This is a genomic window from Pseudoalteromonas sp. M8 (assembly GCF_018141365.1).
Taxonomy (GTDB): domain Bacteria; phylum Pseudomonadota; class Gammaproteobacteria; order Enterobacterales; family Alteromonadaceae; genus Pseudoalteromonas.
In genome coordinates this window covers 2,464,413-2,579,755 of record NZ_CP047240.1, presented here as the reverse complement: position 1 = coordinate 2,579,755, position 115,343 = coordinate 2,464,413, and the positions used below count along the sequence as shown (strand labels likewise).

The following is a 115,343-nucleotide window of genomic DNA, read 5'->3' as shown; positions in this document are numbered from 1 at the left end:
AGCCAAGCTTAACTGCTGCAACGTGATAGGCCTGTTTAATTGATTTTAGGCTTGAATAGACAGGTAATAGATAGAGCTGGTCCCATGTCATTTTTGTTTGTAGTTTGGACCAACAGACAAAAATAGCGACCATCAAAACAAGCATATCGGTAAAGCCAGTGATAAATTGAATTGTGACTCCAAAAAAGCCGACTGCCACAATGACTAAAAGCCCTGAGAGAAAAAATATTTGACAAGTTTGTATCAACAGGTTGCCTGAAAAATAGCTCATCGGCATAAAAAATTGCCTAAACCGCTGAGTGAGGAAATCAGGGGTAAAGGTATTACTCGGGAGCCAGCCAGTCTGTATATTATTTATGTAGGTTTGATATGCCAAATGATGCCATTGACAGTTATTATTTCGTGTAATCAGCAGATAAACTGCCACTAATATGAAGGGAATGGCGAGTAGTGCTAAAACTTGTGGAGTATCGCCAAAAAACATAGCGAGCATGAGTACGAGCATGAAAACGTAGCTATTATGTTTGAAATAAAAGCTATTTCGAATACATAATAAAAAGAAGCTACCACCAAAACTCGTTGCAAACAACATGGCATAGGCAACTTCTGGCGCGGGGCGGTTGAAAAGAGCGAGTGCATTGAACATGTAGCCAACGACTAGTATTACAAGTCCTTGTAAGTATACGTGCCGTTTAATTGCAGGGAATAGTAATGCGCTTTCCTGTGCTTGTAATTTCACTAACTGCCAGCAAAAAGCCATCCATAAGGCGCTGATAGCAAAGACCAAGCTAAATGTTTGTATGTTTTGCTCTTCTATTAAGGTTAATAATGGTGTAGCAATAGAAGCTAAGATCCCCGGAATGAAAAAATTTGCAGAGCCACACTCTCGTAACCAAAAGCCGGAAAACCCTGTCCACCAATTGCGCCGAGTTAACGTGCTCATGTGTGTAGCTCCACAAAAAGTTGTTCAAGGTTGCTATGGCTTTGCTGTAGGCCCGTTGGCCAATTTGAGCCGTCTTGAGCTTGGTAAATACTAAAACGTTCAGATTGGTGAAGCAGCTCTGCTGATGGAAGGTTGTTTGTAAGGTGATGCGGAACAAGTCTAATCTGTTCCTTCAGTGTATCTAGTTCGCCAGTAACCAATACCTTACCATCTTTAATTATAGCAATATGACTCGCGACGCGCTCAACGTCAGATGTAATATGCGAGGAGAAAAGTACACCAGAGCCGGACTCAAGCGCTAGCTCAAATAAGTCCGACATAAATTCTCGGCGTGCGATGGGGTCGAGATTTGAAACAGGCTCGTCAAGGATCAGTAACTTAGGTCGATACGACATCGCCATTATCAGCGCTAAGCTTTGTTGCTGACCAACTGAAAGGTTACTTACTAGCTTGTTTTCATCTAACTCGAAGCGAGAAAGCCACTCTTGTTCTAGCGTGTTATCCCAATTTTGATAAAAGCTGCGGTGCAGTGCGAGGGCGTCTTTGACTTTAAAACCTTGATAACCACAGGGTTGCTGTGGCACATAGCCAATTTGGCTCTTGCATGTAGGACTCAGCTCTAGATTGCTGCTGTTGAGGCAGCTAACTTCACCACTATTTTGTTCGATTAGTCCAAGTGCAATTCGCAGTAGCGTAGTTTTACCTGCACCGTTTCGTCCCAGTAGACCCATAACCATACCAGGTTCAATAGTAAGGTTTATGTTTTCAAGAACAGACTTGTCGGAAAATTGTTTATGGATTTTGGTGAATTGTAGTAGTGGGCTTGTCATTATTCTTGTCCCCAGTTTTTATCTATCAATGATATCAACTCAACCTTGGTGATCCCAAGTTGTTTCGCATCATTAATTAAAATATCTAGGTTTTTGTTGAGCAGACTATCGGTCTGTTGTGTGGTTGGCTGTTGTGCTACTCGTGTCGGCTGACCGCGTCTTCGTTCAAGCCAACCTTGATCGACAAGTTGCCCGATTGCTCGAGAGACAGTCATCGGATTTACCGAGAAATGTTCAGCTAGCTTTCTTACAGAAGGTAGCTCTTCTCCGGCTTGTGCTTTACCTGACACAATTAAACGCACTACCTGATCAAATAGCTGCTTATAAATCGGCTCTGCGCTGTTGGGGTTGACATGAATAAGATCTAGCATTACTCTAATTCTACTGTATTAATACAATAATACACTGATACACTCACTTAAAGTTAGCATACTGACCGTGAGTCAACAAGGAAATAACTATGAAAAAGCCATTTAAGTTTAAGAAAAGCTTAGTAAAGCTAGCGCTGCTTCCTCTCGTTTTAGGAGCTGTGCTGCCATTACAAGCAGCAGCATCAACAGCAGAATTATCCGCTTGCTATGCAAAGGGACTCGATGATAGAGCACAATGCGGAAAAATCTCACAACCATTAAGTGAAACCAAAACAGAACAAAAAATTGATATTCACTTTATGGTTATTCCTGCAATAAAACAACTTTACCCACAAGAAGCAATTATTGCGTTTGCAGGGGGACCTGGACAATCAGCCACCGAAATCGCAGCAAACTTTGAAAGAATTCTTAAATACGCGAGAGAAAATAGAGACATTATACTTGTTGATCAACGGGGAACTGGAAAATCCAATCTATTGCAATGTGATATGGATAACCTTGAACAACAATTTGCGCTAAATGATACTTTGCTGGGTCTCGATTTTTACAAAGAAGACGCCCTAAAGTGCAAAGAAAAACTAGACACAGATCTTTCCGATTACACAACTGTTGCGGCAGCAAAAGATTTTGACGCGGTAAGAACCGCACTCGGTTATAGCAAGTTACACTTATACGGTGGCTCATATGGAACACGCATCGCACTTGAGTATATGAGACAGTTCCCTGATAGTGTTGCATCGGCCGTGTTAGATGGTCTTGCACCCAATAACCAAAGTTTAATGGCGATTGGTGGTGCGATAGAAGAGTCATTGAACGCCCTATTTGCACAATGTGAAGCCGATAAAAAGTGTGCAAATAATTATCCTAATCTAAAGCAGCAATGGCAAAGCTTGCTGGAGCAAGTTGGGCAAACGCCGATAGAGGTTTCTGTGCTTCACCCCAGAACCAGTAAACCGCTCGCAATGACGATGACCAAAATGAAGCTATTTAGCGCGATTAGGATGGCGCTTTACTCTCATACCTCCCGAGCATTGGTGCCGCTTGCGATTAGTGAAGCGACTAAAGGCAACCTTGCTCCTCTAGTTGGCATGATGGCACCAAGTGAAGACGGCCTTGGATTGGCCATGGGGATGCATCAGGCAATTGTATGTGGGGAAGATTGGCCACGATTAACGGCTGCGGACAAAGCGAAATATAGTGAAAACTATATGGGTAAGATGATGATTACAGGATTGGATGCGACGTGTCCAATTTGGAATGTGAGTCCGGTGTCGAGTAGTTACTATGAACCCGTTGCGTCCGATATTCCAACCTTACTACTTTCTGGCGGATTAGACCCAGCAACGCCTGCTCAGTGGGCCGAAGTTGCGATGGAAAAACTAAACAATGCCACACACTTAGTTGCACCAACGGCAACGCATATTGTCGCAGGGCAAAGCTGTGCTAATAAGCTTATTGCTAAGTTTTACGATGAAAAGACAGTGGGAGACTTTGATACCAGTTGTCTTGAAGAAGACACACGCAAACAATTCTTTATGAACATCAATGGTCCTGCAACAGCTAATAAGGAGTAACTCATGATCCAAGTAGATAACTTACATAAAAAGATTGGTGAAGTGAACGCGCTAGACGGGCTGTCATTTACCGCTCGTGATGGTCAAATTACGGGACTATTGGGACCCAACGGAGCTGGTAAAACGACTTGCTTACGGACCGTATTTGGCCTGCTTCAAGCTGATCAAGGTATGGCGTCTATCGATAGTATTGATGTTGCCAAAGAGCCAACCAGGGCAAAACAACAATTAGGATTGTTCCCTGACCCATGTGGGCTCTACGAGCGCATGACGCCGCGTGAATATACCCAATTTTACGCTGAACTAAGTGGAATGGACGCAAAATCGGCCGCTACAGCGACGCAAGAAGTATTAGAAAAGCTACAAATGTTGGATATCGCGGATAGACGCTGTAAAGGCTTTTCACAAGGCCAAAGAATGAAAACGGCGTTGGCACAGGCAATCGTGCATAAACCAACGAATATTGTACTTGATGAGCCAACACGTGGTTTAGATGTAATGAGTACCAGAGTGTTACGGGATTTGTTGATGATGCTTAAGGCGCAAGGCCACTGTGTCTTATTTTCTAGCCACGTGATGCAAGAAGTTGCAGCACTTTGTGATCATGTGGTGGTCATGGCGAAAGGCAAAGTGGTCGCGGAAGGTTCTCCAGAGGCCCTATGTGAACAAACAGGTAAAGCGTCGCTTGAGGAAGCTTTCATTACCCTGATAGGTACAGATGAAGGAATTGCAGCATGATGAAATTAATCTCAGTTTTATTTAAAAAAGAAGTGTTAGACGCAAGCCGCGACAAACGTTCAGTGATGGCTGGCCTTTACTATTGTATCGGTGCACCTATTCTAATGTGTGTATTGTTTACCGTCATGTTTAAGCAAATGGCTTCGCCTGAAGCACTCAAAATCACCATTAATAATGCGGAGAATGCGCCCAACTTAGTACAATTTTTAGCGAGTAAAGAAATTGAACATGGTGAAGGCGAAGAGGTTAAAGCCATTACCTTGGAGATCAGCGAAGATTACCAAGAGAATATGATGCAAGGTAAGAGCGCGACGGTATTTATCATTGCTGATAAATCGGAGCAAAAGTTACGTTCATCAATTAACCGGCTAGAGCGTAACCTCATGTTATACAACAGCGAAGTCGCTTCATTGCGATTAGTCGCGCGTGGTATCGATCCGACTATTGCACGTGCGATTGATGTCCAAACTTATGACCAAGCGACACCGACCTCTAAAGGTGGCTTCGTATTAGGTATTGCAACATTATCTATTATTATTTCGCTATTTTATGCGGCGATGGGTATGGCGATTGACAGTAGTGCAGGGGAGCGTGAACGTAACTCATTACAGCTATTACTTAGCCATCCGATCAGCACCATGCATATTGTGTTAGCTAAAGTGGGGGCAATCGCAGGTTTTTCTATCATTGCTTTAGTGTTAACCACCATAGTATCTAAGTTTGCTTATAATATGGTGCCATGGGAAATGATGGGCTTTACAGTGGTCATTGGTCCTAAATTTATTATTTCAGCAATTATAATTGGCCTGCCTATTGCGTTAATGTCTGCCAGTTTATTGATATTTATCTCTTTCTTAGCTAAATCATTTAAAGAAGCGCAATCTTATGTGGCGATGGCGCTGTTCATTCCAGTAATGATGAGTATGGCAACGACCTATGATATTGCTACCGACATTATGCAGTGGATGCCGATCGCAGCGCAGCAAAATGCAATGATTGAAATCATTAAAGGCAATGCGATACCAGTACCACAACTATTATTGTCGAGCGCGGTCACACTGGGGTTGTTTGCTATTTTCACCTACCTAAGCAGTCGTATGCTAAAAAGTGAAAAGGTAGTGTTCGGCCTTTAATTTATTTGTTCCCAACTATGGCGCCCAAAGCGGCGCCATTTTTGTATTTTACCTCATCTTAATTTCACGTATAATCGGCGCCCCATAATTGATGTAGTAATGTACTAGCGCGATAACGCGCACAGTACGCAGTTGAGTAAGTATGAATACGGCACCTAACACCATGACAGAGCAAGATAATCGCAAAGAAGTTTTAGAGTTTAATAAGCTGCAAAAGCGTCTGCGCCGTAATGTCGGCAACGCCATCAAAGATTACAATATGATCGAAGAAGGCGATGTGGTGATGGCTTGTATCAGCGGTGGTAAGGATTCATTCGCTATGCTGGATATTTTACTTAGCCTAAAAAAAGCGGCACCAATTCACTTTGATGTGGTCGCGGTCAATCTGGATCAAAAGCAGCCTGGGTTCCCAGAGCATATTTTGCCTGAGTACTTCGAAACGTTAGACATTCCTTATTATATCATTGATAAAGATACCTACTCAGTCGTAAAAGAAAAAGTACCAGAGGGCAAAACGACTTGTGGACTTTGTTCACGCTTGCGCCGTGGTACTTTGTATTCATTTGCTGAAAAGATTGGCGCGACAAAAATTGCACTGGGTCATCACTTAGATGATATTGTTGAAACGCTGTTTTTAAACATGTTCTACGGCGCGAGAATGAAAGCGATGCCACCCAAACTACGTTCTGATGATGGTCGTAATGTGGTGATCCGCCCACTCACTTATGCACGTGAAAAAGATCTTATTCAATACGCTGAACACAAGGATTTTCCTATTATTCCGTGCAACCTATGTGGTTCGCAAGAAAACCTGCAACGTCAAAATATTAAATCTATGTTGGTTGAGTGGGACAAGAAGACGCCAGGTCGAGTAGAGAATATTTTCAAATCAATTCAGAATGTTAGTCCAAGCCAACTGGCTGACACTGAACTCTTTGATTTCGAAAGTTTGCCTCTAGATAGAGACGGTGAGCGAGAAGCTTATGATTTTAACGAAGCAGTGGTTTCCTCGACAAACATTGATGAATCATTGTTCATTGATGTAACCAATATTTAATTCTCAATAGTGATTTACCCAGACTAGCCTAAATAGTCTTATACTTCTTAACTATTTTACTTTTTGGCTTGCACAGCTCAAGTAAACGGAATGTGTGGCTGTGTATTTGCCGCACATTCCAATCTATACTTGGGATCAGCTCTTTTCTCTAGCAGCTGTTATTCCGAGTCTACGCCTCAGTCTTCTAATGGGGATTTATAGCCATCAGGCTTTAGTGCTAAGACATCACAATCTAAGCTATCAATCACATGTTCAGCAGTATTGCCAACCAGCGCTGCACTCAGTCCAGTGCGACCGACAGTGCCAATGACCACCAACTCAGCGTCTTTTTCTTTAGCAACGTAGGGGATAACGTCCTCTGGTAGACCTTCTTTGATGATGCAATCGCTTTTATCTATTGAATAAGTTTCTGCGAGTGCAAATGTCTCGTCTTCATGGTGTTTTTTCACGGCTTCATTGTATTGCGATGGGTTAAACTCGGGAATTTCAATGGCAATATTAACAGGCGTTGCTGGATAGGTGTTTACCAGGCTCAATTTGGCATTGGCTAATTCACATAAAAACTGAGCATCCGTAATGATACGTTTATTAAGTTCTTGATGTTGCTCGTTATCGCTGACAGAGTTTACCGCTGCAATAATGTTGCCTTGATCTGGCCAAGCGTGATCTTTAACCAGTAATAGAGGCGCAGGGCATTTGCGAATTAAATGCCAATCGGTTGGGGTGAAGATCACTGATTTCAGGGTGTCGTGTTGATGCGTAGATTTAATGACCAAATCATAATCATGCGCAAGCACGGTTTTGATGATCGCTTCGTAGGGGCGATTGTGCCACAACACTTTAGTTTGGATACTCACATCAGAAAAGTCCTTAACCATATCGGCAAGCCATGCTTCTCTGTCTTTGATCACCGCTTCACGCATTGCTTCACGCTCGTCTTTAGACAACATCGTGGTCATTTCATAGGAGAAGTCATAAATAGACATAAATGCAGTGATGGCTGCACCGGTACGCTTGGCAAGATTGATAGAGCGTTCTAAGCTATTTTGGCGCTCTTTAGTTGGATCAATTACGGTGAGTATACTTTTGATTTTATCCACGACTATCTCCTTAAAACGGTATACAAATAAGGTCAGAAGCTTTTCACCTCTGACCTTATTGAGTGTAACCGATCCTATCTAAGGATAAAGTCTTAACGATAAATAGTTTGTTCTAAATCAAGATGCAATCGCGGCTGTTTCAGCTAGGGCTGCAGCATCAATAATGGTAATGAACTTGCCTTCGACCTTTATTGTTCCAGCTTTTTGGAAACGGCTGAGTAAACGACTAATGGTTTCTACAGTAAGACCCAAGTAGTTACCAATTTCACCGCGCGTCATCGTAAAGCGGAATTCTTTACGAGAAAAACCACGCTCGCCAAAGCGATTTGAAAGGTTATAGATAAAAGTTGCTAAGCGTTCTTCAGCAGTCTTTTTATTCAGTAATAACAACATTTCTTGGTCGTAATTGATTTCACTGCTCATTAATCGCATGATCTGTTGGCGCAGTTTTGGCAGCTTACCAGCTAACTCATCAAGGGTGTCAAAAGGGATTTCGCATACCATAGAGGTTTCTAAAGCTTGTGCGAAGCTTTGGTGCTGCATTTTATTAATGGCATCAAAACCCACAAGATCGCCCGCAAGGTGAAATCCTGTGATCTGCTCATCACCTTGTTCAGACAGTGTGTAGCTTTTAAATGAGCCGGAACGAACGGCAAAGATAGCATTTAATGGCGCACCTGACTCGAAAAGAAAATCTCCTTTATGAAGCGGCTTTTTACGTTCAATGATCTCATCTAGCTTGTCCATTTCACTGCCATTGAGCGAAAATGGGAGACAAAGCTGACTGATACTGCAATTATTGCAGCTGATTGTGCATTGGCTCTTTGAGCGGTTTTGATTACTTAAGTCCATAAAATTTCCATAAGTCTATGACGCACGTGAAGGCAACCTAGTACAAAGCATAACGGTTTTGATACTACAGATCGCCACAAACTCATATGACACGCAAAAGAAAATTTGGTTATCAATTGGAGCTCCTAATCTCAAAGCGCTAACCAATAATCTTAAATGATGAGTTTGCTTAGATAAGGATAGGTTAATGTACTAACTTATCAGTTGCAATAATAATTAAATAAACACCATACCAAATCAATAAATTACCCATAATAATACGTGTAACTAAATGATTTATAAACTTTTGTAGCAGCTGAGCCGATTGCCCTATTACAATCAGTGCAGGCATTGTGCCGACACCAAAGGCGAGCATAATGAGTGCGCCTTCAGTTGCTGATCTCGCTTGTAATGTCCATGTTAAGGCCGAATAAACTAGGCCACAGGGTAGCCACCCCCATAAGGCGCCGTAGCAAAACGCTTTGGTTTTTGTATTGACTGGGACTAAGTAGCGATTGAGCTTAACAATATGTTGCCAAATTAAGCTTTTAGCAAACGACTCTAGCCATTTTAAGGTGCTGGCTAAGCGCATTACGTAGATAGCGACAAGCACCATAAAAATACCACTCATCAATTGTAATATAATGGCGAGAGATGTGTTTTGCTTGGCGAGACTTGCCCGAGTAGGGCAACAAGGCTGCCAGCAAGCGCATAGCTGGAGATACGTCCGATATTATACAACAGGGTAACAATCACCGCAGAAAGTTGCTTGCTCGCCAGTTGTAGCGAGCTGGCAATACCGCCACACATCACCAAGCAGTGGCCACTTCCCGCAAGCCCCATCACAAATGCACTCAGCAAGCTTATCTCATTCATGCTATTTGTCGTTATTACTCTTGTCATTTGATGGTTTTACGGACTTATCACCCGTTTGCGCTTTATCATCATCGAATAAGATGCTGTGGCCCTGTTTATTCAAATCTGAAAATTGTTCGCTTTTTACTGCCCAAAAGAAAATACCAATAGCAATAATGACGAATAAAATGGCGATAGGTATTAATACGTAGATGATACTCATAGCTTTAATAACCTTAATGAATTACCGATCACGATGATCGAGCTGGCTGACATGCCAATAACTGCTATCCAAGGTGGAATAAGGCCAAGTGCAGCGAGTGGCAAAATGGAGCCGTTATACAAAAGTGATATGGTTAAGTTTTGCTTTACTATTCTGCGCGTTTGTTTCGCTACTTGCTGAAGGGCTAGAATGGCATTCAAATCGCTATTTAACAACACCACATCAGCGGTATTTTTTGAGATATCAGCGCCAGTATCCATCGCAACTGACAAGTGAGCGCTATTGAATACTGGGCTATCGTTGATGCCATCACCTACCATAGCGACAATCTCGCCTTGTTTGGACCAAGCCTCAACGGCTTGTTGCTTAATCTCTGGTGTGCAAGCGCTTTGGTAGCTATCTAATGCTAACTGCTGCGATAACTCTTTACCTGCATTGGAGCTATCCCCAGTTAGCATATGGCATGTAAGGCCCGCTTGTTGTAACTGTTCAACAACTGTTTCTGCATTGCTTTTTACTTTGTCATTGAAGTAAAAGTCAGCGACTGCGTTGTTATCAATGAACAAGGTTGCTTGAGCAAATGACGCGTGGTTATCAAACCAATGGCTTTTCCCAAGGGCAATAGTGATTCCTTGCCAGTGACCACGGATACCTGAACCAGCCACAACTTCAACATCTTGGACTAGGTTTTCGGTTGGGGTGATATGTGCAAATGCGCGAGCGATAGGGTGCTCAGAAAACCGCTCTAACGCTGCTGCAAAATCCAAGACTTGTTGCTCGTTATAGTCAGTTTGTAGCAATTCGATATGTTTGATTGAGAAACGGCCTTCGGTCAGTGTGCCTGTTTTGTCAAAGGCAACACGCGTTAATTTGGTTGCCGTTTCTAATACATGGGCCTCTTTAATCAAGATCCCTTTCTTTGTAAGTGACGCCACGGCGCAAGTCAGCGCGGTGGGTATAGCTAGGCTCAATGCACAAGGACAGGTTGCTACTAGCACCGAAATCGTGACCCAAAAAGCCTTATCTGGTGAAATGGGATACCAGCCGATGGCGGTAATTGAGGCAAAAACTAATAGACAGGCAACAAACCACTGCGCGACTTTATCGGTGATTTCCACCAACTTAGGGCGTTTGGTAAGTGCGTTATGTTGCAGTCGAATAATTTGGTTGAGCAGGGTATTTTGCCCAATTTTATTGATCTCTAACGTAATTATACCGTCGTGATTCACGGTTCCAGCATACACTTGATGGCCTTGATATTTCTTAACTGGCAAATGTTCGCCTGTCATCATCGACTCATCAACTGTGGTATGGCCTTTGATCACTAAGCCATCCGCGGGGATAGTTTCTCCAGCCTTAACTAATATCAGATCGTTCAGTTTTAGCTTTTTGGCGGCAATATGTTGCTCATTGTTATTCTCATCAACCTTTCTGGCGGTCAATGGCAGCAGCTTTTGCAGGTTTGCAGTAAACTCACTGGCTTTTAATCTGGCCCTGAACTCAAGGTATTTACCTAACAACAGCAAGAAGGTAAACATACAGATGGATTCAAAATAGACTTCGCCGACTTCCATAAAAGTCGCGTAAGTACTGGCACCGTAAGCTCCGAATATAGCAAGTGAAACAGGGAGATCCATATTCAGTTGTTTAGCTTTCAGCCCTTTAACCGCATTCGTTAAAAATGGCATCGCTGAATACAGAATAACAGGAGAGGCAAGCACGAGACTTATCCAACGAAAGTACTGTTCAAAGTTCTCTTCCATGCCTGAAAACATGCCAAAGTACATGGCAAATGCAAACATCATCACTTGCATAGTCATGAGGCCAGCAACGCCTAAACGACGGATGTATGCTTTCGCTACGGCTTGTTTCTGTGCAGCTTCTTCATCGGCTTGAAATGGGTAGGCCTTATAGCCGATTTCCATCAAAGATTTAATGATATCGCTAAGCTTAACGTGTTTATCTTGCCATACAATCATGGCGCGGTGAGTGGAGGTGTTAACATCAACACGAACGATACCACCGAGCGCCAGCAGTTGCTTTTCGATAAGCCAAGCACAAGCGGCGCAGCTTATTCCTTCAACACTGAGGAGTACCTCTTTATGTTCTCCGCTAATTTCGACGAAGTCCTCTTGGATCTCGTCGTGATCATAGCTGAGTAGCATTTTGAGTTGTTCAGGTACAAGCTCTTCAACTTTACCTGCACTTTCTGTGCGGTAAGTATAGTAGTCACTCATACCTTGAGAAATAATGGTTTCGGCAACGGCCTGGCAGCCAATACAGCAAACCGGTTGTGCGCTACCCTCAAAGGTAACCGAGCCTACAAACCCTTTAGGAATAGGCTCCAAACAATGAAAACACGAATTTGCCATGGCAGCTTACTTATACTGTGGAGTGACCGCGATAATACCATCATGTGGCAGTTGGATTTTTTCTTTCATTTTCCAACTGTTGTCCATAGGCTCTATAAATACCGTGAATACACCGCTATGTGGTTCATCAAATAAGCCAGTAAACTCGCCGCTGGCGTTTTTAGTCAGCGTGACTGCAAAATCGTATTTCTCAATAGTGCGGTGGTAAAACGAAAGCTTTAATGCATGAACTTTAGAAGCGTCGCCCTTGGTAAATTTAAAGGTGACTTTTTGCTCTGCTACTTGCAGGTCACCATGTAAATAGAGCGCTTTTGCTTTATCAAACTTACTCAGCTCTAGATTGATTGCTTTACCTTTTTTGTAGTAGTCATCAACGACCATATCAGGACCATTACCGACTGCAAACGTGATGAGAAAAACACAGGCAACGACAGTAACGAGTGGGAAAAAAATTAAAAACCAAGGCCAAAAATTCTTATACCAAGGGGTAGGGTTCATAGTTGCTCACATGGCTATAAAACTTGCTCGTATTCTACCGTAAGTTGCGGTAAATACCTAAAAAAAAGCCTCCAAATGGAGGCTTTTTTGATCTCAAATAATGTTCTAAAAGCTAAGCTTATTGGTCTTGTGACAAGCTATAAACATACGCTGTTAGAAGGTGTACTTTATCTTCACCTAAGATATCTTTCCATGCTGGCATAACACCCGCACGACCGTGGCGAAGTGTGTCTTCAACTGCGCGTTGAGAACCACCGTATAGCCAGATATTATCGGTTAAGTTTGGTGCACCGAACGGCAGGTTATGTGCAACAGAACCTTTACCATCCATACCATGACAAGCTGCACACATTGCAAACTTAGCTTTACCTGCTTCAGCATCTTTTTGGTTAACAGTACGTCCAGAAAGGCTTAGTACATAAGCAGTCATTTCTTTTACGCCTTGATCACCAAGTGCATCTTGCCAAGCTGGCATCGCTGCAACACGACCGTTAAGCAGTGTTTCTTTGATCTTGTCAGGCGTGCCACCATATAACCAGTCTTTATCAGTTAGGTTAGGGAAGCCTGCGCCCCCACGAGCATCAGAGCCATGACACTGAGCACAGTTTTGCGAGAATAAACGTTGACCGATTTCAAGTGCTTCTTCATTCTTTGCAAGCGCAAGTACGTCTTGCTTTGCAAATTCTTGGAAGATAGGGCCAAAACGGTCTTGTGCTGCTTCAACTTCTTTATCAAGTTGTACCCACTGGCCATTTTCATGTGCTTCAGCGACTGCTTTCTTAGACTCTGCCAAGGTAGTAATACCTTGGTTAGAGCTCGTCCAGTTTAAGAAACCTTTAAAGTTACCAAGACCTGGGTAAGCAGCAAGATAATATACTGACCAAACAAAAGTCGCGAAGAACATGTAAGTCCACCACTTTGGTAGTGGATTATTTAATTCCTCAATTCCGTCGAACTCGTGACCACAGCTTTCGCCTTCTTTGACACCTGTGTAGTTTTTCAGGTTCCAAATTAGCAGGCCGAAAATCAGAGCTAGACACGCTAGGGTTAGTACAATAACCCAAATACTCCAAAAGCTAGTCATTTTTCAGACTCCTTTTCCTCGTTAGAGATAGTGTTGTTATGTTTTTTCTCATCTTCAAAAATGGCATTAGCAGCGTCGTCGAAACGGCGCTTAGAGCGCTTGCTATATGCCCACACAACAATCACTATAAACAGTACCAAAATTACCAGAGTCAAAATGCCTCTGTATGTGCCGTAATCCATAACAATTACTTCAAATGTGTGCCAAGTTGTTGTAAGTAAGCGATAAGTGCTTGCATTTCTGTCGCACCTTCACCACCGTTCATCGCGTGGATTTCATCCACTTGCGCTTGTAGTTCAGCATCATCACCGTAGCCTTTGCCATTGTAGCGGTCTGACGACTTATCAATACCAAATGCATCACGGAACACTTGTAATTTTTTCAGAGTATAAGTGGTATCTACTTTAGTGCTATCAAGCCAAGGGTAGCCTGGCATGTTTGACTCAGGTACCACCGAGCGAGGATCCATTAAGTGCGCATAGTGCCAGTCGTCAGAATAACGCTGACCAACACGTGCCAAATCTGGACCTGTACGTTTAGAGCCCCACTGGAATGGGTGATCCCATACTGACTCACCGGCTACAGAGTAGTGACCGTAGCGCTCAACTTCATCACGGAATGGACGAACCATCTGTGAGTGACAGTTGTAACAACCTTCACGTACGAAGATGTCACGACCTTCCATTTCAAGCGCGGTAAGCGGGCGTAAGCCTTCTACTGGCTGAGTGGTATCTTTTTGGAACATTAGTGGAGTAATTTCAACTAGTGCACCGAAGCTAATCGCGAATACCGTTAGGATAGCCATCAGGCCAACGTTCTTTTCAACGATTTCGTGTTTGTTTGTTGAGTTATTGTTGCTCATACTCAATACCCCTTAAGCCACTTGCGGGTTTGCATCAGTGGCAAGTTGACCACTTTTTGCAGTAACCGTACGGAATACGTTGTAAGCCATTACCAGCATACCAACTACGATGAATACACCGCCTAGGAATCGCATGATATAGAAAGGCTTAGAAGCTTCTAGTGACTGAACAAAGCTGTACATTAATGTACCGTCAGCATTTACTGCGCGCCACATTAGGCCTTGCATAACACCAGAGATCCACATTGCAACGATATAAAGCACAACACCAACAGTGTGTAGCCAGAAATGCGTGTTAACTAGCTTGATGCTGTACATGTTACCGTGACCAAATAGGGCAGGGATTAGGTGGTAAATTGCACCGATAGAAATCATCGCAACCCAACCTAGTGCACCAGAGTGTACGTGACCTACTGTCCAGTCTGTGTAATGTGAAAGCGCATTTACAGACTTAATAGCCATCATTGGGCCTTCGAACGTAGACATACCGTAAAACGATAGAGACACAACTAAGAAACGCAGTACTGGGTCAGTACGTAGTTTGTGCCAAGCGCCAGACAGCGTCATGATACCGTTGATCATACCGCCCCAAGAAGGAACGAATAGGATAACTGACATCACCATACCTAGAGACTGTGTCCAGTCAGGTAGTGCGGTGTAGTGAAGGTGGTGAGGACCTGCCCAAATATATAGAGAAACAAGAGCCCAGAAGTGAACAACCGATAGACGGTAAGAGTACACTGGACGACCTGCTTGTTTTGGTACGAAGTAGTACATCATACCTAAGAAACCAGCGGTAAGTAGGAAGCCTACTGCGTTGTGACCATACCACCACTGAACCATCGCATCTACTGCACCTGCGTAGATTGAATAAGATTTAGTAAGTGATACAGGAATAGCCATACTGTTTACAATGTGAAGCACTGCAACAGTGATAATGAAACCAGCGTAGAACCAGTTTGCTACATAGATGTGTGACACTTTACGCTTGATAAGAGTACCAAAGAATACTACAGCATAAGTAACCCATACTACCGCGATTGCGATATCAATCGGCCACTCTAGTTCAGCGTATTCTTTTGAAGAAGTAATGCCCAGAGGAAGCGTGATAGCCGCAGATACGATAATGGCTTGCCAACCCCAGAAGGTAAATGCGGCAAGTTTGTCAGAGAACAGGCGCGTTTGACACGTGCGCTGAACAACATAGTAAGAGGTTGCAAATAGTGCACTTGTACCAAATGCAAAGATTACTGCGTTCGTGTGTAACGGACGAAGTCTAGAGTAAGTTAACCATGGAATGTCGAAGTTTAACGCAGGCCACGCAAGTTGCGCTGCGATAAATACACCTACACCCATGCCAACAATGCCCCAAATCACTGTCATGATAGCGAATTGGCGTACAACTTTATAATTGTACTCAGTTTGTGATGCTACTGTTTGGCTCATTTTCTGGATTCCGCTGCAATTTATTGCGATTAGAAATGAATTACCTGAATTACAGGCCCTAGTTATATTTCTTCAAGCCCGTCATGTTTTAACTCAAAAGATGAGTGAAAACCTAACCAGCCCGAGAAACCTTTATTTTTGCGAGGAAATGATAATTTTTTTGCTTATGAAAAGATACCTAAAACGCCTAAAATTATGACATCAATCAAGTTTTCACGCGCTTTTTGTTCGCTTCTTAAGCAACCTAGCATTTGCCCTGAAACTTGCGTACACTGCGCAGGATTCAGAAGTGACGGTAAATCCCTCATGATTGCAAAGCAATTAACAATCGGGTTGCTAGGTGTTTTCCTCGTGGCCTGTTCAGACCCGACTATTATTATACATGAAAGTTCAGAAAAAAGTGAAAGTTCAGTAACAAGAAATGTCTGTAATTTTTCAACGCCCTGTGATTTAACTCCACAAGTGCAGATTTATCTAGGCTCAGAGCAGGTTCAACCTGAAACAGAATTTACCATTGGGCTAAAAAGTGCGACTAAAGTAGAGGTCGTTTCGGCATGGCTTGAGGGAGAAAATATGAACATGGGGAGAATTCCCGTGTTCTTTGACAAAAACACACTGATAGCAAAAACCATGGTCGGTGTTTGCACGGATAAATCTATGCGTTGGATTTTACGTTTAGCGCTAACCGTTAACGGCCAGTCTGTTACTACCAGTCATCCAATAGCTGTAAACTACCAATGAATAAATCTGTTTTTATCGAATACCTCAAGTTTGCACTTGAACAAAAGCTGATTGAAGCCACTGAAGCGGCAAACAGTGCACGTGCTGATGCTACCCATGAACAAAGTGCTGCTGAAACACAATATGACTCGTTGAGTATCGAATATGGGTATTTGGCAGAAGGACAAAGTGAGCGCGTTGATGCCATGCATTTGGCAAAACAAACAATATTGAATCAGTTGGCTCTAGCTGTAAGCAATACAATTGCACATAACGCACTAGTTGAAATTGAAGACGAGCAGGGCAACTGTCATTGGTTCTATTTTGCGCCTTGCGAAGGCGGACTAAAAATCCAATATAAAGAAACACCAGTGTTGGTGTTAACGTTTGATGCGCCCCTTGGCAAGCGGTTAAAGGGGTTGACGGTAGACGAAGATATTTCATTTTTCTTCAACGGCCAACAACAAATGTTAACCGTGATGCAAATACTGTAGAGTGGTTTAACCTAGGGCCTGTTTACGAGAACAATTTCTTTCTTACTATTGCCCGATATGTGCTTGGTGATTTTCCCATTAATTGCCTAAACACTCTGCTTAATTGCCCTTGTGAATTAAATCCAGAAGCGAGGGCAATATCTTGAATGGAGAGATTACTGCTCGCGAGTAGCTCTTTGCACATCTCAATACGCACCTGTTGTAAGTAGGCAACGGCGGTTTGTCCTGTTGCTTGTTTAAAGCGGCGGTTAAAGGTGCGATAACTCAAATCAAATTGCGCCGCGACAGCGGGTAAAGAGATTTCCGATGCGGCGTTATTTTTCAGCCAAAATAGAATTGCGGCAATTTGCTCGTCAGCATGACGGTCCACAGCCCCTTCTAAATAGCGCTGTTCTTCGTATGGTTTACGAATTTCATGAGAAAAGTTTTGCTGCACATGGTGTGCGGCATCTATCCCGTACAGTAGTTCAATAATATGTACAATAACATCAGCCAGCGCATTTAAGCTGGCTACAGTGTAGATCCGCTCTGATTGAGTGATAAAGTAATCCGGTTTTAATTCAACATTGGGGTATAGCTGAGAAAATTGTTTGGCAAAATGCCAGTGGGTCGTTGCTGAATGCCCGTCAAGCAGGCCTGAACTTGCTAAAAAGCAAACACCTGTACCAACACCTATCAGTGTGCTTCCTGCTCCCCATGCATCCGCAAGTGACTCACTCAGCGCTTGGTTTTGTCTTACAATAGGTCTTGGATTTCGCCATATACTTGGCACAATAATGTAGTCATATAAAGGCAATGAGCTAAAGTCACTTTGTGCCTCAAGTGTCAGGTAATTATCGGCGTTGACCGCCTCGCCTTGGCTGCTGCAAAGGAGAACTTCTAAAGGAACATAAGCCTCTTTTAGATGTACTTTAGCAAAGGCTTGTCCGGCTTTGAGCATTTCCAGCGGTAAGGTGACACTGGTAACGAGCATATGCTTGTAAAGCACAATGGCGACCTTAGTATAGGATTTCATCTGCTCCGACCTCTTAATTTTGGCGAAAAATGATTTATATGTGGCGTATTTTGTAAAAACTTAAATTCGAATGCAATTAAAATCAAATCATTATCTTAGTTCAGAAGTAGGAACGACATGACAGCATTGCCAATTATTGTAGGAATGGGGGGAATTAACGCCGCGGGGCGCACCTCTTTCCATCAAGGCTACAAACGTATTGTACTTGATAAGCTAAATGCTAAAGACCGACAAGAGACCTATTTGGGCCTTGCGAGTTTAATGAACTTAGTGCGTTATGAAGATGGCCAGCTGATTGACCAAAACGACCAAGTCGTTCAAGAGATGGAGATTGAGTCGCGTTTTGGTGAGCAGATCTTAGCGGGAACGTTGATCCGTAAAATCGAAAAAAACCATTTTGATGTAGATGCGACCCCTTGGCAGCAAAAGCTCACAATGAAAGCAAATGATGATAGCAAGATAGTATTCAGTTGTCGTAAACGTGACTTACCAGAGCCTGTTCCTGCAGCTTGGCAAGTGATTGAGCTCGATCCAAAAACGGTTGAAGTAACCATTGCGGACCAGATTGAAGTTAAGCACGATAGCTATAGAGACAATCCAATTAAAGCCGCAGGTCAATTACCAACAGGCTTTGAGCCGTCACTCATGTATAACAGCCGTTACCAACCACGCGGTCTTCAGGCGACGATTTTTGCTGCAACCGACGCTATCCGCTCAACGGGTCTTGAGTGGGACAAGGTAATGAACAGCGTGCGACCGGACCAAATCGGCACTTACTCCGCCTCTGTGGCAGGGCAAATGAATGATGAGGGCTTAGGTGGATTAGTACGTAGTCGTTTGCGTGGCGACCGAGTAAGCACTAAGCAGTTAGCGCTAGGACTCAACACCATGTCCACTGACTTTATCAATGCTTATGTTACTGGTAGCGTTGGCACAACATTTACGACATCAGGTGCCTGTGCGACGTTTCTATATAACCTCCGCGCTGCAGTGAATGATATTCAGGCTGGCCGTACTCGAGTGGCGATTGTAGCCAGTGTTGAGTGTGCCATTACACCAGAGATCATCGAAGGCTTCGGTAATATGGGCGCACTCGCAAATGAAGAAGGTTTGCGTAAACTTGATGGTACTGAGCATGTAGATTATCGCAAAACAAGTCGTCCTTTTGGTGAAAACTGTGGCTTTACAATTGGTGAAGGGGCACAAGTGGCGATTTTGATGGATGACGCCTTAGCAATTGAACTTGGCGCGCAGATCATGGGCTCGATTGCTGACGTATATGTCAATGCAGACGGCGTGAAAAAGTCGATTACGGCACCTGGACCTGGTAACTATATAACCATGGCAAAATCGGTCGCGCTGGCTCAGCAAATCGCAGGCACAGAGGCTTTAGTAAAACGCAGCTTTATTTTGGCACATGGCTCAAGCACACCACAAAACCGGGTTACTGAGTCGCGTATCTATCACAAAATTGCAGAAACCTTTGCGATTAATGGTTGGAAAGTGGCGGCGCCAAAAGCTTATGTTGGTCATACCATCGCGCCGGCGTCTGGCGACCAGCTTGCGATGGCACTTGGGGTATTTGAATACAATATTATGCCCGGGATCACCACAATCAATGCAGTAGCAGAAGATGTTCACGCCGAGCATTTAGATATTCGTACCGAGCACTATGAGTGCGAGCCAATGGATATCGCCTTTATAAACTCCAAGGGCTTTGGCGGCAACAATGCAACGGCAACTGTACTTTCTCCAAAGCTCACGAAGCAGCTACTAAGCAAGCGCTATAGCCAAGCTGAGTTTGCAAATTATGAGCAACAACTTGCCATTACAACACAAAGGCAAATTGCATATCAGCAAGCGGCCGATTATGGTCAGTACGAACTCATTTACCGTTTTGGCAATGGCATGATTGATGAGTCTGAATTGAATTTAAGTCAGCAAGAGTTAGCCATTCCTGGGTTCGAGCAAAGTATACAGCTTTGTCCAACGAATCCATACGGCGATTTAATCTGATGATTTGATACAAAGAATAATGTTAAGCAAGCAAGGCGTACAGGGAGTACGCCTTTTTATTTTTAGCTTAGTGCTCAAAGCGCAAGCGGCAGTCAGGCTCATCTCATATAGTTAGCATGAAACTCAAGATGATTTTCAATAAAGCTCGAGATAAAGAAATAGCTATGATCGTAACCTTCATGCATGTTTAGCGTGATAGGGTAGCCTGCTTTTTCTGCAGCTTGTTCGAATAACCAAGGCTTTAGCTGCTCGTCTAAAAACTGGTCACTTGAACCTTGCTCAATGAGTATCGGACGTTTTGTTGGACTAATATAGCGCGACAATAGTTCGGTCGCGTCATATTGTTGCCAACGCTGTTTGTCGTCCCCTAAATATCCTGTTAGCGCTTTTTGACCCCAAGGGCAGTTACTTGGGTTAACGATTGGACTAAACGCAGAGATACTCGTATAGGCATCAGGGTTTCTAAGCCCAATAATTAATGCACCATGCCCCCCATGGAATGACCACTAATGGCTTTTTGCGGGCTAACCGGGAAGTGGGCTTCGATTAACTGAGGTAATTCTTCAGTCACGTAGTCATACATTAGGTAATGTTGACTATATGGCGCCTGTGTCGCATTGACGTAAAACCCTGCACCTAGACCAAAGTCATAAGCGCCATTTTCGTCATCTGCAACGCCTTCTCCGCGCGGGCTTGTATCTGGTGCGACAATAGCGATACCAAGCTCGTTGGCTTTTTTAAACGCACCTGCTTTTTGCATGAAGTTTTCATCGCTGCAGGTTAACCCTGAGAGCCAATATAAAACCGGGACTTGTTGTCCCTCGTTGACAATTTCAGGTAAAAAAATGGCGAAGGTCATTTCACACTGCGTCGACTGGCTGGTATGTGTGTAGCGCTTATGCCAACCCCCGGATACTTTGTTGCTGGAAATCAGTTCCATCAAGTGCTCCTTAATTAAGCGAAATAGGACGCAACCTGTGCGTCCTTGAGCGGGTACTAGTAATGGATCACTGAGCGGATACTCTTGCCTTCATGCATTAAATCAAAGGCTTCATTAATATCTTCGAGCTTCATGGTATGAGTGATAAAGTCATTGAGTTTGAATTCACCAGCCATATAGCGTTCAACAATCTCAGGAAGCTCTGAGCGACCTTTTACGCCACCAAAAGCACTGCCGCGCCATACGCGACCGGTAACCAATTGGAATGGGCGTGTTGAAATCTCTTGTCCAGCGCCTGCAACACCGATGATGACAGACTCACCCCAACCTTTGTGACAGCACTCAAGGGCACTTCTCATAACATCTACGTTACCGATACATTCGAACGAGAAATCCACACCGCCATCGGTCATTTCAACGATCACTTCTTGGATAGGTTTGTCGAAGTTTTTCGGGTTGATAAGATCGGTTGCCCCAAGCTTTGTCGCCAGCTCAAACTTATCTTCATTGATGTCGATACCGATGATCCGACTCGCGCCAGCCATTGCCGCGCCAATGATAGCGGACAAGCCGATACCACCTAGGCCGAAAATGGCGACGGTATCGCCTTTTTGCACTTTAGCGGTATTCATTACTGCGCCCATTCCTGTGGTGACACCACAGCCAAGCAAACAGATCTCCTCAAGAGGCGCTGCTTTGTTTACTTTAGCCAAAGAGATTTCTGGCAGCACAGTGTACTCAGAGAACGTTGACGTGCCCATGTAGTGATAAATTGGTTGGCCGTCTTTATAAAAGCGGGTTGTGCCATCAGGCATCAAGCCTTTACCTTGGGTTTCACGGATCTGCTGACAAAGGTTCGTTTTACCAGACTTACAAAACTTACATTCGCCACACTCCGGTGTGTACAATGGGATCACGTGGTCGCCAACGGCAACGCTGGTAACGCCTTCACCAATCGCTTCAACAATACCTGCGCCTTCATGACCTAAGATTGCTGGGAATACGCCTTCAGGATCGTCGCCAGACAAAGTGAAAGCATCGGTATGACATACGCCTGTTGCGGTGATTTTAACTAAGACTTCACCTTTTTTCGGTGGCATAACATCAACTTCTTCAATACTAAGCGGTTGACCTGGGCCCCAAGCGATTGCTGCTTTAGATTTAATAAATTCAGACATGGTTTGTTCCTTTCTTAAAAGTTGATAGCAGTATAACTACATTATGATTTTTGATAATCTATAAAAATCATAAAGACTTTTACGTATATGTAATAATGGATAGATGGATTGGCATTGATGAGTTTGTAGCGGTCGCGAGTAATGGCTCATTTAGTGGGGCTGCAACTCAGTTAAATACTTCGGTTGCGCAAATTAGTCGCCGAGTGAAAATGTTAGAGGAGCGGCTCAACATACAACTTTTGACGCGCACCACCCGAAAATTAGCGCTGACTCAGGAAGGTGAAGTGTTTTTATCTCACGCAAAGCATTTGCAGCATGGATTAGATGACGCCACTGCTGCAATCCGTCAACGTGACAGACAGCCAACAGGCAAACTTAAGCTTACCGCACCGGTAATGTACGGCGAATCTTATGTCATGCCTGCCGTGGTTGATTTTATGCGTTTGTATCCCAAAGTTGAGGTAGAAATGCATTTAACGAACAATCAAGTCGACTTGCTCGATAAGGGCTTTGACTTGGCAATTCGACTCGGTAAGTTACAGGATTCATCACTGCGCGCCAAACGGCTAACCACACGTAAAACCATGGTGTGTGGCGCGAATATCTATTTAAATCAATTTGGCCAACCGCATACGCTCGCTGAGCTTGGCAATCATAAATGTTTGATTGGCAATAGTAGCGAATGGCGCTTTGTTGAGCACGGTAAAACGCGACAAATTAAAGTGGCGGGGCCACTGCGTTGCAACAGTGGTTGGGGGCTCTTGGAAGCAGCAAAGCAAGGCTTAGGTTTGGTACAGTTACCACATTATTACGTGCAAGAGGCGCTAGAGAGTGGTGAGTTAACGGAGGTACTAACCAACTTTAGACCTGAGGAAGAGGGCGTCTGGGCGCTGTATCCACCCAGACAATTTGTCGCGACCAGCTTACGGTTATTACTGGATCACTTAAGTGCGCACTTTAATAAGTTTTAGCCATAGTATCAATGGCTTGACTGAGCGCTATCTCGCGACTATCACAAAATGCACGGTCGCCTAGACGGTCATGAATGTTTAAGCGCTTGAGCTTATCGGTGGTCTCCAAATTCGGTGAATAGATAAACACGCTACAGTCAGCATCAAGCGCATCTGTAATCGCATTTTCAATGGCTAAGCCCACGGTGACATCAATCATAGCTACGTCGCTTAAATCTAATACCATGGCTTTGTATTCACTAATCTTGCGGTGTTGTCTTGCGATTGCTTTTGAGACGCTAAAAATCATTGGCCCGGAAAGATAAAAGAATAATAGTTTACCGTTGGCTTTATCTAACAGCTCGCTTTCCTTTTTTGTTAGTGGCACATCTTCATCGCTATCACTGTCGCTAATTGCTTTAACATGATTAGCTTGCACTCGGCTTAATCTCTCTATGATCATCACATTAGAGATAAATACGCCAAGGCCCACGGCAACAATCAGGTCAACAAAAACGGTAAGGAGCATTACGCCATACATAATCGCCATTTGACTGACACTAAGCTTATGAGCACGCTGGATAAAACTCCAATCCAGAATATTAAAACCAACATACACTGCAATACCTGCAAGCACCGCCATTGGGATTGGCTCGGTCAGGCTGCCCGCGATAAAGACTACGGCCATCAAAATTAGTGCCCTGAATATGCCAGCAATGGGCGAGCGAGCGCCCACTTGAATATTGACCACAGTTCCCATCGTTGCACCAGCACCTGGCAATGCACCAAAAAGGCCAGCTATCATATTGGCAATACCTTGGCCTCTGAGCTCCTTATCAGAATCATGTTCGGTTCGCGTTAAACTGTCGGCTATTACTGCTGTTAGTAACGTATCTATACAGCCCAAAGTGCCCAGTACCAATGCGTCGATAAGCATTTCAACGAATAGCTCTGGTGATAATACTGGCAACACAATACTTGGCAAGCCACTTGGAATTTCTCCGATGCGGCGAATACTATCGGTATCAAAAATAATAATTGAAAGCAGTGTAACGGCGACGAGTGCGACCAGTTGAGCGGGGACGTACTGGCGCCACTTACTTGGCATTTTGAATAAGATTGCAAGTGTGATCACCCCGAGGAACAACTCAGAAAAGTGTAAATCCATTAGCAGGCTGGGCAAATTAGACAAAGTGCCAACAACACCACCTGCAGGCGCTTGGTGTCCAAGTAAAGGAGCAAGCTGCAAAATAATGAGGATAACACCAATACCAGACATAAATCCGGAGATGACGCTGTAAGGCATCAAGGTAACGTATTTACCTAACTTGAGCGTACCGAGTAAAACCTGAAAAGCACCTGCCATCATGACAACAGTAAAGCCCATCGCAAGACCATTTTCGGGGTACTTGCTCATCATGGCGGTGAGTACTGCTGTCATGATAACAGTCATTGGGCCGGTTGGTTCAGAAATTAGGGAGGTTGAACCACCGAACAGCGCGGCAAATAAGCCAACTAAAATTGCGCCCCACATCCCAGCTTCTGCGCCAGCACCAGAGGCAACACCAAAAGCGAGTGCGAGTGGTAAAGAAATAATTGCAGTGGTTACACCACCGAATAGGTCACCTTTTAAAGAGGCGTTTTTAAATCTCTTAAGTGTGATCATACTTTTGACTTTAACGATCAAAGAATTGACGGCATTCTACTGATAAATAACACGGAGTGCTACGAAGGACTGGTATTACCATTTGTCTGCTCAGTAAAATTCGGACACAAAAAAGCCAGTCTAAAAAGACTGGCTTTTCAATTACTGCTTAGTCAACCTGAGCAGGAGAGGCCATGTCGGCGCTTGCTCTGCCTGTTGGTGACTTAGAGCCAACACCTAATCCGCTATTCGCCACAGTCTGACGCTGTTCATGTGGCATCGCAGATGGTGTTTCTACCACGACATCCTCAATCACACTTTGTGCCTTTGTCATTGGCGCGGCAGCCGTTTGATTGAAGCGTATACGGCTTTGTACTGAATTGCCGTTTACTACTTGTTGAGTAGGTGCTTCAACTGTTTCAGCGACTGGTGTATCTTCAGTTGAAGATTCAGTAACTGTTTCAGCAGCTGTTGTTTCCACAACCGCTTCTGTTGCCGGTGCCTCGGCTGCAGGCTCCTGAACTTCAGGTGTTGCCTCAGTGTCAGAAGCCTGAGTTTCTTCTACAACTGCAGTTTCAGCCTCAACTTTTTCCTCAGTCGATTCAACTTGTTCAGCCTCTACTGTGTCAGCGATTGGCTCAGCTTTCACCTCTTTTGCTGCTTCTGGCGGCATAGCTTCTACTGCTTCTGCGACTACTTCGTCAGCGCTTGCGGATGTTTCGGGCTGTGCAGCTTGTTGCAATGGTGCTTCAGCAGTACTTGCCTCAACTTCTTTTACAGGCTCCGCTTCTTGCGCTGCATTTTCGTCAACCCGTGCTTCGGCTGGCTTAGTTTCGACATGCTGCTCTGCATCAGTGTGTGTCTCAGAAACTGTCACTTCTGCCGCTGGCGCATTATCTTCAGTTACCGCTTCAGGTGACAATTGAGTCTCAACTGTATTTGCGTCTTGCTGTACACCTTCTTGAACGTCAATGTCAGAAGAAGATTTTGCTTTTAGCTCTGCTTCGTATTCTGCAGCTGCTTGATCTGCAACGGGCACAAATGCAGCAGCTTGACCTTTTTCAGGCGTATCCTGACGACGGCGACGTTGACCTGCCGCTCTCAGATGACGCGGAGAACGTCTAGAGCGAGTGCGGCCTTCTTTATTTTCGTCATCATTTTGCGATTCTGAAAGTTCGGCAGATACCACCTCGGTAACATCGTTTTGTTCGTGGCGCTCAGTGTTAGCAGTTTCTTGCTGCTTTGCTTGAGCGTGTACGTCAGATTGTTCAGAAGGTGCTGCTACATGTTCGTTAGTTGCAGACTCTTGTTCTGATTTGTCAGCGACAGGTTTCGCTTTTCTTTGCCTTGGCTTTTGTTCAGCTTTAGACTCAGCTGCCGTGTTCGCTGGTTGTTCAAGCGGCTTTGCTTCTACTTTCACTTCTTCAGTGCTAGCTTGCTCTGACGTGTTAGTATCCTGCGCATTGGTTTCTTCCACACGTACCTTCTTGCGAAGATTACGTCTTTGTCTGCGTGGTTTTACTGTCGCTTCTTTAACTGGCGCGTCTTTAGCCTCAACCGTTTCAACGTTATCGTTTACAGGCTCCTTAGCTGGACGGTTTGCTTTGTCCTGATCTTGGCGCTTTCTGTTATTTGGACGACGGCGTTTGCGGTTATCACCACGTTGCTCGTTACTGTTGTTTTCGTCTTTCGATTCAACCGTTGTGTCTTTTTGTTGATCGTTACGACGGCGGTTATTGTTACGACGACGATTGTTATTATTGCGACGGCGATTATCACGGTTGTTATCGCGTGATGATTTTTCTTCAGAAGGCTTGTTTTCTTCTTGGTTATCGCTGTCACTAGCAAATAGGCTCTTGAACCATTGGCCAATCTTTGCAAACAGGCTGGTGCCGTTTTGAGCAGGTTGTGCTTGTGGCTTACGCGTTTGTGGTTTTGCTGTTTGAGCTGGAGTAGGGGCTGGCGCAGGCGCCGGTGCTGGTGCATCAGGCATAACAACACCTTTTAACACAGGCTCCTCTTTCACAATCGCTTGAGCTCGAGCAATTTCAACGACTTCAGGCTCTGGCGCGGTGATCTGCTCATAGCTTGCAGCTTCTGTTGTTTCATCTTTACGCAACCTAACCACTTCATAGTGAGGTGTTTCTAGGTGTTGATTAGGGATGATAACAACGTGGCACTCGTGGCGCTTTTCGATGCGTTGCACAGAACGACGCTTTTCATTTAATAGATAAGCACCAACAGCGACAGGCACTTGGGCGTTGACCTGAGCGGTATTATCTTTGATCGCTTCTTCTTCGATTAGACGCAAGATAGACAAAGCAATGGATTCGTTTGAGCGAATGGTGCCTTGGCCGTCACAGCGTGGACACGTATGTTGGCTCGCTTCACCTAAAGACGGACGCAAACGTTGACGCGACATTTCTAATAAGCCGAAACGAGAAATCTTACCGATTTGCACGCGAGCACGGTCAGTACGAACGGCTTCTTTCAAGCGGTTTTCTACTTCACGTTGATGGCGAGGCGGAGTCATATCGATAAAGTCGATAACGATTAATCCACCTAAGTCACGTAAACGTAACTGGCGTGCAATCTCGTCAGCCGCTTCTAGGTTAGTATTCAGCGCAGTCTCTTCGATATCGCCACCTTTCGTCGCTTTTGACGAGTTGATATCGATAGAAGTGAGTGCTTCTGTTGGATCAATAACGATAGAACCACCTGAAGGCAAACGCACTTCACGCTGGAAAGCTGACTCAATCTGACTCTCAATTTGATAATGCGTGAATAACGGCACATCGTTTTGATAAAGCTTAACACGATTGATGAAATCTGGACGGAAACGCTCGATATGCGCTTTCGCTTCTTCAAAAACACGCGGTTTATCAATTAGGATCTCACCGATATCACGACGTAAATAATCGCGAATAGCACGGAAGATCACGTTACTTTCTTGGTGAATTAAGAAAGGTGCTTTACCGCTATTTGCTGCGTTTTGGATTGCGTCCCAATGAACAAGTAGCGCCTTAAGGTCGTACTCTAGTTCTTCGAAAGATTTACCTACGCCCGCGGTGCGTACGATAAGACCCATACCTTTAGGTACGTTTAAGCGACTCAATGCTTCTTTAAGCTCAATACGCTCATCACCTTCGATACGACGTGAAATACCGCCAGCTCTTGGGTTATTTGGCATTAATACCAAGTAGCTACCAGCGACGCTGATAAACGTTGTAAGTGCCGCACCTTTTTGACCACGTTCTTCTTTATCAACCTGAACGATGACTTCTTGACCTTCTTTGATCACGTCTTTGATGTTAGGACGACCGTTGAATGTGTAGCCATCTGGGAAATACGTTTTAGCGATTTCTTTTAAAGGAAGGAATCCGTGACGCTCAGCGCCATAATCAACAAATGCGGCTTCTAGGGATGGTTCGATACGGGTAATTTTACCCTTATAGATATTGGCTTTTTTCTGTTCGTGACCAGGGCTTTCTATATCTAGATCGTATAGACGCTGGCCGTCAACCAGTGCCACGCGCATTTCTTCTTGCTGCGTTGCATTGATCAGCATACGTTTCATATTGTAATTCTCTACTTAATTATTTACAGCGCCTGATACGTCTTGCCAGCGACAGCGTGCTACACCTTGGATGTTCCTATTAAATGATGCAGTCTCACGACTGGGGGAAAGGGAACATATTCACAGTTTCCGCTTTAAATCAGGGTAAAATCACTGATCCATCGTTCGCTCTTTGCACGTTTATTCGTTTCACAAAGTAGTCATGCACGGGGCAAGTTGAGCTTGGTTTGCCAAGCTTGGCTATCACCATCTTTTGACTTGATTGCTTTGTGGTTATTCACGAGTTGCGGCCTGCTATGCACGGGTATTACTGCAACTGTGGTAAACGTATCAGACAAATTTTAATTTCTTGCTTTTTGGTTTGTTCATCGTGTCCAGTCATTAAACGAAATATTACGCGCTTCGCACTGACTGTTCGCACGTGTTTATCTTAGATGCATGATAAAAGCTTTGGAAATATTAGCTCTAATCTGTATGATCTGCCATCCAAGATGTGCATCACGATATTGTTTTTGCGATAAAAAGCACCTCGCAAAAATTTGCGGCCTGATTATCCCACTAATAATGTCGAGATAGCAACTAAATTATTACTCAAATCAGTGATTAGGCAATGTCAGAGAAACCCGCATTACAAGTTAGCTTCGTTACCGTGACGGAAGACCAAGAAGGTCAAAGGATCGATAACTTTTTAGTTACGCATTTGAAAGGGGTGCCAAAAAGCGCCGTATATAAAATTCTTCGTAAAGGGGAAGTGCGCGTAAACAAAAAGCGGGTGAAGCCTGTATATAAACTACAAATCAATGATGAAATCCGTATCCCACCTGTGCGTGTTGCGGAGAAAACAGAGTTTGTGCCTAAAAATCTAGATAAAGTCGCAAACTTAGAAGATGCCATTCTTTATGAAGATAAGTATCTGATAGTTATAAATAAACCAGCCGGTATGGCGGTACATGGTGGCAGCGGCTTAAGCTATGGCTTAATTGAAGCATTAAGAGCATTACGCCCACAAGAGCAAAGTTTGGAGTTGGTGCACCGTTTGGACCGCGACACATCGGGTTGTTTGTTGATTTCAAAGCGCCGCGCTGTGCTTAAAGGACTTCATGAACAGTTAAGAGAAAAGACCATGGAGAAGAATTACCTTGCGCTGGTTTCAGGGCAATGGGATGCCAAACATAAAAATGTCACCGAACCGCTACGTAAAAATACCTTAAAGTCAGGTGAGCGAGTGGTGCGAGTGGATCATGAGCAAGGCAAGCCTTCTCATACTCGTTTTAGAGTCGTCGAGCGTTTTGAGTCCGCAACTTTAGTGCAAGCGTCACCAGTAACAGGCAGAACGCACCAGATCCGAGTGCATACTCAATGCAAAGGACATCCGATTGCGTGTGATGATAAGTATGGCGATCAGGTGTTTGATGCCAAAATGCGTGAAGTGGGATTAAATAGGCTGTTTTTGCATGCCAAAGAACTCAGATTTATGCACCCAAAAACAGAAACGACACACCATGTAGAGGCGCCATTGGATGGGGCTTTGGAAGAATGCTTAGTTAAATTAAGGAAGTAACATGCGTTATAAGTGTGTAATTTTCGACTGGGATGGCACCGTCATGGACTCTGTGCCAAAAATCGTAAATACCATTCATCAAGCTGCTGAATCTTGTGGAATTGCACCCGTCAGTAACGAAGCGGCGAAAAGTATTATCGGCCTGTCTCTCGATAAAGCGATACTGACACTTTTTCCAAATCATGAAGACAAATTAGCGTCTTTAATAGCGGCTTATAAGTATATCTATAAACATCAAGATAAAACTCCAGCGCCTCTATTTGAAGGCGCTGAAACACTTTTAAAGCAATTACATGGCAATGGAGTCAAAGTTGCGGTTGCAACAGGAAAAAGCCGAGTCGGGCTTGACCGTCTGATGACAGAAAGCGGGTTGAGTGATGTTTTCGTTACGACACGGACAGCATGTGAGGCGGAGTCTAAACCGCATCCCGATATGTTGCTTCAGATTTTGGCTGAACTAAATGTGGAAGCTACAGAGGCTGTCATGATAGGCGATACGATAATTGATATGAATTTAGCGAAGAATGCAGGCATTGACGCGATCGGCGTCACTATGGGTGTTGCAACAAGAGAGCTGTTATCGCAAACATCGGCTGCTTATATTTGCGATAACTATCATGACTTGTCTAACCTATTGTTGGCCTGATTGCTCAGCGAGCACATCAATACCAAATGTGAGCAGTGTTTTAGTGAGTTGAATAAGGGGAAGGCCAATCAGGGTATTGGGGTCTTCTCCTTCAAGTTTATCAAACAGACAGATCCCTAATCCTTCGCTTTTAAAGCTTCCAGCACAGTTGTAAGGTGTTTCCGCATCACAATAGTTACTGATCTGTGCTTGGGTAAGTTGGCGAAAGTAAACGTAGAACGGTACTACTTCAGTGACCGTTTTGCCGCTTTCAATGTCGAAAACGGTTAAACCAGTCAAAAAAGTCACGCGATTATTACTAAATAGGCTTAGTTGCTTAATCGCGTTCTCTTTATTATGCGGCTTTCCTAGGATCTCACCGTTGAACAGCGCGACTTGGTCTGAACCAATCACCACACCTTGTTGATATTTTGCTATTGCTGCTTTGGCTTTTGATTCGCTCAACCGTGCAACAAGTTGCTGCGCTGATTCACCTTCGAGTGTTTGCTCATCTACATCCGGTGAAAAAGATGCAAAAGGAAGCATTAATTTTTTCAAAATTGACTGCCTAAATGGCGAACTTGAAGCTAGAATAAGGGGCGTTTTCATGAGATTTTTATCTTTGTGACAACATTGCCAACAGGATAATGCGCAATAACGCGAAAAACAAAGGGAAAGTGTATTTTTACTTTGACTAACACAGTAACTATCTATATGATGCAGCCCCTATGCAAAAGGTGAAAATTCCCATCACTATTGATCCATGCAGAGCAGCGCAACGTCGAGCATCTTATGACGGTGTTGTAATGCTTGAAGAACTTTCTCGATTGCAGCAAGTTGTGCGTGATCAAAATAGTGAAATAGCGGTAGACATTCATTTCAACATCGACGAACAAGGTTTGGTTGTTGTGCAAGGCAAAGTCCGAGCCCATCTAACTGTTGTATGTCAGCGTTGTAATGATGAATTAGGGTTGGATTTGGAACAAGACTTTGCGTATTCGCCAGTCGGATTAGGTGCAGAGTCGGATGATCTTCCCGAGCGTTATGATGTGTTGGAACTGGATGAAGAGGGTGAAGTTAATCTAAGACAAATCGTCGAAGATGAACTGCTACTCGCGATTCCGATAGTCCCGACGCATGATGAAGCACTATGCTCTTATTCTGATAAGCCAAAGAGCTTTGGTGAAATTGAAGCAGAAGATAGCAAACCAAATCCATTTGAAATTTTGAAACAACTTAAGAAAGATTCTTAGGAGAAGGCTAATGGCGGTACAAAAAAGCAAGAAGTCACGCGCACGTCGTGGTATGCGTCGTTCACACGATGCGATCAGTGGACCAGCTCTAACTGTAGATCAGGTTTCTGGCGAGACTCATCGTCGTCACCACGTGACTGCTGACGGTTACTACAAAGGCGTTAAAGTAATTTCTAAGTAAGAGATTACTTTATGCTGACTGATCTAACCATTGCGTTAGATATGATGGGGGGCGATTACGGCCCCCGTTCATCTATCCCCGCAGCCATCGCTGCTGTGCTTAAGCACCCAAATTTAAATCTAATCCTCTGTGGTAATCAGCAAGTTATTGAAAGTGCTTTGACTAAAGCAAATATGCTGGATCATCCAAGACTCAAAATTAAACACTGTAAAGAAGTCGTCACTAACGGTTGTGAACCTGCCTCTGCACTTAGAAATAAAAAGCAGTCTTCAATGCGTATTGCGCTTGATTTGGTGAAATCTGGCGAAGCGCAGGCTTGTGTAAGTTCAGGCAATACAGGTGCGCTCTTTTTTATGGCCCACTATGTGCTAAAAATGTTGCCTGGCATCAAGCGTCCCGCGTTAATTTCAGCCGTTCCAACAGAGAAAAAACAGCCCGTTTATCTGCTTGATCTTGGTGCGAATGTGCATTGTGACCCTGAGACCCTCTATCAGTTTGGTATTATGGGCTCAATCGTGGCTGGAGAGGCATTAAATATTCCTTCACCTAAAGTGTGCTTGCTAAACATTGGCTCTGAAGAAATCAAAGGTCATGATGGTATCAAGCAAGCTGCAAAATTAATGAAATCCTCATCTGTTATTAATTATCAAGGCTATTGTGAGGGGAGCGATATGTTCTCTGGCAAAGCCGATGTTATTGTGTGTGAGGGATTTGTCGGCAACGTTGCCTTGAAAACCTGTGAAGGGATTGCCAAACTCATCATGCATAAGTTTAGCAAAGCGTTAAAAAAGCACTTTTTTTATAAAGCGTTGGCCTTTTTACTTCGACCCGTTATAAAAAAATTGTATAGAAGGGTGAACCCCGACCAGTATAACGGTGCAAGTCTGGTAGGATTGCGCGGTATTGTTGTGAAAAGTCACGGAAATGCCACAACTAAGGCATTTTTAGCCGCGATTGAAGAAGCTGCGCAAGAAGTACAACGTAAGATCCCTGAAAAGATCCAAACGGTGTTTGCTCAGGTCGACACAGAAAAACAACCGTCAGGTCCGCATCCCTAACACTTCTAAGTGACATGAGGACGTGGCGACAACAGAGAAAATAAGAGCACAATATGTCACAAAAAATCGCATTATTTTTCCCAGGGCAGGGCTCACAAAGCGTGGGCATGTTATCTGAATTATTAGCATCTTCTGACATCGTTAAAGCGACGTTCGCTGAAGCGTCAGAAGCACTAGGCTACGATTTAGCCGAACTTGTGCTAAATGGTCCTGAAGAAGAATTAAACCAAACGCATCGTACTCAACCGGCATTATTAACCGCAAGTGTCGCTATCTTTAGAGCGTGGCAAGAGAAAGGTGTTGAAGCTGAACTGACGTTAGCAGGCCATAGTCTAGGCGAATACTCTGCATTAGTATGTGCAGAAGTATTAACCCTTGCAGATGCCGTTAAGTTAGTTGAAAAACGTGGTTTATACATGCAAGAAGCAGTTCCTGCTGGTACGGGTTCAATGGCGGCAATTATTGGTTTAGATGATGATGTGATTGCTAAGGTGTGTGCCGAATCTGCACAGGGGGATGTTGTTTCGCCGGTAAACTACAACTCACCAGGTCAAGTGGTGATTGCGGGTCATGTTGAAGCAGTAAATCGAGCCTCTGAAGCGTGTAAAGAAGCAGGAGCTAAACGCGCATTACCACTTGCAGTTAGCGTTCCATCTCATTGCGCATTAATGAAACCAGCAGCTGATAAATTAGCTAAAGATCTTGAGATACTCGCTTTTTCAGAGCCAAAGTTTGACGTGATTAACAATGTTGACGTTGCTGTTGCAAAAGATGCTGCAGCAATAAAAGATGCGCTTATTCGCCAGCTTTATAGTCCAGTAAGATGGACTGAAACTGTACAAGCGGTTGCAAAAGAAGGTGTTACAACAACTTTTGAGTTCGGCCCTGGTAAAGTGATTTCGGGTCTTGTCAAACGCATCGACCGCTCAGTGTCGTGCGTGTCGGTAAATGATTTAGCTGCCATTGCAGCAGCAGAATAATAACGAGAGTATTATGAGTAATTTATTTTCTTTAGAAGGAAAAGTAGTACTAGTAACGGGTGCTAGCCGAGGTATTGGTAAAGCAATCGCTAACGCCTTAGTGGCACAAGGTGCAAAAGTTGCGGGTACTGCAACGAGTGAGTCTGGAGCAGAGCGTATCTCTGAGTATCTAGGCGAAAATGGTAAAGGTTATGCGCTAAACGTGACAGATGCCGACTCAATCGCAGCAACTTTGGATGCAATCAAAGCAGACTTAGGTGATATCGATGTGCTGGTAAACAATGCTGGTATCACTCGTGATAACTTGCTGATGCGCATGAAAGATCAAGAGTGGGATGATATCATCGATACTAACTTGTCATCTATTTTCCGCTTATCAAAAGCGGTACTTCGCCCAATGATGAAGAAGAAAAATGGCCGTATCATTAACATTGGTTCAGTAGTGGGCACTATGGGTAATGCGGGTCAAGCTAACTATGCTGCTGCAAAAGCGGGCGTAATTGGTTTTACAAAATCATTGGCGCGTGAGGTTGCATCTCGTGGTATTACGGTAAATACTGTAGCACCGGGCTTCATTCAGACAGACATGACGGATGAGCTAACTGATGAGCAAAAAGCAGCGACTTTGGCGAATGTACCAGCAGGTCGTTTAGGTCAGCCTGAAGAAATCGCAGCGGCTGTGGTTTATTTAGCATCAGATGTGGCAGCTTATGTTTCTGGTGAAACTTTGCACGTAAATGGTGCGATGTACATGGTTTAACCCGCTAAGATCACAAATCAATTGAAATTTTTGTGATCTTGTCGACAACGTACTTGAAATCGTCACGAAAATAGGCGATAAAAAGATCCAAAGCTTTGTAACAGGTTTGACCAGAAAAAAAAGTACGGGTCAATCCTTGAATCCCAGAATGATGCGTCGTAAACTGCGCCGCAATCTGAAAATTAACGCAGTAGCGTTTAAATAAAGGAAAGAAGAATGAGCGACATCCAAGAACGCGTAAAGAAAATTATTGTTGAACAACTAGGTGTTAAAGAAGAAGAAGTTAAATCAGAAGCGTCTTTCGTTGATGATTTAGGTGCTGACTCTCTAGACACTGTTGAGCTTGTAATGGCGCTAGAAGAAGAGTTCGATACAGAAATCCCTGATGAAGAAGCTGAGAAAATCACTACTGTTCAGGCAGCTATCGACTACGTTACTGCTCACGCTGAGTAACTAGCTTTTCTATTAGGGCAGCACTCGCTGCCCTAACTCTTTCTAGACCCCCCAATTATTATAATAATCCCTTTTTGGAGGACACCGTGGCTAAACGTCGAGTCGTAGTAACTGGCTTAGGTATGTTGACGCCGCTGGGTAATGATGTTGCATCTACCTGGCAGGGCTTATTAGAAGGCCGTAGTGGTATTCGCAATATCACGCATTTTGACACAGAAGGTTTCGGGACTAAGTTTGCTGGTTTAGTGAACGACTTTGATGTCACTGAGTACATTTCCCCTAAAGATGCTAAAAAAATGGATGTTTTCATCCAGTATGGTATCGCTGCAGGTGTACAGGCTTTAAAAGACTCAGGTCTTGAAGTTAACGAAGAGAATGCCGCTAGAGTTGGTGTGGCCATCGGCTCTGGTATCGGTGGTTTGACGCTAATTGAAGAAAACCACGTTAAGCTATTAAATAGCGGTCCACGCAAGCTTTCTCCGTTTTACGTTCCGTCTACCATTATCAATATGATCTCTGGCCACTTGTCCATCATGCATGGCTTGAGAGGTCCAAATATTTCGATTGTGACTGCATGTACAACTGGCCTTCATAATATTGGCCATGCGGCACGTATGATTGCGTACGGCGATGCGGATGCGATGGTAGCAGGCGGTGCTGAAAAAGCGTCAACGCCAATTGGTATGGGTGGTTTTAGCGCGGCTCGTGCGCTTTCTACACGTAACGATGATCCGCAAGCGGCTTCTCGCCCTTGGGATAAAGACCGTGATGGTTTTGTGCTAGCTGATGGAGCCGGTGTGATCGTACTGGAAGAATATGAACATGCGAAAGCTCGTGGTGCGAAGATCTACGCTGAACTGGTTGGCTTTGGTATGAGTGGCGATGCATATCACATGACATCACCACCAGAAGACGGTGCAGGTGCTGCACAGGCCATGGTTAATGCATTGAATGATGCAGGGATCAATGCAGAGCAGGTTGGCTATATCAACGCACACGGCACTTCTACTCCAGCGGGTGACGTTGCAGAGACGCATGCTGTTAAGTCGGTATTTGGTTCTGCGGCAAAAAATGTGATGGTGAGCTCGTCTAAATCAATGATGGGTCACTTACTTGGTGCTGCGGGCTCAGTTGAATCAATTATTTCGATTCTTGCGCTGCAAGACCAAAAAGTAACACCGACCATTAACTTGGATAACCCAGATGAAGGCTGTGATTTAGATTATGTGCCTCATACTGCCCGTGATGCGAAACTAGAGTACACTTTGTGTAACTCGTTTGGTTTCGGTGGAACAAACGGTTCGTTGCTATTTAAAAAGGTGTAGAGGTGTAGAGCAGCCTTAGTAATTTGATAGCAAAGTAGGTTATGATAAAAAAGCTCGGCATTGCCGAGTTTTTTTATGTTTTTGATACCCTTAAAAAGGAAAGTGATGTGGATAATCAACAGCTTTTTTCTAACACTGACAGAGGATTGGCCTATGGCGATGGCTTTTTTACCACCGCGCTAGTCCGTGATGGAAATGTTGATTTGTGGCCACTTCATAGAAATCGACTGGTGGAATGTCAGCAGCGCTTGGGCTTTCCTGAGTTACGACTAGACGAAATCGAGTTTTTGGTTCAAGAGCAAGTTAAAGATAAAGCGGAAGCGGTGCTAAAGATCCTTATCACTCGAGGGGAAGGAGGCCGTGGTTATCAAGCTCCTGAGACGCCTGAGCTGAGTGTGAGTATTCAGGTATTACCTTTTCCTTCACACTATACAACTTGGCAGCAGAATGGGATTGAAGTCGCATTAAGCCGAGTTAAACTGGGTATTCAGCCGTTGCTCGCTGGATTAAAGACACTGAATCGGTTAGAACAAGTACTTATTAAACAAGATGCACAGACATTGGTTTGTGACGATGTCATTGTGACGGACATCAATGATAGGGTGATTGAAGCGTCAGCGGCAAATATCATCATGATTAAAGACAACAGGCTGTATACACCAGAACTTAGTGGCTCAGGCATTAAAGGCGTGTTTTTAACCGCACTTGAAAGTAAACACGATATAAGGGTCAAAAATATTGCTTTTGACGAGTTACAAGCGGCTGATGGTGTATTTATTTGTAATAGTTTAATGCAGTTGGTACCTGTAGTAAGAATTGAGAATAAACATTTCGATATCGCCGACTTACATGAATTGAAAAGGCGATTTTTAGGGAAATAATATAAATGAAAAAACTGTTTATCATAGTCGCATTTTTGATAGCAGCAGCGTCATGGTGGTTATCTCAGCAAATAAATAAGGTTAAATTTGAACCACTTAATATCTCTGAGCCATTAGTTGAGATAAGGGCTGGGCAAACATTTAATCAGCTATGTCATCTATGGCAGCGTAGCGGGGCATTATCTAACTGCTTTCCTTATCAACTTTATAGTAAGTTAGAGCCTAAGTTATTCGCGTTACAAGCGGGCTTTTACGATCTTAAAGGGCTAACTGTGCTAGATGCCATCAGCAAAATTAGTCGCGGAGATCAACACAACTTTAGCTTTACAATCATTGAAGGGATGCCCATTTGGGAAGTCAAAAACAAGCTACTCAGCGCCCCCCACTTAACGCAAGACATTGATAAGCTGACAGCACAACTGAATATATCGCAAAGTTCAGCGGAAGGGTGGTTGTACCCCGACACATATCACTATCATGGACATGACTCAGCGCTGCGCTTACTTAAACGTGCTCATACCAAAATGCAGAGTGTGCTTGAAAAGGAATGGCAAAATAGAATGCCAGATCTTCCTTTAAACACGCCTTATGAAGCCTTGATCTTGGCTTCGATTATTGAGAAAGAAACGGGCGTAGTTGCAGAAAGAGATAAAGTAGCCTCCGTTTTTATCAATCGCTTACGTAAAGGTATGCGTTTACAGACAGATCCAACCATTATTTATGGTATTGGTGAGCACTTTGATGGTGACATTAAACGTGAAGATATCCGTGAAAAAACGCCATATAACACTTATCGAATTGATGGCTTGCCACCGACACCCATTGCAATGCCGTCTCGTGCTGCTATCCATGCGGCACTTAATCCAGCAACAACCGAATACTTTTACTTTGTTGCGTCAGGAGATGGTGGGCATCACTTTTCGAAAACACTGACTGAACATAATAAAGCGGTGAAGAAATTTATTTTGAAACAATGACATTGCAAGAGAGCTGGCGTTGAAAGAGAGGGCTAACCCTCTCGTTACTCTCTATTACAACATAAAATATTCTTTAATACCCGCCAATACACTAGATACTGCAACTGAAGCTAAAATAAGTCCCATTACTCGGCTGACGATACTTGCGCCACTATCACCAATCCATTGGTGAATTTTTGTCGCAACCAGTAGAAATATCAACACGATAGCCAATACGCTGAGCATAATAATCGACGTTTGGAGTTGTTCAAATACATTGTTTTCGCTGTTTTTAGTAAGCAAAACGGCTGCTAGCATTGCCCCTGGGCTTGCGATAGAAGGCATTGCTAAAGGGAAAATAGCGGTATCGGATGCTTTACTGTCTAACTTAATCTCTTCACTTGGCTTACCCTCGCCAAAAATCATTGTCATGGCAAAGATGAACAGTACGATGCCTCCGGCAATCGCGAATGCAGGTAGGGGAATACCAATCGCGTTTAAAATGATTTCGCCCGCAATAATAAAAAACAGCAACACAATGGCTGCAACCAGTGTAGCTTTTACCGCTATTTTTCGTTTCGTCGCAATATCAAAGCCAGTAGTGGTTGCGATAAATACTGGAATGGTGCCAATGGGGTCGATGACCGCAAAGAAAAAAATGAACGTTGAGATATAATGTTCCATAGTTCCCTATTATGAAATAAAGGTTGTTCAAAAATTGCTTATGGTTGGCCATCTGCTATTGACCAACGGCAAATAATATCACTAATTTCATGACTTTATTCTGAATTTCCTTAATTATTTTATGTATTCACAGCACGTACCCAAGCCACTGCGTCGTTGTAATTCTCGAAGTTTTTAATCGCTAAGCCGTGCTTGTCAGCAAATGCTTCAATTAATCCACTTTTGGTGTCTGAGGGGGAGATAACTCGGGCAAGAGTAACCCCATCGACAAATTGATTGAGTTTTTGTAAAACGGTTAGCACGCTTGGATAGTCGTAGGTGATATGTAATTGAGATACGTCGATAACTAAACTTTTTAGCTGATTCGATTTAAGTGCAAGCCCTAAATTTTTGTACATCTCGATGATATTGGCTTCCACGCATTCCCCGTATGCGGCTGCGTGGATAAGTTTCTCTTTACTATCAACCGTTGCTCTATAAGAGAATTTCGCCATGCTCTATTGCACCTTTTATGCATATAGATAAAAGGATAGTTCAATTAGCTGGCGATACCAATTTCAAAAAGCGCACCAAAGCAAAGCTTAGTTATATCGCTATGCTAGCTCTTCAGCTACCTCAGCGATTTTTTGTCTCAGCCAAATGTGGCTTGCATCACGGTGTAATAGCGGGCTCCAAATCATATCTAACTCAAACGGCGGAATAGGGAATGGCGGCTCCAAAACTGTTAAGGTCGGATCATCACGATAGATATTCGCGGCTTTTGACGGTAATGTTGCGATTAAGTTCTGCTCTTTTGCTAAGTGAATTGCAACGTGGTAATTACGTGTAAAAGTTGCGATGTTTCTGTGTTTTCCAAAGTGTGCGAGTGCCTCGTCAACCCAGCCAAGTTTCTGTACATCGGCGGGATCCATTCCGACCCCAACACCAAATCCGGTTTTACTTACCCAAATATGGCGAGATTTTAAATAGGCATCAAGCGTAAAGTTGGTAATAACGGGGTTATCGGACTTCACCAGACAGCAAAAACTATCCTTCCAAATTCGTTTGTGGTGAAACGATTGCGGTAGATTTTCGAAGCGGTTAATTGCCATGTCTACCTTGCCATTTTCTACATCATGAAAAGTAACATCACTCGGCGTGAGAATATCAAGGGTCGTATCTGGGGCTTCCTCATGAAGTTTAGTTAGAAGTTTCGGCGCAAGCGTACTTGCAGCATAGTCGCTGGCCATAATCCTAAACACTCGATTACTACTCGCTGCTTCAAACTCCCTGTTAGGGGCTAAGGTTTCTTCCAAAGTCATGAGTATGCCACGGATCACAGGCTGCAGCTCAAGCGCGCGCTCTGTTGGCACCATGCCTTCGCTGGTACGTACTAAAATAGGGTCATTAAAGAGGTTTCTGAGACGCTTAAGACCGTTACTCATTGCCGGTTGGGTAATACTTAATTGATTTGCGGCACGTGTTACATTGCATTCTCGAAGTAAGGTATCGAGGTAAACCAGCAGGTTAAGGTCAATTTTACTAATGTTCACTCAGTTTTCCTTTGTATTATTCTTCTTTTTTGGCATTTTGGAGAAAGCGATTGTCATGTGGATAAGGGTAAATATGTCTTACGACTTTCTCACGAATATCTCGTTGTGCTTGCTGCCAAAACAACACCTCAGCCAAATCAGCATGATGGCGCAGAAACATTTCCTTTAGTGTAGGATTTGTCAGAACAAATGTACACAACTGTTCAGGAAAGACGTCTTGTGGTGCACTGGAAATATCGCCAGAGTCGTACATATTATCTAGCCCTTGTTTTGGCAGCGCTCTAAAGTTCATTTCCGTGAGATATTGCACCTCATCATAGTCATAGAAGATAACTCTATGGTGTTTACTCACGCCAAAGTTTTTTAACAGCATGTCACCTGGAAAAATGTTTACAGCGAGCATTTCTTTGAGCGCATAGCCGTAATCTCTAATGACTTGCTCACACGTTTCTTCATCGGCTTGCTGTACAAAGAGGTTGAGCGGTGTCATACGGCGTTCAATATACAAGTGCTTTATCACCATATTATCCCCTCAATACGTATACTTTGAGAGATAGAGTCCAGCAATAGCTGATAAAGGGCTGGTGAAATACGTGCAAGTGGGATCACCACATCGGAATATTCAATTGTATCTGCCATTCTACCTACGCGATCGTGGCGTTTTACAAGTTGATACCGCTCTAGAACGGTTGTTTTTGTAAATGGCTTACTTTCTGGAAATTGGTCACGGATCACTTTAAAAACATAGGGAAAGCTTGGCAGAGTGAATACCATCATTACCATGCCGGGCGTACCTGGAGCGACTTCAAATTGTTCTTCGGAATTAGCTAAGTGGTGTAAAAACTCACGATAAAATTCGGTTTTCCCCTGTTTATGAAAGCCGATGGCGTTATAAAGCTCAGCCTTTGTTTTATTTGGCATGAGTTGATTTAAAAACTTAACTAGCGCAGATGGGGCGTGGGTCTCTACTAAAAAGTAAGCCCGCGCAAAACCAAAAATCACCCGCATTTGTGAGCTGTTGGTAAGCAGCGCATCGATCAGTAAGCCCCCAGTTTGTGCGTGTAATACCGAAATGATAAACGGCTGTACACCAGATTTAGATACCACTCGGCCGACAATATAGGCGCCTTTATTACGATAGAAAGGTGCGCTGAGGATGTCGAAGCGCATTAAGTGTGCCTGATGATGCGTGTTAGGTGCTTGTTTAAGAAACGCCTTAACGAGTAGTCGAATATCTCTATCTAAATCTTCAAATTCACAATGAAAGTCAATGTGTTCAATGATTCTTTTGATGGTGGGTTTGAGGCCACTGACGACTGGAAAATAGCTTCGATACTCTGCTTCTACAGGGAGTGATGTGGCGTTAGCAAGCTGGGTTTCAACAAAAATGAAATCGCTATTGTAATATCGGCGGTGAAAGAGGCGACAAAAAACTGAATTATAGAAAGTTTCAGCAAGCTCTGGTTGAGGGTGAAAGGTAAGACGCTCAAGGTAAGCCTGTTTTACTTTATACCATAGCGATTCATCCAGTTGCGTAGAGCCATAGAGTTGTATTAACTTCTGTGCGGTTTCATCAACTTTACTATCGTATTGGCTGATCCTCGCTTTACTTATCCGCTCTATCTCTCCCCAATTTTGAGCAGCAAAAGCGATGGGTGCCAGTTTGGTAATTTTTACAAATGCGTGATAGTGGTTTTGAAAACCTGATAAAATTCGCTCTGCTAACTGCTGTGCTTGCATCTACATCCCTCATAAATTATCCACGCGGAGTGGTTTCACTTTACAAGGTAATGTGCGAAAAGTCATCTGGTAATACCAGTTAAGGTATTTGCATAACTATAGCGAATGCGCATAGACCAAGTGTGATTCTCAAAAAACAACCAATGTAATTGAGCGGTTATATCACTCATATTCTTTGAGTTGCTTTTCTAATTTTGAAATCTCTTTCTCTAGGCTTTTAATCGCTTTAGCATGTGCCTTATTAATGGCCTTTATTTCCTTTTTAACTTGTCTGACGACCTTTTTGCGCCTGTCTTCATTCATCAGTTTAGTTAATTGATCTTGTTGCTCTCTAACTGCGGTATCTCTTTTGCGATTGAGCACGGCTTTTTCATGGTGTTTGGCTCTGAGTGCACGCTTTGTCCTTTTCGCAATTTGGTTACGTTCCAAATTGTTTAACGTTTTATAGTGCTGCTCTGAGGGAGCCGAGGCTTTAGGATCGGATGTGGTTATCGTATGCTGGGTCGCATTGGCCGAACAGGGAAATTGGCTAAAAACGATGCCTCTGTCGGTCGTGCATTTAAAGTATTTTACCGTTGTTGTGGCGAAACAATGAGTAGAAACAAAAATCAGTACAAGTAGTTTTAGATATAATTGCATATGGCATCCTTGCTGTAACAGTTAATATCTACTTAACCATAGATGACATCCCACTTTGTTCAAGGTTATTGCGCTTCAGGGGCCGTGAATTTTTTTAATGTCTTAATACTTTGTATTAAAAATGGAATATCTAAATTACCGTTTAACACAAAGCCTTCCTTTGCTGACATCTGCTTGAAGCTACCATCTTGATTGACTAAGGTGATTTTGTCTTTTTTGAAGGCAACTAAGACACCTTGCGTAAAGTTAACGCCTTCTGCATGAGAGCGAGTTTTAATGTTCGATGCCAGCATACTTTGCTGAGCAAGGGGGTCGCAGCCTAGATAAGAGCTTAACAGGGTGTAGGTGATGTCATTGGGCTGCACAAGACCAGAAGCCTGAGCAAACAGCTCAATGTTCGTTACCGCAGAACTGGTTAATACCGTCGCTTGCTGTGCACTAATATCAATTGCCACGAACGGCTTTGAACTATCAATGTCAATTTCGTCACTTACTTCAATGATTGTTAATTTACTTGCTTGATGAGAAGGAACAAAAGAGAACTCGCCGTTAGCATTAACACTCATTAAGTCATTATTAATTGACCATACCGGAACTTGCTGCTGTAGCAGGACAGACTCTTTATAATAACTCGGTAGACCGTATATCAGGCTGAATAGCGCATCGCTGCTATTTCCTGCGCGTAAAACAGAATCCATTCGGAACACGTTATTTTTACCGTTGCTCTGAAGTGCTGTTGCTGTTTTTTGGAACAGCGCCTCATCTGTGTAAGCATAAACGTTGATAGGTTGCTCTGTGGTATCTTTCTTTTCTTTGCATACCGCCGAAATTACAGGGGCTTTGTATTTTGAATGCGTATCACCAATGCTCAATGAGTGCGCTTCTTCATACTGCTCGATATCAAGTAAATCGTGTCTGGCGAGTAAGCTCTTTGCGGTTGTAGGATATGAGAGAGGTAATACATTATCTTGCTTAGTGATATCGAAAAAGGCATTCGCATCGGCCCAAATATGCAGGCTGTGACTGAGCGCAAAGCAGGTAACAATGGTCCCCGTTGCATAGCGAGGGAATTTATAGGATTTAAGCTCGGCCAAATGACGCCAAGCATAATTACCTGCGAGCAGTTCAAAAGTGAGCACCAGTCCAAGCATTGCAATGGTAACAATGAGATTAATGAGGGATGATCCGACTAAGGTTTCCCACAATAAAACAAAAATATCGGAAAGCGAAGCTGGGTTTATATGGTAGCCAAGTTGTAGGTAAACAAAGGCATCCACTGTTAGTACAACAATACCAACCGAGGCAATAATTGCAGCCATCCCGCGAATATGTCGCGGGTAAGGGAATATTAAACTAAGCGGAAAGATAGTTAATACAAACGCACAAAAAGTGATAAAGCTGGTATGGCTTATCCACGTGATCAGCATATAAAACCAACCGACAAAGGTACTTGGCGCTTTGTCGGCGAACAAATAAACTGAGCTAATCAATAAAACCAAGCCAATGTTAGCAAAGGTAAACCAGTGTCCCCAGCTGAGTAATTGACTTGCTTTTGATGAAAAAGGGCTGTGCGGTGTAAGATTCATTCCGTTACTTTACTGATTGTGTAAGTGCTTTGGCAAAATTTTCGGCAACAGATTGTCTCTTACTCTCTGGAACATGTTCTTTTAGAATGTGCGTGATAGAATTACCCAAACACATTAAGCTGAGATCAACTGGTGCGTTTTGCGAGCTTAATACATTAACTAATTGGTCAACAATTTCTTCTACTTGTTTATTGGAATACTTTGATTGGATAGGCATCAGTTGGTTCAATTTATAAAAGCAATAATTTTTACATTTTAACATTAGAGGCGTGAAAAACAAAGATGAGCGTTGAGGTAAAAAAACTAGTTGTTCACTATGTAGACAAACAGGACGAAGATACCGAAATACATCTACGTGACGATGAAATGCAAGTCAATGACAAAGTTAATGTTTTCATTGAACAATTGCATCATGCCTACAATGGCAAACCGGGTAAAGGGTTCTGTGCTTTTAGCGGCGAAAAAAGCAGTGTGGTCGCGTCTGCGATGCAGAGTTATAGAAATAATGAGCTTAACTTTTGGAATTTAACCCAAGAAGCAACCAATGTGCTTAAAGAAGAGCTTAATAAATATGCATTTCATGAAACTGGGTATTTAGTGTTTTGTCATTATCAGTATGTTGCCAGCAATTTTATTATGATTGCACTGATTAATATTAAAGAGCATTACACGATTACCTCAGACTTAGACTTATCCGCAGCAAAACACTTAGATATTTCACGTATGCAATTGGCTGCTAGAATCGATTTAGATGCTTGGGATACAGCCGCAGAAGAAAACCGTTATATTTCCTTCATTAAGGGGCGTGCTGGTCGAAAAGTTGCTGATTTCTTTTTAGATTTTCTTGGTTGTGAAGAGGGGATCGATCCAAAGCAGCAATCACAAACTATGTTACACGCGGTTGAGGATTATTTGTCTACACAGCAATTTGAAAAGTCTGAAAAAGACGACATCCGCAAGGAAATTTTTGATTACTGTAACGACTGTGTTTCAAGCGGCGAGGACGCAGATGTTAATACACTGTCCGAGACGCTTTCTAAGTCTTCAGACGTAAAGTTTGAAGACTTTTATAAAGAGCAGGGCTATGAGCTGGAAGAAAGCTTTCCTGTCGATAAAAAGACAGTAACGAGTATGGTGAAATTTTCCGGGCTTGGCGGTGGAGTAAGCGTTGGCTTTGAACGTAAGCATTTGGGTGAGCGGGTTATTTATGATGCTGCGACTGATACACTTACGATTAAAGGTGTACCGCCTAACTTAAAGGACCAAATTGAACGTTATTATAATGGCGAATCTTAGTTTATAAAAAGCAGCGTAAGCTGCTTTTTTGTTCCTATTTCATCCCTTTTTCTGCAAATATTTATATCAATTTGCTGCTTTTGCTAGCATTTTCTTAAATTTAACTATACTTGCAATGTAGTACTTGTAGAACAAGCAATTGGGATGAATCACAATGAAGATGAAACTAGCTTTAGGTTGTACCCTTTGCCTTGCCTGTTTTTCAGGGCATGCAGAGGTTAACTTTTCCGGATTCGCAAGTATCAATGCTGGTAAGGTGCTGAGCGGAAGCGGTGTTCCACAATTCGGAATAAACGATCCAATATTTCTCGCCGATTATCCTATCGTCAGTGTTTACGACGAGGATATCTCATTTGAACCTGAAACACTGATGGGCCTTCAATTTAGTGCTGATCTAACAGAAGGTTTAAGTGTTACTGGTCAAATTGTTGCGCGCGGCGCAGACGATTTTGATGCAAAGTTCGAGTGGGCTTATTTGTCCTATGAGATTAATGAGAATTGGACGTTCCAAGCAGGTAAAAAGCGCTTACCGCTATTCTATTACTCCGACTTTTATGATGTGGGTTACGCCTATATTTGGATGCGTGCACCCGCGGACAACTACACCTGGCAAATCTTTAATTATAATGGCATCAATATGCTCTACAGCGGCAGTATAGGCGACTGGTCATTAAGCGGGAATATTTACGCCGGTAAAGAAGACGATGATGACAATAAGCTGTTGAGCGAGTTTTTCTTTCAAGAGCCAACTAGAGAAATCTGGAAAGACATCCTAGGCGGCGTAATTCAAACCAGTAATGATTGGCTTGAAGTGCGTTTAACCCATATGCGTTACACCAACCAGCGGTATCGCTCTGGAGAGCCTGTTTTATGGGAGGGGAGTGATGAGCGAGATGGTAAGTTTTATGGTTTAGCAGTAAATGCAGACTGGGGAAATTTCTTTATTTTATCTGAGCTAAATCGGTTGGACTTAGACGGCAATCTAGACACTAAGATGCTGACACTGGGCTATCGCTTTGACAATATCACGCCATTCGTATCTTACGCAGATTTTGAAGGCGAGGGCGACGATGCCGAAAGCCATGAAACCACTTCGTTTGGAGTACGTTGGGATTTTCATTCCTCCGCTGCTTTCAAGATTCAGTACGATGAGGTAGAGGATAACTCCGTTGGTTTAGCGGTCGCAGGTGATAGTAAAGCCATTACAATTGGCATCGACATGGTATTTTAAGGAGAGAAGCATGAAAAAATTATTTTTACTTACTCTACTTTGCAGCTCTTTTAGTTGCCTAGCCGTGGATGTCATTGTCAATCCAGCCAATACCTCTACACTTGATGAAAACGAAATTAAGCAAATTTTTATTGGTAAATCAAAGTCATTCTCCGATGGCTCTAAAGCACTTCCGATAACTCAGGCTGATGGCTCGACGGTAACCGATGAGTTTAATGAAAAGGTACTTAATAAGTCATCAAGCCAACTTAAAGCTTATTGGTCAAAATTAGTATTTACTGGAAAAGGGACACCACCAAAAGAAGCCGCCGATGATGCTGAGGTACTTAAACTCGTTGCGAGTAACCCTAACCTAATTGGGTTTGTATCTTCGGGAGCTGCAGATAGCAGCGTTAAAGTGGTGAAGTCATTTTAGGAAGAGATAAGTAAGGCCCTATAAAAGGGCCTTACTTTAGATTTTGCTATCAATGATTAACATCGTCAGCTTTTTGCTTAGCATTTTTGCTGACTTTTCTTCAGCACTAGACTTAGCCATGTTCTCAAAACTAGACGCTGCTTTTATTTGTGCAGAAACATGCGCCTTTTCTTTATCGTTTTCCATGAGTTTTAAACTTGAGTTGGCAAAAACATAATAAGTGCTGTTTTTCTTCACGTCTTCGAAATCAACGCTAAAATCAATTTGAAAGTCTGCACTTTGTTTTTCACCCACAACAGTAAGACCTTGCTTAGTCAGGCTCTCGGCTAACTGATTGCGGATAGACTCCTGTCCCCAAAACTTTGATGAAATACTAAAAGTTAATGACTGAATAAAATCATTCAGCATTTTGTTTTTGTTGCTCACTGAGGTTGGTATGGCAATGCTGCCGCCACCTAATTGCCTGTGATATTCGTTTGCTTTGCGTCTTTTAGCAATTAGTCGCTTAATTGCCATCGCTTCTTTTAATTTTTCTGAATTGGTTAGTGCCGAAATAGTCGCGTTACTGATCTCTTCGTCAAGTTGTCTAATATCAAGCTCAGCGTGCATTCTTGACTCAATTTTGTTAAATGAGGCAAGGGCATAGGCCGTTTTTTGCTCTGTGGAGTAAAACTCCTGCTCAATATTGATCCCCTGTAATTGTATACTTGGGACTCGAGAATATAAAATCTCATCCACTCGATACGAAAAATCGCCATTAGCTTGACTTTGAGCAACTTGTGTTGTTCCTTCAATTTCCACATTTAACTGTTTGGCAATCGCCAATCTAGCTGCTTCTTGGGCGGCAAGTTTGGCTTCCGTCCTATCTACAATATGACTCGCTGAACCAACGCCATACACTAGATAATCGGAACTCGGTTGCTGTGTAGCCCAAATGGGCAAGCTTTCTTCCTTTGCAACAGCCTGCTTGGTAGACTGACAGGCAGATAAACTAAGTAGAATACACAGAGGTAACGCTAGACGTTTAGAAACCATACCCGCTGCGCTCTTGAAGTTTTTGAATTTTCTTCTGTCCATTCCACACCTCTCGGTTAGTCGTCATGTCTATTAATCGAAGATCTACTTGGTAGAAAGTGACTCGACTACCACCTTGTTCATCAACAAATGAGTTAATCGTGCCGGATAGTGCATAATCAGCACCTTGCTCTTGGCCGATCTCATTACGAGTTTCGAGGCTTGAATTAAGCTCTTGGTCTCGCCTTTCCTCACGAATTTCATCTCGTACATAGCGGTTTGCGACGAAGTCAGCTTGCCCACTTCGCAATATGGCGCGCTTGAGGTCATTCAAAAAAGTGTCAACTGCAATATGCTGATGCGACTTGTTACGAACAGATTGAATAATGATTGCGGGTCGAGTGCCTTCTTTGGCACGGTGTTCACGTACCCAAGGGAAGCCGAGCATATCGCTTATCATTGCTTCAGCAACTAACTGAGAGTCTTTGGCATTCCATTTATCTGAAAGCGCTATTTCTTCATTGGCGTCCACGCGACTCACTTTGGTTGTTGAAGAACAACCCGTCATAGCTGCGCAAGACGCGATGAGCATTGGGACAACTAATTTAACTGCAAATTTAGGCTTCATGTATTCAGTCCATGTTAGTTAGAGATGATAAATAATTTTGTTTTTCTGGTTCAGCTACACCGGTGAAGGTGCGAATGTGGCTGAGCAATGGTGCTGTTTGAGTCAGCGGTATATCCTGTTTAATTACTCTGCCAGTCCTTAATTGGGTTTGCAATTGCAGGTGAGTGGTATTTTCGGGTAATTTCACTCGAGCTACTCTAATCTCACCCGGTAAAGATTGCCATTGCCTTGTGTCTGCCGCTGCTGTAATGGCGTTGGTGACAGATGATGTTAGCTGAGCAAGCCCTGCCAACAGCGAGTTCTGTTGGATGCCAACTTGCTTTATAGCTTTACTTGCTGTGACTGCTTTTAACACTTCTCGTGAAATAGCGGTGTAAATTTCCATATTGGCATTACCTAGCGCGTCATACAGTGTGAGTAAGTTTACCGAATAAAAGGGGTGTAATTCTGTAAGTTTTTGTCCGTTGGCGAAAAGCGCAACATATTGAATATCATTTTTATGAGGTTGTAAGTAAGTAACCGAGATTCTACTGCCATACTTGAGTGCATCAATCACCCCTTCGTCTACGGCTTTTTGCCATAATTTATCACCGAGAGGTAAGCGTTTTGTGACAGTGCCTAATACAACATCGCTAAAGTCGCCTGTTGCATAGTTTTGAATGAGATCAAACAGACTGGTATCAGCAAACATTAAATTAAACCATGCGAACTGGGCTTGGCGTTCTTCTTTTGTTCCCCAATAAATTGGCGTAATCACTAATGCTTGTGCCTCTTCATCAGGTCTAAGGTAAAGGTTAAACTCTTTGCGTTGCGGTGATACACCTAAGCTTTGAACTAATGTGAAGTAGTTTTCTTCCTTGTCTGCAACCATTCTGTTGAGGTCTTGCTGTGCTTGTTGGCCTGCATATTGACCTAGTTTGTATTGTTTACTAAAGCCATTTTTGTATGCGCTCACCGCTCGCTCATATTGGATCCGAGCACTATCTAGCTCGCCTTGTTGCTCATATAGAACGCCGCTTAAATACTGTGCAAATGCATCGTCTTTATACTCAAGTTCACCGCTGATAAATGGTTGATTAAAAATCGCTTTAAAAATTTGCTCAATATCATTTCCTGCCTTTTGCTGATTTACGTAGCCTCCGGTTTGTTGCTGTAATTGAGAGAGATATAAATCCAGTTGACGCATTTCTGTCAGTGCAGAGTCATACATAGCAACACGATTCACTTTTGATGCGTTTGCTAACGATACATAATTAAGCGCCATTAATGTATGGATCATAGGTTTATGAAAAGCACGGCCAGTATATTTTTTGTAACTCGCACCAGTAAAAGCAGAAAAAAGCTGGTCGCTGATGCTGACAGTGTAAGCGGCTTCAATAATTTCTTTTGCGTGAGAAAGATGTTGATTACTTAACTCATAATGATGTTGTAAGTGAGCTAACATGCCTGATTCTAGGTAATACAATAATTCGTCACTAGATGAATTTTTATAGGCATCGTCAATACGCTGTTGGGCTGAGATAAAATCTCCTTGCTCCGCGTATTCTATGGCCTGCTTGTTGGCTTTAGGGGTCAAGTTACAGCCGCTCAGCATCAAGCAACCTGTAAAGATAAAGAGCTTTATCATGAAGTTATATAAATCAACTTGGAATCGCATTCCTTGCATACTTGTTCTTATAATGGCAGTGTTGTGGTGTTCAATCATATAACAATAAATTAAATAGTAAAAAATTGAATTGAAAGTGCTAAATTGTTAAAAATCGTTTTTACAATTTATTACTGTTAATCAATAATATTTTTGATAAATTTTATTCCGTAATCAGGGCAATTAAGGAACCCAACATGAAAGCAAAACAACTACTTATATCAGTGGCCGTTATAGGGATGCTATCGGCTTGTAGTTCAAGTAAAGATGATGCGGCTTCAAGCCCAAGAGTTAATATTCCAGAATGGGTTCTCAATCCAACAATCGAAGATGGTATAGCTGCAGCAGATTGTGTGAAATACTCGGGCAACATTTCAATCGATCAAAAAATGGCGGTTGCAAATGCACGTCTTGCGTTAGCTCAGCAAATTGAAACCCGTGTTGAAGGCCTTGATAAGACATTCGCGAACCGTACAGATGCAAACGATGACACAACGGTAGGCGCAACCTTTAGCTCTGTATCCAAACAATTGACTAAACAAACATTAAATGGCTCTCGTATCGTTAAGGCCGATGTTATCGATATTTCTGGTAAAGATTATTTCTGTGCATTGACGACGTTATCACCTGATCAGACTAAAGAACTTTTCAAAGATTTGATCAAAGAAAGTAAGCGCAGTGTAAACCCTCAAGATGAAAAGTTTTTATATCAAGAATTTAAAGCTTACAAAGCAGAAAAAGATCTGGAGAAGGAAATTGCAAGGCTAACTAATTAAAGCGTGAGTTTCACGCTTTAATTTTTTGAAAGGAACGCTCTATGCGCAAATCGATATACTCATTTTTAGTTATGGCGTTAAGTGCCATTCCAAGTGCGGTGGCGAGTCAAGCCCAGCTTTTTGAAGAGCTATCAGAGAAAATGTCACGTTGGCAAACCTCCGAGCCTAATGATGAAGAGCTGAGCGAGTTTGAGCAATATAAACGCCAACAATTAAGTGAGTTTGCTGATTATGTCGAAGAGCATTTTGAAGAGTACGATGCCTTTCGTGATAATGTGATCCAACAGTGGGGAGATATAACTGTTGCTGATCAAGCTGCATTTGTCACCTACAGTGACGATTTATCATCCAGAATGGTTGTCGACTTTGAAGCCAATGAGTTGGTAGTAAGCATTAGGCATGCAGAAGATGAAAGGGTATCTCAGGCTCAACTTCAAGCCCTATACAAGGAATTTACCGCGAAAGACCGTGCAGTAATTGATGTATTTAATGTTGATACGCTCGCGATAAACCAAAGTGAAACAACGAAACGTGAAGTGGATAACGCTGCTCGTGCAAAAGCGTTGATCGCAGCGAAAAAGCAAATAGATAGCCAATTCGAACAACAGCAACGCTACATAGAACGTCAGACGGATGAGGCCATCATTGACGGTGAAGATTCAAAATTAGCAGAGGCTCAACAACAAGCGCAACAGAAAAAGCTGGAGTTGTTAAAGCAAAAACGCCTTAAAAAGCTATTAGAAACAGCTAGCAATACTGGTAAAAGTGAAGCAACTGTCGTATCTGAAATCGTGCTTAAGCTACCCAAGCAGACTGAACTTTCCAAGCATCGAGCAGAACGTTATGTTAGCCAAGTGAATGCACAAGCGAAGCGCTTTGACATTGAACCTAGTTTAATTTTTGCGGTTATGCACACCGAAAGCCACTTTAACCCAATGGCAAAGTCACACATTCCTGCGTTTGGTTTGATGCAGATAGTACCGACGAGTGCGGGTGTTGATGTGAATCGTATGTTGTACAATCGCGATGAACCGATGTCGGCACCTTATCTATATGTGACGGATAATAATATTGAAGCGGGGACGGCTTACCTGAATATTCTAGATAAGCGCTACCTGAGTAAAATACATAACCCACTTAGTCGTAAGTATTGCACGATTGCGGCTTATAACACCGGTGCTGGAAATGTTGCTCGTGTTTTTAATGCTGATGATTCGAGATCAATTACAAAAGCAGCAAAGATAATTAATTCACTCTCGCCAGAAAACGTACTAGCAGCGCTAGACAAGAGTTTACCGTATGATGAAACCAAACATTACCTGGACAAAGTCTTAACGCGGGAAAAGCTCTATATATCATCTGAATAAAGTATTGCACAAAGTTATAAGTTAAGTGCGTTCAAGGCATCTTCAATATGATCGTGGCGGAATCGATAACCTGCATCGAGAAGTTTTTTTGGTACGACGTATTGGCCGTACAATAGCAATTCTGACATTTCACCATATGCCAATTTGAGGACAAACGGTGGTACGGTAAATAGGCAAGGGCGTGAGATAGCGCGTGCTAAGGCTTGAGAAAATTGCTTATTTGATACCGGGTTTGGGGCTGTTGCATTAATAACACCGCAGATCTCGTCATGTTTAAGTAGATACATTATCGCCTGAATCATATCGTCGATATGGATCCAAGACATCACCTGTCTTCCAGAACCAATCGGGCCGCCAACGCCAAATCGAAAAGGCGGTAACATTTTATCTAAAGCACCTCCCGATTTTGAAAGCACAATGCCTGTTCTTATTATACATACTCGAGTTTGGCTGGAGCTGGCTCTAAAGGCGGTATCTTCCCAATCTCGGCACAGCCTATGGGAGAATTCATCATGGTAATCCTTGAAATCTTCAGTGATGGTCAAGTTATCCGGTTGGCGTCCATAAAAACCTATTGCACTACCTGAAATAAACACCTTGGGCGGTGACGTCGCAGTGTTTATCGCTGTAACGATTTGCTCAGTGATTTTTATCCGGCTATTGTAGATCTCTTGTTTTTTTTCTTTGCTCCACCGGCCATTGGCTATTGGTTCACCCGCAAGATTAATGACCGCATCAAGCTCATTAAAGTCGACATCATCAGTATCGGTGACGCAGCTAACCCCTCCTGGTAATAGGTTTACAGCTTTTGAAGGCGAACGGGTCAGTACAACCAGATTATGTTTGTGTACTAAAAATTGGCATAGCTTTTTACCAATTAATCCTGTAGCGCCTGTTATGAATATATTCATTCTCAATACTCTTTATTGTAATCAAATAAACTTACGTTTTAGCAAGGAGTTAGATCACTCATTTTCATTATAGGTGGTTTGTTTTAGAATGGTAAAAAAGCAAAAGGAGTGAACTGTGTCTTCACTAACTGGAATTAACAAAACGCTGGTGGTTTTGGCCTCGCTATTTTTAGTGTTAGGTGGGATCAAGCTTGCGTCTGAGATTGTTGTGCCGTTTATATTAGCCGCATTCATTGCGATTATCTGTAATCCCATGCTCAAGCTTTTGGCCCGTTTTAAGATACCAAAAGGTCTGGCCATTCTGGTGATTATCGCACTTGTGATTTTAATTGGTGCAAGTATTGGTGGGCTTGTTGGGCAATCAGTCAATGATTTCTCTAAGCAGCTGCCAACTTATAAAGAAGACTTACAAGAAAAGTTCGTTTGGTTGGTCAATACTGCAGCGAACTACAATATATTATTGGATAAACAACAACTTATTAGCATGCTAGACCCAAATAAGCTAATCGATGTGGCCACCAACATGCTGACTGGCTTTGGTGGTGTGATGGCAAATAGCTTTTTAATTCTGCTTATCGTCGTCTTCATGCTTTTTGAAGCGCCTTCTTTGGGCCACAAAGTGCATCTCGCACTAGACGACCCAGAGATGAAAATGCAGCAAATTGATAGATTTTTAGATTCTATCAATAGCTATTTGGCGATTAAAACGCTTGTTTCACTGGCGACTGGTGTCGTGGCGGCCGTTTTTTTATGGGCGTTAGATGTTGATTACTTCGTGCTTTGGGGCGTAGTTGCATTTTTGCTTAACTATATTCCAAACATAGGTTCAATCATTGCGGCTGTGCCGCCTGTTTTTCTGGCCTTAGTGACACAGGGGCCATTGGTGAGCGGCATTGTTGCTGTGGGTTACATTTGTATTAATACCTTAATGGGCAACATTATTGAGCCAAGGTTTATGGGTCGAGGGTTAGGTTTATCGACCTTGGTAGTGTTTCTCTCGTTAATCTTCTGGGGGTGGTTACTCGGAACTGTTGGAATGCTGCTTTCTGTGCCACTTACCATGGTTGTGAAAATTGCCCTTGAAACCAGCGAAGAGGGTAAATGGCTTGCAATCCTTCTCGGTTCAGAACAACCCGATAATAGACCATCTTAACAACGCTGAGATCCGGCAAATAAAAAGGAGCTATAAACAGCTCCTTTCTAAGGTTTACTCGTCATTATCTGAAGCTCAGGTTATTAAAGCTTAGCACCTAATAATCCAATCAAAAATGTCGCTAGAGATTCAAATCTTCTTTCAATACTTTACTGCTTTTTAGCTCGATGATGTGCGCTTTTAAAAATGCAATTTTGCAATTTTTATAAGCTGTCGCTGAGCGCGTTGCGTTTGGCATGTCTAGTAAGTATCGCCACCGGCAGCTGTCTTCCATATATTCCTCCTGATTGCGAAGGGCACGTTCCATAATTGGCAAGATCTGTGTATTACCAGTGTCCGCTTGGTACTTTTTAGTATCGAGCAATAACTTAGTGATCCAGGTTTGACGATGACGTTCAAGTAAGTTGATATTGCCATCCAGGCACATGAGGAATTTTTTTGCCTTTTCCGGATGCGTTGACTCATACTTCGTACAGTCTTGTAGTGTGACATCGTCGTCTGCAATCACAGAAAAGGTTAATCCCGATACCAATAGACTGCTAATTATTCTTTTCATGGTTAAACTCTATCGTAAATTTCGCGCCACCATGTCTGGAAGTACCGATTTGCATCAAGCCATGATAGGACTTAACTAAATCAGATACGATAGCCATTCCTACGCCGTGGCCAGCTTCATAGGTGTCTAATCTTGCACCTCTGGTTAGTAGTTCTGAGCGGCGATGCTCTGGAATGCCAGGGCCATCATCTTCTACTTCTATGATTAGTAGGCGCTTTTTAGGTGCACTTACTTTTATATCGACCAAGGAACCACATGCTTTACAGGCGTTATCTATAATATTACCAAGAATTTCCATTAAATCCGTTTTATCACCTAAAAATGCAACCTCCTCACCACATTCGGATGAAAATTGAATGTGCTTGTCGTGATACACTTTAGTCATGGCGTTGAGTATTGAGTCAAGTACGGGTTTTACTGATGTTTGTTTCTTCCATGTATCGGATGCGCCCGTTGCAGCACGTTTCAATTGATGTTCGATCATTGCATTGATTCTGTCTAGTTGCTCCTGAGCGTCTGCATCTTTTGCCAGTGGACTGGATTTGATCACCGCAAGGGGAGTTTTTAACGCGTGCGCAAGGTCGCTAAGTGAAGCTCTATATCTCTCTTTTTGCCGCTTTTGAGATTCTAATAGTAGATTTAAGTCGGATTTGATTGTTAGGAGTTCGACGGGGTAAAGACCTGTGATCTTATCGCGCTCGCCAGCTTCAATCTCTTTAATTTCTCTATCGAGTCGTTGCAGCGGCCTTGCGTTCCATACAAACCCAAATGCCATCAATCCGGCTATCACCACACCCATAACCAGCATCCAGTTGACCAAGGTGTTTCTAAACCCTGACATTAATTCCATCAGCGCGTCATTTTTCTTTAAAAGTACAAAGCGGGCTTGCTGCGATTGCTCTGCATTTCCGAGAATAACGGTCAGGCTAAGTTGCCAAAACAGTACGCCATTATATTCAACTCGTTTAAACTCAGATGCTCCAGCCTGGTTTTCTGAAAAGTCAGGTGAAATTGAGAGATTTACAGCCGACTCGGAATACCAAACGAGGGAGTTATCTTGATAGACCAGTGCATAAGTATCAGAATTCAATCTGTTTAACTCAGGTGCAAGAATACTGCGAGGCATTTCGAGTCCGTTAGAGACAAATTCGACTTCAGAGATAAGTGAGTAGAGGTGGGCTTCCAATGTTTTTTCAGTCGCATCGACTAAAGAAGAGTAATAAGCCCTGCCCACGGAGAAAAATAGCGCGGGAAGGGCAATAATAAGCACAAAGACAAGGATAAATCCTTGTCTTATTTTAAGCGAAATTTGAGAGCTGTTTACCACTGATTTTTGAACCTATATCCACGTCCTCTAAGGGTTTCAACAGGGTTCAGAGTGCCATCAGGATCAAGTTTCTTACGCAGCCTTAAGACAAACACTTCAATGACGTTAGAGTCTAAGTCAAAGTCCTGATCGTATATGTGCTCAGTGAGCTCAGATTTAGAAATGACTTTTTGTGGGTTAACCATTAAGTATTCTAAAACTTTATATTCATAGGCTGTTAGTGATAGCTCGTTATCGTTAACCCAGACTTGCTGTGAGCGAGTATGGATTTTGATTGGACCAATGCAAATCTCTGGATTTGCTTGTCCAGCGCTACGTCTAATAAGTGCATTACAGCGCGCAATTAGCTCTTCAACATGAAACGGTTTAGTGAGGTAGTCATCAGCACCTGCATCAAGGCCTTCCACCTTGTCTTGCCAGCGGTCGCGTGCCGTTAAGATTAAAATAGGGATCTTAACGCCGTTAGCTCGTGCTCTACGGATAATTTCAATACCGTCAAGTTTTGGCAAACCGAGGTCGATTACTGCCATATCTAACGGATATTCTTCAAGGTGAAATAATCCAGACTCACCATCATGACACAAGTCAACGCTATATTTTTCTTTCTCTAATGCATTTCGCAGGTTTTCTGCTAGTTGAATATCGTCTTCGATAACTAAAATACGCATCCTTAGTCCTTATTTACTTCACCTGTTTTCTTGTTTACTTTTAAGTCAACAATTCGACCATCTGGTTGGAGAATTCTTACCACAAAAAACTGATTTTCTTCAGAAATCTTAAGCGTCTTCCCAGCGTACTTATCAAGCGCCAGAGACACAGCTTCTTTTTTTGTAATTGTCTTTACATTCTTATCATTGCGGCTATTGGCGTCTGCTACACTCGAAGCGAACGCCAAAATCAACGCTAAAAGAGTGAGTTGCAATCGCATTTTAAGCTCCACAGTTTCATAGATACTAAGTGTCTAAACTTCATAAATCTCAAACAAATTTAGTGCTTTTGTAATTAACCTTTGCTGAACTTAACGTTCATTAAACTTTTATGGCAGAACTCGCTTGTACGGTTTTACAATACTAGCAGTATAGACACCAGCATCAATATAGGGATCGACGCTCGCCCATTGCTGTGCACTTTCTAGGTTTTCAAACTCAGCAATAACCAAAGAACCCGTAAAACCCGCTTCACCAGGATCTTCCGAGTCAATCGCCGGTAACGGGCCTGCTGCAAACAATCGACCTTGTTGTTTTAATTCTTCTAAACGAGCTAGATGAGCAGGGCGTACAGCAAGACGCTTTTCTAATGAGTTTTCAGCGTCGGTTGAATAGATCATGTAAAGCATAAGTATTAGTTCCGGATTGGTTTCTAGGTTATTATTGTTATTTTTTACGTATTTTGTCGGCTGTTCAGGCCCGTTTATCAATACTATGATAAAACGCCCTCAGTGCAAAAGTAAATGTACGCAGAGTTTTTCAGTGATTAGACATTTAAACTTGAAAAACACTCAGCTTGACTGGTAGAGTCCTTCGGATATTTGTAGAAAATAATAATAAGGTTGATTGCAATGAGTGCAAACCGTGAGCATTTTAGCTCCCGATTAGGGTTTATCCTTGCCGCTGCAGGTTCTGCTGTTGGTATTGGTAACTTAGTCGGCTTTCCTGTTTCCGCCGCAAAAAATGGTGGTGGGGCATTTTTACTAATCTATGCACTATTTGTAGTGTTTATCTGTTTACCTGTCATGATGGCCGAAATGGCAATGGGTAGGAAAGCCCAAAAGGACCCGTTTGGCGCATATAAGCTGCTATCTAATCATGATAAAAAGTGGTCAATAGCTGGATTCTTGGCTGTACTCACGCCGTTTATGATTGCCGTCTTCTATATGGTTATTACCGTTTGGATTTTTGGCTTCTTAGCGCAAACAGCTTTAGGTAACTTAGATGTACTCGCCTCTCCGAAGTACTTTGGCACTTTTATCAACGATACCAATGTTTTCATCTATATGTTGATAGTGGGTGTGATCGTGAATCTTATCTTGGTTGGCGGTGTAAAAGAAGGGATTGAAAAAGCAGCTAAGTTACTCATGCCAGCGTTATTTGTCATGTTAATTGGCCTTGTTGCATACGTATTAACTCTTGATAACGCGATGGCAGGTGTACGCTATTACATCGTTCCTGACTTCGAAAAGATGAATGCAAGTGTGCTAAATGGCGCACTGTCACAAGCGTTCTTTTCACTGTCTTTGGGGATGGGTATATTGATCACATACGCTTCGTATATTTCTAAGAAAGACGACATCGTCGGTAGCTCTAAAATGGTCGCGATTACAGATTCATTAGTGGCGTTTATCGCAGGTCTGATGGTACTTCCGGCTATCTTTAGTTTCAATCCGAATACAGATCCAAGTAAGTTATCTGACTCTTCTGTATCTATGATTTTCGATTACTTGCCGAAATTGTTATTGGCTTTACAAGATGATATTGGCTACGTCGGTGCCTCAATAGTTGCAGGTACTTTCTTTTTACTGGTTTTCTTTGCCGCGATAACATCGCTAGTGTCAATTGTCGAGGTGCCTACAGCGACTTTGATGGAAGAAAAATGTATTTCACGTAAAAAGGCATTGATTATCTTAGCGTTGACCACAGGTATCTTGACTGTGCTATCTACTATGTCTTTTGGAATGGTGGATTGGCTTACAAGTTTTGTAAGTTATGGCGATGCTCAGAAGAGCTTCTTTGACCTAATCTACGATGTGTTTTACGATACTATTTTACCCTTGAATGGTCTGCTGTTGTGTCTATTTGTTACTTATCGCTGGAAAAAATCTGGTTTGAATGAAGAACTTGCGCAAGGTTCAGAGGGGTACGTAGGCAGCTTTACTGAGAAATATATTAATTTCTCCCTATCTACATTCATCCCGGTGATCCTGTTAGCTATTTTCATTAATACCGTTGCAACTAAATATTTTGCATTCAGTATCTTTGGCTTCTAGCAACGGAACATTTGGTTTGGGCACGATGACATCGGCGTATTAATGCGCCGATGTTTACTCTCCACTAAGCCACTAAAATTTTACGCCCGAATCTAAGTACTGCCCAACTCCTATTGTAAACATCCACAGCCCCCACAGGCTATGCTCTAACACACACACGGCAAGGGAACGGCTGTGTGCGTAAGTATAAGAAAATAGTAGTCCTCCAACAAAAGATAACGCCACGGCTATCCAGTTGTCATAGACGCAGTGAGCAAGCGCAAACACCAATGCACTTAACAAAACTCGGTTGTTTTTATTTGGTAAAATCCTTTTATAGCGATGAAAGAAGTAGCTCCTGAAAATTAACTCTTGTGGTAAGACAGAAAGAATAGGGTAAGCAAATAATAATAATAACCAGTCGCTGGGTGAATTGAGCGGCAGGGAAAACCAATTTCCTTGACTAACTAAACCATAGAGCATGGCTGAAAACATCGCACCTGCGAAAAACGTGGTGAATAAACGTTTTTTGACGGACGAAAACTCTCCCAAACTGGTTAACCTAAATCGTTTGAAATGGGGGTCGGTTAGTAGTAAATGGGTACAGACTGCCATTAAAATGATCAGTGCTGGAAAAAGCCAATTGTTGAGGTGATCACGGAATTGATAAGCGACAATGGGCAGGACAAAAAATACAAATACGAGTTCACACCACCGGTATTGGCTTGCGTTCAAGGCTGGTTCCCCAAAATATTTGGCGGCTACAAGCCGCTATAGTTAGCTCTTACTCGTTAACTATAGCAGCTGCAGATGAACCTTGAATGGTTACTCTTCAGGTAAATATTTTTGAATTTTAAACATGGTAAAGAGGAGTGCAACGAAGGTGATCCCAATTAAACCAAAGACTTTAAAGTTCACCCAAAAATCAAGAGAGAAGTGGTACGCAACGTAAAGGTTTAGGCCAGCGATGAAGAAAAGTAATACTGCCCAAAATAGGTTTAATTGGTCGCAGTCTTTTACTGGTAAATCAATATCAATCTCAATCTCGCTTTTTTCCTTCTCAGCTACTGACTTTAAAACCCCTTCGAGTGCGCCTTTTACCAAGTTTTTATTAAACAAGTACCTCGATACGAGTAAAGCCACACCTAAAATTGCATAAATAATAGTGGCTTTCCATTTTATAAATTGCTCATCATGGAAGAAAATCGTCATTCCACCGAGGATCAACGCAATCGCTAAGAATACCCAATGACGTTTTGCGACTTCGCGCTTAGTGATGTATTGGTGTGCAACCTGTATAAGAGAAGCGATGATTAGCACACCCGTTGCCCAAAAAATATCGACAAACTTATAAACCGCAAAAAACAGGATAAGCGGTAAGTACTCAATTAAAAATGACATTTTTTATCCTAACAAAGTTGGTTGTAAGGGTTTTACCAAGATACGGCGAGAACATCAACATTGACTTTCTTTAACGAAACCCATAGCCTGCTGCGCTCATTCAATGGTTCAGAGGTATTTGCATGAATAAGAGCGATTTAGTTACAAAAATGGCGGAAATTAGTGGATTAACAAAGAAAGATTCACAGACGGTGTTAAATGTCATTTTACAGGCCACTAAAAAGCGCTTGTCAGAAGGCGATCAGATGCAAATCAATGGACTTGGGACATTCGCGTTAAGTTATCATCCCCCAAAGCAAGGACGTAATCCTCAAACGGGTGAGACCATCACCATTGAGGGACAAAATAAGGTATTATTTAAGCCTGCTAAAGCCTTAAAAGATAACTTGCGTTAATTCTAAGAAAAGCCAGTGTTAAACACTGGCTTGAAAGTAATATTACTTCTGCGTTGCAGCTTTCATTCGCTCAACAAAGGTTTTTAGCTCAAAGCACATGGTGCTAGGGTCATCCAAGTGTTTTTCGATGATTTTCACCACTGCAGAGCCACTTATCGCACCTGCTGCACCTGAGCCAATCGCATGCTTTACATGCTCCGGTTCAGAAATACCAAACCCTAGCAGTGGCGGCGCAGCATGATATTCGATAAGTTTGGTGATCATCTCTGTTGCCGGCATTTGTGCTGTCGTTTCTGTACCTGTCACGCCTGCACGCGAAAGTAAATAGGTATAGCCACGACCTCGGGTGGCGCATTCTCGTAACGTATCATCGCAGGCATTCGGTGTGGCAATGAAAATTGGCGCGATGCCATTTGCCATTGCAGTGAGCCTAAACGGTTTGGCTTCGTGCAGTGGCACATCAGCAACTAAGATAGAATCCACACCCGCAGTTTTGGCGTCTTGATAAAACTGCTCAATTCCACGAGCAAAAATCAAGTTTGAGTAAAGCAACAAACCAATTGGAATATCACTGTTGTAGCGACGAATTTCAGCGATGATCTCAAGACAGTCTTGCGTATTAACATCTTGCTCTAATGCACGGATGTTAGCCGCTTGGATAACAGGACCATCAGCGATGGGATCGGAAAACGGAATACCGAGCTCCAATGCATCAGCGCCACCGTCAATCAGGCTTTTGATGATCTCAATACTGAGTGCCTTATCGGGATCACCAATCGTCACGAAAGGAACAAATGCACCTTGGTTTTTTTCATTTAAGTGCGCGAACATCGCGTCATAACGTCTCATAGTTCACCTCGCTCAGATAGTACCTGGTGGACGTGAGCTAAGTCTTTGTCTCCGCGACCACTTAAGTTAACAACAATCACCGTTTCTTCCGTTTGCGCTTCTGCATATTTTAGTGCGTATGCCAGAGCATGGCTTGACTCTAGGGCTGGAATAATACCTTCGTGTTTAGCAAGCGCTTGAAAGGCATTTAATGCTTCAGTGTCGGTAATGCCAACATATTGCGCGCGGCCTGTCTCATGAAGGTAGGCGTGTTGTGGACCAACAGCTGGGTAGTCAAGACCTGCTGACACAGAGTAAGATTCTTCAATTTGGCCATCTTTGTTCTGCATGATATAGGTATAGGCGCCGTGCAAGATGCCTTTACTTCCTTTACATAGTGCAGCGCCGTGCTCATCGGTATCTAAGCCTTTACCAGCCGGTTCCACCCCGATTAATTTAACGTCTTTTTCATCAATAAAGTCTGCGAACATACCAATAGCATTTGAGCCGCCGCCCACACAAGCGATAACAGCATCTGGCAAACGACCTTCCGCTTTTAGTACTTGTTGTTTCGCCTCTTCACCAATCATTTTTTGGAACTCACGGACAATCGTCGGGAATGGATGAGGACCTGCAGCCGTGCCGAGTAAATAATGTGCCGTTTTGTAGTTTGCAGACCAGTCACGTAATGCTTCATTTACCGCGTCTTTTAATGTGCCTGAGCCGGCGGTAACAGGGATAACTTCCGCACCCATCAAACGCATTCTAAATACGTTTGGTTGCTGACGCTCAACATCTTTAGCCCCCATGTATACGCGGCACTTTAAGCCGAGTAAGGAGCAGGCTAGGGCGGTTGCAACACCATGTTGTCCAGCGCCGGTTTCAGCGATGACTTCTTTTTTACCCATACGTTTGGTTAAGAGCGCTTGGCCTAATACTTGGTTGGTCTTGTGTGCACCACCGTGAAGTAAATCTTCACGCTTTAAGTACAGTTTTACCTTAGGGTTTTTAACTAAGTTGCGTGTCTTAGTCAGCGGGGTCGGGCGACCCGCAAATTCATTCAAAAGTTGATAAAACTCCTGTTGAAATTCTGGGTCTTTTTGTGACTTATAAAACTCCTGTTCTAACTGCTTTAACGCAGGTACGAGTAACTCGGGCACAAACATGCCTCCGAAGTCACCAAAATAAGCTGAATTACTCATGTCCACCTCAATATTTTCGAATTTGTGTAAACGCGTTAGCGATTTTTTGAGCGCATTTTTTACCAGGCGATTGCTCAACGCCTGAATTTAGGTCAAGACCATCGGCACCTATATTGACGGCACCTTGAATGTTGTCGGGGTTTAGGCCGCCAGCCAACATATAATTGCTCGAACTACGATTCAATAGCTGCCAATCAAACACTTGTCCCGTGCCACCAAATGCGGTGTCGGTTTTGGTATCGTACAATTGCTTGTCTACGCCAGCAAAGGGGCTTGGCAGTGCTGTGTCCACACCCTGTGCTTTCCAAATTTGACAGGTAACTGGAAGTTGTTTTCGCAGGGTATCGATGTACAGCGCATCTTCATTGCCATGTAATTGCACTGCACTCAGTTTTAATATTTGCGCATACTCAGCAACTTGCTCAAGCGGTGCGTTAACGAACACACCAACGTACTTGAGCGGTGCGCTATCGGCGACGGCCTTCGCACAATCAATGTCGACATAACGAGGCGATTTTGGATAAAAGATAAGGCCACCGTATACCGCTCCAGCTTCATAAGCTGCTTGCGCATCTTGGCTTCGAGTAAGACCACACACTTTGTTTTCGCCCAAAATCAAGCGTCTGCAAGCAAGTTCTAAGTCCTGTTCAGCCATCAGTGAGCTGCCAACCAAAAAGCCGTCACAAATCGGTGATAAGCGTTTCACATCGCGGTGCGTGTATATGCCAGACTCTGAAATCACCACTTTGTCTTCGGGGATTAACGCTCGTAGCTTTTCTGTTGTTGCTAAATCCGTTGATAAATCTCTCAGATCACGATTGTTAATACCGATAAGTTCAGCATCTAACGCAAGCGCTCTTGTCACTTCTTCTTCGTTGCTTACTTCCGTTAAAATCGACATATTAAGTGATTTGGCCACGCTCGCTAGTGCCAAATATTCTTCGTCATTTAATACAGACAACATCAAAAGAATGGCATCGCCACCGTGTAGGCGGGCGAGATAAACTTGATATTCATCAATAAAGAAGTCTTTACAGATCAGAGGCTGATCAACCAGCTTTCTCACCGTGGCAAGGTATTCATAACTGCCTTGAAAGTATTTTTCGTCGGTTAGTACACTAATACATGTCGCGTACTTACGATAAACACTGGTAATTTCAGTCAAATCAAAATGTGAGCGAATAAGGCCTTTTGAAGGTGACGCCTTTTTGCACTCTAAAATAAATTGTGTTCCAGCTTGCGCCAACGCAGCGGTGAAGTTAAGCGTGGTGGGGGTTACTTCGTCGATAAAGTCACTTAACGGACGCTGCGCCTTACGCGCTTTTAATTCTTCGACTTTATCGGCAACAATTTTTTCTAATACATTAGCCATTACTCACCTCTACAATGTTAGCCAAGGTTGTCATGGCTTTCTTGCTTGCAAGCACTTCGCGTACTTGTTGGCTTGCGGTTTTAAAATCTGACGCCTTATCGGTTAATACCAACAAGGCTGCAACGTTTGCAATAATCGCTGCATTGTGTGCTGCTTCGCCTTCACCATTTAAAATCGCAAGGCTCGCTTTCGCGTTATATTCTGGCGTATCACCAGCAATAGATTCAAGTGAATAGTTTTCTAGTCCAAAATCGCTTGGGGTAACGGTGTACTGCGTCACTTCACCACGCTTTACTTCTGCGACTAGCGTTTCGCCGTGTAGGGCAATTTCATCTGTGCCACTACCGTGAACTACCATCGCTCGTTTCGTACCTAAGCGGTTTAACGTTTCGGCCATGGGTAAAACAAGGGCAGGGTCGTAAACGCCGAGTAATTGCACCTCAGGCTTAGCTGGGTTTGCCAATGGCCCGAGAATATTAAATATCGTGCGTGTTTTTAGTTGCGTGCGAACCGGCATGGCATGCTTTACACCAGCGTGGTAATGCGGTGCAAACAAAAAGGTAAAGCCGGTCTTTGCTAAGCACTTTTCTGCAAGTGCGGGGGTCATATCAATGTTGATCCCAAGTGCTTTTAGTAAATCCGCAGAACCTGATTTACTGCTCACGCTGCGATTACCATGTTTGACCATATTAATACCACATGCTGCGGCGACAATGGCGGCGGTGGTACTCACGTTGATGGTATTTGTGCCATCGCCACCCGTACCACAGCTGTCTGCTGCGAGTAGGTCTTGCTTGTCAAATGCGGTTGCATGATCACGCATAGCCTGAGCTGCTCCGGCTATTTCCGCCGCTGTTTCACCTTTAAACTTTAGTGCAAGCAGCGCTGCGGTAAGTTCGATGTCGCTCAGTTGTCCAGCCATAATATCGCTAAACAAGGACTTGGCGGCGTCGAACGATAAATCTTGTTGCTGTAATAGAGGTTGTAACTTTTCCATCCTGATCTCCTAAGCGCTAAGGTACGCGATACTTTGTTGTAATAGCTGAGCGCCATTGGGGGTCAATATTGACTCTGGGTGAAATTGATAGCCAATCACTTTGTGTTCACTGTGATAGATAGCCATCGGAATGGCTTGATATCTCGCGATCACTTGCAGTGCTGGTGGTACGCTTGTTGCCATTAGAGAGTGATAGCGCGCCACGGGGAATTGCGTCCCGAGTCCGGCAAATACCGGATGCTCATCCGCTTCAATAATAGAAGATTTACCATGTACCGTCTCACCTGCTTTGCCAACTTCACCACCATAACTTTGGGTTAGGGCTTGTTGACCAAGGCAAATCCCAAGCATGGGGAATTTACCTTTACATAGCTCAATTAACGCGAGCAAACAGCCTGCTTCCGATGGCGCGCCAGGTCCAGGTGATAAAACTAAGATCACAGGATCAACCTCTGCACACATTTTATTGAAAATGGTTTCGGCAGAGATATTGTTACGATAAACGACCAAGTCGAGTCCTAGCAAACTAAGCTCATCCACAAGGTTATAACTGAAAGAATCAAAATTATCTAAAAAGTATACCTTAGTCATGGTTTGCTCCTTCATACGTGGACTGTACTGCTTTAATCACTGCCATGGCTTTAGCTTTAGTTTCATTTGCTTCGCTTTGTGGATTTGAATCAAACACAACACCCGCTCCCGCTTGCACGTAAGCAACGTTATCTTTTACAAACGCGGAGCGAATTACGATGCAGCTGTCCATGGCGCCATTGCCCATCAAATAACCTACCGCTCCGCCGTAGCTGCCACGACGCTGCTTTTCTGTATGGCGAACCAGTTCTGCGGCTTTAACTTTTGGTGCGCCGACGAGAGTGCCCATATTCATACAAGCCTGATAGGCGTGAAGCGCATCTAAATCCGGCTTTAATTGGCCAACGACGCGTGATACTAAATGCATGACTTGTGAGTAGCGGTCCACTTTCAATAATTCTTTTGCGTGTCGAGTACCTGCAATACTGATCCGTGCGACATCGTTACGAGCAAGGTCAACAAGCATAAGGTGCTCTGCACGCTCTTTTTGATCGTTGCGCAGCTCAAGCTCAATGCGGCTATCTAAATCTGGATTGATACTACCATCAGCAAACTTACCTCGTGGTCTTGTCCCCGCGATGGGATAGACTTCAACTTGGTTACTCTGCTCACAATATTTGAGTGCCGACTCTGGAGATGCGCCAAATAGTACAAAGCGTTCATCCTTCATATAAAACATGTAAGGACTAGGGTTTTGTAGTTTGAGTTGTTTATAGGCGGCGAGTGAATTATGGCAAGGAAGTGAAAAAGTGCGAGAGGGAACGACTTGAAAGATGTCACCGTTGATAATGTTGGTTTTCAACTTTTCAACGTGTTGACAATATTCGTCGTCACTCACATTGACTTTGACGTCTGCACCGCCACTTTGTGGCTCAAACTGAAATTCAGTGATTTGGTCACACTGACTGTTTAGCTCTTCTAGCTGTTTGCCTACTTCAAAACAATTGGCGTGAACCTCAGGGCCATTGAAAACATTACCAATGAGCTCAGTAGTTCGTGCTTGATGATCGATCACAACTAGGGTTTCAGCGAGATAGAAAACATAGTCGGGACAGTCGTTGTCCCCATCTGGTACTTCAGGAAGTTGCTCAAAGTTTGCCACCATATCATAGGCGAATACACCACCTAAAAAAACTGAAAACGGCGTATCTGAGTTACGTTTAATTTCATTGATACAGGTTCTGAGCGCACTAAAGGCGTTATCCGCTTTTAGTTTTGTATGCTCATCAATGTTACTTTCCAATGCGTTGTACGTGAGTGTCAAGGTATTATCATTGAGGAACACGTCACAATTTGTGACCTTTTTCGCAAGGTACGGTAGCAACTGAGCACCATTGTTAGACAAGGCTTTGGCAATAACTTGGGCGCCGTTACATTCGAATCGAATCGCACTATCCACAAGCACGATACTTTTCACATTGTCTTTAGACTCTATTTCTGCTGATTCGAGCAGTAACGAGTTTGTTTTGTTTAAACCTGCGTATAAAGACAGTGGGCTGGCAATATAATCGCGCCTTTGTCTTATGCTGGTGACCTCACCTGGTGTGGTCGTTATGTGACTAAAAATCAAACCTCATTCCTCTTAATTTCTAGATATTCTGTTTAGAAAATAAAAAACCCCCGAAAGCTGAGCTCTGCGGGGGTTATTGTTCAGACACAACAATACCGTCCCGCTAGGGCATCCACCACCACCAAATTGTGTTTACTGTGATATTGTTGTTCATATAAGCCTCTAAAAAGTATAAAAAAACCCGCGACATTGCGCGGGTTGATAAATCGTAGATATAACGAAACACACCCGCTTAGTTCGAGTGCCACCACCAAATGTTTTTTTGAATTTGTTTGTTCATTTGTGAATATTTCGTTGTTTAATCTAAATTAGCTACAGTAAACCCTATTCTTGCTACAAGTGTCAAGGGCAAATATCAGAAAATAACCTAAGGTCGTATCAGTTAACTTGTGATATAATCAAAACGTTGATAATTCATAGAGATAGTTAATACATTTTGATTAAATATGACCTCCACAGCCATACTACTTTTTCCGATGGCCGCTTAGCTGTTGATGAATTGCTTGAGCGAGCAACGGAAAAAGGCGTTGATATTCTTGCAATTACAGATCATGACACGATAGATGCGATCCAGCCTGCCCGTGACTACATTAGTCAAAATAATCTCACGTTAGAACTTATCAATGGCGTTGAAATTTCCACAAAATGGGAAAGCTTTGAGATCCATATTGTTGGATTGAATTTTGACCCTGAGCATGAAGCATTAACAAAGTTGCTGCACGAACAGCAGCAAAAGCGAGAAGCCAGAGCAAAAGAAATCGGCGAGCGATTAGCCAAAAAGGGCTATGAGCATGTCTACGAAGATGCCCTTGCACTTGCCCAAACTGCGCAGATCACCAGAGCGCATTTTGCTCAAGTGCTGGTTGAGCGAGGTGTGGCTAAAAACGTGCAAAGCGTTTTCAATAAATTTTTAGCACGTGGCAAAACTGGGTATGTGCCAAGTCAGTGGTGCGATATACAAACGGCCGTTACCGCTATTCACGCAGCGGGTGGAGTAAGTGTATTGGCACACCCTGCTCGATATAAGATGTCGAATAAGTGGCTAAGAAAGTTAATTGCTGAGTTTAAAGCGGTTGGGGGAGCTGCAATGGAAGTTGCACAGCCGCAGCAAGCGCCTACTGAGCGCCAATTTTTGGGGCGACTAAGTCAAGAGTTTGAATTGTTAGCAAGCCAAGGGTCAGATTTCCACTTCCCAATGCCTTGGGTCGACCTTGGTCGTAACTTGTATTTACCTAAAGATTGTCAGGGAGTTTGGCGTCATTGGGGAGGCAAAGAGGAATAAGCTTATGAGTCAATTTTTTCATATTCACCCAGATAACCCGCAAACGCGTTTAATTCGCCAAGCGGCTGATATTATTGAACAAGGTGGCGTAGTGGTGTTTCCAACCGACTCCGGCTATGCCATTGGTTGCAACCTCGGTAATAAGCAAGCTAAGGAGCGGATAGAGCGGATCCGCGGCATCGAAAAGCACCATAACTTCACTCTTTTATGCCGTGACCTGTCGGAGCTTTCGACCTATGCCCGTGTCGATAATCAAATGTTTAGGATGATTAAAAATAATACGCCCGGTCCGTACACGTTTATTTTTAAAGGGACGAAAGAAGTTCCTCGCCGTTTGCTCAATGAGAAGAAAAAAACCATCGGGATCCGTGTTACTGATAACCCAATTACCTGCGCGTTGTTGGAAGCGCTGGGTGAACCTTTGATGTCATGCTCTTTGATTTTGCCAGGAGAGCAGTTTACTGAGTCTGACCCTGATGATATCCGCATGCGTCTTGAGAAGCACGTAGACTTAATAATTCATGGTGGCTATTTAATCGAGCAAGCAACCACCGTTATTGATATGTCTGAAGACACCATTGAAATTTTGCGTCGTGGCTGTGGCGATACATCGCCTTTTGAATAACGTATGTTGAGATGACAGAAGCACTCCAACAGAAATTACCGCTGGCTTTTTTACACGGTGAAGCGGTAATTGAAAAGCCGGAAGATCTTTATATTCCCCCCGAAGCCCTAGAAGTTATCTTAGAGACCTTTGAAGGCCCGTTGGACTTACTGCTTTATCTTATAAAAAGACATAAATTAGATATTCTAGAATTACCGATTTTTAGTATTACTCAGCAGTATGTTCAGTACGTTGAAATGATGAAGGACATGCAGCTCGAACTTGCGGGTGAATACTTAGTGATGGCAGCTTTGCTGGCACAAATAAAATCAAGAATGCTACTACCAAAACACGAAGAGTTAGAGGAAGAGGAAGATCCCAGAGCAGAGCTGGTGAGACGCTTGCAGGAATACGAGCAATTTAAGCAAGCTGCTGAGAATTTAGATGAGATCCCTCGTGTTGAGCGTGATATCTTTGTCGCTCATGCGTTGGTAGACAGTAGTACCGACTCTGAGCCAGAATTCCCAGACATTGAACTGAGGGAATTACTTTTGGCGCTGTCGGAAGTGATGGCTAGAGCCAAGACCTTTGAGCACCATCATATATCCGCAGAAGCACTTTCGACTCGAGAGCGTATGAGCTTTATATTGCAATTGCTACGAGAACAGAATAAGCCGGTAGAATTTGTGCGATTTTTTACCTTGGACGAAGGGCGCAGTGGTGTGGTGGTTACTTTTATTGCCATGCTCGAACTCATTAAGGAGCAATTAGTTGACTATATTCAGTCAGCAACAGCAGCGGCGATTTACCTGCATTTAAAAGGCTAGGGGATGGCTGCAGCCTCTGCTATACTCCGCATTTTTATCTTCAAGCATAAAATATGAAAAGACGCGTTAGCGATGAACAACTGGTTGAATTGGTTGAAGCAGCGATTTTCGTTTCAGATAAGCCGTTATCTAAAAAGCGCTTAAAAGAAACTGTGCTGGAAGATATCAGCGTGTCATCACCGCGTATTGATCAGGCACTGGAAACACTGGTAAATCATTATCAAACTCGCGGTGTAAGGCTGGTTGAGGTTGGTACTGGATACCGTTTTCAAGCTTGCCCGAGCTTGAGCCCTTGGCTAAGTAAACTGTGGCAGGAAAAAGCACCAAAATACTCACGTGCTACACTTGAGACTTTGGCATTGATTGCTTACCGGCAACCAATCACTCGAGGCGAAATAGAGCAAGTGCGCGGGGTCACCGTGAGTTCTAATATTATCAAAAGCTTGATAGATCGCGAGTGGATAAAAGTGGTGGGTTACAAAGAGGTACCGGGTAAGCCTGCATTGTATGCAACGACAAAACAATTTTTAGATTACTTCTCATTATCTGGTCTTGGGGAATTACCTCGATTACCGGAACAACATAATGAGAAAATAGAACAGTTATTAAACGATCCTTCTGTGAGAGAACCATCTGAATGAGTGAAAAACTACAAAAAGTATTGGCAAGAGCTGGCGTTGGCTCAAGGCGCGAAATGGAAAAGTATATTGAGTCTAACCGCGTAAGTGTAGATGGAAAAGTTGCCAAGCTAGGAGACCGAGTGGAAGAGACTTCGGTGATCCGTGTAGATGGACATATTGTTAAAATAGAGCAGCAAGAAGAGCGCATCTGTCGCGTACTTATGTATCATAAACCTGAAGGTGAGCTGTGTACTCGTCGCGACCCTCAAGGTCGTCGTACTGTATTCGATAGGCTACCAAAGTTAGATGGTGACCGTTGGATAGCTATTGGGCGATTAGATATCAATACATCAGGCCTGTTGCTCTTTACCAATGATGGTGAGCTAGCTAATCGCTTGATGCATCCAAAATACGAAGTCGAACGTGAATATTCTGCCCGGGTATTTGGTGAAGTAACAAATCAAACGTTGCGTACATTAACCAAAGGCGTTGAGCTAGAAGACGGTCCTGCAAAATTTCTTAAGATTAAGCCACTTGGTGGTGAAGGTCTGAATAAATGGTTCAACGTAACACTGACCGAAGGGCGTAATCGTGAAGTCAGGCGTCTTTGGCAGTCGCAAGAGGTTGAAGTGTCGCGTTTGATCCGTATCCGTTATGGTAAATTGGAGCTTAACAAGCGCTTGCCACAAGGTGGATGGGAAGAATTAAAATTAGAAGATGTTAACTACTTACGTAAATCGGTAAGCATGAGAGCCGAGCAGCAAACTAAGTTGTCGGTCATGCCAGAAAAGCGTAAAGACAAGCGCGCGAAAATTAATAAGATCCGCAAAGCAGTGAAAAAGCATAATCAAAGGGTCAAAACCCCGAGAAGAAAGTAATTTAAGCTTTTCTAAAACACCACACCAGCCTAGCTGGTGTTTTTGTATTTGATAAGGAAATTCAAATGAAAGAGACGTTTGCTGGTAGTTGTCTGTGTGGTCAGGTTAAATATCTTGTAGAGGGCAACGCGCAGGGCTTTTATCTATGTCATTGTGAGTATTGTCAAAAAGACACAGGGTCCGCACATGCTGCGAATTTATTTTTTCAAAATGCAGTGCTAACTTGGCTTGCGGGCGAAAAGTTAATAACCCGCTTTATTTTACCGAATACTAAGCACGTTAAAGCCTTTTGTACTTGTTGTGGCTCTGCATTACCAAACCAGCAGCCTGTTGGTATAGTGGTACCTGCCGGTAGTTTAGATGATGCGCCGAGTCTTACGCCAACTGCACACCTATTTATCGCGAGTAAAGCGAAGTGGGATGAAAAATTAGAGCAAGTGCTGGCGTTTGAAACCTTGCCGAGAGATTAACTTAGGTAATATAGAAGGCTGCAATTGTGGATCTGCAGCCTTTAAAGTGCTAGTTAGTAGGTTTGGGCATCTAAAGATTGGCCATTAACTCCGATTGAGTCATCAGACATCAAGTACAGGTATGTTGGCATTAATTCTTCAGGTGTTTTTAGTTTATCTTTATCTTCACCTGGGAATGCTGATGCACGCATACTTGTTCTTGTTGCACCAGGATTAATGCAGTTGATGCGAATATTGGTTTTACCCACTTCTTCGGCCCAAGTTTGCATCATACCTTCGGTTGCGAATTTAGAAATTGCATACGCTCCCCAAAACTCACGACCTTTACGTCCTACACCCGATGAAGTAAAGACGATAGAAGCATTAGGCGCTTTTCTCATTACAGGGAATAGCGATTTAGTGATCACCGCTTGGGCTGTTACGTTTACCTTCATTATGTTTTCAAAGGTTGAAACGCAAAAGTGTTCCATTGGACCTAAAGAGCCTAAAATAGAAGCATTATTTAGCAAGCCATCGAGCTTACCAAATTGCTGCTCGATAGTGGCAGCCAAGTCTCGGAAGTGTTGTTTGGTTGCACCACGTAAATCTAAAGGTACAATTGCAGGCTGTGGGTAACCGGCGTTAACAATTTCATCATAAACGGCTTCTAGTTTACTGGTGGTTTTGCCTAATAGAATAACCGTTGCACCATATTTGGCGTAATTAATCGCCGCAACACGGCCGATGCCGTCGCCGGCACCTGTTACTAGTATCGTTTTATTCGCAAGTGCGTTTTCAGGAGCTTGATAAGTCTGCATTCTGGACTCCAATTAAGATGTTTGGGCTATTTTATCACAATGCCGTAGCAAGTTAGCGAATTTATTGTAAATATGGCTGGCGAAATAACAAAGTTTGAGTTAAGTTTAACCGGTCTAATGTCTTATTAAAAATGCAATTACATAGATTTAACGAGAATTATCACAATAATAATAAGATTATGTCGGAGCCTATAAAATGAAAAAAATGCTACTCTCACTCGCAGTATCAGCAGCACTCGCTGGCTGTGGAGGCGGTGAAACGTTAGAAGATGTAAAAAATGATACTACACCCGTTTCTCCAACGATTTCTGTTAAATTTGATCCATCAGGTGGTGTGATCTCAGTTCCAAACGATATTCTTTTATCCGGCACTCAAGACGGTACCTTAAACCTACCTGACGAAATGTTAGGAGTGAAAGATGGTGAAGGTAACCCTCTGGTAACGCGTGCAAGCTACGCAAACCCAAGTATTGTGATTGGCGCCTTAGATGGTTGGTCGACGCAAATGCCTTACGTTATCGACATGACGACACCGAATGGTTTGACACTCGATGCGCAAAGCGTCATGACCCCGGGCTCTGTACGAATTTTTGAAGTTGCAATGGGTGGACCATTACAAACCGACGAAGACTGTGCTCAGGTGCCTTCAGGTATCGCTTGTAAGCCAATTGCTGAATTACAATTTGGCCCTGATGGTGATTTCGTTACCATGGCTAATAGCACAGGTAACGGTTTAGTTATTATCCCAGTTAAACCATTCAAACCTGAAACTACGTACATTACTGTTTTGACCAAAGGTCTTAAAGACTCAAAAGGTCAAAGTGTAGATGCCTCTTCGACTTACACCTTATTGCGCCAAGACGCGCCATTGGTAACTGATGCTCAGAAGTCTCTTCAGGCTGTGATTCGTAGCTATGAAGGGGCGGTAACTGCAGCGGGTTCGGTGAGTAAAGAAGAGATTATATATACTGCAGCAATGACGACACAGTCGACTGGTCACGCATTGGCGGCGACTAAGCAATTGTTAGCCGCTAAACTACAGGGCGGTGCTAACCCTGTTGTCGCTGTACCTGCACAACCGGTGATCACCGTTGCTGATGCCCTTGTAGGAAAAGTGCCTGATGCTATTTTACCTGCTTTTAGAAGCGTGCGTTTATTGCAAGGTCAAATACAACTACCTCAGTACTTATCACAACCAAAAAATAAAGATATCTCTGCGCTAGCTGATACCTATTGGCAAGCTCGCTGCGACAGCGCGGTAGCTGTCGCTGGATATGCGGCGCAAGCTGGTGGTTTACCAGAGCCAACAGAACCAAATGATATTGCTTGTAATACACTTTCGGGTGGAAAGTTGAGAGATTTAGGTTTAGATGGTACTAAGTTCTTAACTAAGTACAATCCAATCCCTAAAGAGCAGTGGCTTGCTAATGTTCCTGTGCAAATCACAATGCCTGCGGATGAGTCTCAGCGCCCAGAAGGCGGCTGGCCTGTTGTTATCTTGCAACATGGTATCACGAGTAAAAAAGAAGACATGCTTGGTTTGACGTTGTCATTAACACAAGCAGGATTTGCCACAGTTGCGATTGATCATCCAATGCACGGTGCTCGCGGTTTAGATATCGATGGTGATGGCACTGATGATTTTAATGCCTCGACAGGTAGCGTGTTGTCCTACATGAACCTTACATCGTTGTTGGTTGCGCGTGATAACTTAAAGCAATCAGCAGCAGATTTAATGGGTTTACGTTTAGGCTTAAACTTCATCAATCTAGCATCTGGCGGTCAAGTTAACTTTAATACTCAACAAGTTAGTTACTTAGGTCACTCACTTGGTTCTATTGTAGGCCCAAGCTTCCTTGCACAAACCAATACACCATTAAATCCAGCAATTGATGGCTTCTTTAAAGTTGAGTCAGCAGCGCTTGCAAGTGGTGGTTCGGGTATTGCTAATTTCTTGATTGAATCAAAATCATTTGGCCCGTTTGTACAAGGTTCAGTGTTGAGCTCTGCAGGTAACCTAGCATCGCAAGCGTTTAATACCTATCTGCAAGAAGGCGCAATTGCTGACTGTGGTACGTTTGCTGCCGTACAAAGTGAGTTTGTGTCGTGTGCTTATGCAACCTTTAGAGCAGGGCTAGAGGCGGCTGAAGATACCGCAACACTTGCACTGATTGATGGTACGGTGACGCAGTTTGGTTTTGCAGCACAAACGGCATTAGGCAGTGCCGATCCACTTAACTATGCAGCTTCCGTGAAAGCGCTACAAACGCCAGTATATATGAGCGTTGTTACGGGTGGTGTTGATGGCAATGCTGCTGACTTGGTTATTCCTCCAACAACAGAACGCAGCTTCTTGTCAGGTAGCTTACCACTTGCTGGTTTCATGGGCTTAATGCCTGCAAGCGAAACGCAAATGAGTCAAGACGGAACACCTGGAAGTTATGTAGTGAAGTTCTCTCAGGGCCATCATAGTTCAATCTTGACGACAGGCTTTGATGAAAGAGCCGGTGGTACAGCAGCAGGACACGCCGCAGCTTCACTCGAAATGCAAACACAAGTTGCAAGCTTCTTGAAGTCAAAGGGTTTGGTTTTACAAGTATCTAACCCGGATGTTGTTGCAAACTAAGACATTTTTCGAGACTATAAAAGGCCGCAGCTAGCGGCCTTTTTTGTGTCTATTTAATATTGAGTTAAATGGGCCCCTTTATGAGCTAAATGAGGAGAACGACTTGGCATTTTTGTTTGAATATGGGTTATTTCTAGCCAAGACAGTAACCGTTATCTTTGGTATTGCAGTAGTCATTATTTTGATGGTGGGAGCAAGCTCAAAACCAAAATCGAAAAAGGGCGAAATAGAAGTTACCGATTTAAGCGACAGCTTGGCGCAATCTAAGCAGCAGTTTTTGCAGCAAACGCTTGATAAAAAGGCGCTAAAAGCCCTAAATAAGTCGCAATCAAAAGCGCAAAAAAATAAAGATAAAGAAACAGAGAAAAATGTTTTTTATCTTGAATTTAACGGGAGTATGGACGCTCACGAAGTCTCGGGTTTAAGAGAAGAGATCAACGCTATTTTAACGATTGCAGATAAAGAAAAGGATCAGGTTATTGTGTCTGTAGAAAGTGGTGGTGGGGTTGTTCACGGTTATGGACTTGGTGCATCGCAGCTTACGCGTATCAAGCAAGCGGGTATTCCTCTAACCGTCTGTGTAGACAAGGTTGCTGCAAGTGGCGGATATATGATGGCCTGTGTTGCAGATAAGATTATTGCAGCGCCGTTTGCAATTATTGGTTCAATCGGTGTGATTGCGCAGATCCCCAACTTCAATCGTTTATTGAAAAAGAATAACGTTGACTTTGAAATGGTAACCGCTGGTGAGTATAAGCGTACACTCACGCTGTTTGGTGAAAATACGGATAAAGGCAGAGAAAAGTTTAAAGAGGAGATTGAAGAAACGCATGGTCTGTTCAAACACTTTGTCTCTGATAATCGTGTCGAGCTCGATATTGAGAAAGTGGCCACTGGAGAACATTGGTTTGGTACACAAGCGTTAGAACTTAAACTAGTTGATGAAATATCAACCAGTGACGATTTACTCATGTCACTAAATGAAAGTCACCAGCTTTATAAGGTGGCTTTTAAAGCTAAAAAAGGCGTTGCTGAGAAGTTTGGACTTCAGTTGGGGCTCGCCATTGAACGTTTCTCCGTTAAAGCGTTAACAAAGCTAAATCAATCTAAATATTAGTGATTGTTGTTCAGTTTATATCAATAAGCTTTATTTCAAACTATTAACAATACTTTATAGATGGCATCGTGTTCACAAAGCGCATGATGCCACGCTCTAAAAGAGAGGTTGTTATGAATAAAGTTATTGTACTTTCCCTACTTACCTTTAGTCTGACTTTAGGTTTAAATCAGGCGAATGCTAAACCGGAGAAGTTACCACCGGGCCTTGAGAAAAAGTTGAAGCAGGGCAAGCCACTTCCACCAGGTTGGCAAAAAAAGCTCCAAGTTGGAGAACGCTTAGATCCAGATATCTACGACCATGGCAAAGTGATTTATCGTGACAGAGATCGGGATTTAGTAACGATAAGCGTTGAAGGCAGGGTCATCAGGGTACTTGAAAACACCTTAGAAATTGTCGAAATTCTTAAAGGGATGAGATAAAAAGCATCAACTCTGTGCGGGGCAATTTCCCGTACAGAGTCCAAGTTTAGCAATCTAAGTGTTTGTTCCTCGCCAAAGCGTGTGTTAGTTGTAGCACTTAACTTAACGCCTAATGAGCTAGGTATTAAATAACGTCGTCATTCCTTGAGAGTTGTTGTTAGTCCATCTCGGTAAGTGGTAATTTCAAACTCCGTAAAGCGCTGCTTAAATTTTTCTGATACAAATATGTTGTCGACTGCATATCGAGGTAACAGTTCTCGTGTTTCTCTTATAGGTTTGCTAAAAATGCTTAGCAGTGATAGCTGCCATTTCTTTAATATTGAATACTTGCCTTGAATGCCGAGTATTTCGCTCGCTAAGTTAACGATTTGCTTGTAAGTGAGTCGATTGTCATCACATGGTAGATGCCATGTCTGGCCATACGCATCAGAGGTATTGCCTAGTAACGCCATTGCTCTGCTAGCATCTGGCGTGTATATCAAGGTACGTAACGTATTATCGCTGATAAATACTTTCGCAGCATCGCCTGCTCGCAGCTTATCAAGAACCGTTGTATTGGTGATACTTTGCGTTTTACCCGGTCCATAAAACTCAGGCGCGCGGCAAATCATCGCATTGACTTGGCCTGTACTCATCGCATCGAGCAGCGTATTCGCTATTAGGCCTCTAACTTGGCCTTTTTCGCCATATGGCAAAAAAGGTGTTTCTTCTGTGAGACGTTCATTGCTTTGCGGATACATATAGGTGTTATCAAAATACACTAATTTGGCATTATGTTTTGTGCACGCATCGATGACATTTCGCATCATAATAGGAAATTGCTCAACCCACATGTTTGTGTCAATCGGCAGTCCTGCGGTTAAGTAAACAATTTTAGAGCCTGCTACTGGATTTTTGCGTTTGACTGCCGTCAAGTAGATTAGCGCTGAGTAATTCGTCCGTGTTGTTTATCTTTCTTGGTGTTCGGCTGACAAGACGAATGTTATCGGTAAAGTCTTTCTTTAAAGCTCGGGCGAGTTCACTACCAATTTGGCCGTTTGCTCCAAGTATTGTTTGCATAAAAATTACCTTAATTTGTATCTGTTTTGTGCAAGCATAAGGTTAAAGTAAACTTGAAGGTCAATACTTAATTTCTGTTATCTGCTATTGTTTGGGATAAGCACAGATTTTTTCATTTAAGGTAGCAGACTGAGTGCAGTAGGAACTCGAGTTTATGAAAATTGGTGAATTATCAAAAAGAACAGGCTTGGCGACGTCGAAAATTCGATTCTATGAGGATATTGGCCTACTTAAATTAGTTAAGCGCGCTGCCAATGGTTATAGGATCTATCCCCTGAAGCTGAAACTGTATTGCATTTAATTTCAAATGGTCAAAAGGCAGGCTTTAGTTTAGATGAGTTGAGTAAATTACTTCCGAGTGATCTAAGTGACTGGAAACATGATCAGTTACTTAACGCTTTACGTCAAAAACTTGCTGATATTGAACTGATGGAGAAAAAGCTTGCAGACAACAAACGACAATTAAACTCCATCCTTAATGACATAGAAGCCAAACCGGGTGACATGGCGTGTGCCGACAATGCCAAGCGAGTGATATCACAAATGGGGATGGATAAAAGGAGGAGGTAGATGCAAAAGGAGGAGAAAGAGGAGAGATGCAAAAGGAGGAGAAAGAAGGACGGAGGAGAAAGAAGGACAGCCATTTCTAATGCTGCGTGTATAACAAAGCACGTTTAGTATCAGCGAATGCACAGTCGGTGAGCTTCAAATACCGAGATTACGCAGATGATAATCTTGATAAAGTGATGACACTGAGTAATGACGAATTCTTACGGCGTTATTTGCAGCATGTATTAATTACCGAAAGGATTTATGCGTATTCGACATTACGGTTTTTTAGCCAATGCATGTCGCAAGCGAAAGTTAGCGCTGATAAGGTCGCAGGCGTCATGCACATGCAGAGCAAAGAGGCCAAAGACAGGAGAAAACGTGACATTGATACCGCATTGGCCTTGTCAGCATTGTAAGGCAGATATCTTGCGGCTAATTGACGTATTCAAGTTAGATGTAATAACGACCAAAGTAGAGCGAACGAGTTAGTAGCTCGATAGTTGTTTAAAATCAATTAGTTAACCTGCTTAATTGCTCAGGCTAGCGGCCTCTGTACGCTAAAAAATATAATTGCTTATTAAGGAAAATTTAGGTGTAATGAATACATAATAAGCGCTGAGCAATGCAGGGAAAGCTTACATAACACTAGCTAAACCGATTACACTAGCTAGGAAAGTGAAAGCCTTCAAAAAGCCTATTTTTTCTAAGTAAGCTATAGCATAAACAGTACCAACACTGTCACACCGAGCAGGTAGCGGCTCAGTTCAACAAGCGATTATGCAACACAAACAGCGTGTCGCATAAATACTAAAATGTTAGGTCTTATAGCGGATAAGGCTTACTTTTACAGAAGGAACGAAAAATGAATAAAACTAAATTGGAGTTGATAGCAATAGCCGAGGCTGGAGCAAGTTTAATATTAGATTCCTCGAAATTTACCAAACTTGAATTAGTCGCTATTGCTAAAGCAATTACGGAGCGCCGCAATCTTACGCTAGAAAATTGCCAGTCTAAAACAAAAATTGAGTTGATTGCTATTGCTCAAGCAGCATCAGGAAAAGTAACTTTTCAATAATCTAAATCACTATGGAGATTGCTAATGGCTCAATTCAGAGTTGAAACAGTATATGACGAAACTTCCAATCGGTACTTCATTGAACTCTACCAAAAGGACGGTGACTTACCTATTGTGGTAGGGAAGCAATATATTTCAGCCATGAACATGCAATGGCTGATGCGGTAGAAATGCTTAAAAAAGCAATGCCTTCGCAACCTATAACTGCTTGGCGTGAACAATAGACCTAACAATCCAAGGCAAGTAGGACATATTTTGTTTTGCTGCACTCAAAACGCAAAATATGTCTCTGCTTGGGGCGTTAGGTTTTATGGAGATAAATTGATTTCGATGAAAGAAAAAATATTAAACTATCTAACAAACGTGATTTCACATGATGGTCATGATTTATCCCTCGTTGACAACATATTCGCGATATTTGTGGCGGTAACGCTGGCATTAACTTTTGAAAGCTGGATATCTAAACATCTCTACATAATTATCCCTGTTTTCGTATCAGTTGCAGTTTTAATAGTTTCTTTGATGGTAACGGTTAATCTTAATACAACGAAAAAGTTGTGGTTGGGCTATTTAGTTTCGCTAGTTTTATCATTTCTATCTTATGAATACATTATGTGGGCATCAAATAATGATTTAGCCCCAGAATACCTAGATCTATTAGCGCTACCATATGGCGTTGTTATGTGGATTTTTTGCCGTGAACTTGCTGTGATAATAACCAATATAGTCCGCAGTAAGTAATGAAAATAAGAAAATAAGCGACACCCATCACTATTAACATCAAAACTGAGGAGGTGAAGTAAAAAAGTATGAAAGCACAGCCGTCACTTTGTAAAACGTTTATCGATAGGTTATTTTTTAGCGCTCAAGCGTATCTCTACACTAAAACTGAGTTATCGCGCACGACAACGCGCTGCAAATACAGCAGTAAGAAATTCTAGAGTTGAGAATGTGAGTTTTGCTAAGCCAACAAGCGCTCGCAGTTTGTTAGGTTTGTCCGTCGTCGTTTTTGCAGTGTTTCGCAGTAAGCGGTTATTGTTCGCTCTCGACCAACGGCACCTTGAAATACCCGAGAAAATTGCGTAGTGAGTTTTATCCAGTTCTCAGGCTCTATATTTAATGGAATCTGGAGTCAATGAAATCTGGAGTCAATGACACCCACCATCATTTGTATCTATGCTGGCAAGTAAGATTTAAAAGTACGGAAACACTTAAACGAGGATGGACAAAAGCGTTTTTAGATAGGATGACCTTTGGCGGGTAAGCGTATCTCTACACTAAAACCGGGTTATCGCGCACGACAACGCGCTGTAAATAAAACAGTAAGAAATTCTAGAGTTGAAAAGCTTGCTCTGCTAAGCCAACAAGCGCTCGCAGTTTGTTAGGTTTGTCCGTCGTCGTTTTTGCAGTGTTTCGCAGTAAGCGGTTATCGTTCGCTCTCGGCCAACAGCACCGTGAAATACCCGAGAAAACTGCGTAGTGAGTTTTATCCAGTTTTCAGGTTCGATATTTAATCGAGTAAGAATGGGTTGAGACTCACAGATATAGCCTCGCTTGTCGGCTCGAATACACTGGCCCGTGAGCTCAACTAATTCAATATAGGATTTGAGTTCAAAAGGCAGGCCTTTAGGCATATGTTTTCTTGGGCTGCCAGCAAAGCGTAGTAGACTTTTTGGTTGTTTGCCCAACTTAGCGTGGTCGATTCTTTTTTTGATGCTGGTGTAGTCTGAGGTTTCAGGCGTTGCTGCGATTTTGGCTCTAATAGGGTTTAAGTCTACGTAAGCGAGACAAGCAGCCAATGCCGCCTCGTCCAGTAATGCTTGGGATTTGAATCGTCCTTCCCAAAACCGACCTGTACAATTATCTTCTTTATTTGCTCGGCGGGCGATGTCTTCGTTAAGCACTCGCATAAACCAGCTAATATCTGCGAGCCTTTCTCTGTACTCATCAACCAGCTCGTCGAATATCAATTGTTCCGACTTACTAAGAGGCTCACCTTCAATAAATTTTTGGCTTATCCAATTACCTTTAAACAACTTGTGCCATCGAATAACAATCGCTTCATCAGACAGACGTTTCGCCTTTTTATCATCAACATATAAAACAATGTGGGTGTGATTACTCATCACGGCATAAGCACAGACATCAATACAAAACACAGACCCTAAGATCAGGAGCTTTTCTTCAACCCAATCACGGCGGTGCTCGTATGATTTTCCAGTAAATTTATCTTCACCGCACAGAAAGGCGCGCCTTACGCAGCGGGAGATACAGTGATAATATTTGGTGTCGGTTAAACTGATTTGTTTTTTACGAGCAGTTGCCATAGTTTGGTTTCCTCAATCCTTTGAGTGCAGAATTAAAGCGTAGGCGGTATCTTAGGAAGGTGCAAATTAAGTGGTGGGTGTCAGCGATTTGAGCGATTTGACTCTTGACCAAAATGAACGGGTTGGGCGCCTCGTTAAGCGACTTTAACAAGCTCTTTATAAATACCTAAGCCAATGAAAAATATGTTATGTTTGTTCATGTTAGCCTCTGCTGTTTAGTTATTTGACAAACTAATTATGGCATTGGCTTTAAGCTAACCCACGAAGAGGTGGAGACAAGTGCCATGTGGGAGTCAATATGTCTAGGTATATCAGGAAAGAACCGTGAATAAATTTATATTAGTGTTATTTTGTTTTCTTTTTTCATTTTCTAGTAGTGCACACGAGAATTTCACGTCAGAGCAACTAATTGAGAAAGCAAAAGTATTTGTAGCGGCAAAAAATGCGCGTCAACAGCCAAATACAACAATTAAAGAGATAGAAAACTATATCTCACTGCTTTCTGATGACTTTATCGATGAACACGTCAAATTTAAATTTACTTATACAGATAAATCTAAACTCCGAGAGGATATGATTAATAAATTAAAAGATGAAGTCATTCATAGTTCAATAGAAATAAATGAGGTAATGGTTGGCGCTAATGTCGTCTTTGTAAAAATGACCGAATCAGGTAAAGTAAAACCTGCTCATTTAGATAAAACTATTGAATATAGTAAAACCAATATTGTTTCACTTGAGTTTAATCAAGCGGGCTTAGTTAAGCACATTCGTCGACACCACGGGTAATCAATACCATACAAACGCTTTAACACATTAGTGGTGGGTGTCAGCGATCAATAGCGGGTAAAGTAAAACCTGCTCATTTAGATAAAACTATTGAATATAGTAAAACCAATATTGTTTCACTTGAGTTTAATCAAGCGGGCTTAGTTAAGCACATTCGTCGACACCACGGGTAATCAATACCATACAAACGCTTTAACACATTAGTGGTGGGTGTCAGCGATCAATAGCGATCAATAGAACTACAACATAGAGAGCTTTAGTTGTAGCTAAAACTTGAGTCTCACTTTACCCTAATTTGAGTTGTTATTATCCATACAAAGGCTTTAACCAAGGAACGAAAAATAGCAAGCTCGCGCTCCTTCGTCGCTATTTTATGCTGCTTCTTGGGGAGTTGTTGCACAGTCTTCACTTTCCTTCAAAGTAATACAGCTTTCATGTAAAGGTTTCACCTTCTGTGTCCCACCAAAAATTTCTAGTTGACTTCATGGGTACCAACCACTACATTTGTAGTGGTTGAAAACTACAGATGTAGTGGTAGAGGTGATAAGTGAAACTAAGTGAATTTGAATTAGACGTGATGAAGTTACTTTGGCAACAAAATGCATGTACTGCCAGTGAGCTTCATAAATATCTTCTTGCAGATGATACAAGAACAAAAAAAGTGGCTTATAACACAGTCAAAACAATCGTAGATCGACTAGAGCAAAAAGGTGCGGTCGAGCGCTGTGGTCAGCAGGGGAGGTCAATCGTCTATCAAGCAAAAGTGACTCAGCAAGCGCTTTCACAGCAGGCAACACCGCGTTTTATGGATCGCTTTTTTAAAGGTAGTTCACGCAGCCTGATAGCTCATTTCATTAAAGAAGAGAGTTTAGACGATGATGATATTGAGTATTTACAAAACTTACTTAAGAGCAAAAAACAGAAGAAAGAGAGCGACTAATGTTTGATTACTTACTCACCGCAAGCTTGCTCAGCATGTTTAGTTTGACTAGCTGCTATTTTCTGAAAACTGCGCCTGCACGAACGCGCTTTTATGTGTTGGTAGTAGGGTTATTGAGTTGGCTAATTCCATGGCAGCAACTTTCCCCACCCCCTTTTTTAATAGATCTGGAGCTTTACACTATTGAGGTGAGTTCTATTTCAGACTCAGGGTCAACTCCACCGAACAGCATCAAGCAAAGCACTTTGCAAACCGAATCAAACTGGCTTTCTGGCTATACCATAAACCAAGTGTTTTCAAATTTGTTTGTATTTCTGACAGTGGTAGGTGGAGGACTATTTTTAGCGAGAGTACGGTCGTATAAAAGATTACTAAGAGGCATCGAAAAGGGCGCCTACACCAGTGAAGAGCATCAATATCTACACACGTTTTGCACCGTAAAATTTACAGAATTGAGTACCCCAGCAATTACGACAGGCCCATTACAGCACACCATTTGGTTAGATTTTAAGATGAAAGGTCGACCAGAACTCGATTCCGTGATTGAGCATGAGTTAACGCATATCAAGCATAAGGACACATATTGGTTATGGCTAATATGTGCGACTGAAAGCGTCTTCTTTTGGAATCCATTCTGTTTGTTGTTAGCAAATTTGGCGCGACAACAAATCGAACTCAGCTGCGATGAAAGCTGTATGGAAAAACTGAGTGATAAATATAGATACGATTTGGCCAGTTTACTGTTGTCCGAACATCAATACCGGTATGAACATGCGTCATTAGGTCATTCAGTATTAGCCGTATCTCACTCGAAAAGTTTCAATATTCAAAGAGTTAAAACACTAAACAAGGAAAAGAAAATGAAATTATCCCATTTAATGATTATCACGGCAGCACTGTCTTGTAGTGCCTTAGCTGCTAACCAAATCGTCTCTGAAAAGCAGGTAACACAAGGAGCGAGTATACAAAAGAGTGAAAAGTCAGCGCGATATCAACAGCAATTGAGAGAGCTACTCGCTGGGGCGAAAGGCGCGAAATCGAATGATGAAACACAGCTTAAAGCAGCGGTTTCACACATTTTAAATTGGCATAGTAACCGCGGTTCGTTAAATGGTTTTGAAGAGCTGGATATAAAAGTAAAAAGCTTTACCTTGCTCGACCAAACCTATCATAAGCTAGCTCAATACGAAGCAATCTTGACCGCTTACAATAATTGGTTTCCTGAAGGCTCTACCCAACCGCCATTTTTAAAAAACAGATTGGCATCAGCTTATATGCACCTTGGGCAATATCAGCAGGCAGCAGAGCAATTAGAGAGTCTATCTGAAAAAATGCAAAGTCGCTTTCAAATCGGTAGCGCTACTGATTTGGCACGCGCCTACATTGAAATGGCAGACTACGATAAAGCATTAGCTGTATTAAACAGTGATGCTGTAACGAGTGCTGAAAACCAAACATATCAAGATATCCTAAGATACTATGTATACGAAAAACTGAATAACCAGACAAAGGTGAATGAGCTGAAAGAGCGTTTACCAGCACATTATGCGAAAACACCAGCAATATTACCTCGCTTACCTCGACCTGGCTCTTTGCTTCTGGCGAAGTTATAAATCATTTAAAAAGCCTGTAAGATGCAGGCTTTTTTAATTTACTAAACTAACCGTGCGCTAGCCGAACAGTTCATCTTCTAGTGTTTTACCGTTAACTAACGACTTGTAACGCCAACCCTGTTCACGGCAAAGTCGGAGTACGTCAATATCAACCTGTTGGCCGCTACGGTACTCAATAAGCAGGGCGCCACTGGCATTTACTGTCACCCCTTCAACGCCTTGTAAGGTTTTCAAAAGCGCTATGTGACTACTGGTGCCAGACTCTTTAAGTTTTACAGTCAGCGTGGCAAGCTCCGCTTCTTGGATGCGGTCAACTGCGGTTAATTTACCATGCTGTAAATGTAATACTTGATCGCACAAATCATCGAGTTCCACTAAATCGTGTGAACTCAAAATAAAGGTCGTTTCAGATTGAAGCCTTTTTACTAGGTTTCTGATCTCACGAGCATTTACGGGATCTAATCCAGCCGTGGCTTCGTCAAGCAGTACAATTTCAGGCTTTGAAAGTAGCGTTTGGGCGATACAGATACGTTTTCGCATGCCATGAGATAACTCATGAGGTTTGGCGTGATAACAGTCTTTGAGGTCGACAAGCGCAAGCACTCTGTGCGTTTCACTCTCGGCCGCTTTCGCATCTAAACCTTGAAGTTGTCCGTATAAACGTAGCTGATTACTGACAGAAAACCTTGGATCAAGCTGAGCATCCTGTGGAAGTGCGGCAAGGCGACCAAAAAGTGCAGCGCTGCCAGGTTTGTGACCTAAAATCTGAACATTGCCAGCATCTGCATTTAGATATCCGCAAAGTGTGCTAAAAAGGGTGGTTTTACCCGCACCATTTGGGCCAACAAGCGCAATGGGGGAACCTGCGTTTAGGGTAAAAGATACGTTATCTAGTGCGCGCTTTCGTCCATACTCTTTCACTAAATTATTAACTTCAATAATGCTACTCATAGTGTGCGCCTTCTTAATAGTTCACAACTAATTGCAATTAACACGAGGCTATGCAGCACCGGTGTGGCAAAGCGAGTGAGGTTGATATTTTGTGCGATGGTTTCTGTGCCTTGGTATCCGGGAAAAAGATAAAAAAGATACTCCGCGTAAGCGCTGTACTCAAGTGCAAAAGCGACCAAAGTGGCGAGCGTTAAGTAGGTTAAAATTGCGTAAATCATACTCATTTTGCTTGAGTTAGCAAAGTGATTAGCAACAGACATCAGGGCAATAAATGGCGCAGTAATAAGCGTTAGCTCTAAAACAATTAATGTAGCCCGACTTAGCCCTGTGAGCCACAAGCTTGGGTCGCGCACCACCATTAATATCCAAGCACCTACAGCAGAAATCGCTATGAGCAGCAACGTATTGAATACCTGCCCAACAAAGCGGCCAACAACAATTTCCGCGCGAGATGTGCGCAGGGTTAGAAATCTCAGTGTGCCGCGGGTTCTATCTTCTACAGTTTGATCTGCGCTTGAAAAGATCACAAAAAGAGGAAATAGAAAGATTGACCAAACTAAGTATAGTGCAAGTTCCATTTCAGGCCATTGGGCAATACGGTGCATACCAACGACGCCAGAAAAACTCTGGATCATATTTTTGAAGTTGGGGTCGCTGACAATGGATACCGCTTCTGCAATGGCGTAGCGCAAAATGGCGTACCAAACCAAAACAAATGCGGCGATGGCTATCCATCCGCGTTTCGTTGCAAACAAGCGTTGCAATTCAAAGATGGCAATTAGGCCAATTCTTTTTATATTCATAAGGATCCTTGCAAGTGACAACACAGACTTTCACTACTAGAGCGGTAGGCTGACTTTGATTTGAGCGTATATGATTGGCGCTAAAAAAGGAAGTTACTGAACTGTAACAAAATTAAACCAATAAAAAACGGGCACGATTGAGTGTGCCCGTTTCTGAGTTTAAATTTGCTAGCAATTACCAGCCGCAATTACGGCCTTTATTTTGCTCATCTAGGTATTTTTGCAATGGTGCAAAGTAGTCAAGTACTGCTGTTGCATCCATTTCATCTTTACCTGTTAGCGTTTTCAGTGCTTGTTGCCAAGGTTTGCTGCTGCCCATTTCAAGCATGGCATTTAAACGCTCACCAGCTGCTTTCGAGTTGTAAACAGAACAGCGGTGAATGGCTTCTTTGCTGCCAGCAATTTCACAAAGTGATTTGTGGAACTGGAACTGCAAAATATGCGCTAAGAAGTAACGAGTGTAAGGTACATTACCTGGTACGTGGTATTTTGCACCTGGGTCAAAGTCATTTTCAGTACGTGAAATTGGTGCTTTAACACCTTGATATTTCTCTCTTAATTCCCACCACGCTTGGTTGTACTCTGCCGGAGAAATCTCACCAGAGAATACTTTCCAGCGCCACTGGTCGACAAGTAGACCAAATGGAATGAATGCAACTTTATCGAGTGCCATCTTCATCAATAGACCGATATCTTTTGACTCATCTGGTACGTTATCCAACAAACCAATTTGCTTTAAGTAGCCAGGTGTTACAGATAGCGCGATGGTGTCGCCGATAGCTTCGTGGAAGCCATCATTGGCGCTTTCTTGGTAATATACAGGCTGCTGATTGTAAGCGCGTTGATAGAAGTTATGGCCTAGTTCATGGTGGATAACTGAGAACTCTTCACCGGTGCGTTGGATACACATTTTGATGCGTAGGTCGTCTTTGGCATCTAAGTTCCAAGCTGATGCATGACATTGTACGTCGCGATCTTGTGGTTTAATAAATAAAGAACGTTCGTAGAAAGTGTCAGGTAATGGGGCAAAACCCATTGAGGTGAAGAACTTTTCTGCACCTTTTACCATTTTGATTTCGTCGTAATTGTGTTTAGCCAGTAGCGCTGTTACATCATAACCCGGATCTGCGTTTTCTGGCGCGACTAAGTCATAGATATTGCCCCAGCTTTGTGCCCACATATTGCCAAGCAAGTGCGCAGGAATAGGCTGGTCTTGAGGCACTTTATCTTCGCCGTATTTCTCGCCAAGCTTGGCTCTTACATGACAGTGCAGTGAATCATATAGCGGCTTTACTTGGTTCCAAGTACGGTCAAGTTCTTTTGCAAAGTCGTCCGCTGGCATGTCGTACTTACTGCGCCACATGGCGCCTGTGTCTGCGTAGCCAAGCTCATTAGCACCTTCATTGGTAAGTACCACTTGCTTTTCATAGAGTGGACGCATCGGCTTTGACACTTCTCGCCAACCTTGCCAGATGTCTAAAAGCTCTTCATAGTCGCGACTATTCGCCATCTTAGCCGTCATGTCGCCAAGGCTTAGGCAAGTGCCATCATCTTTACAGTATTTGCCCTTGCCGTACATACCATCAAGCTCTGCAGTGAGCTTTGCAAGTTCCGCTGTTTTGTCAGCATCTTTTGGTGCAGGTAATGTCAGGTTTAGCTTCAATTTGTCAAGCTTGCGGCGAGTATCTTCGTTTAACGTCAAGCCATCAAATTGTGCAGCTTGGTTAGCAAGCTCCACGAGCGCAGCGGTGTATTCCTCATTAACGTCCGCAGCAAATGAAGCGGTATCGTGAGTAATAAAGTTCGCGTAAATCCAAGCTGAGCGGCTAGAGCGGAAGTTAAGGTCAACCAACTGTTCTGACGCCTTATCTAAAAATGCTACTGCATCGGCTTCTGATAACGCTTTATTTGTAGTTTCAGTGGATTTGCAGGCAGAGAGTGCAAAAGTACTGGCAACAATGAGTGCGCCAACACTTAACTTAAATCTTGGTTTCATAGAGTTCACTTGTTGTTTTAATGAATACACGAGCCGACTTAACGCTAGACGGCATTTTAGTATCTATAGCCAGCTACACTAATTGGGTTAATTGCTAAAAATCAGCAAGTAAATTAATCGAATTAGTATTAGTCGTATGAACAACTAATCGTAGTGAGCGCGGCTTTTTCTCGCAGCAAAGCATCATTTTTTGCTGTGGTGGCAAGAATAATAGCAGGACGACTTTAAAACGACAATTTTGCGATGGACAAACAAAGAGATGCGAGCGCAGATAAAAGTTGAGTTAGTGTGATTATTAACCATAATTAAGACAGTCAATTGTATCAAAAGGCCGTATTTGGAGCCTGCAAAAAGGAGTGCATATGACTTTTGTTTTATTGGTGATTTTGGCCATAGTGGTGGTATTTTGTGTCCGTGATATCAGGGTTAAGTTGATCACTAAACCGCTCTTTAATTATTTCAAAACGTCATTACCTGAACTCTCCCAAACCGAGCGAGAAGCGATGGAAGCGGGGAGTATCTGGTGGGATGGTGCGTTGTTTTCGGGTAAGCCGAATTGGCGAAAGTGGTTAAGTAATGATAAACCAAAGCTAAGCGATGAAGAACAGGCATTTATAGATAACGAATTACACACGCTGCTAAAAATGCTTGATGAAGAAGAAATATCTGAGGCTCAAGACCTGCCTGAAGAAGTTTGGCAATTTTTAAAAGAAAAGGGCTTTTTTGCTTTTATTATTCCAAAGGCTTTTGGTGGTCGGGAATTTAGTGCTCAGGCAAACTCCACCATCGTTGCAAAAATAGCCAGCCGTAGTTTATCTACTGCAGTGACCGTGATGGTGCCAAATAGTTTAGGCCCTGCGGAGCTACTGCTTCATTACGGAACCAATGAACAGCAGAATACTTGGCTGCCAAAGCTTGCCTCGGGTGAGGCGCTACCTTGTTTTGCATTGACCTCTCCAGAGGCGGGATCGGATGCTGGTAGCATTCAAGACTTTGCGATTGTGTGTGAGCGTGAATTTGAGGGAGAAAAACAAATTGGACTTGCGGTAACTTGGCAAAAACGATACATCACGCTGGCGCCCGTCGCTGATGTATTAGGACTTGCGTTTAAGGTTTACGACCCGGATCAATTGCTTTCAATTAAAGTAGAGCTTGGGATCACTTGTGCACTTATTCCTACGGCACATGAAGGCGTAAAAACTGGAGATCGACATAATCCGCTGGGGCAAGCTTTTATGAATGGTACAACCAGTGGTGAAGATGTTTTTATTCCAATGGCTTGGGTGATAGGCGAACAGGCAGGTATCGGCAAAGGGTGGCGCATGCTGGTGTCGTGTTTAAGTGCTGGGCGGGGGATATCTTTGCCTGCACTGAGCGCGGGAACCGCTCAATTAAGTGCCAGAACGACTTCGGCTTACGCCGGTGTCCGTCGTCAATTTGGTGTACCTATCTCTGCCTTTGAAGGAGTGCAAAGCGCGTTAGCCAGAATTTACGGCTATAGCTATCTTATTGAAGCGGTGAGACAAACCACTGCGTTGGCAATTGATTTAAAGCAAAGCCCTTCGGTAGTCACTGCGATTGCCAAGTATCACCTCACAGAACATGCAAGGGTGGCATTAAATGATGCGATGGATATTCATGGTGGTAAAGCCATTCAAATGGGGGAAATGAATTATCTTGCCCACAATTATATGGGGATGCCGATTTCTATTACCGTTGAAGGCGCCAATATTTTAACGCGAAGCTTGATGATTTTTGGTCAAGGTGCAACGCGTTGTCATCCTTTCATACTCAAAGAAATGAGTATCGTACAGCAAGAAGATCAATTAATCGCATTGAAAGAGTTTGATGAAGTGCTTTGCAAACACTTGCAGCATACCTCTGTGAATGGGCTTAAGGCGTTTTTTAATGGCTTCACACTTGCACGTTTCGAACGTGCGCCAGTGAGTGGTGATGTGGCGGCGTATTACCGACGGCTAACATGGTTGAGCCAAGCGCTTTCTGTGTATAGTGATATCGCTATGTTAAAGCTAGGCGGTTCACTAAAACGTAGAGAAATGCTCTCTGCAAAATTAGGAGATGTCCTGAGCTTTCTTTATATCGCCTCGTGCGTATTAAAAAAATACGAAGATGATGGCCGTCAGCAAGGGACTTACCGCTGGTAAAGTTTGCCTTAGATCACTGTCTTAACGAAGCAAGTAAGGCTATTTATGCATTTTGCGATAACTTTACCGCAGCACCTCTGGCATTTTTGTTAAAACGTTTGGCGTTTCCTGTTGGTAAGTGGCTCAAAGCGCCAAGCGACAAATTGGCGGTTCAGGTATGTAGCAATGTTTCTGATCACAACTCGACCCGAGAACGTATCTCGCACCTGTGCGCCGTGGTAAAACACTCTGCGGTAGATACGGTTGAGCATGCTTATTTACTGGAAAAGGCGCATGCTCCACTAATGGCAAAATATCGTAAGTGGTGTAAACAAAATAGCGTGAAACTGGTGGGTAAGACATTGAATGAAAAACTCAGTATCGCAATGGACGACAAGGTGATTGATGATAAGAGTTCTGAAACCATCTTTTGTATTGAAACGCTGGTTGCAAAAGCGATTGCTGTTGATGCAAAAGCGCCCAACTAGTTTGTTGTGACTGAGGATTTTGGCTAATTTGTTAAAAAAGCCCCGACAACGGGGCTTTCCTTTCTTATTCTTGAGTTAACGTGCAAAGGGGTCGGCTAGTACCTTGTCTACGTACCATTTGCCTTTTTTGCGCACCATACTGACACTACGCATGTCGTCTACTTGCTCACCGTGGAGCTGACCTGTAAAAATTAAATTAATTTTTGCGCTGTCGCCATACTGTTCGCGCAGACTTTGATTGGTCATATCAACTTCTATGGTGACTTCATCGTATTGCATATTCACTAAATTTCTGGCGAATTGCGACGCAGTACCGTAAGAGCGCATGATACGCGCGTGACGGGGAGTGGCGATTTTCATTGCAGCGTCTAGATCTTTTTTATTATAGAGTGCGTCAAAATACATTGTTGCGGCATATCCAGGAGTGTCCTTGTCACCACTGACATTATCCTCTGAGCCGCACGCTGAGAGTAAAATCATTGCGGCTAAGACAACGAAAGTTTGCTTAATAAGTGACTTTGTCATGCTAAAATACATCATATGCAGTCTAAAATTATTCACAATAAGTTAAGTTTGTCTGCTAACGGCCGATATGTAAAGCCAGTAAATGAAATAAATGTATTATGTGCTAAGGGTTTAAGATGTCTCGTTTAATATCACTAGCTTGGTTCGCTTTATTTTTAGTAGGGTGTGGATCGCAACCTGAAATTAGTAAAGGGGTAACAAGCCAGTTGACGCAAAATGGCATAATACTTGGACACTTTTCTAAAGATGGAAAGTGGAGCGTAACATTAGACAGTAATGCTGAAATCCATATTTATGATAATGCCAATCAGTCTGTCATATTCTCAGTACCCAAAGACAAAATAAAAACACCAGTCAAAGAAGTTTTATTGTCAGATGATAAGGAAATGCTCATCGTGGCAGGTGAAAACCTTATCTCAATTTGGTCTGTTCCAAAGCAAAAGTTGATAACGAACGTACCTTTTGCTGGGGTGAGTCCACTTGCTTCAATCTCTGCTTTAGCGCTTTCCCATAACAACCAGCGTTTGCTTGTTGCGATGGATGATGGCTCACTCAATATGGCGGATCTATTCACGAAGTTAAACAATCGTTTTATGCCACATACTCGGCCGATAGAGCATTTGGCGTTTGATAATAGTGGCGACTATTTTGTTACAGGCGCGCAAGATGGGTTGGTTGCCCTTTGGCAATTTGCCTCACCAGAACCTTTATATGAGCATCAATTTAGTCATCGTGTTACCAGTTTAACAGTGAGTCATGATGGCAAGCATTTATTCGTCTCAGATGGGCTGAATGCGCAACATGTACTAGACTTTGAGTCTGGAAAACAGCTCAGTGAGCTAAAGTATATGGCCCGTTTTAAGATGTTTAGAAAGGCTAAATTTATTTCTGACTCAGGCTTACTCGCGACATCATCGTCAAAGTCTCACCTCTCCATCTGGCGCTATGAGAGCGGGGAAGAATTAGGTACTTGGTCTATTCATACTGAGAATGAGGGGGCAACGGTAGTCGATATGTATGTCCCAAACCCAGACACCTTAGTAACGCTAAATAGCGACGGTATGCTTGAGACGTGGGCGGTTAACGTACTTGCTAAAAAGTAAGGGAGTGAAATCACTCCCTTTAAATCTCAGATTAATTGCAGTTTGACAAGCAAAACTTGAAATTAGGCGCGTTGGAAGTCATAAACGCTACCAAGATTAAGTAGTTGGGTGAGTTCATCTAGTGCAGCATAGGACTCTTGCAGTAGGCTCGGATCAGCTAAATCCTGCTCTGTGACTTTATCGCGATAATGTTTATTGACCCACGCGCTTAGTTGAATAAATTTGTCTTCACTCATCATCACTTCTGGATTTACCGCTTTTAGCTCAGCTTCATTGAGTGCTACACGTAATCGCAAACATGCAGGTCCACCACCATTTTGCATACTTTGGCGTAAGTCAAAAAAGCGTACTTGCGAAATCGGATTTTTTGCACCGAGCATATATTCGATATACGCGGCAACGTTATCATTCTTCGCACATTCCTCCGGTGCAACCAGCATCATCTCGCCTGATGGCAAGGTGATCAATTGTGAGTTAAATAGGTAGCTTTTTACTGCGTCTTCAACACTCACTGCATGTGTCGGAACTTCTACAATATGTAAAGGCTTTTCGCCGATATACGCTTGTCTAATTTTGGTTAGACTGGAGGTTTGATCAATGAAGGCTTGATCATGGCAAAACAGCACATTCTCATTGCCCACCGCAATGACGTCATTATGGAACACGCCTTGATCAATCACATTTGGATTTTGCTGGATAAAAATTGCTTGCTTATCATCTAATTGATGTAGCCTTGCAATCGCTTGACTTGCTTCTAATGTTTGCCGAGCAGGATATTTAGTAGGACCCTTTATATCGCTGTTAAAGCCACTTGAACCGTACACAAATAATTGTAGACCTTTACTGCCATGGCTATCGGCGAGGCGAGTGTGGTTTGCAGCACCTTCATCGCCAAAAAAAGGCTGCTCAGGCAAATGCTGGTGATGTGCAAAATATTGCGCATTAGCGAACATAGCACGAAGTAAATTCGTGGTGGTTTCTGGCTCTATTGAACGGTGAAATTTGCAGTTTAAATTGGCACTTGTGAAATGTACTTTGCCATCGCTGGAATCAATAGAAGGCGATACAGTCGCCGCATTTGCCGTCCACATTGCAGAGGCAGAGTAACAAGCTCGAAGCAATATAGGGTCGTGTTTATATGCTTTTTCAAGTACTTGTGCATCAGTTCCCGAAAAGCCAACGCGACGCAGTGGGGCTAAACTCGGGCGTGCGTGAGGTGCGAATATTCCTTGTTTTAGGCCGATATCATGCATTGCTTTCATCTTTTCAAGACCTTGCAATGCCGCTTCTTTTGGATTAGAGACGCTGGTAGCGTTAGAAAGTGACGCGACATTACCATAAGATAATCCGGCATAATTATGTGTTGGCCCTACTAAGCCGTCGAAATTGACTTCATAAGTCATGAGTGCGGTTCCTGTTGCGAATAGTTATAGATAACTAGTATGAGGCGGTTTCACTGGTTTTTAAAGTGACTTAGGTCGAATTAGGCGTTTGTACTTATTTAGCTTTAGCACGCAGTCATTGCAAAACAAATTAATAGGGAATTGGAATTAACCTATTACAACGCAATTCCTCACGTTTACTAAATTCGACTGCATCCTAGCGAGTCTCCTGATCACAATGGTGAACAGTGGAAAAAACAATTGCTGCAGCCTTAGTTAAACCAGCTTTCATTGCAAATTTATCCCTCGTTGCCCACAATAGGGTTAAATTCCTTTTTATATCAAGGCAAACCATGGAAGTTGAACATCAGGAAATTGCCAATTTTTTAGTAGCTTACCCGCCGTTTTCGGATTTGCCTCAAGAGGCACTACATAAACTCGCAAGCCAAGTCGAAGTAGGTTACTACCGAGCGGGCAGCGGCATTTTGGAATATGGAGAGCAGATCACTTACTTGTATGTGATCCGATCTGGTGCTGTCGAGCTCTATCGGCGCTCAGGTGAGTTATACAATCGTATTTCCACAGGTGGGATCTTTGGCCAGCGTGGTTTATTGATGAATCGCAAAGTTCGTTTTGGCGCTCAAAGCCTTGAAGATACACTAGTGTACTGTATTCCTGTAGGCATTTTTGATGAGTATTGCGACGTTTATGAAGCGTTTGCTGATTATTTTGAAGCAGACGATAATGCGAGACTAAAAATCACGGTTTCTGAGCAAGCCGACAGCAACGATTTGACCACGGCCAAAGTGCGTAAACTATTGCTACGCGATGTGGTGTACGTTGAACGCAACGCCACGGTACAGCAGGCAGCTCAAGTGATGGCAAAAGAGCATGTGTCATCACTACTTATCTATGACCCCGAGAAACCAGTTGTCGAAGATCCAGATGAAGATGATGGTCAGGTGGTTGGCCTTATCAGTGACAGAGATCTTCGTACAAAAGTAGTCGCTGAGGGGCTGAATTATCAAACTCCGGTCTCTGAGATTATGTCGACTGACCTTATTATTGTTGACTCCAATGCCTATGTCTTCGAAGCCATGATGCTGATGCTAAGAGACAATGTGCATCATTTGCCCGTTGTTCATAAGCGTAAACCGATAGGAGTGGTCGCGCTATCCGATATTTTGCGCTATGAGTCTCAAAGCAGTCTGTTGTTTGTTAGAGGGCTAATGGACCAACAAAGTGTTGAAGACTTGAGTAGTTACGCCAAGCAGCTTCCTGCAATTTTTACTCGGATGGTGAATGAAGACGCCAACTCACACATGATTGGTTCTGCGATGTCGATTATAGGCAAAACGTTTAAACACAAGTTACTCGAACTCGCGGAAGCAAAATTAGGTCCGCCACCAATCCCATACTGCTTTATTGCCCTTGGTTCAATGGCTCGGGACGAACAATTAATTGTGACCGATCAGGATAATGCACTGATCTTGGATGACAGTTATCAACCCGCTGAGCATGGCGCTTACTTCGAAAAGTTGGCGAAGTTTGTGTGTGATGGTCTAGCCAATTGCGGCTATAAATATTGCGATGGTGGGATCATGGCAAGCAACCCAGCTTGGCGTCTAACTTACAGTCAATGGTTAGCACAATTTGAAGACTGGATAGAAAACCCCAGTCCTGAGGCTTTACTTAATAGTTCGATTTTCTTTGATCTGGAAGGCGTATGGGGTGAAACAAAATGGGCTGAGAAACTCACTGCTTTTATCAGTAAAAAGGCCAAAAGCACCCCTAAATTTTTGGCTGCGATGGCACATAATGCGCTAAGAAGAACACCGCCTTTGGGCTTTTTTAACGGTTTTGTCCTTGAGCAAGACGGTGAGCACAGGCGTTCGATGAACATTAAACGCCGTGGCACAGCACCGCTTTCAGACTTGGTTCGAGTGCATGCCCTTGGTGTTGGTTCTAAAAAACAAAACTCCTTCGAGCGATTAGAAGATATTGATGAGGCAAATATACTGCCAAAGGGTAAGGTGCTAGATTTGCAAGCTGCGCTTGAATATATTGCCATCATGCGTATTCGCCATCAAGCATGGCAAATTGAGCAGGGCGAAAAGCCTGATAACAGCTTGCCGCCTGAAACACTCTCTGATTTTGAACAGCGTAATCTTAAAGAAGCTTTTGGCGTGTTAGACAAAGCACAGAGCTTTTTAAAGTTTCGCTATCAAAACAAATCCATGATGAAGTAGCGGTGTAATATGCAAGGCGAGATTATGTCATGGCCAAATCGCTTTCAGCATTTGGTAGAAACGTCGAAAGACCCGAGAATTCAAGCATTTTATCAGCAAGGCGTGGTAGATCCTTACCAGCAATTGAGCCAGTGCGAGTTTGTTGCCCTTGATTTTGAAACTACAGGGCTCGACCCAAACACCGATGATATTGTGAGCGTTGGCGTCGTACCATTTGACTTACGACGGATCCGCTTGGCTCAAGCGAAGCATTGGTTAGTGAAGCCAACCAGTCCGCTGGCTGAGGAGTCTGTGGTACTGCACCGGATCACACACTCACAAGTTGAAAGCGCGCCAGATCTGCAAGATATTCTTGAGGAAGTGTTTGCTTCGCTGCATGGTAAAGTCATAGTGGTGCACTATCAGTTTGTCGAAAAGTCATTTTTCGATTCTGCGCTAAAAGCGAGATTGGGTGAGGGTATTGAGTTTCCAGTGATTGATACGATGGAAATTGAAAAGTCAGCGATAAACAACGCCAGAGGCTGGCTTGATAAGCTCAAACGTAAACCAATTCCTTCGGTACGTTTAGCTGACTGCAGAAAGCGCTATGGGCTTCCCTATTATCAGCCACATCATGCCTTGTCCGATGCGTTAGCAACGGCGGAGCTATTTCAAGCTCAAGCTCAATATTGTTTAGACCCATCAGACATGGTGAAACGCTGGTGGAGCTAACCCCAAATAACAAAAAGGCGGAGCATACACCAAGCTCCGCCTGTAATGAGATTAACGACCGTTAGCTTTTAGGCTCAGTTCGAAGCCCGAGGATCAAACTTACACACATCAGTAGTAGTACAAAAGTAAACGGTAAACCTGTTGAAATAGCACCCGCTTGCAGTGCTTCAATTGCCTCTTTACCGCCGATCCACAATAGCGCTGCAGCAATTGCACCCTCAATACTCGCCCAGAATATACGTTGTGGTACTGGGGCATCTATTTTACCACCAGCGGTAATACTATCGATAACCAAAGAACCAGAATCCGACGAGGTGATGAAGAAAACCAGTACAAGTACAATCGCCGTGAACGAGAGTAAATCGCTCATCGGTAGGTTTTCAAACATTTGGAACATCGCCAGTGGCACTTCAGTCAAGCCATCAGTACCTAGAGCGCCAATGCCATTTTTTACCTGATCGATAGCAAGGCCACCATAGATTGACATCCAGATCACGGTTACCAATGTCGGGATTAATAAAACTGCGGTAATAAACTCGCGTATGGTACGCCCCTCAGAAACGCGTGCGATAAACATACCGACAAATGGTGACCAAGAAATCCACCATGCCCAGTAAAATACGGTCCAACCTTGGAACCATGCTTCATCTTCACGACCATGCGGGTTACTCAGTGGAATGATATTTTCAACATAGGCCATTAAAGTCGTCGGAATATTACCCATGGCAATCGCAAAACCTGCAATACCAACGAATACTAATAACACAAATGCAATTAACATATTAACGTTACTAAGTATCTTTACACCGCCATCAATACCGCGAACAACCGAAATAATCGCAAGGGCAGTAACGCCCACAATCACGGCAATTTCTAGACCGAGACCTGCTTCTATGCCAAATACATGTTGGATCCCAGCACCAGCTTGCTGTGCGCCCAGACCGAGTGATGTCGCAAGGCCAAACAAGGTAGCAAGAACGGCGAGAATATCGATGATATGGCCCGGCCAACCCCAAGCTCTGTCTCCTAAAATAGGATAAAAGATTGAGCGGATCGACAGTGGCAAGCCTTTATTGTAGGCAAAGAATGCTAAAGAAAGCGCGACTACGGCGTAAATAGCCCAAGGATGCAAACCCCAATGGTACATGGTCGCGCCCATTGCAAGTTCAGCCGCTTCAGGTGTGTTTGCAGCAACATTTAACGGTGTTTTATACCAGCCAGTGTAGTAGGCGACAGGCTCCGCTACACCCCAAAACATCAGACCAATACCCATACCTGCTGCAAATAGCATCGCCAGCCATGACGCCCGAGTATAGCTTGGTTTGGCGTTTTCACCACCTAAACGAATTTTACCGTAAGGCGATAAAACGAGCACCAAACAAAATAGCACAAAGAAATTACCAGACCACATAAATAGGGCATCAAAGTTACCTATGATATCCCACTTTATGCCGTCTAAAGTGGTTTTAGCTGTGTTTGCATCAACTAATAATACGGCGACTAAAAACGCCAGTATTAATCCAGCACTTACACCAAATACAGGGTTATGTACGTCAAATCCCCACTTTTGAACATTGTCTTGTCCAACTGTGTAGTCTGTATTATCGATGCTGTACTTATCGTGGTGATTGCCCATGATATCCTCTTGTTGTTCTCATCGTGATACGACACCAAGCTGATATACTGAATTAATCGCTAGACAATGGATGATAACAATTCGACATAAACTAACTATGCAACAAAGCAAAATGTAATCTGGCTATTAATGCTAATCATTAGCGGCTTAGAATGACTTTATCTGCCATACAATATGCTAGCCATAAGCCACAAAAACTACTTAGTCTAGTTTAGATTATTTAGCATATTCATTCGATTTGTGCGTTTCAATCACATCAGCCGAATGACTATCTAAATATATGATGGGTTTATGTTAGTTACAGCGACAGTATACTGCCTCAATACTTGTAATTAAGATAAACCAACCGAACCGTTATGCTACTAAGCTATGGTATCAATATATTGTGTCAACTTGATATTCAGTCGATGCTTCAAAGCAGCAACTTTTTAGTTTTAAGTTGTACTGACAGGTGAATATTCAATGCCAACCAAAACTATCTCTACTAGTTTAGGGGGTGAGATTGAAAAGTAAATGGCTACTGAATTTTTTATTTAAAAATCATCACATTCATCAACTAGACATAAAGAGTGATGTAAAGTAAAGAGTTTTCCTTTGATGGCATGTGAAAAAAAACCCCTCTTGCGAGGGTTTTGGGTAACTCAGCGCCTTTGGCACTGGGAATGAGGTCGGTACATTTGTAAGTTAGGGTGTGTCTTACGACGCCTCAAACTGCATTTCAGGGATCTCACCGTCGACGATAAGCTTGCCTGCAGTTTTGCTGATTATTTCATCAACACTAACACCCGGTGCGCGTTCTAGCAAATGGAATGCGCCGTCTTTTACTTCTAACACAGCTAAATCTGTTACGATTTTCTTTACACAATTTACGCCGGTTAGCGGCAATGTGCATGATTCAAGCAATTTAGAATCGCCGTGTTTGCTAGCATGGGTCATGGTCACTATGATGTTGCGTGCACCAGCAACTAAGTCCATTGCACCACCCATGCCTTTGATTAATTTTTTCGGGATCATCCAAGACGCGATATTGCCTTGTTGATCAACTTCAAATGCACCTAGTACCGTCAAGTCTACATGACCACCACGGATCATGGCAAAGCTTTCCGCACTATTAAAAATTGCTGCACCTGTCGCTGCTGTCACGGTTTCTTTACCCGCGTTGATCATATCGGCATCAACTTGGTCTTCAGTTGGGTAGGGACCCATACCCAACAAGCCATTTTCCGATTGCAGCATCACTTCAATGCCCTGTGGTACGTAGTTAGCCACTAAGGTTGGAATACCTATGCCTAAGTTAACGTAGTAACCGTCTTCAAGCTCTTGCGCCACGCGCATCGCAATTTGTTCACGATTTAAACCCATGATTGCCTCCTATTTGCGCGTTGTGACACGTTCAATACGTTTTTCAAAGTCACCTTTGATCACGCGATTGACATAAATACCTGGGGTGTGGATTTGACTCGGCTCAAGTTCACCCGGTTCTACGATTTCTTCAACTTCCGCTACGGTGATTTTTCCGGCTGTCGCCGCCATTGGGTTAAAGTTCATTGCTGTATGGCGGAACACCAAGTTGCCATAGCGATCTGCTTTCCAAGCCTTAACAATAGCAAACTCACCGGTAATTGATTCTTCCAAAATATATGGTCGGCCATCAAATTCTTTTACTTCTTTACCTTCAGCAACGGGAGTACCGTACCCTGTTGCCGTGTAAAAAGCTGGGATCCCAGCGCCACCAGCGCGCATCTTCTCTGCAAGCGTACCTTGTGGTGTTAATTCAACGTCAATAATGCCATCGAGAAGTTGCTGTTCAAACAGCGCATTTTCACCAACATAAGAGGCGATGATCTTCTTAATTTGACGATCTTTAAGCAAAATACCTAAACCAAAGTCGTCGACCCCGCAGTTGTTTGAAACTACGGTAAGTTCTTTTGTTTGCAGGCGCTTAATTTCTGCAATTAAGCCTTCTGGAATACCACACAAACCAAAGCCACCTGCGATGATGGTATCGCCGTCTTTAAGACCCGCCATCGCTTCGCTGTAGCTTGATACGACTTTATCGAAACCGGCCATAAGCCCACTCCTAATAATGTTATTGTTTTAAGATTGACAAGTTTGTTTGAGTGCTAAAGACACTTTACTGCTTGGTGTCTTGCCTAGCGCATCACAAATTGTCCATCCTGCTTTTGCTAGCCTTTCTAAATCAATTCCACACTCAATGCCAAGTCCTTGCAGCAAGTAAACTACATCCTCAGTGGCAACATTTCCTGACGCGCCTTTGGCGTAAGGGCAACCACCGAGACCTGCAACGGCGCTATCAACAGTTGCGATCCCCATTTGCAGGGCTGTGTGAATATTCGTTAATGCTTGTCCGTAGGTATCATGGAAATGCACCGCAAGCTTGTCAGCAGGGATATGTTGCAGTAACAAGGTGAGCAGCTGCTGGACTTTTTTAGGCGTACCAACACCTATGGTGTCGCCTAAGCTGATTTCATAACAACCAAGTGACAACAATTGTTTACATACCGCTAAAACTTGCTCTGGTTGTACTTCACCTTGATATGGGCAACCAACCACGCAGCTAACATAACCTCTTACTTTTATGTTGTTTTTTTGTGCAAGTTCAACAACGGGACGAAAGCGTTCAATACTTTGTTCAATCGTGCAGTTGATGTTTTTTTGCGTAAATGCCTCACTGGCGGCAGTAAAAATGGCAAATTCGTCGACCTGATTTTCTAGTGCAAGCTCTGCGCCTTTAAGGTTTGGCGTTAGGGCGCTTATTTCAACACCTTCACTACGCTCAAAGCCTTGGATCACCGCAGCAGAATCGGCCATTTGTGGCACCCATTTGGGCGACACAAACGCGCCTGCTTCTATGTGCTTGAGACCAGCGTCTTTTAACGCGTTAACCAGCGAGATTTTAGCTTCTGTGGCAACACTGACCTCATTTTGTAAGCCGTCACGTGCGCCGACTTCTACAATTTTGACGTTAGCCGGATACTGAGACATTAGTCTTGCTCCTCAACAATCGCCAGCATATCGCCATGACTGACCAGCTCGCCTTCTGCAAAGCAGTATGAAGTGAGCGTGCCATCAAATGGTGCATTGAGCGTATATTCCATCTTCATGGCTTCGATTATCACCACGGCATCGCCTTTATTAACTTGGGTACCGACGGCTAACAAATGCTTAACCACGGTGCCGTTCAATGGCGCTGCCAGCGGTGCAGCTTCGTGCTCATGATCGCTAATGTAATGCTTTGACTTGAGTTCAACGGTATGTTGATACGGGCCATACATAATAGTGATCGCGGTTTCGGTCACAATGGCACTGGCGTGTAACCTTTCACCATCAATCACCACTGTTAACTGGTGTCCATTTAATTCACATTCAATTTGGTGGATTTGCTCGTTAAACGAAACCTTCCAACCACCTTGAGATTGATAGGCACAGGCGACATGATCTGCAAATGGTAAATCCACTTTCGCGGTTTGGTTAAGCCTAAAGCCTAAGTTTCCCCACACCGTGTTTTTACATGGTTGTTGGTGGCTAAGGTAGGCCGCACTTGCTAATAACACCATTTTATCCAGCGGCGTATTCGATTGAGTTAATACCTCAGTTTGCGTGTCGATAAAGTGGGTATCAGGCGTACCAGCTGTGAAAGTAGGGTGGCCTGCTAAGTGATGTAAAAATGCAATATTGGATTTTAAACCGCACAGATGTACTTGCTCTAAACTCGATTTTAGCTTTAGTAACGCTTGCTCGCGGTTTTTGCCATGAACAATAAGCTTGGCGATCATAGGATCGTAAAATGGACTGATCTCATCGCCTTGTTGCACGCCGGTGTCAATTCTTATGCCATCTTTGGCTTCAGGAAAGCTAAGATGTGAAAGTACACCTGAAAACGGCATGAAGTTTTCTTCAGGGTCTTCTGCGTAAATACGCGCTTCAAAGCTATGACCGGATAACGAAACCTGCTGTTGAGTCAGCGGTAGCTGTTCACCCGCAGCAACCATGAGTTGCCACTCGACTAAATCGAGGCCAGTTACCATTTCCGTCACAGGGTGCTCTACTTGCAGGCGAGTATTCATTTCCATAAAGAAGAACTCATCGCCACATAATAAGAACTCTACTGTACCTGCGCCGCGATAGTTAATCGCTTGCGCACAGCGTACTGCCGCTTCACCCATAGCTTTGCGCATAGCATCACTCAAACCTGGCGCGGGCGCTTCTTCAATCACTTTTTGGTGACGACGCTGTAGTGAACAGTCTCTATCACCGAGGTAAACACAGTTACCGTGACTATCGGCAAAAACTTGTACTTCAACGTGACGAGGCTTATCAACAAAACGCTCAAGCAGTACTAAGTCATTGCCAAAACTCGCTGCAGCTTCACGTTTAGCGCCATGTAGTGCCGATAAAAACTCGCTGTTTTCTCGTACCACGCGCATCCCTTTACCACCACCGCCGTAAGCGGCTTTGATAAGTACCGGAAAGCCGATTTTTTCTGCTTCTGCCTGTAAGAAATCATCTTCTTGCTTGTCGCCATAATACCCTGGGACTAAAGGCACATTAGCGTCATGCATGATTTCCTTGGCACGTGTCTTAGAACCCATCGCTTCAATAGAGCTTGCCAGCGGACCAATAAACGCAATGTTTGCTGCTTCGCATGCTTTTGCGAATACTTCATTTTCAGACAAAAAACCATAACCTGGGTGGATGCAATCGACGCCCGCCGCTTTGGCGACTTCAAGAATTCGGTCTGCGACCAAATAAGACTCTTTACTTGGTGCCGGACCGATATGATAGGCTTCGTCAGCTGTTTTCACATGCATCGCATTGGCATCTGCATCAGAATAAACTGCCACTGTGGTTAGGCCCAATTTCTTTGCGGTGCGCATCACGCGGCAGGCAATTTCACCACGGTTCGCGACTAGAATTTTAGTTAGCATGTTGACTCCTATTCGCTTGCGGCGGTTTGCCAGCGTGGTGCTCGTTTATCGAAAAAGGCGCTAAGCCCTTCTTGGCCTTCGTCACTTACTCTAATTTCAGCGATACGCTTTGCGGTATGGGCGATCAACGCTTCATTTATTTCTTTACCTGCAACTTCGTTGATCAGTGCTTTGGCACTTTTCACAGCAGCAGGGCCATTGTTAAGTAAGGTATCGAGAAAATCCGCTTCGCTTTTTGCTAAATCATCGCTCAATTCGTGAATTAAACCCATTTCTAGCGCCTTTTCACCATCGAAGACTTCGGCTGTTAAAAAATAGCGTCGCGCTTGGCGCTCCCCAATGGCTTTAATGACATAAGGACTAATCACAGCCGGAATAAGACCAAGCTTGACTTCACTTAAACAAAATTTAGAGTTGTGCTCTGCAATGGCGATATCACAACAGGCGATTAACCCAAGCGCACCGCCAAAAGCAGCACCTTGCACCAAACACAGCGTTGGGTGAGGGCAAGTGGCCAGCACTTGCATTAATTTAGCAAGTTCTAAAGAATCAGCGACGTTTTCGTCATAGTCGTTGTCTGCCATGGATTTCATCCACGCCAGATCAGCCCCCGCTGAAAAGTGTTTACCTTCGGTTTTTAATACCAGCGCTCTGACATCGAGGCCGCTGGCATATTCGATATTCTTAATGAGTTCGGCAATCACCTCCGCATTGAAGGCATTATGTTTTTCTGGGCGACTTAGCTCTAAAATCGCCACTTTGCTTTTTGTTATATTTAAAGTGACAGGCATAAGTGCTCCTTACATTCTGAAGACGCCAAATTTAGACTCTTTTTGCGGCGCATTGCTCGCAGCCTCTAAGGCAAGACCAAGTACTGTGCGCGTATCCGCAGGGTCGATAACGCCATCGTCCCAAAGCCTTGCGCTGGCATAGTATGGGTGTCCTTGCTTTTCGTACTGCTCGATAATTGGCTTTTTAAATTCGCTCACTTCGGCATCGCTCATGCTAAGGCCTTTACGCGCTAAACCATCTTGTTTAACCTGCGTTAATACGCCCGCAGCTTGTTCACCACCCATTACGGAGATCCGTGCGTTTGGCCACATCCACATCATGGTTGGCTCGTACGCTCTACCACACATGCCATAGTTACCAGCACCATATGAGCCGCCAATCAATACTGTAAACTTGGGCACATCAGCACAGGAAACGGCTGTTACCATTTTGGCACCGTGCTTAGCGATACCTTCCGCTTCGTATTTTTGGCCAACCATAAATCCAGTAATGTTCTGCAAAAACAGCAGCGGAATATTGCGCTGTGCACAGAGCTGAATAAAGTGTGCGCCTTTTTGCGCGGATTCAGAAAAGAGAATACCGTTGTTTGCTACGATCCCTACAGGGTGACCATAAATCTCAGCAAAACCAGTCACGAGTGTTTCGCCGAAGTAGCGTTTAAATTCATCAAACAGAGAATCGTCCACGATACGGGCAATGACTTCGCGTACATCAAACGGTTTTTTCAGATCCGTACCGACAATGCCATACACCTCACTGATGTCATAACGTGGTGGTTTGGCATCTTGCAGGAACGGGCGAGTGGGGCGCTGATGGTTAAGGCGTGACACGCACTGTCTTGCGATAGAAAGCGCATGCTCGTCATTTTCTGCATAGTGATCGGCTACACCTGAGACTTTACAGTGAACATCTGCGCCGCCTAAGTCTTCTGCACTCACTTCTTCACCCGTGGCCGCTTTAACAAGCGGTGGCCCTGCCAAGAAAATGGTGCCTTGTTCTTTGACGATAATACTTTCATCGGCCATCGCTGGTACATACGCGCCGCCGGCGGTGCATAACCCCATGACCACTGCGATTTGTGGGATCCCCTTTGCAGACATACGGGCTTGGTTGTAGAAAATTCGACCAAAATGCAATTTATCTGGGAACACTTCATCTTGCTCTGGCAAGTTCGCACCGCCAGAATCCACCAAATAGATGCAAGGAAGATGGCAGCGCTCAGCGATTTCTTGCGCTCGTAGGTGTTTTTTTACAGTAATAGGGAAATAGGTTCCCCCTTTTACCGTCGCATCATTTGCCACAATCATGCATTCAACGCCTTTGACGCGTCCGATCCCGGCGACCACACCAGCACAAGGAATATCTTGCTCGTAAACGCCAAACGCGGCGAATTGGCCAATTTCTAAAAACGGCGAGCCCTCGTCAAGCAAGGTTTCAATTCGGTCACGTACAAATAATTTACCGCGACTTTGGTGACGGGCAATAAGCGCTTCACCACCACCTTGGCTCAATGTGGCGACTTTCTCTTTAAGATCAGCAACCAGCGATGCCATCGCATCGCTGTTTGCCTTAAACTGGGGATCATGCGGATTAACCGCAGAATTTAGTACCGTCATGTAGCACTCCTAGCGACTTTCGTTGAATAGCTCACGTCCGATAAGCATACGGCGGATCTCAGACGTACCAGCGCCAATTTCATACAGCTTGGCATCGCGAAGTAGTCGACCTGTAGGATATTCATTGATATAACCGTTTCCGCCTAGTAGCTGAATGGCATCAAGTGCAAGTTTGGTTGCAAGTTCTGCGGCATATAAAATCGCACCAGCAGCATCTTTACGAGTGGTTTCGCCACGGTCACAGGCTTTTGCCACGGTATAAACGTATGAGCGTGCTGCGTTCATTTGCGTGTACATGTCAGCAACTTTGCCCTGCACCAGCTGGAATTCACCGATGGATTGGTTAAATTGTTTACGCTCGTGAATATAAGGTACTACCACATCCATACAAGCCTGCATAATACCAAGCGGACCGCCTGCTAACACCACACGCTCGTAGTCAAGACCACTCATGAGTACCTTAACGCCTTCGTTGTATTCGCCAAGGATGTTTTCTGCAGGTACTTCGCAGTTTTCGAATACCAGCTCACAGGTGTTTGAACCACGCATTCCAAGTTTGTCTAACTTTTGTGCCGTTGAAAAACCAGGGAAGCTTTTTTCGACGATAAAGGCTGTGATCCCGCGAGGGCCTGCATTGGTGTCCGTTTTTGCGTAAATCACAAAAACGTCGGCATCTGGACCATTGGTGATCCACATTTTATTACCGTTAAGGATGAACTTGTCACCTTGCTTTTCAGCACGCAGTTTCATTGACACGACGTCAGAGCCAGCATTGGGCTCACTCATTGCTAGTGCACCGATGTGTTCACCGCTGATAAGTTTTGGTAGATATTTTTCTTTTTGGGCTTGGTTACCGTTACGGTTAATTTGGTTTACACATAGGTTTGAGTGTGCGCCGTAGCTTAAGCCAATTGATGCACTCGCACGGCTTATCTCTTCCATTGCGATAACGTGTTCAAGATAACCCATGTTTGAGCCGCCAAATTCTTCAGCGACGGTGATCCCAAGTAGGCCCATTTCGCCAAACTTTGGCCACATTTCGTTTGGAAATGCATTTTCTTGATCTGTTTTTTCAGCCAGTGGGGCAATTTCACTGGTCGCAAAGCTATTCACATGATCACGGATCATGTCTGCTGTTTCGCCTAGTCCAAAGTTTAATTCTTTATATAAAGATACTGTGCTCATCGGTCTTCATCCTGTTGTGAGAGTTTATTTTTCGAGCTCGTGTAGGGTGTCGCGACAACGGCGCTCAGCCGTCACCAGTTCCATTAAGACAACTTTAATGTCGTCCATCTGTTGGCTTAAGTCGGCTTTTTTCTCTTCAATGAGTTGCAACATGGTTTTAAGTTGCTTTTCGCTCGATTTGTCGGCGTCGTAAAGCTCAAATAGTCGGCCAGTTTCAGCAAGTGTAAAACCAAGGCGTTTGCCGCGAAGGATCAGTTTTAATCGAACTTTGTCACGTTTTGAGTAAATACGCGTTTGTCCTTGGCGCCTAGGAGAAAGGAGTCCTTGGTCTTCGTAAAAACGAATACTGCGAGTAGTAATATCAAATTCTTTAGCTAACTCGCTGATTGAATAGGTAGGTTCATTAATTTCTTGCATTTTTATTTACACTTACAACGTCACTGATTAGACCAATATAAGTGAAGTTTACGTAAAGGTAAAGTAAGAATGGCAGATCCTTCTTTAGTCTTATAAAAGGAATAATCTGTCCGTTCGAATTGTCATCAAATCTTCATTACAGCTAGAGAAAATAAGCCTTGGAAACAAATTTGTGCAAGTTAGCTTTACACTTTCACTGATCTCGTTTGGCTTGATTTTAGATTTACGTTGGCGTAAACGTAAATATTATGTATGCTCGAATACAGAGTTAATTTTTAACAAGCCAAGATTGGCTTGTAAACAGGAGTTTTGCAATGAGTAACGAAGCTGTTGTCATCGTCGCTGCTAAGCGTACACCAATGGGTGGCTTTATGGGAAGCCTATCTGACGCAACCGCGACAGACTTAGGTGCGACTGCAATTAAAGCAGTAATGAATGAAACAGGCCTTAGTGACGCGAGTATAGACGAAGTTATCATGGGTTGCGTACTACCCGCAGGCCTAGGTCAAGCGCCAGCGCGTCAAGCGATGCTACATGCGGGGCTTGCACGCTCGACGGGAGCAACCACTATTAACAAGGTGTGCGGCTCGGGTCTAAAAGCGGCGATGTTCGCGCATGATCTCATCCGCTCAGGTAGCATTAATTCTGCTATCGCTGGTGGCATGGAAAGCATGACTAACTCACCTTACTTTATTCCAAAAGCCCGTGGCGGAATGCGCATGGGTCATGGCGAAATCAAAGACCATATGATGGCTGATGGCTTAGAAGATGCTTATGACAATAAAGCGATGGGTTGTTTCGCACAAGCTACTGCTGATGAATATGGCATTACCCGTGAGCACATGGATGAATTTGCACTTGGCTCACTAAGTAAAGCAAACGCCGCAATCGAAAATGGCAGCTTTGGCAATGAAATTGCCCCTCATGTAATGAGTACGCGTAAGGGGGATGTTGAGGTTAATACTGACGAGCAACCTGGTAACGCGCGTCCAGACAAAATTCCATCACTTCGCCCAGCATTTAAAAAAGACGGCACTATCACTGCTGCTAACTCTTCGTCTATTTCTGATGGTGCAGCAGCGCTGATTTTAATGAGTGAATCAGAAGCGAAAAAGCACGGTTTGACACCACTTTGTAAGATTGTTGCCCATGCAACTCACTCACAAGCGCCTGCTGAATTTACCGTGGCACCAGTCGGTGCGATGAATAAACTGCTTGAAAAAGCAGGTTGGTCGACAGCAGACGTTGACCTTTGGGAAATCAACGAAGCGTTTGCCATGGTGACTATGTTAGCTATCAACGAAATGCAGTTAGATAGCAACAAAGTCAACGTCAACGGTGGTGCTTGTGCACTAGGTCACCCAATCGGTGCAAGCGGTGCACGCATCTTAGTTACACTTATCCATGCACTAAAAAACCGCGGCTTATCAAAAGGCGTAGCGTCACTATGTATCGGTGGTGGTGAAGCTGTAGCGCTCGCGGTAGAAGTGTAAGTTACTGCAATTTATTTCGTTCAAGGGGCGCTGCGTTTTCCATAATTCTAATCATTCACGCAGCGCATAAACTCGTTTTATGGGGAGGAGTGCTTCATGCACCAAGTACCTTTATACATCAACGGTGAATTTTCACAGTCTCAGTCTGACAAATGGTTAGACGTTGTTAATCCGGCTAATCAAGAAGTGTTAGCAAAAGTACCTTGTGCTACTAACGAAGAAGTACAAGCTGCAATTCATTCAGCTCAAGAGGCATTTAAAACGTGGCGTAATGTTCCGGTAACTGAGCGTGCGCGAATTATGATGCGTTATGCAGCGCTTCTTAAAGAGCATCAAGAAGAAATCGCAACCATCATTTGCCATGAACTAGGCAAAACTTTTGAAGATGCGAAAGGTGATGTATGGCGTGGTATTGAAGTGGTTGAGCAAGCATGTAATGCCCCTTCAATGATGATGGGTGAGACGGTAGAAAACGTTGCCCGAAATATCGACACCTATTCATATACCCAACCGCTAGGCGTTTGTGCGGGTATTACGCCATTTAACTTCCCAGCGATGATCCCGCTGTGGATGTTCCCAATGGCAATTGTATGCGGTAACACCTTTGTACTTAAGCCATCAGAGCAAGATCCACTAACGCCAATGCGCTTAGTTGAATTGTTTGAAGAAGCTGGTGCGCCAAAAGGCGTACTACAGGTAGTACACGGTAGTAAGGATCAGGTTGACCAAATCCTTGAAGCGCCGGAAATTCGCGCGATTTCTTTCGTAGGTTCTTGTGGTGTTGGTCAGTACATTTACAGTAAAGGTACGCAAAACCTCAAACGCGTTCAAGCATGTGTTGGTGCGAAAAACCACATGGTTATTATGCCTGATGCGAAAAAAGAACAAGTGATCAATAATCTGGTTGGCTCTTCGGTCGGCGCGGGTGGTCAGCGCTGTATGGGGATCTCAGTTGCCGTGTTTGTTGGGCAATCACAACAGTGGGTAGAGGAACTAAAAGACGCAATGGCGAAGGTACGTCCTGGCGTTTGGGATGATCCTGAAGCTGCTTATGGTCCGCAAACGACTCCACAGGCTAAAGCGCGCATTCTATCGCTGATTGACAGCGGTAAGCAACAAGGCGCAACGTGTTTGCTAGACGGTTCTGATTTTACAGTTGAGGGTTATGAAAATGGTAATTGGGTAGGTCCAACCCTGTTTTCAAATGTCACAACTGAAATGGATATCTACAAAGAAGAAATCTTTGGCCCAGTCCTTTGCTGTGTATTTGTCGATAGTTTAGATGAAGCAATTACGCTTATTAATAACAACCCATACGGTAACGGCACCTCATTATTCACTGCAAGCGGTGGCGCAGCACGTAAGTTCCAGCGTGAAATCGAAGTGGGTCAGGTAGGCATTAATATTCCTATTCCTGTGCCATTGCCGTTCTTCTCATTTACCGGTTGGAAGAATTCATTCTACGGCGACCAACACACCTATGGTAAGCAAGGCGTGCGTTTCTATACAGAAACCAAAACGATTACCTCACGTTGGTTTGACGATGAGGCTGTCAGTGGTCCAAATATGAGTATCAACCTTAGATAACTCATATTGCATAGCGTGCTCTGCAGGGGGAGCACGCTATTTTTTACCAAAACGATAAGAATTACCGACACACATTCAGGGTGTCAGAACAGCAAGAGAGGTCTAGCGTGGACTTTAACCTAAACGAAGATCAACAAGCATTTGCCGATATGGCGCACCAATTTGCAATGAGCGAGCTTGCTCCACATGCAGCAAAATGGGATCAAGAGCACATTTTTCCAAAAGACGTAATTCAAAAAGCAGGTGAGCTTGGTTTTTGCGGTCTATATACGCCTGAAGAGGCAGGTGGTCTGGGTTTATCTCGCCTTGACTCAAGTATTATTTTTGAACAACTTTCAATGGGTTGTACAGCGACAACCGCCATGTTGACTATCCATAACATGGCAACGTGGATGATAGCGAGCTTTGCAACGGAAGAAACCAAAGCAAAATATATGGATCAGTTAGTAACAGGTGAGCTACTGGCTTCTTACTGTCTAACAGAGCCTGGTTCTGGCTCTGATGCTGCATCGCTGAAAACAAAAGCAATAAAAGAAGGCGACGAGTACGTTTTGTCTGGCTCTAAGATGTTTATCTCAGGCGCGGGTGAAACTGACGTATTGGTAGTAATGGCAAGAACTGGTGAAGCAGGTCCAAAAGGTATTTCGGCCTTTGTTGTACCTGCCGATGCTGATGGCGTTATTTATGGCAAAGCAGAAGAAAAAATGGGGTGGAACGCTCAACCTACGCGCCTTATCACGCTTGAAAATGTCCGTATCCCAGCTGCCAACCTGCTAGGCCAAGAAGGCGAAGGCTTCAAATTTGCGATGCAAGGCCTTGATGGTGGTCGTATTAATATTGCAACTTGCTCGATTGGTACAGCCCAGCAAGCACTTAATACCGCCAAGCAGTATATGCAAGAGCGTTCTCAGTTTGGTAAACCATTAGCGGCGTTCCAAGCACTGCAATTTAAAATTGCAGATATGAATACAGAACTTGTGGCTGCACGCCAAATGGTTCGACTTGCGGCATTTAAGCTGGATAGCAACGACCCAGAAAAGACCACTTATTGCGCAATGGCGAAGCGTTTTGCCACTGATGTGGGCACTAAGGTGTGTGATGATGCACTGCAAATTCATGGCGGTTACGGGTATATCAAAGAATATCCACTTGAACGTCATTTACGTGACGTACGTGTTCATCAGATCCTTGAAGGTACAAACGAAATCATGCGTGTAATTATTGCACGTCGGATCTTAGCTGAAGGCGCGGCAAGCGTCCTATAAGGAGAGTATCATGACTGCACAATTAAAACTCGAAAAACAAGGCCATACTGCCGTTGTTACTATGTCAAATCCACCTGCGAATACGTGGACAAAAGACACACTAATTGCACTTAAAGATCTAGTTATCGAATTGAACGCAGATAAAGAAATCTATTCGTTAGTGATCACTGGCGAAGGTGAAAAGTTCTTTTCAGCAGGTGCGGATCTAAACGTATTTGCCGACGGTGACAAAGGAGTCGCTGCGGATATGTCTCGAGTATTTGGCGAAGCGTTTGAAACACTCAGCGACTTTAGAGGCGTATCTATTGCTGCTATCAATGGTTTTGCAATGGGTGGCGGTTTAGAAGTAGCACTAGCATGCGATATCCGCATCGCCGAAGCTCAAGCACAAATGGCACTCCCTGAGGCGAAAGTAGGGTTGTTACCTTGTGCTGGCGGCACACAAAACTTGTCGTGGCTTGTAGGCGAAGGCTGGGCAAAACGCATGATTTTATGCGGTGAGCGCTTAAAAGCTGATAAAGCACAGCAAATTGGCTTAGTTGAAGAAGTGGTCGAGCAGGGTAAAGCACTGGAAGCTGCGCTTGAACTTGCTAAGAAAGTAGAAGATCAAAGTCCAGTTGCGGTCACGGCTTGTAAGGCTCTAATTCAAAAAGGCCGCACTGGCACAATCAATAGCGCATTGCCGCTTGAACGCGAACTTTTCGTAACACTATTCGATACGCAAGATCAAAAAGAAGGCGTAAACGCGTTTTTAGAGAAGCGCAAAGCGAATTGGGTAAATGGCTAATGATTGAATTTGAGCTAATAAATCACGAAGAGGCGCCGGTTATATTCGAACAGGCAACGTGCCATAACGGGATGAAAATAGCGCTGGCGACATTAAATGCACCAAAAGCGTTAAATGCCTTAAACCTTGATATGATCCGTTTGCTCGCGCCACAACTAGACGCTTGGGCAAACGACCCGCAAATAGCAATGGTTATGCTAAAAGGTGCTGGAGAGAAGGCGTTTTGTGCCGGCGGCGATGTCGTGAGTTTATATCGCGAAATGTCGTCTGATACGAGTAACGCATTAATCGAAACCTTTTTTAGTGAAGAGTATCGGTTAGATTATCAAATCCATAACTATGATAAGCCAATCCTACTTTGGGGTAATGGCATCATCATGGGGGGCGGACTGGGCTTAACGGCCGGCGCAAGCCATAAAGTGATGACCGAAACGTCGCGCATCGCGATGCCGGAAATTACCATTGGCTTATACCCTGATGTGGGAGGGAGCTATTTCCTCAATAAGATGCCAAAAGGCGTTGGACTATTCTTGGGTCTCACCGCTGCAAACATTAACGCTGCGGATGCCAAGCTGGTTGGGCTCGCCGATCATTTTATGGACTCAGAAAAACTGAGCTTACTGTTACAAAACCTAGTTGAAGTGAACTGGGGCAAAACCAATGTATTAAATCATGAAAAGCTTACTCAGTTGCTGTTGTCACTAGATGAAGCGTCTCATGCGCCGCCAAAAAGCGAAATTAAACCGCTTATCAAGGTGTTCGAAGCGCTTGATGATAAACGTGAATTATCAGAGCAAGTTGAGTTTATTTTGGCGTTGGATAGCACTGACAACAAATGGCTAAGCAAGGCACAAGCTGCATTAAAGCATGGTTCACCATTAAGTGCTGCATTGGTTAAAGCTCAGCTCACTAGAAGTGCAGGCAAAACACTAAGAGACTGTTTTAAGCAGGAATTAGGAATGT

The 115,343-nt window shown here is 43.4% G+C and carries 110 protein-coding genes and 6 pseudogenes (2 of these 116 cut by a window edge); 54 read left to right on the top strand and 62 right to left on the bottom strand.

Annotation, left to right across the window (positions count from 1 at the left end):
* The 3 genes in view from GSF13_RS16185 to GSF13_RS16175 are tightly spaced (each overlapping or abutting the next) and all read right to left on the bottom strand, a layout consistent with a single transcriptional unit that may run on beyond the window.
* Positions 1-943, bottom strand: partial view of a hypothetical protein gene (locus tag GSF13_RS16185; protein ID WP_211866287.1) — the 5' portion only. The gene continues 311 nt to the left of window position 1, outside the view; only the first 943 of its 1,254 coding nucleotides appear in the window; the start codon lies at positions 941-943; its stop codon lies off the left edge, out of view.
* Entirely contained in the window at positions 940-1,773 is an 834-nt protein-coding gene (locus GSF13_RS16180) for an ABC transporter ATP-binding protein (RefSeq protein ID WP_010605022.1), read from the bottom strand. Before GSF13_RS16180 ends, GSF13_RS16185 begins: the two co-directional genes overlap by 4 nt.
* Entirely contained in the window at positions 1,773-2,144 is a 372-nt protein-coding gene (locus GSF13_RS16175; RefSeq protein WP_010605021.1) for a GntR family transcriptional regulator, read from the bottom strand. The genes GSF13_RS16180 and GSF13_RS16175 overlap by 1 nt, the downstream gene beginning before the upstream one ends.
* Positions 2,145-2,233: 89 nt before the next feature.
* Here GSF13_RS16175 and GSF13_RS16170 point away from each other — a divergent pair, with 89 nt between their 5' ends.
* From GSF13_RS16170 to ttcA, 4 genes are all read left to right on the top strand, one after another.
* Positions 2,234-3,718: an alpha/beta fold hydrolase gene (locus tag GSF13_RS16170; RefSeq protein ID WP_211866285.1), complete on the top strand. Its 1,485-nt coding sequence runs from the start codon at positions 2,234-2,236 to the stop codon at positions 3,716-3,718.
* A 3-nt stretch (positions 3,719-3,721) separates the two neighbouring features.
* Positions 3,722-4,456: an ATP-binding cassette domain-containing protein gene (locus GSF13_RS16165; RefSeq protein WP_095729531.1), complete on the top strand. Its 735-nt coding sequence runs from the start codon at positions 3,722-3,724 to the stop codon at positions 4,454-4,456.
* Complete coding sequence (locus GSF13_RS16160; RefSeq protein ID WP_211866283.1) at positions 4,453-5,589, top strand: ABC transporter permease; 1,137 nt, start codon at positions 4,453-4,455, stop codon at positions 5,587-5,589. Before GSF13_RS16165 ends, GSF13_RS16160 begins: the two co-directional genes overlap by 4 nt.
* A 163-nt stretch (positions 5,590-5,752) precedes the next feature.
* Positions 5,753-6,646, top strand: a complete 894-nt coding sequence (gene ttcA / locus GSF13_RS16155; RefSeq protein ID WP_010373971.1) for a tRNA 2-thiocytidine(32) synthetase TtcA — start codon at positions 5,753-5,755, stop codon at positions 6,644-6,646.
* A 176-nt stretch (positions 6,647-6,822) separates the two neighbouring features.
* Here ttcA and uspE read toward each other — a convergent pair whose 3' ends face one another.
* From uspE to ccoN, 10 genes and pseudogenes are all read right to left on the bottom strand, one after another.
* Positions 6,823-7,746 carry a universal stress protein UspE gene (gene uspE, locus GSF13_RS16150; protein ID WP_010605017.1) on the bottom strand — a complete coding sequence of 308 codons (924 nt, stop codon included), beginning with the start codon at positions 7,744-7,746 and terminating at the stop codon, positions 6,823-6,825.
* Between the two features lie 117 nt (positions 7,747-7,863).
* Positions 7,864-8,598, bottom strand: coding sequence for an FNR family transcription factor (locus GSF13_RS16145; RefSeq protein ID WP_010373979.1), 735 nt, complete (start codon positions 8,596-8,598; stop codon positions 7,864-7,866).
* A gap of 184 nt (positions 8,599-8,782) precedes the next feature.
* Positions 8,783-9,453 (bottom strand): annotated as a pseudogene (locus GSF13_RS16140) (sulfite exporter TauE/SafE family protein).
* Position 9,454: 1 nt separating this feature from the next.
* Positions 9,455-9,655 (bottom strand): cbb3-type cytochrome oxidase assembly protein CcoS, encoded by a 201-nt coding sequence (ccoS, locus tag GSF13_RS16135; protein ID WP_010605015.1) that lies wholly within the window; start codon positions 9,653-9,655, stop codon positions 9,455-9,457.
* A complete protein-coding gene (locus GSF13_RS16130; RefSeq protein WP_211866281.1) occupies positions 9,652-12,027 on the bottom strand; it encodes a heavy metal translocating P-type ATPase in 2,376 nt (791 codons plus the stop codon). The genes ccoS and GSF13_RS16130 overlap by 4 nt, the downstream gene beginning before the upstream one ends.
* A 6-nt stretch (positions 12,028-12,033) precedes the next feature.
* Positions 12,034-12,525 (bottom strand): FixH family protein, encoded by a 492-nt coding sequence (locus GSF13_RS16125; RefSeq protein WP_010605013.1) that lies wholly within the window; start codon positions 12,523-12,525, stop codon positions 12,034-12,036.
* Positions 12,526-12,643: 118 nt separating this feature from the next.
* On the bottom strand, positions 12,644-13,609 hold the full coding sequence (gene ccoP / locus GSF13_RS16120; protein WP_102056969.1) for a cytochrome-c oxidase, cbb3-type subunit III: 966 nt from the start codon (positions 13,607-13,609) through the stop codon (positions 12,644-12,646).
* On the bottom strand, positions 13,606-13,791 hold the full coding sequence (locus tag GSF13_RS16115) for a cbb3-type cytochrome c oxidase subunit 3 (RefSeq protein ID WP_010373992.1): 186 nt from the start codon (positions 13,789-13,791) through the stop codon (positions 13,606-13,608). The genes ccoP and GSF13_RS16115 overlap by 4 nt, the downstream gene beginning before the upstream one ends.
* Before the next feature lie 5 nt (positions 13,792-13,796).
* Entirely contained in the window at positions 13,797-14,471 is a 675-nt protein-coding gene (gene ccoO, locus GSF13_RS16110; RefSeq protein ID WP_010373994.1) for a cytochrome-c oxidase, cbb3-type subunit II, read from the bottom strand.
* A 12-nt stretch (positions 14,472-14,483) separates the two neighbouring features.
* Positions 14,484-15,917 carry a cytochrome-c oxidase, cbb3-type subunit I gene (gene ccoN / locus GSF13_RS16105; protein WP_010373997.1) on the bottom strand — a complete coding sequence of 478 codons (1,434 nt, stop codon included), beginning with the start codon at positions 15,915-15,917 and terminating at the stop codon, positions 14,484-14,486.
* 306 nt (positions 15,918-16,223) lie between these two features.
* On the opposite strand from ccoN, the gene GSF13_RS16100 reads away from it, so the two are divergent.
* Complete coding sequence (locus GSF13_RS16100; protein WP_010605011.1) at positions 16,224-16,658, top strand: hypothetical protein; 435 nt, start codon at positions 16,224-16,226, stop codon at positions 16,656-16,658.
* Positions 16,655-17,131, top strand: coding sequence for a transcription elongation factor GreAB (locus tag GSF13_RS16095; RefSeq protein WP_211866279.1), 477 nt, complete (start codon positions 16,655-16,657; stop codon positions 17,129-17,131). The genes GSF13_RS16100 and GSF13_RS16095 overlap by 4 nt, the downstream gene beginning before the upstream one ends.
* Before the next feature lie 22 nt (positions 17,132-17,153).
* On the opposite strand, the gene GSF13_RS16090 is transcribed toward GSF13_RS16095, so the two are convergent.
* On the bottom strand, positions 17,154-18,146 hold the full coding sequence (locus GSF13_RS16090) for a helix-turn-helix domain-containing protein (RefSeq protein WP_010605009.1): 993 nt from the start codon (positions 18,144-18,146) through the stop codon (positions 17,154-17,156).
* Positions 18,147-18,263: 117 nt separating this feature from the next.
* Between GSF13_RS16090 and GSF13_RS16085 the strand changes: the two genes are divergently transcribed.
* Positions 18,264-20,162, top strand: coding sequence for a beta-ketoacyl synthase (locus tag GSF13_RS16085; RefSeq protein WP_211866277.1), 1,899 nt, complete (start codon positions 18,264-18,266; stop codon positions 20,160-20,162).
* Positions 20,163-20,260: 98 nt separating this feature from the next.
* Here the strand turns inward: GSF13_RS16085 and fghA are convergent.
* Positions 20,261-21,102: pseudogene (gene fghA, locus GSF13_RS16080) on the bottom strand (S-formylglutathione hydrolase).
* 56 nt (positions 21,103-21,158) lie between these two features.
* Positions 21,159-22,280, bottom strand: coding sequence for an S-(hydroxymethyl)glutathione dehydrogenase/class III alcohol dehydrogenase (locus GSF13_RS16075; RefSeq protein WP_069022378.1), 1,122 nt, complete (start codon positions 22,278-22,280; stop codon positions 21,159-21,161).
* A gap of 95 nt (positions 22,281-22,375) precedes the next feature.
* Here GSF13_RS16075 and GSF13_RS16070 point away from each other — a divergent pair, with 95 nt between their 5' ends.
* Entirely contained in the window at positions 22,376-23,251 is an 876-nt protein-coding gene (locus GSF13_RS16070; protein WP_211866275.1) for a LysR substrate-binding domain-containing protein, read from the top strand.
* Here the strand turns inward: GSF13_RS16070 and GSF13_RS16065 are convergent.
* Positions 23,238-24,896, bottom strand: coding sequence for a SulP family inorganic anion transporter (locus GSF13_RS16065; RefSeq protein ID WP_010605005.1), 1,659 nt, complete (start codon positions 24,894-24,896; stop codon positions 23,238-23,240). The genes GSF13_RS16070 and GSF13_RS16065 overlap by 14 nt on opposite strands.
* A 148-nt stretch (positions 24,897-25,044) precedes the next feature.
* Positions 25,045-28,452 carry a ribonuclease E gene (rne, locus tag GSF13_RS16060; protein WP_211866273.1) on the bottom strand — a complete coding sequence of 1,136 codons (3,408 nt, stop codon included), beginning with the start codon at positions 28,450-28,452 and terminating at the stop codon, positions 25,045-25,047.
* A 610-nt stretch (positions 28,453-29,062) separates the two neighbouring features.
* Between rne and rluC the strand changes: the two genes are divergently transcribed.
* Positions 29,063-30,013 (top strand): 23S rRNA pseudouridine(955/2504/2580) synthase RluC, encoded by a 951-nt coding sequence (rluC, locus tag GSF13_RS16055; RefSeq protein ID WP_211866271.1) that lies wholly within the window; start codon positions 29,063-29,065, stop codon positions 30,011-30,013.
* Between the two features lies 1 nt (position 30,014).
* Positions 30,015-30,659, top strand: a complete 645-nt coding sequence (locus GSF13_RS16050) for an HAD-IIIA family hydrolase (protein WP_211866269.1) — start codon at positions 30,015-30,017, stop codon at positions 30,657-30,659.
* Here GSF13_RS16050 and GSF13_RS16045 read toward each other — a convergent pair.
* Positions 30,645-31,247, bottom strand: a complete 603-nt coding sequence (locus GSF13_RS16045) for a nucleoside triphosphate pyrophosphatase (protein WP_010605001.1) — start codon at positions 31,245-31,247, stop codon at positions 30,645-30,647. The genes GSF13_RS16050 and GSF13_RS16045 overlap by 15 nt on opposite strands.
* Before the next feature lie 119 nt (positions 31,248-31,366).
* On the opposite strand from GSF13_RS16045, the gene yceD reads away from it, so the two are divergent.
* The 9 genes from yceD to mltG all read left to right on the top strand — a co-directional run bounded on the left by yceD (position 31,367) and on the right by mltG (position 38,506).
* Entirely contained in the window at positions 31,367-31,891 is a 525-nt protein-coding gene (gene yceD / locus GSF13_RS16040; protein ID WP_010374009.1) for a 23S rRNA accumulation protein YceD, read from the top strand.
* Positions 31,892-31,901: 10 nt separating this feature from the next.
* The gene (gene rpmF, locus GSF13_RS16035) at positions 31,902-32,072 is read left to right on the top strand and encodes a 50S ribosomal protein L32 (protein WP_010374010.1); all 171 of its coding nucleotides are present in this window, start codon (positions 31,902-31,904) and stop codon (positions 32,070-32,072) included.
* An 11-nt stretch (positions 32,073-32,083) separates the two neighbouring features.
* Positions 32,084-33,130: a phosphate acyltransferase PlsX gene (gene plsX / locus GSF13_RS16030; RefSeq protein WP_010605000.1), complete on the top strand. Its 1,047-nt coding sequence runs from the start codon at positions 32,084-32,086 to the stop codon at positions 33,128-33,130.
* Between the two features lie 53 nt (positions 33,131-33,183).
* A complete protein-coding gene (gene fabD, locus GSF13_RS16025) occupies positions 33,184-34,110 on the top strand; it encodes an ACP S-malonyltransferase (protein ID WP_010604999.1) in 927 nt (308 codons plus the stop codon).
* Between the two features lie 13 nt (positions 34,111-34,123).
* Entirely contained in the window at positions 34,124-34,870 is a 747-nt protein-coding gene (gene fabG / locus GSF13_RS16020; protein WP_010604998.1) for a 3-oxoacyl-ACP reductase FabG, read from the top strand.
* A gap of 216 nt (positions 34,871-35,086) precedes the next feature.
* On the top strand, positions 35,087-35,323 hold the full coding sequence (gene acpP / locus GSF13_RS16015; RefSeq protein WP_010374019.1) for an acyl carrier protein: 237 nt from the start codon (positions 35,087-35,089) through the stop codon (positions 35,321-35,323).
* Between the two features lie 86 nt (positions 35,324-35,409).
* On the top strand, positions 35,410-36,648 hold the full coding sequence (fabF, locus tag GSF13_RS16010) for a beta-ketoacyl-ACP synthase II (protein WP_010604997.1): 1,239 nt from the start codon (positions 35,410-35,412) through the stop codon (positions 36,646-36,648).
* 41 nt (positions 36,649-36,689) lie between these two features.
* Positions 36,690-37,529, top strand: a complete 840-nt coding sequence (pabC, locus tag GSF13_RS16005; RefSeq protein WP_211866267.1) for an aminodeoxychorismate lyase — start codon at positions 36,690-36,692, stop codon at positions 37,527-37,529.
* Positions 37,530-37,534: 5 nt separating this feature from the next.
* Positions 37,535-38,506 (top strand): endolytic transglycosylase MltG, encoded by a 972-nt coding sequence (gene mltG / locus GSF13_RS16000; protein WP_010604995.1) that lies wholly within the window; start codon positions 37,535-37,537, stop codon positions 38,504-38,506.
* Positions 38,507-38,560: 54 nt separating this feature from the next.
* On the opposite strand, the gene GSF13_RS15995 is transcribed toward mltG, so the two are convergent.
* The 7 genes and pseudogenes from GSF13_RS15995 to GSF13_RS15965 all read right to left on the bottom strand — a co-directional run bounded on the left by GSF13_RS15995 (position 38,561) and on the right by GSF13_RS15965 (position 44,883).
* A complete protein-coding gene (locus tag GSF13_RS15995; RefSeq protein ID WP_017219127.1) occupies positions 38,561-39,169 on the bottom strand; it encodes a MarC family protein in 609 nt (202 codons plus the stop codon).
* A gap of 119 nt (positions 39,170-39,288) precedes the next feature.
* Positions 39,289-39,663 (bottom strand): hypothetical protein, encoded by a 375-nt coding sequence (locus GSF13_RS15990; protein WP_010604993.1) that lies wholly within the window; start codon positions 39,661-39,663, stop codon positions 39,289-39,291.
* 99 nt (positions 39,664-39,762) lie between these two features.
* A complete protein-coding gene (locus GSF13_RS15985; RefSeq protein ID WP_010604992.1) occupies positions 39,763-40,701 on the bottom strand; it encodes a LysR family transcriptional regulator in 939 nt (312 codons plus the stop codon).
* Between the two features lie 16 nt (positions 40,702-40,717).
* Positions 40,718-42,441, bottom strand: a pseudogene (aceK, locus tag GSF13_RS15980) (bifunctional isocitrate dehydrogenase kinase/phosphatase).
* A 162-nt stretch (positions 42,442-42,603) separates the two neighbouring features.
* On the bottom strand, positions 42,604-43,080 hold the full coding sequence (locus GSF13_RS15975) for a DUF4094 domain-containing protein (RefSeq protein ID WP_010604990.1): 477 nt from the start codon (positions 43,078-43,080) through the stop codon (positions 42,604-42,606).
* A 65-nt stretch (positions 43,081-43,145) separates the two neighbouring features.
* Positions 43,146-44,666 (bottom strand): DUF3413 domain-containing protein, encoded by a 1,521-nt coding sequence (locus tag GSF13_RS15970; RefSeq protein ID WP_010604989.1) that lies wholly within the window; start codon positions 44,664-44,666, stop codon positions 43,146-43,148.
* Positions 44,667-44,670: 4 nt separating this feature from the next.
* On the bottom strand, positions 44,671-44,883 hold the full coding sequence (locus GSF13_RS15965; protein ID WP_010374035.1) for a DUF1414 domain-containing protein: 213 nt from the start codon (positions 44,881-44,883) through the stop codon (positions 44,671-44,673).
* 65 nt (positions 44,884-44,948) lie between these two features.
* Between GSF13_RS15965 and yejK the strand changes: the two genes are divergently transcribed.
* The 3 genes from yejK (at position 44,949) to GSF13_RS15950 (ending at position 47,608) form a co-directional block, all read left to right on the top strand.
* On the top strand, positions 44,949-45,962 hold the full coding sequence (gene yejK / locus GSF13_RS15960) for a nucleoid-associated protein YejK (protein WP_102056952.1): 1,014 nt from the start codon (positions 44,949-44,951) through the stop codon (positions 45,960-45,962).
* A gap of 154 nt (positions 45,963-46,116) precedes the next feature.
* Positions 46,117-47,193 (top strand): porin, encoded by a 1,077-nt coding sequence (locus tag GSF13_RS15955; RefSeq protein WP_010604987.1) that lies wholly within the window; start codon positions 46,117-46,119, stop codon positions 47,191-47,193.
* Positions 47,194-47,203: 10 nt separating this feature from the next.
* Positions 47,204-47,608 (top strand): phosphate ABC transporter substrate-binding protein, encoded by a 405-nt coding sequence (locus GSF13_RS15950; protein ID WP_010604986.1) that lies wholly within the window; start codon positions 47,204-47,206, stop codon positions 47,606-47,608.
* A 36-nt stretch (positions 47,609-47,644) separates the two neighbouring features.
* Here GSF13_RS15950 and GSF13_RS15945 read toward each other — a convergent pair whose 3' ends face one another.
* Genes GSF13_RS15945 through GSF13_RS15935 form a run of 3 tightly spaced genes read right to left on the bottom strand, consistent with a single transcriptional unit; the run spans position 47,645 to position 50,916 of the window.
* Entirely contained in the window at positions 47,645-48,685 is a 1,041-nt protein-coding gene (locus GSF13_RS15945) for a hypothetical protein (protein WP_237116513.1), read from the bottom strand.
* Positions 48,633-49,250, bottom strand: coding sequence for a penicillin-binding protein activator LpoB (locus GSF13_RS15940; RefSeq protein ID WP_174168739.1), 618 nt, complete (start codon positions 49,248-49,250; stop codon positions 48,633-48,635). The genes GSF13_RS15945 and GSF13_RS15940 overlap by 53 nt, the downstream gene beginning before the upstream one ends.
* Before the next feature lie 4 nt (positions 49,251-49,254).
* Positions 49,255-50,916 carry a hypothetical protein gene (locus GSF13_RS15935; protein ID WP_211866265.1) on the bottom strand — a complete coding sequence of 554 codons (1,662 nt, stop codon included), beginning with the start codon at positions 50,914-50,916 and terminating at the stop codon, positions 49,255-49,257.
* A 176-nt stretch (positions 50,917-51,092) separates the two neighbouring features.
* Between GSF13_RS15935 and GSF13_RS15930 the strand changes: the two genes are divergently transcribed.
* The gene (locus GSF13_RS15930) at positions 51,093-51,671 is read left to right on the top strand and encodes an LPP20 family lipoprotein (RefSeq protein ID WP_010604982.1); all 579 of its coding nucleotides are present in this window, start codon (positions 51,093-51,095) and stop codon (positions 51,669-51,671) included.
* Between the two features lie 41 nt (positions 51,672-51,712).
* Positions 51,713-53,038: a murein transglycosylase domain-containing protein gene (locus tag GSF13_RS15925; RefSeq protein WP_010604981.1), complete on the top strand. Its 1,326-nt coding sequence runs from the start codon at positions 51,713-51,715 to the stop codon at positions 53,036-53,038.
* 14 nt (positions 53,039-53,052) lie between these two features.
* On the opposite strand, the gene GSF13_RS15920 is transcribed toward GSF13_RS15925, so the two are convergent.
* On the bottom strand, positions 53,053-53,949 hold the full coding sequence (locus GSF13_RS15920) for a TIGR01777 family oxidoreductase (protein WP_211866263.1): 897 nt from the start codon (positions 53,947-53,949) through the stop codon (positions 53,053-53,055).
* A 115-nt stretch (positions 53,950-54,064) separates the two neighbouring features.
* Between GSF13_RS15920 and GSF13_RS15915 the strand changes: the two genes are divergently transcribed.
* Positions 54,065-55,102: an AI-2E family transporter gene (locus GSF13_RS15915; protein WP_010604979.1), complete on the top strand. Its 1,038-nt coding sequence runs from the start codon at positions 54,065-54,067 to the stop codon at positions 55,100-55,102.
* Between the two features lie 121 nt (positions 55,103-55,223).
* Here the strand turns inward: GSF13_RS15915 and GSF13_RS15910 are convergent, their stop codons facing one another.
* From GSF13_RS15910 to GSF13_RS15890, 5 genes are all read right to left on the bottom strand, one after another.
* Entirely contained in the window at positions 55,224-55,658 is a 435-nt protein-coding gene (locus GSF13_RS15910; RefSeq protein WP_010604978.1) for a hypothetical protein, read from the bottom strand.
* Positions 55,642-56,985: an ATP-binding protein gene (locus tag GSF13_RS15905; protein WP_211866261.1), complete on the bottom strand. Its 1,344-nt coding sequence runs from the start codon at positions 56,983-56,985 to the stop codon at positions 55,642-55,644. The genes GSF13_RS15910 and GSF13_RS15905 overlap by 17 nt, the downstream gene beginning before the upstream one ends.
* The gene (locus GSF13_RS15900; RefSeq protein WP_010374057.1) at positions 56,979-57,653 is read right to left on the bottom strand and encodes a response regulator transcription factor; all 675 of its coding nucleotides are present in this window, start codon (positions 57,651-57,653) and stop codon (positions 56,979-56,981) included. The genes GSF13_RS15905 and GSF13_RS15900 overlap by 7 nt, the downstream gene beginning before the upstream one ends.
* A 2-nt stretch (positions 57,654-57,655) precedes the next feature.
* On the bottom strand, positions 57,656-57,913 hold the full coding sequence (locus GSF13_RS15895) for a PepSY domain-containing protein (RefSeq protein WP_010374059.1): 258 nt from the start codon (positions 57,911-57,913) through the stop codon (positions 57,656-57,658).
* A 108-nt stretch (positions 57,914-58,021) separates the two neighbouring features.
* Positions 58,022-58,321 (bottom strand): YciI family protein, encoded by a 300-nt coding sequence (locus GSF13_RS15890; protein ID WP_138583523.1) that lies wholly within the window; start codon positions 58,319-58,321, stop codon positions 58,022-58,024.
* A 222-nt stretch (positions 58,322-58,543) separates the two neighbouring features.
* On the opposite strand from GSF13_RS15890, the gene GSF13_RS15885 reads away from it, so the two are divergent.
* Positions 58,544-59,968 (top strand): sodium-dependent transporter, encoded by a 1,425-nt coding sequence (locus GSF13_RS15885; protein ID WP_010374065.1) that lies wholly within the window; start codon positions 58,544-58,546, stop codon positions 59,966-59,968.
* A gap of 72 nt (positions 59,969-60,040) precedes the next feature.
* Here the strand turns inward: GSF13_RS15885 and GSF13_RS15880 are convergent, their stop codons facing one another.
* A complete protein-coding gene (locus GSF13_RS15880; RefSeq protein ID WP_102056944.1) occupies positions 60,041-60,682 on the bottom strand; it encodes a CPBP family intramembrane glutamic endopeptidase in 642 nt (213 codons plus the stop codon).
* A 90-nt stretch (positions 60,683-60,772) separates the two neighbouring features.
* Entirely contained in the window at positions 60,773-61,348 is a 576-nt protein-coding gene (locus tag GSF13_RS15875; protein ID WP_211866259.1) for an inner membrane-spanning protein YciB, read from the bottom strand.
* 122 nt (positions 61,349-61,470) lie between these two features.
* Here GSF13_RS15875 and GSF13_RS15870 point away from each other — a divergent pair, with 122 nt between their 5' ends.
* Entirely contained in the window at positions 61,471-61,743 is a 273-nt protein-coding gene (locus GSF13_RS15870) for an HU family DNA-binding protein (protein ID WP_010604971.1), read from the top strand.
* Positions 61,744-61,785: 42 nt separating this feature from the next.
* On the opposite strand, the gene trpA is transcribed toward GSF13_RS15870, so the two are convergent.
* Genes trpA through GSF13_RS15840 form a run of 6 tightly spaced genes read right to left on the bottom strand, consistent with a single transcriptional unit; the run spans position 61,786 to position 68,303 of the window.
* Complete coding sequence (gene trpA, locus GSF13_RS15865; protein ID WP_211866258.1) at positions 61,786-62,592, bottom strand: tryptophan synthase subunit alpha; 807 nt, start codon at positions 62,590-62,592, stop codon at positions 61,786-61,788.
* Positions 62,589-63,773, bottom strand: coding sequence for a tryptophan synthase subunit beta (gene trpB, locus GSF13_RS15860; protein ID WP_017219145.1), 1,185 nt, complete (start codon positions 63,771-63,773; stop codon positions 62,589-62,591). The genes trpA and trpB overlap by 4 nt, the downstream gene beginning before the upstream one ends.
* Positions 63,774-63,780: 7 nt before the next feature.
* Complete coding sequence (trpCF, locus tag GSF13_RS15855; protein ID WP_211866256.1) at positions 63,781-65,145, bottom strand: bifunctional indole-3-glycerol-phosphate synthase TrpC/phosphoribosylanthranilate isomerase TrpF; 1,365 nt, start codon at positions 65,143-65,145, stop codon at positions 63,781-63,783.
* Positions 65,138-66,142, bottom strand: coding sequence for an anthranilate phosphoribosyltransferase (trpD, locus tag GSF13_RS15850; protein ID WP_010604967.1), 1,005 nt, complete (start codon positions 66,140-66,142; stop codon positions 65,138-65,140). Before trpD ends, trpCF begins: the two co-directional genes overlap by 8 nt.
* Before the next feature lie 9 nt (positions 66,143-66,151).
* Positions 66,152-66,733: an aminodeoxychorismate/anthranilate synthase component II gene (locus GSF13_RS15845; RefSeq protein ID WP_010378569.1), complete on the bottom strand. Its 582-nt coding sequence runs from the start codon at positions 66,731-66,733 to the stop codon at positions 66,152-66,154.
* A complete protein-coding gene (locus tag GSF13_RS15840; protein ID WP_211866247.1) occupies positions 66,726-68,303 on the bottom strand; it encodes an anthranilate synthase component 1 in 1,578 nt (525 codons plus the stop codon). Before GSF13_RS15840 ends, GSF13_RS15845 begins: the two co-directional genes overlap by 8 nt.
* A 436-nt stretch (positions 68,304-68,739) precedes the next feature.
* Between GSF13_RS15840 and GSF13_RS15835 the strand changes: the two genes are divergently transcribed.
* From GSF13_RS15835 to GSF13_RS15810, 6 genes are all read left to right on the top strand, one after another.
* A complete protein-coding gene (locus tag GSF13_RS15835) occupies positions 68,740-69,585 on the top strand; it encodes a PHP domain-containing protein (RefSeq protein ID WP_211866239.1) in 846 nt (281 codons plus the stop codon).
* A 4-nt stretch (positions 69,586-69,589) separates the two neighbouring features.
* Entirely contained in the window at positions 69,590-70,210 is a 621-nt protein-coding gene (locus GSF13_RS15830) for an L-threonylcarbamoyladenylate synthase (RefSeq protein ID WP_010378577.1), read from the top strand.
* Positions 70,211-70,221: 11 nt separating this feature from the next.
* Positions 70,222-71,016 carry a segregation/condensation protein A gene (locus tag GSF13_RS15825; protein WP_211866237.1) on the top strand — a complete coding sequence of 265 codons (795 nt, stop codon included), beginning with the start codon at positions 70,222-70,224 and terminating at the stop codon, positions 71,014-71,016.
* 53 nt (positions 71,017-71,069) lie between these two features.
* Positions 71,070-71,657 (top strand): SMC-Scp complex subunit ScpB, encoded by a 588-nt coding sequence (gene scpB, locus GSF13_RS15820; protein ID WP_010378581.1) that lies wholly within the window; start codon positions 71,070-71,072, stop codon positions 71,655-71,657.
* Positions 71,654-72,514 carry a 23S rRNA pseudouridine(2605) synthase RluB gene (gene rluB, locus GSF13_RS15815; RefSeq protein WP_039497594.1) on the top strand — a complete coding sequence of 287 codons (861 nt, stop codon included), beginning with the start codon at positions 71,654-71,656 and terminating at the stop codon, positions 72,512-72,514. The genes scpB and rluB overlap by 4 nt, the downstream gene beginning before the upstream one ends.
* A gap of 65 nt (positions 72,515-72,579) precedes the next feature.
* Positions 72,580-72,984, top strand: coding sequence for a GFA family protein (locus tag GSF13_RS15810; RefSeq protein WP_211866228.1), 405 nt, complete (start codon positions 72,580-72,582; stop codon positions 72,982-72,984).
* A 53-nt stretch (positions 72,985-73,037) separates the two neighbouring features.
* On the opposite strand, the gene GSF13_RS15805 is transcribed toward GSF13_RS15810, so the two are convergent.
* Complete coding sequence (locus GSF13_RS15805; protein ID WP_010604961.1) at positions 73,038-73,781, bottom strand: YciK family oxidoreductase; 744 nt, start codon at positions 73,779-73,781, stop codon at positions 73,038-73,040.
* Positions 73,782-73,977: 196 nt separating this feature from the next.
* Here GSF13_RS15805 and GSF13_RS15800 point away from each other — a divergent pair, with 196 nt between their 5' ends.
* From GSF13_RS15800 to GSF13_RS15790, 3 genes are all read left to right on the top strand, one after another.
* Positions 73,978-76,407: a VolA/Pla-1 family phospholipase gene (locus GSF13_RS15800; RefSeq protein ID WP_211866219.1), complete on the top strand. Its 2,430-nt coding sequence runs from the start codon at positions 73,978-73,980 to the stop codon at positions 76,405-76,407.
* 103 nt (positions 76,408-76,510) lie between these two features.
* Positions 76,511-77,524, top strand: a complete 1,014-nt coding sequence (sohB, locus tag GSF13_RS15795) for a protease SohB (RefSeq protein WP_211866217.1) — start codon at positions 76,511-76,513, stop codon at positions 77,522-77,524.
* Between the two features lie 113 nt (positions 77,525-77,637).
* On the top strand, positions 77,638-77,946 hold the full coding sequence (locus tag GSF13_RS15790; protein WP_045988126.1) for a hypothetical protein: 309 nt from the start codon (positions 77,638-77,640) through the stop codon (positions 77,944-77,946).
* 137 nt (positions 77,947-78,083) lie between these two features.
* Here the strand turns inward: GSF13_RS15790 and GSF13_RS15785 are convergent, their stop codons facing one another.
* Together GSF13_RS15785 and GSF13_RS24785 are read right to left on the bottom strand one after the other, a co-directional pair.
* The gene (locus GSF13_RS15785) at positions 78,084-78,755 is read right to left on the bottom strand and encodes an NAD-dependent epimerase/dehydratase family protein (protein WP_249122688.1); all 672 of its coding nucleotides are present in this window, start codon (positions 78,753-78,755) and stop codon (positions 78,084-78,086) included.
* A 64-nt stretch (positions 78,756-78,819) separates the two neighbouring features.
* The gene (locus tag GSF13_RS24785; protein WP_249122687.1) at positions 78,820-79,005 is read right to left on the bottom strand and encodes an NAD-dependent epimerase/dehydratase family protein; all 186 of its coding nucleotides are present in this window, start codon (positions 79,003-79,005) and stop codon (positions 78,820-78,822) included.
* A gap of 154 nt (positions 79,006-79,159) precedes the next feature.
* Here GSF13_RS24785 and GSF13_RS24780 point away from each other — a divergent pair, with 154 nt between their 5' ends.
* The 6 genes and pseudogenes from GSF13_RS24780 (at position 79,160) to GSF13_RS15760 (ending at position 81,373) form a co-directional block, all read left to right on the top strand.
* The gene (locus GSF13_RS24780) at positions 79,160-79,306 is read left to right on the top strand and encodes a MerR family DNA-binding transcriptional regulator (protein WP_249122686.1); all 147 of its coding nucleotides are present in this window, start codon (positions 79,160-79,162) and stop codon (positions 79,304-79,306) included.
* Positions 79,297-79,575, top strand: coding sequence for a MerR family DNA-binding protein (locus GSF13_RS15780; protein WP_249122685.1), 279 nt, complete (start codon positions 79,297-79,299; stop codon positions 79,573-79,575). The genes GSF13_RS24780 and GSF13_RS15780 overlap by 10 nt, the downstream gene beginning before the upstream one ends.
* A gap of 128 nt (positions 79,576-79,703) precedes the next feature.
* Positions 79,704-80,046 (top strand): annotated as a pseudogene (locus GSF13_RS15775) (transposase); the annotation flags it as partial.
* 373 nt (positions 80,047-80,419) lie between these two features.
* Positions 80,420-80,632 (top strand): hypothetical protein, encoded by a 213-nt coding sequence (locus GSF13_RS15770; RefSeq protein ID WP_206470948.1) that lies wholly within the window; start codon positions 80,420-80,422, stop codon positions 80,630-80,632.
* A 24-nt stretch (positions 80,633-80,656) separates the two neighbouring features.
* Positions 80,657-80,800 (top strand): hypothetical protein, encoded by a 144-nt coding sequence (locus GSF13_RS15765; RefSeq protein WP_206470947.1) that lies wholly within the window; start codon positions 80,657-80,659, stop codon positions 80,798-80,800.
* A 162-nt stretch (positions 80,801-80,962) separates the two neighbouring features.
* The gene (locus tag GSF13_RS15760; RefSeq protein ID WP_206470946.1) at positions 80,963-81,373 is read left to right on the top strand and encodes a hypothetical protein; all 411 of its coding nucleotides are present in this window, start codon (positions 80,963-80,965) and stop codon (positions 81,371-81,373) included.
* A 220-nt stretch (positions 81,374-81,593) separates the two neighbouring features.
* On the opposite strand, the pseudogene GSF13_RS24775 reads toward GSF13_RS15760, so the two are convergent.
* Both GSF13_RS24775 and GSF13_RS15755 read right to left on the bottom strand, forming a co-directional pair.
* Positions 81,594-81,752: pseudogene (locus GSF13_RS24775) on the bottom strand (transposase); the annotation flags it as partial.
* A 235-nt stretch (positions 81,753-81,987) separates the two neighbouring features.
* Positions 81,988-82,959: a transposase gene (locus GSF13_RS15755; RefSeq protein ID WP_211866215.1), complete on the bottom strand. Its 972-nt coding sequence runs from the start codon at positions 82,957-82,959 to the stop codon at positions 81,988-81,990.
* 324 nt (positions 82,960-83,283) lie between these two features.
* Between GSF13_RS15755 and GSF13_RS15750 the strand changes: the two genes are divergently transcribed.
* The 3 genes from GSF13_RS15750 to GSF13_RS15740 all read left to right on the top strand — a co-directional run bounded on the left by GSF13_RS15750 (position 83,284) and on the right by GSF13_RS15740 (position 86,301).
* Complete coding sequence (locus GSF13_RS15750) at positions 83,284-83,748, top strand: nuclear transport factor 2 family protein (RefSeq protein WP_174168753.1); 465 nt, start codon at positions 83,284-83,286, stop codon at positions 83,746-83,748.
* A gap of 547 nt (positions 83,749-84,295) precedes the next feature.
* Positions 84,296-84,688 carry a BlaI/MecI/CopY family transcriptional regulator gene (locus GSF13_RS15745; RefSeq protein ID WP_010604953.1) on the top strand — a complete coding sequence of 131 codons (393 nt, stop codon included), beginning with the start codon at positions 84,296-84,298 and terminating at the stop codon, positions 84,686-84,688.
* On the top strand, positions 84,688-86,301 hold the full coding sequence (locus GSF13_RS15740) for a M56 family metallopeptidase (protein WP_211866213.1): 1,614 nt from the start codon (positions 84,688-84,690) through the stop codon (positions 86,299-86,301). The genes GSF13_RS15745 and GSF13_RS15740 overlap by 1 nt, the downstream gene beginning before the upstream one ends.
* Before the next feature lie 57 nt (positions 86,302-86,358).
* Here the strand turns inward: GSF13_RS15740 and GSF13_RS15735 are convergent, their stop codons facing one another.
* From GSF13_RS15735 to GSF13_RS15725, 3 genes are all read right to left on the bottom strand, one after another.
* Positions 86,359-87,252 (bottom strand): ABC transporter ATP-binding protein, encoded by an 894-nt coding sequence (locus GSF13_RS15735; RefSeq protein ID WP_211866211.1) that lies wholly within the window; start codon positions 87,250-87,252, stop codon positions 86,359-86,361.
* A complete protein-coding gene (locus GSF13_RS15730; protein WP_211866209.1) occupies positions 87,249-88,055 on the bottom strand; it encodes an ABC transporter permease subunit in 807 nt (268 codons plus the stop codon). Before GSF13_RS15730 ends, GSF13_RS15735 begins: the two co-directional genes overlap by 4 nt.
* A gap of 175 nt (positions 88,056-88,230) precedes the next feature.
* Positions 88,231-90,051 (bottom strand): M2 family metallopeptidase, encoded by a 1,821-nt coding sequence (locus GSF13_RS15725; protein ID WP_211866207.1) that lies wholly within the window; start codon positions 90,049-90,051, stop codon positions 88,231-88,233.
* 362 nt (positions 90,052-90,413) lie between these two features.
* Here GSF13_RS15725 and GSF13_RS15720 point away from each other — a divergent pair.
* Positions 90,414-92,683, top strand: a pseudogene (locus tag GSF13_RS15720) (acyl-CoA dehydrogenase).
* Positions 92,684-92,758: 75 nt separating this feature from the next.
* On the opposite strand, the gene GSF13_RS15715 reads toward GSF13_RS15720, so the two are convergent.
* Positions 92,759-93,208 (bottom strand): hypothetical protein, encoded by a 450-nt coding sequence (locus GSF13_RS15715; protein ID WP_010378604.1) that lies wholly within the window; start codon positions 93,206-93,208, stop codon positions 92,759-92,761.
* 116 nt (positions 93,209-93,324) lie between these two features.
* Here GSF13_RS15715 and GSF13_RS15710 point away from each other — a divergent pair, with 116 nt between their 5' ends.
* The gene (locus GSF13_RS15710; RefSeq protein WP_095727524.1) at positions 93,325-94,311 is read left to right on the top strand and encodes a hypothetical protein; all 987 of its coding nucleotides are present in this window, start codon (positions 93,325-93,327) and stop codon (positions 94,309-94,311) included.
* Positions 94,312-94,373: 62 nt separating this feature from the next.
* Here the strand turns inward: GSF13_RS15710 and astB are convergent, their stop codons facing one another.
* Positions 94,374-95,714 carry an N-succinylarginine dihydrolase gene (astB, locus tag GSF13_RS15705; RefSeq protein ID WP_039497635.1) on the bottom strand — a complete coding sequence of 447 codons (1,341 nt, stop codon included), beginning with the start codon at positions 95,712-95,714 and terminating at the stop codon, positions 94,374-94,376.
* Positions 95,715-96,046: 332 nt separating this feature from the next.
* On the opposite strand from astB, the gene GSF13_RS15700 reads away from it, so the two are divergent.
* Positions 96,047-97,942: a DUF294 nucleotidyltransferase-like domain-containing protein gene (locus tag GSF13_RS15700; RefSeq protein ID WP_039497644.1), complete on the top strand. Its 1,896-nt coding sequence runs from the start codon at positions 96,047-96,049 to the stop codon at positions 97,940-97,942.
* Positions 97,943-97,966: 24 nt separating this feature from the next.
* Positions 97,967-98,653, top strand: a complete 687-nt coding sequence (locus GSF13_RS15695) for a 3'-5' exonuclease (protein WP_051009502.1) — start codon at positions 97,967-97,969, stop codon at positions 98,651-98,653.
* Positions 98,654-98,714: 61 nt separating this feature from the next.
* Here GSF13_RS15695 and GSF13_RS15690 read toward each other — a convergent pair whose 3' ends face one another.
* The 9 genes from GSF13_RS15690 to GSF13_RS15650 all read right to left on the bottom strand — a co-directional run bounded on the left by GSF13_RS15690 (position 98,715) and on the right by GSF13_RS15650 (position 109,248).
* Positions 98,715-100,289 carry a BCCT family transporter gene (locus tag GSF13_RS15690; protein ID WP_010604943.1) on the bottom strand — a complete coding sequence of 525 codons (1,575 nt, stop codon included), beginning with the start codon at positions 100,287-100,289 and terminating at the stop codon, positions 98,715-98,717.
* A gap of 696 nt (positions 100,290-100,985) precedes the next feature.
* Positions 100,986-101,651 carry a CoA transferase subunit B gene (locus GSF13_RS15685; RefSeq protein ID WP_010604942.1) on the bottom strand — a complete coding sequence of 222 codons (666 nt, stop codon included), beginning with the start codon at positions 101,649-101,651 and terminating at the stop codon, positions 100,986-100,988.
* 9 nt (positions 101,652-101,660) lie between these two features.
* Entirely contained in the window at positions 101,661-102,359 is a 699-nt protein-coding gene (locus GSF13_RS15680) for a CoA transferase subunit A (RefSeq protein WP_010378612.1), read from the bottom strand.
* 27 nt (positions 102,360-102,386) lie between these two features.
* Positions 102,387-103,295, bottom strand: coding sequence for a hydroxymethylglutaryl-CoA lyase (locus tag GSF13_RS15675; RefSeq protein WP_174168762.1), 909 nt, complete (start codon positions 103,293-103,295; stop codon positions 102,387-102,389).
* Complete coding sequence (locus GSF13_RS15670; RefSeq protein WP_206472045.1) at positions 103,295-105,238, bottom strand: acetyl/propionyl/methylcrotonyl-CoA carboxylase subunit alpha; 1,944 nt, start codon at positions 105,236-105,238, stop codon at positions 103,295-103,297. The genes GSF13_RS15675 and GSF13_RS15670 overlap by 1 nt, the downstream gene beginning before the upstream one ends.
* Positions 105,239-105,246: 8 nt before the next feature.
* A complete protein-coding gene (locus GSF13_RS15665) occupies positions 105,247-106,029 on the bottom strand; it encodes an enoyl-CoA hydratase-related protein (protein WP_211866205.1) in 783 nt (260 codons plus the stop codon).
* 9 nt (positions 106,030-106,038) lie between these two features.
* On the bottom strand, positions 106,039-107,646 hold the full coding sequence (locus GSF13_RS15660) for a carboxyl transferase domain-containing protein (RefSeq protein WP_211866203.1): 1,608 nt from the start codon (positions 107,644-107,646) through the stop codon (positions 106,039-106,041).
* 9 nt (positions 107,647-107,655) lie between these two features.
* Positions 107,656-108,831, bottom strand: coding sequence for an isovaleryl-CoA dehydrogenase (locus GSF13_RS15655; protein WP_010378622.1), 1,176 nt, complete (start codon positions 108,829-108,831; stop codon positions 107,656-107,658).
* A gap of 24 nt (positions 108,832-108,855) precedes the next feature.
* On the bottom strand, positions 108,856-109,248 hold the full coding sequence (locus GSF13_RS15650; RefSeq protein ID WP_010378624.1) for a MerR family DNA-binding transcriptional regulator: 393 nt from the start codon (positions 109,246-109,248) through the stop codon (positions 108,856-108,858).
* Between the two features lie 314 nt (positions 109,249-109,562).
* Here GSF13_RS15650 and GSF13_RS15645 point away from each other — a divergent pair, with 314 nt between their 5' ends.
* The 5 genes from GSF13_RS15645 to GSF13_RS15625 all read left to right on the top strand — a co-directional run.
* Positions 109,563-110,741 carry an acetyl-CoA C-acyltransferase gene (locus GSF13_RS15645; RefSeq protein ID WP_010378626.1) on the top strand — a complete coding sequence of 393 codons (1,179 nt, stop codon included), beginning with the start codon at positions 109,563-109,565 and terminating at the stop codon, positions 110,739-110,741.
* A 96-nt stretch (positions 110,742-110,837) separates the two neighbouring features.
* Positions 110,838-112,328: a CoA-acylating methylmalonate-semialdehyde dehydrogenase gene (locus tag GSF13_RS15640; RefSeq protein WP_010378628.1), complete on the top strand. Its 1,491-nt coding sequence runs from the start codon at positions 110,838-110,840 to the stop codon at positions 112,326-112,328.
* Positions 112,329-112,435: 107 nt separating this feature from the next.
* On the top strand, positions 112,436-113,593 hold the full coding sequence (locus GSF13_RS15635; protein ID WP_010604935.1) for an acyl-CoA dehydrogenase family protein: 1,158 nt from the start codon (positions 112,436-112,438) through the stop codon (positions 113,591-113,593).
* A 10-nt stretch (positions 113,594-113,603) separates the two neighbouring features.
* On the top strand, positions 113,604-114,380 hold the full coding sequence (locus GSF13_RS15630) for an enoyl-CoA hydratase (RefSeq protein ID WP_045988106.1): 777 nt from the start codon (positions 113,604-113,606) through the stop codon (positions 114,378-114,380).
* Positions 114,380-115,343, top strand: partial view of an enoyl-CoA hydratase/isomerase family protein gene (locus GSF13_RS15625; RefSeq protein ID WP_174168768.1) — the 5' portion only. Its footprint extends 176 nt past the window's final position; the window shows 964 of its 1,140 coding nt (coding positions 1-964); it begins with the start codon at positions 114,380-114,382; its stop codon lies off the right edge, out of view. Before GSF13_RS15630 ends, GSF13_RS15625 begins: the two co-directional genes overlap by 1 nt.

Coding starts and splice junctions, on each gene's coding strand:
- GSF13_RS16180 (WP_010605022.1), bottom strand. CDS start 1,773: ATGACAAGCCCACTACTACAATTCACCAAAATCCATAAACAATTTTCC.
- GSF13_RS16175 (WP_010605021.1), bottom strand. CDS start 2,144: ATGCTAGATCTTATTCATGTCAACCCCAACAGCGCAGAGCCGATTTAT.
- GSF13_RS16170 (WP_211866285.1), top strand. CDS start 2,234: ATGAAAAAGCCATTTAAGTTTAAGAAAAGCTTAGTAAAGCTAGCGCTG.
- GSF13_RS16165 (WP_095729531.1), top strand. CDS start 3,722: ATGATCCAAGTAGATAACTTACATAAAAAGATTGGTGAAGTGAACGCG.
- GSF13_RS16160 (WP_211866283.1), top strand. CDS start 4,453: ATGATGAAATTAATCTCAGTTTTATTTAAAAAAGAAGTGTTAGACGCA.
- ttcA (WP_010373971.1), top strand. CDS start 5,753: ATGACAGAGCAAGATAATCGCAAAGAAGTTTTAGAGTTTAATAAGCTG.
- GSF13_RS16145 (WP_010373979.1), bottom strand. CDS start 8,598: ATGGACTTAAGTAATCAAAACCGCTCAAAGAGCCAATGCACAATCAGC.
- ccoS (WP_010605015.1), bottom strand. CDS start 9,655: ATGAGTATCATCTACGTATTAATACCTATCGCCATTTTATTCGTCATT.
- GSF13_RS16130 (WP_211866281.1), bottom strand. CDS start 12,027: ATGGCAAATTCGTGTTTTCATTGTTTGGAGCCTATTCCTAAAGGGTTT.
- GSF13_RS16125 (WP_010605013.1), bottom strand. CDS start 12,525: ATGAACCCTACCCCTTGGTATAAGAATTTTTGGCCTTGGTTTTTAATT.
- ccoP (WP_102056969.1), bottom strand. CDS start 13,609: ATGACTAGCTTTTGGAGTATTTGGGTTATTGTACTAACCCTAGCGTGT.
- GSF13_RS16115 (WP_010373992.1), bottom strand. CDS start 13,791: ATGGATTACGGCACATACAGAGGCATTTTGACTCTGGTAATTTTGGTA.
- ccoO (WP_010373994.1), bottom strand. CDS start 14,471: ATGAGCAACAATAACTCAACAAACAAACACGAAATCGTTGAAAAGAAC.
- ccoN (WP_010373997.1), bottom strand. CDS start 15,917: ATGAGCCAAACAGTAGCATCACAAACTGAGTACAATTATAAAGTTGTA.
- GSF13_RS16100 (WP_010605011.1), top strand. CDS start 16,224: ATGATTGCAAAGCAATTAACAATCGGGTTGCTAGGTGTTTTCCTCGTG.
- GSF13_RS16095 (WP_211866279.1), top strand. CDS start 16,655: ATGAATAAATCTGTTTTTATCGAATACCTCAAGTTTGCACTTGAACAA.
- GSF13_RS16090 (WP_010605009.1), bottom strand. CDS start 18,146: ATGAAATCCTATACTAAGGTCGCCATTGTGCTTTACAAGCATATGCTC.
- GSF13_RS16085 (WP_211866277.1), top strand. CDS start 18,264: ATGACAGCATTGCCAATTATTGTAGGAATGGGGGGAATTAACGCCGCG.
- GSF13_RS16075 (WP_069022378.1), bottom strand. CDS start 22,280: ATGTCTGAATTTATTAAATCTAAAGCAGCAATCGCTTGGGGCCCAGGT.
- GSF13_RS16070 (WP_211866275.1), top strand. CDS start 22,376: ATGGATAGATGGATTGGCATTGATGAGTTTGTAGCGGTCGCGAGTAAT.
- GSF13_RS16065 (WP_010605005.1), bottom strand. CDS start 24,896: ATGATCACACTTAAGAGATTTAAAAACGCCTCTTTAAAAGGTGACCTA.
- rne (WP_211866273.1), bottom strand. CDS start 28,452: ATGAAACGTATGCTGATCAATGCAACGCAGCAAGAAGAAATGCGCGTG.
- rluC (WP_211866271.1), top strand. CDS start 29,063: ATGTCAGAGAAACCCGCATTACAAGTTAGCTTCGTTACCGTGACGGAA.
- GSF13_RS16050 (WP_211866269.1), top strand. CDS start 30,015: ATGCGTTATAAGTGTGTAATTTTCGACTGGGATGGCACCGTCATGGAC.
- GSF13_RS16045 (WP_010605001.1), bottom strand. CDS start 31,247: ATGAAAACGCCCCTTATTCTAGCTTCAAGTTCGCCATTTAGGCAGTCA.
- yceD (WP_010374009.1), top strand. CDS start 31,367: ATGCAAAAGGTGAAAATTCCCATCACTATTGATCCATGCAGAGCAGCG.
- rpmF (WP_010374010.1), top strand. CDS start 31,902: ATGGCGGTACAAAAAAGCAAGAAGTCACGCGCACGTCGTGGTATGCGT.
- plsX (WP_010605000.1), top strand. CDS start 32,084: ATGCTGACTGATCTAACCATTGCGTTAGATATGATGGGGGGCGATTAC.
- fabD (WP_010604999.1), top strand. CDS start 33,184: ATGTCACAAAAAATCGCATTATTTTTCCCAGGGCAGGGCTCACAAAGC.
- fabG (WP_010604998.1), top strand. CDS start 34,124: ATGAGTAATTTATTTTCTTTAGAAGGAAAAGTAGTACTAGTAACGGGT.
- acpP (WP_010374019.1), top strand. CDS start 35,087: ATGAGCGACATCCAAGAACGCGTAAAGAAAATTATTGTTGAACAACTA.
- pabC (WP_211866267.1), top strand. CDS start 36,690: ATGATAAAAAAGCTCGGCATTGCCGAGTTTTTTTATGTTTTTGATACC.
- mltG (WP_010604995.1), top strand. CDS start 37,535: ATGAAAAAACTGTTTATCATAGTCGCATTTTTGATAGCAGCAGCGTCA.
- GSF13_RS15995 (WP_017219127.1), bottom strand. CDS start 39,169: ATGGAACATTATATCTCAACGTTCATTTTTTTCTTTGCGGTCATCGAC.
- GSF13_RS15990 (WP_010604993.1), bottom strand. CDS start 39,663: ATGGCGAAATTCTCTTATAGAGCAACGGTTGATAGTAAAGAGAAACTT.
- GSF13_RS15975 (WP_010604990.1), bottom strand. CDS start 43,080: ATGCAATTATATCTAAAACTACTTGTACTGATTTTTGTTTCTACTCAT.
- GSF13_RS15970 (WP_010604989.1), bottom strand. CDS start 44,666: ATGAATCTTACACCGCACAGCCCTTTTTCATCAAAAGCAAGTCAATTA.
- GSF13_RS15965 (WP_010374035.1), bottom strand. CDS start 44,883: ATGCCTATCCAATCAAAGTATTCCAATAAACAAGTAGAAGAAATTGTT.
- yejK (WP_102056952.1), top strand. CDS start 44,949: ATGAGCGTTGAGGTAAAAAAACTAGTTGTTCACTATGTAGACAAACAG.
- GSF13_RS15955 (WP_010604987.1), top strand. CDS start 46,117: ATGAAGATGAAACTAGCTTTAGGTTGTACCCTTTGCCTTGCCTGTTTT.
- GSF13_RS15950 (WP_010604986.1), top strand. CDS start 47,204: ATGAAAAAATTATTTTTACTTACTCTACTTTGCAGCTCTTTTAGTTGC.
- GSF13_RS15945 (WP_237116513.1), bottom strand. CDS start 48,685: ATGGACAGAAGAAAATTCAAAAACTTCAAGAGCGCAGCGGGTATGGTT.
- GSF13_RS15940 (WP_174168739.1), bottom strand. CDS start 49,250: ATGAAGCCTAAATTTGCAGTTAAATTAGTTGTCCCAATGCTCATCGCG.
- GSF13_RS15935 (WP_211866265.1), bottom strand. CDS start 50,916: ATGCAAGGAATGCGATTCCAAGTTGATTTATATAACTTCATGATAAAG.
- GSF13_RS15930 (WP_010604982.1), top strand. CDS start 51,093: ATGAAAGCAAAACAACTACTTATATCAGTGGCCGTTATAGGGATGCTA.
- GSF13_RS15925 (WP_010604981.1), top strand. CDS start 51,713: ATGCGCAAATCGATATACTCATTTTTAGTTATGGCGTTAAGTGCCATT.
- GSF13_RS15920 (WP_211866263.1), bottom strand. CDS start 53,949: ATGAATATATTCATAACAGGCGCTACAGGATTAATTGGTAAAAAGCTA.
- GSF13_RS15910 (WP_010604978.1), bottom strand. CDS start 55,658: ATGAAAAGAATAATTAGCAGTCTATTGGTATCGGGATTAACCTTTTCT.
- GSF13_RS15900 (WP_010374057.1), bottom strand. CDS start 57,653: ATGCGTATTTTAGTTATCGAAGACGATATTCAACTAGCAGAAAACCTG.
- GSF13_RS15895 (WP_010374059.1), bottom strand. CDS start 57,913: ATGCGATTGCAACTCACTCTTTTAGCGTTGATTTTGGCGTTCGCTTCG.
- GSF13_RS15890 (WP_138583523.1), bottom strand. CDS start 58,321: ATGCTTTACATGATCTATTCAACCGACGCTGAAAACTCATTAGAAAAG.
- GSF13_RS15885 (WP_010374065.1), top strand. CDS start 58,544: ATGAGTGCAAACCGTGAGCATTTTAGCTCCCGATTAGGGTTTATCCTT.
- GSF13_RS15875 (WP_211866259.1), bottom strand. CDS start 61,348: ATGTCATTTTTAATTGAGTACTTACCGCTTATCCTGTTTTTTGCGGTT.
- GSF13_RS15870 (WP_010604971.1), top strand. CDS start 61,471: ATGAATAAGAGCGATTTAGTTACAAAAATGGCGGAAATTAGTGGATTA.
- trpA (WP_211866258.1), bottom strand. CDS start 62,592: ATGAGACGTTATGACGCGATGTTCGCGCACTTAAATGAAAAAAACCAA.
- trpB (WP_017219145.1), bottom strand. CDS start 63,773: ATGAGTAATTCAGCTTATTTTGGTGACTTCGGAGGCATGTTTGTGCCC.
- trpCF (WP_211866256.1), bottom strand. CDS start 65,145: ATGGCTAATGTATTAGAAAAAATTGTTGCCGATAAAGTCGAAGAATTA.
- trpD (WP_010604967.1), bottom strand. CDS start 66,142: ATGGAAAAGTTACAACCTCTATTACAGCAACAAGATTTATCGTTCGAC.
- GSF13_RS15845 (WP_010378569.1), bottom strand. CDS start 66,733: ATGACTAAGGTATACTTTTTAGATAATTTTGATTCTTTCAGTTATAAC.
- GSF13_RS15830 (WP_010378577.1), top strand. CDS start 69,590: ATGAGTCAATTTTTTCATATTCACCCAGATAACCCGCAAACGCGTTTA.
- GSF13_RS15825 (WP_211866237.1), top strand. CDS start 70,222: ATGACAGAAGCACTCCAACAGAAATTACCGCTGGCTTTTTTACACGGT.
- scpB (WP_010378581.1), top strand. CDS start 71,070: ATGAAAAGACGCGTTAGCGATGAACAACTGGTTGAATTGGTTGAAGCA.
- rluB (WP_039497594.1), top strand. CDS start 71,654: ATGAGTGAAAAACTACAAAAAGTATTGGCAAGAGCTGGCGTTGGCTCA.
- GSF13_RS15810 (WP_211866228.1), top strand. CDS start 72,580: ATGAAAGAGACGTTTGCTGGTAGTTGTCTGTGTGGTCAGGTTAAATAT.
- GSF13_RS15805 (WP_010604961.1), bottom strand. CDS start 73,781: ATGCAGACTTATCAAGCTCCTGAAAACGCACTTGCGAATAAAACGATA.
- GSF13_RS15800 (WP_211866219.1), top strand. CDS start 73,978: ATGAAAAAAATGCTACTCTCACTCGCAGTATCAGCAGCACTCGCTGGC.
- GSF13_RS15790 (WP_045988126.1), top strand. CDS start 77,638: ATGAATAAAGTTATTGTACTTTCCCTACTTACCTTTAGTCTGACTTTA.
- GSF13_RS15785 (WP_249122688.1), bottom strand. CDS start 78,755: ATGATGCGAAATGTCATCGATGCGTGCACAAAACATAATGCCAAATTA.
- GSF13_RS24785 (WP_249122687.1), bottom strand. CDS start 79,005: ATGCAAACAATACTTGGAGCAAACGGCCAAATTGGTAGTGAACTCGCC.
- GSF13_RS24780 (WP_249122686.1), top strand. CDS start 79,160: ATGAAAATTGGTGAATTATCAAAAAGAACAGGCTTGGCGACGTCGAAA.
- GSF13_RS15770 (WP_206470948.1), top strand. CDS start 80,420: ATGAATAAAACTAAATTGGAGTTGATAGCAATAGCCGAGGCTGGAGCA.
- GSF13_RS15765 (WP_206470947.1), top strand. CDS start 80,657: ATGGCTCAATTCAGAGTTGAAACAGTATATGACGAAACTTCCAATCGG.
- GSF13_RS15760 (WP_206470946.1), top strand. CDS start 80,963: ATGAAAGAAAAAATATTAAACTATCTAACAAACGTGATTTCACATGAT.
- GSF13_RS15755 (WP_211866215.1), bottom strand. CDS start 82,959: ATGGCAACTGCTCGTAAAAAACAAATCAGTTTAACCGACACCAAATAT.
- GSF13_RS15740 (WP_211866213.1), top strand. CDS start 84,688: ATGTTTGATTACTTACTCACCGCAAGCTTGCTCAGCATGTTTAGTTTG.
- GSF13_RS15735 (WP_211866211.1), bottom strand. CDS start 87,252: ATGAGTAGCATTATTGAAGTTAATAATTTAGTGAAAGAGTATGGACGA.
- GSF13_RS15730 (WP_211866209.1), bottom strand. CDS start 88,055: ATGAATATAAAAAGAATTGGCCTAATTGCCATCTTTGAATTGCAACGC.
- GSF13_RS15725 (WP_211866207.1), bottom strand. CDS start 90,051: ATGAAACCAAGATTTAAGTTAAGTGTTGGCGCACTCATTGTTGCCAGT.
- GSF13_RS15715 (WP_010378604.1), bottom strand. CDS start 93,208: ATGACAAAGTCACTTATTAAGCAAACTTTCGTTGTCTTAGCCGCAATG.
- GSF13_RS15710 (WP_095727524.1), top strand. CDS start 93,325: ATGTCTCGTTTAATATCACTAGCTTGGTTCGCTTTATTTTTAGTAGGG.
- astB (WP_039497635.1), bottom strand. CDS start 95,714: ATGACTTATGAAGTCAATTTCGACGGCTTAGTAGGGCCAACACATAAT.
- GSF13_RS15700 (WP_039497644.1), top strand. CDS start 96,047: ATGGAAGTTGAACATCAGGAAATTGCCAATTTTTTAGTAGCTTACCCG.
- GSF13_RS15695 (WP_051009502.1), top strand. CDS start 97,967: ATGTCATGGCCAAATCGCTTTCAGCATTTGGTAGAAACGTCGAAAGAC.
- GSF13_RS15690 (WP_010604943.1), bottom strand. CDS start 100,289: ATGGGCAATCACCACGATAAGTACAGCATCGATAATACAGACTACACA.
- GSF13_RS15685 (WP_010604942.1), bottom strand. CDS start 101,651: ATGGGTTTAAATCGTGAACAAATTGCGATGCGCGTGGCGCAAGAGCTT.
- GSF13_RS15680 (WP_010378612.1), bottom strand. CDS start 102,359: ATGGCCGGTTTCGATAAAGTCGTATCAAGCTACAGCGAAGCGATGGCG.
- GSF13_RS15675 (WP_174168762.1), bottom strand. CDS start 103,295: ATGTCTCAGTATCCGGCTAACGTCAAAATTGTAGAAGTCGGCGCACGT.
- GSF13_RS15670 (WP_206472045.1), bottom strand. CDS start 105,238: ATGCTAACTAAAATTCTAGTCGCGAACCGTGGTGAAATTGCCTGCCGC.
- GSF13_RS15665 (WP_211866205.1), bottom strand. CDS start 106,029: ATGCCTGTCACTTTAAATATAACAAAAAGCAAAGTGGCGATTTTAGAG.
- GSF13_RS15660 (WP_211866203.1), bottom strand. CDS start 107,646: ATGACGGTACTAAATTCTGCGGTTAATCCGCATGATCCCCAGTTTAAG.
- GSF13_RS15655 (WP_010378622.1), bottom strand. CDS start 108,831: ATGAGCACAGTATCTTTATATAAAGAATTAAACTTTGGACTAGGCGAA.
- GSF13_RS15650 (WP_010378624.1), bottom strand. CDS start 109,248: ATGCAAGAAATTAATGAACCTACCTATTCAATCAGCGAGTTAGCTAAA.
- GSF13_RS15645 (WP_010378626.1), top strand. CDS start 109,563: ATGAGTAACGAAGCTGTTGTCATCGTCGCTGCTAAGCGTACACCAATG.
- GSF13_RS15640 (WP_010378628.1), top strand. CDS start 110,838: ATGCACCAAGTACCTTTATACATCAACGGTGAATTTTCACAGTCTCAG.
- GSF13_RS15630 (WP_045988106.1), top strand. CDS start 113,604: ATGACTGCACAATTAAAACTCGAAAAACAAGGCCATACTGCCGTTGTT.